The sequence below is a fragment of the Pseudomonas sp. AK-TSAG1-1 genome, from assembly GCF_056821665.1.
Window position 1 is genome coordinate 5,171,756 of the sequence record NZ_CM165965.1, and the last position, 115,343, is coordinate 5,287,098.

The following is a 115,343-nucleotide window of genomic DNA, read 5'->3' on the forward strand; positions in this document are numbered from 1 at the left end:
GGCCGCCGAAGCACCGACCACCGCCGCGCCGATCAAGGCACCCTTGCCGCGGTTGTTGTGGTCGATGGCAGCACCCGCCAGGGCACCGGCCAGAGCGCCGAGACCACCGTACTTGGCGGTTTTGCTCATGCCTTGCGAGCCCCCATCGGCCTGCCCCTGATTGTCATACGGGTTGGGCGAGGCGCAGCCGGCCAACATGGCCACAGCGGTAGCAACAATAATCAAACGAGGCGTGGTGAACATGAAGAGCTCCTGGTTTCGCATTCTGTGTGGCAGCGGCCCTAGGCAATAGACCTTTGCGGGCGTTGGATCATGACAATGCCGAAAAATTCCGCCGCACACTCGTGACAAAATGTTTAGGCGCGCACGAACGGGTTTTCCCGCATTTCATCCCCAAGACGCGTGTCCGGGCCATGTCCGGTAATCACTGTTGCGTCTTCGTCCAGGGTGTACAGCCGTTGCTTGATCGATCGCACGATGGTCGCCTGATCGCCGCCCCACAAATCCGTGCGTCCTACGCCGCGACGAAACAGCGTGTCGCCGGCAATCAACAGCTTAGCCTCGGAAAACCAAAAGCTCATGGAACCGGGTGTATGACCCGGTGTATGCAGCGCCACGCCGCAGCCGCAGGCCAGCTCTTCATCGTCACTGAGCCAGCGATCCGGCGGCGGCACCGGGGTGTAGGGCACACCGAACATTTGGCATTGCATCTCGAGGTTGTCCCACAGGAACTGATCTTCTTTATGCAGATGCAGGGTCGCGCCGGTTTTTTCTTTCATCTGCCCGGAGGCGAGAAAGTGATCGAGATGCGCATGGGTGTGGATGATGCTGACCACTTTCAGGCCCAGGGCATCGAGGCGCGCCATGATCAGGTCGGGGTTGCCGCCCGGGTCGACGACGATGGCTTTTTTGCTGATCGGGTCGCCGATGATCGTGCAGTTGCACTGGAGCGGGCCGACGGGGAAAGTCTCGCGAATCAGCGTTGGGCTGGATGCAGTCATGGAGAGTCCTGGACGAACGGTAGTGGGGCTTGTTTCAGAATTCTACTTCACAAGCCGATACAGATCGCCCGGTCAGTAATTTGACGCCACTAATCAGAAAAATAGTGGCCCAATGATGTCAAAGCATCTGCTTCTGGTGCAAAATCGCATTTTTTTGTAGCGGTCGCATTCAGGAAGGGCCGCAGCGCACTCAGGAAATCCCCGCATGCCTACGCCCACGACTTATACCCTCGCGTTACCTGCCAAGCTGACTGGCGTCGCTATCGTCGACAGCCTTATCGCCGGCAAATACTGGACAGGACCGAACTGGCCTTTCGGCGGGGAAACAACGCTCAGCTACAGTTTCATGGCACCGGGGACTTCGTATTTCCCCACAAGCTACAGTCCGAAAAACGAATACAACGCGCTGTATGAGCTGACGGCTGCACAGAAGACTGCAATCACCAATGCCCTGGGTGCATGGAGTGCCGTTGCCAACATCACGTTCACGCTGACCAGCGACGACATCAATAACGTTGGCGATCTGCGCTTTGGCGGCTATCGGTTGATGGACAATAAAACCGCAGCCTGGGCCTACTTTCCTGACAACCTTCCTGCTGCCGGTGATGTCTGGGTCGGCACTGAAACCAACGACCCGAACCCGGTCAACGGCACTTACGACTACCTGACGTTCGTTCATGAAATCGGTCATGCGCTGGGTCTCAAGCACCCGTTCGATACCAGTGCAGCCAACAAGACGCTGTTGACGCCTGCTCTGGATGACGTTCACTTCACGGTGATGAGTTACAACAGCAACTATTCCTATCAGCCGACGACGCCGATGGTGCTGGACATCCTCGCGATCCAGAGCCTTTATGGCGCCAATACTGCCTGGCAGACCGGGGACAACGTCTACAAGTGGGCGCCGGATCAGTCAATTTTCGAAACGATCTGGGATGCCGGCGGGAACGACACGATCGATGCCAGCAACCAGCTCGCCTCCGTCAGCATCAATCTCAACGAAGGCGCTTACAGCAACATTGGCAAAGCCTTCGTCGATCTCACATCCCAAACCGCGATCAACGATGGGCTGGCCATCGCTTATGGCGCCAAGATAGAAAATGCCATCGGTTCGAACTTCAATGATGTGCTGATCGGCAATGCCCTGAATAACGTACTCAACGGCGCCGGCGGCATTGACACCATGGCCGGTGGTGCAGGCAACGACACTTACATCCTCGACAATGCCGCTGAGCTGGCGTTGATTTACGAGGATACCGATCCGGGTCGCGACCTGCTGACAATTACCTACGCTGCCGGGCCCCTTACCAACGTCGTCGATCTGAACCAGGCAAACCTTGTCAACGTAGAAAGCGTTCGGATCACTGGCGCCGGCGCCTTCGCCCTGCAGGGCAACGCACTGGACAACAAGCTGTTCGGCAATACCGGCAATGACTGGCTTGACGGTGGCGCGGGTGCCGACACCCTCACCGGCGGTGCTGGTGACGACACATACGTGGTCGATAACTATGGCGATGTCGTCGTCGAACTCGCCGGCGAAGGCCGCGACAAGGTCATGACCACGCTCACCTATGGTCTGGGCGCCAATATCGAAGACGGCCAGTTGATGGGCAACGCCGCCCTCAACCTGAGCGGCAACGAACTCGACAACGTGCTGATCGGCAACGCCGGCAATAACATCCTCAATGGTGGCGCCGGTGTCGACACCATGATCGGCGGCGCCGGCAATGACACTTACAACCTGGATCAGGCGGCTGAACTCGCTCTCGTGCAAGAAGGTAATGATCCCGGCCGCGATCTGCTGCTGATCAACTACGCCGCTGGCCCTTCGACCAACGTCGTCGATCTGAATCAGGCAAACCTGATCAACGTGGAAAGCGTGAGGATCAACGGTGAGGGTGCGTTCTCCATGCTGGGCAACGCTCTCGACAACAAACTGTTCGGCAATGCCGGCAATGACTGGATCGACGGAGGTGGCGGCGTCGACACCCTCACTGGCGGTGCCGGTGATGACACCTATGTGGTGGACAACTACGGCGACATCGTTGTCGAGCTTGCTGGTGAAGGTCGCGACAAAGTCATGGCCTCGATCAACTACACCCTGGGCGCCAACATTGAAGACGGCCAACTGCTGGGTGATGCCGCCCTCAACCTGACCGGTAATGATCTCAATAACGTGCTGATCGGCAACGCCGGCAACAACATTCTCAATGGTGGTGCCGGCGTCGACACCATGATCGGCGGGGCCGGCAACGACACCTACAACCTGGATCAGGCTGCCGAGCTGGCGCTCGTGCAAGAAGATGCCGACTCGGGCCGCGACCTGCTGAACATCTACTACGATGCAACACAAAACAGCGTCATTGACCTGAACCAGAGCAACCTGCAGAACTTCGAAAGCGTTCGCATCAATAGCTCGGGCGCCTTTACCCTGTTGGGCAACGCACTGGACAACAAATTGTTCGGCAATGCCCAGGCCAACTATCTGGATGGCGGTGCCGGGAGCGACACCCTCACTGGTGGCGCAGGCGATGACACTTACGTGGTCGACAACATCGCAGATGTCGTCGTCGAGCTGGCGGGCGAAGGCTATGACAAGGTCAAATCCTCAATCAGCTACACGCTGGGTGCCAACCTCGAGGAAGGTCAACTGCTGGGCAGCGCCGCAATCAACTTGACCGGCAACGAGCTGAACAACGTGCTGACCGGTAACGACGGCAACAACACCCTCATCGGTGGTGCAGGCAATGACACGCTCAATGGCGGAGCCGGCATCGACACCATGATCGGTGGCAGCGGCAATGACACCTATATCCTCGATCAAGCAGAAGAACTGGCACTGATCCAGGAAGCGGACGAGATCGGTCGGGACCTGCTGGACATCCAGTACAACGCGGCCCAGAACGCCGTGGTCAATCTGTCCCAGAGCAACCTGCAATACGTCGAGAGCGTGCGCCTTACCGGTGCGGGCGCGTTTACCGTGACCGGCAATGCCCTGGACAACAAACTGTTCGGCAACGCCGATGCCAACGTTCTGGACGGCGGCGCAGGCGTCGATACCCTGACGGGGGGCGCCGGTGATGACATCTACGTGATCGACAACATCGGTGACACCATCGTCGAGCTGGCGGACGAAGGTCGAGACCAGGTCAAATCGTGGATCAGCTACACCTTGGGGGCCAACCTCGAAGACGCGCAACTGCTCGGCAGTGCAGCGCTCAACCTGACGGGCAACGCACTGGATAACGTGCTGATCGGCAACGACGGCGACAACATCCTCAATGGTGGGGCCGGCATCGACACCATGATCGGTGGTGCGGGCAATGACTCCTACTTCCTTGATGACTCCTCGGAGCTGTCGCGAATCCAGGAAAATGCCGATGGCGGGCGAGACCTGCTGACAATCGAATATTCGACTGACAGAAACAGCAGCGTGATCAACCTCAACGCGTCCAATCTGCAAAATGTGGAAAGTGTGCGGGTCCTGGGTGCCGGGGCATTCTGGGTGATGGGTAACGCCCTGGACAACAAACTGTTCGGCAATGCCTACGACAACACCCTGGACGGCGGGGCCGGCAACGATGTACTGGACGGCGGTGCCGGTGCCGACAGAATGAACGGTGGCGCTGGCGATGACATTTACATTGTCGACAACGTCAACGACACCATTCAGGAAACCCCGTGGGATGGTCACGATCTGATCAAGACCTCCGTGAGTTACACACTGTCCTACAGTGTCGAAGACGGCCTGTTGTTGGGAAGTGACGCGCTCAATCTGACCGGCAACGATCTGGACAACGTGTTGACCGGCAACAGCGGCAACAACGTGCTGGATGGTGGCACCGGCATCGACACCATGATCGGCGGCGCGGGTAATGACACCTACATTCTGGATCAGGCTGCCGAGCTCGCCTTGATCCAGGAAGGTAATGATCCTGGCCGCGACTTGTTGAGCATTCAGTACAACGCGAAACAGAACAGTGTGGTCGATCTGAACCTGAGCAATCTGCTGAACGTGGAAAGCGTACGGATCAACGGCACTGGCGGTTTCAGTGTGCTCGGCAACGGCCAGGACAACAAATTGTTCGGCAACGCCGATGCCAACTACCTGAGTGGCGGTGCAGGCAATGACCAGCTCGATGGCGGGGCCGGCAATGATATTCTGCTCGGCGGCGGCGGCAAGGACACCCTGATCGGTGGTGCCGGCAGCGATCAGTTTGTCTTCAGCAACTTGAACGAAGTGGGAACCGGAAGCCTGAGTGACGTCATCAATGACTTCAACAGTCTGGAGGGCGACAAGATCGACCTGAGAATGTTTGACGCCAACCTGTTGCAAGACGGCCTCAATGCGTTCTCCTTCATCGGCTCTGCCGACTTCACCGGCGCCGGCCAACTGCGTTTCGTCGATCATGTGCTGTCGGGCAACGTCACCGGGCACGCCGGTGCGGACTTCGAGATCCAGTTAGTGGGTGTGAACAGCTTCAGCGCCAATGACCTGATGGCCTGATTCCTCCCCGCCGCACCTGCTTGCAGGTCAGGCAACAAACAAAACGCCCCGATTTATTCGGGGCGTTTTTGTTTGCTTCGGTGTAGCGCTTCAAGGCTCAGGTCAACATCCCCATTTCCTTGGCGCGCGCCACCGCCTGCGTGCGTCGCTCAACCCCCAGTTTGCTGTTGATATGGCTGGCATGGGTTTTCACCGTGTGCAGCGAGATAAACAACTGCTCGCTGATTTCCTGATTCGAACAGCCCTGGGCAATCAAACGCAGCACTGCCAGTTCGCGACTGCTGAGTTGTTCGGCCGCCGCGGACTCAATGACCGGCCGTGCTGGCACCTGCGGAAAATGCGCCAGCAACTGCTGTCCCGCAAGCGCCGGTGAGTTGTGCAATTGGCTGCGCAACCAGTCCGAATGCTCTCTGAGCAGGGCGTCAAACGGCTGCATCACGCCGCCAGCCGCCGCTTCCAGCGTCTGGCCCAACGCCCTGCGCGCCTCGGGTTCGCGGCCATTGCCCAGCAGCAACATCACCTTCTGCGCCAGCGCCATCACACACAGCAACTGCCGACCGGTTTGCTGACCGTTTTCCAGCAACACGTTCAACCGCCCTTCCGCGAGCATCGGCTGTCCCTGAATCACATCGAGCAACGCCTGTTGCAACTCGACGTGCAATGGCAGTTGTGGATGAAACTCGGGGGGTGCCGCTGCGCGTTCGCCGGTGTAGGTCTGGCCCAGTCGCGCCAGCCAGGCTTCAGCCAGATCGGTGCGCCCTTGTGCCAGCCACAGTTCGCATTTGACCAGGGTGATCATCGCCAGATAGTAGATCGGCGGCACGTCCCAGATGTGCATCAGGCGTTCGGCTTCGGCGAGTTCGGCGAAGGCCTTGGCAAACTCACCGGCGCTACCGTCCAGACGGGCGATCACGCAGTGGCCGATCAATACGCTGATATCGCGGCAAGCCCGCGCTTCTGCCAGGCCAGTCAGCAATCGAGCCCGCGCCTGCTGGGGTTGCAAGCGCATGGACAACAGAAAACCTTCATACAGCGTCAGTCGCGCACGTACCGCGTACAAACGTTGCGGGGACAGCCCACGCAACCGTTCCAGGCCCTGATGCACTTCATCCAGCGCACGCAGAATTTCCCCGCGCGCCTGCAACACCCGCGCCCGGTCGTAATGCGCCAGCGCCTCGAACAACGGGTTGCCGACGCGTTGCGCCAGCTCGAGGGATTCTCGATTCAAGCCCCGGGCCCGCCACAGGTCGCCGTCGGCAATCGCCAGATTGGATAACGTGGACAGGCACATCAGCCGTTGCCCATAACGCTTGACCGGCAGGCTTTCCAGCGCCTCGCTGCAATAGCGCTGGGTCAGCTCGCGATGCCCGCGCCCACGGGCGATGATTCCGCTGAGCGCCAGCCACTGCGCGAGCATCGACTTCTGCGCGGAGGCCGAGGGTGCCGGCAGGAAGCGGCTCAGATGACTCGACAACTCTTCGGCAGCATCGAGCTGACAGGCCAGCCCCAGCGCCCAGCTGTACAGCACGATCAACCGAGGCGTGCTGATCAGCAGGCTGTCGGGCAAGTCCATTTTCCAGCGTAACAACATGCCGACGTTCTGCTCGGCGAGCAGTTGTTCCTCGGACAGGTTCTGCACCAGATTCGCCGCCACATCCAGATGCCCCGCGCGCAAGGCCTGCTCCACCGCTTCATCCAGCAAGCCTTGGGCGTTGAACCAGCGGCAGGCACGCAGATGTAATGTCGCGGCGGGCACCAGAGTCTGGGCCACGGGTCGGCTGCGTAGCAGATCGGAAAACAGATGGTGGTAGCGATACCAGTGACCGTGCTCGTCCAGTGGCACCAGAAACACCTGATGCGCCAACAGAAACCGCAGGATCTCGGCGCTGTCATGGGCTTCGCGCACTGCATCGCACAGTTCGCTGCAGAAACGCTCTTGAGGCGCGGTGTCATAAAGAAATGACTGTACCTCGGCCGGCAGGCAATCGATGACTTCTTCCAGCAGGTAATCGCGGATCAGCCCTTCCCCGCCGTTCAGTGCCGGTGGCAACGCCGCCTCGCTGCCGGCCTCGGAGACCGCGAGCAACCAGAAGCGCAACCCGGCCACCCAGCCCTCACTGCGCTGGATCAGGTTCTCCAACGCCTCGCCGCGCAATGAACTGCTGTGCCGATCGAGCAGCGTCAGGGCTTCATCATGGGTCAGGCGCAGATCCTGCTCATGCAGTTCGAGCAACTGGCGTGACAGGCGCAGGCGCGCCAGATGCCAGTCCGGGCGCTGGCGACTGGTGACCATGACCAGCAAGCCGTCGGGCAAATGATTGAGGAAAAACTGCAGGCAACGGTCGAGTACCGGCCCTTGGGCGAGATGGTAATCGTCGAGCACCAGCAACAGCGGCGCGGTCGGTTGCAACTGCAGCGCCAGCTCATCGAGCAAACCGTCGAGCCATTCTTCGAAGGCAAACGGCTGATGGCGCTGGCGCATTTTCAACAGCCCGAGCGCGCGACTGCCCAGGTCTGGAAAGTAGTCCTGCAGCCCTTCCAGCAACCGTTCGAGAAACCGTCCCGGGTCGTTATCCCGCGGGCTGAGACCTAACCACAGACTCTGCCAGTGCGCTGGCAGGCTCTGACAAAACTCCACCGCCAGCGAACTCTTGCCGAAACCTGCAGGTGCGCAGACCAGCAACAGACGTCCACCGAGTCCGGCGCTCAGGCGTTCACACAGACGCGGTCGCAATACGTAGCCGTCAGGCAACGGCGGGCGAAAGAAACGCCCGTCCAGTGTCGCGACGGCAACGCTTGCAGGACCCGGTAGCGGGGACAGATCAGTCATGGCCGGCTCTTGTTTGAATGGCTGTTGGCGGCGTAGCAGATGTCCGCAGACTAGCCTTAAACGGCGTGCATATGAAGTTGTTGCTACAAATGGCTACAAAATCGCAACGCAAAAAAAACGCCCCGAACCAGTCGGGGCGTTTTTTCGAGGATGCGGCCTCTGGTGACAACTTAGCGGATACCGTCCTGGCCCAGGTTGCCCGGCTGGAATTCGCTCTTGGTGGCAGAGAAGCCGAAGTCATACGCCGATTTCTCTTCGTTCTTCATGCCCAGTGCCAGGTAGCGGCCCGATTGCAGGTCGTACAAGGCTTCCAGCGCGTACCACGGCACTTGCTTGTCGTAGTAATCCTCGGCATGCGCCTCGGCCACACGCCACAGCTGACCGCGACCGTCGTAGTGGTCGATGACGGCTGCCTGCCAGGTGTCTTCGTCGATGTAGAAGTCACGTTTGGCATAGATGTGACGCTGACCCGGTTTCAGGGTTGCCACCACGTGCCAGACACGACGCAGCTCGTAGCGAGTCAGGTCCTGGTTGATATGACCAGCCTTGATGATGTCGGTGTACTTGAGGGTCGGCGAGTCGATCTTGTAGCTGTTGGAGGCAATGTAGATTTCTTTCTTGCCTTCAAGCTTCCAGTCGTAGCGATCCGGTGCACCGTTGTACATGTCCAGGTTGTCGGAGGTACGCAGACCGTCCGCGGCAGTACCCGGGCCGTCATAGGACACTTGCGGTGCCTGACGCACGCGGCGCTGACCGGTGGCGTAGACCCACGCCTTGCGCGGCTCCTTCACCTGGTCGAGGGTTTCGTGCACCAGCAGCACGGTACCGGCCAGACGCGCCGGTGCGGTCACTTTCTGCTTGAAGTAGAACAGGATGTTGCCCGGGTTGGCCGGATCGTAGTCCTTCATCTTGTCGCGGAACACGAACTGGTCCTGGAAATACACCAGGCTGAACGAGCCGTTGGTTTGCGGCGTCGCCTGGGTCACCAGACGGGTCACGCTGCCACCGCGATAACGGGTGATGTGGTTCCAGATCACTTCCAGGCCACTTTTCGGAATCGGGAACGGCACGGCGGTATCGAAGTTTTCCAGACCGTTGCCGCCAGCGACCAGATTGGTGGTGGTGGCGTTTTTCTTGATGGCGGCGAACACGTCATCCGGCACGGTCGAGCCGCGATGGGACGGGTAGACCGGCATTTTGAAGGTGTCCGGGTAGCGCTTGAACATCGCGTATTGGCCCGGGGCGAGCTTGTCCTTGTACTGGTCGACGTTCTGCGCAGTGATGGTGAACAGCGGTTTTTCACTGCCGAACGGATCGGACAGGAAGCCCTTGCTGTCGACCGTGCCGGCATTTTTCGGCAGCGGTTTCCAGGCCGGGATCGAACCGTCGGCGTTACCGGCCATTTCGGCGCCCATCGGGGTCAGGCTCTTGCCCAGCTTGTCGGCTTCGGCGGCGGGAACGGCCGCCATGACGCTGGTCGCCAGCAACGACAATCCCAGAACACCGACGTGGAACAGACTCTTTGTTATTTTCATATGTATGTTCGTCCTGAAAAAACTCTGCTTAGAAGTTCACGCCAACGCTGAGGGCAACGAAGTCACGATCATCCACTGTGCTGTAGTCGCCACCAAAGAAGTTGGTGTAGGCCAGACTCGCGGTGTAGGTGTTCTGGTATTCGGCATCCAGACCGAGGCTGATGGCCTTGCGACCTTCCTCGAAGTTGCCGCCAGGGCCTGGCGAGTAACCTTTCACGTCATGGGACCAGGCCACGTTCGGCTTGAGGTTCACACCGGCGAACACGTCGCTGTAATCCCAGATTGCACGAGCGCGGTAGCCCCAAGAAGTGGCCGTGGTGAAACCGTCGTTGTTGCAGTTGCTGGAAACGTTGTCGCGCGAAGCCCCTGGGCCGGCACCGTTGATGGTGGAGGTGTTAAGGATCTGCGAGCAGGTGTTGAGGCCACCGGTCGATGGCAGCTCACCCGGGCCGAACACTGGGTCGCGGCCGTAGCGGGCTTCGGATTTGCTTTCCAGCCCACCGACGTGGGTCACGCCGACTTCACCCACCAGGGTCAACCGGTTGGCGCCCATCACCTGATCGAAGAAGTGCGTCAGGGTGGTTTGCAGCTGGGTGATTTCCTTGCGGTTGTAACCGTGCAGGTCCTGCCCCGGCACACCGTTGAGAATCGACGCGTTGGTCAACGCCCCGCCCAATGGACGTACGCCGGCAAACAGAATGTCGGTGGAGTTCAACTGCACCGGGGCATTCGGCCGGTAGCTGACCTCGCCGCTCCACGCCGTACCGGTAGGCAGGGTGGTGGAGAAGCTCAGGCCGTAGAGGCGAATGTCCTCAGGGTATTCGATGAAGTATTCCGAGTTGCCCGCGACCACCAGCGGCCCCAGTGCCTGGAATGGACCTGGCAACGCCTTGACGCCGTTATAGATCGACTGAGGCGCACCGGTGGCGCTGAAGATCGGCGCACGGCTGTGATAGTTCATGAAGTAGGCGCCGAACTCGGTGGCCAGCGGATCGAACATGTACTTGGCGGAAACGCCCCACTGCCCGCTGTCACGCGCGTTGCGGTTTGGCGAACGGCGCACCAGCACACCTTCTTCGTTGACATCGACACCAGCGTTCGCCAACGGGCCGAGCGCAATGCCCGGAATCGTCGAGCGTTTGTTCAGCACCCGCAGGTTGTCATCGCAACCGGTGGTCACGATGTCCGGCTGCGAGAAGAATGTGCCGCAGTTGTCGGTCACGGTCTTCTGCCAGTCGATCTGATAGAAGCCTTCGGCCGAGAGGTTTTCAGTGATGCTCTGGGACACGTAGAACATGTTGACCGGGATCAGGCCTTCCTTGATCTCGGCACCCGGACGGCGGAACGCGGAAACGTCGATCGGGTTGATCGAGTTGATGCCGCCGCCGATGAAGGTACTTTCACCCCAGTTCACGACCTGCTTGCCCAGACGCACCGAACCCGGCTCATCGGCAATCGAGTAGTTGTGGTAAACGAAGGCGTCGAGGATCTGCCCGCCGGAAGAACGCGCCGCGACATCACGGTTGTGGTTGCTGACGTCCTTGTATTCCAGGTCCTGGTTCTGCAGCGCGAAGTCGTACCAGTATTTGCCCCGGACGAAGACCCCGGTGTCACCGTATTTCAGTTCGAGATCATGGATGCCCTTGAAGATCTTCGAGAAGGCCTGGCCGCTCTTGAAGTTCAGGTGACCGTTGTCGGAGGTCTGGGACAGGCCCTTGCCGCCGTTGTTGACACCAATAAGATCCTTGTTCGGCTGCTGAGTCGAGATACTCATGCCCAGGGAGAGCGAGGAGTCGAACTGACCTTCGATTTCACCGACGTTGAAACTGACGCCGAATGCGGGCCCGGCGAGCGTAGAGGCAAGACTGACGGCCAGAGGCAGTTTAGCCCGGCGCCAGAACTGGTTTACTGATGTCATCGACGCTACTCCATGTGCATTATTGTTATGGCAGTGAGTACTTTTAAAAACGCCTGGAAGACCGGGAGCCAGTAGCCGCCCGACGTCACTCCAAAGTTGCATCGCCCCGTGTTGTGCGTGTGCCCCGTTCTTAAAAATCCTTGAGCGGACTATAGCCAGCAGGTGGTACTGCTTGATCCCTCTAAAGTGTGATTTGCAGCTGCCGGCCACTCTGGAACAGTCCTTTCGCCAGTCCGACACATGTCGGCCCCGCAAGGATGGCTGAAAATTCGGATTTAACAAGCCAAGCGCTTGCTTGGTGGGGCTGGCGCGCCGTTTTCGGCGCGCCAGCAGACGCTCAGAGCGTCGAGAGGAAGGTGCTGTTGTTGGCCTGCCATTCGGTGATGTCGAGGCGGATGCGCTTCTTGTCGAGTTTGCCGACACTGGTCTTGGGAATTTCAGTAACAAGGGCGATCTGGCTCGGAATCGCCCACTTGCTCAGGTGCCCCAATTCCACGAACGGCTTGAGGTGTTCCTTGAGCTCGCGTGCGCCGATCTCGTGCCCTTCACGGATCACCAGCAGCGCAAACGGGCGCTCGCCCCACTGCGGATCGGCAATCCCCACCACTGCTACTTCACGTACCGCCGCGTGACGGCTGATCAGGTCTTCGAGGTCCAGCGAGGAGATCCATTCGCCGCCGGTCTTGATCACGTCCTTGATCCGGTCGCGAATGTCGATCACGCCCATGCTGTCGAGCGTCGCCACATCACCGGTGTGCAACCAGCCGCCGGCCCACAGCTCGGCGCCCTTCTGCGGCTCGTTGAAATAGCCTTCGGTGAGCCACGGCGCACGCAGCACCAGTTCGCCCTGGGTTTCGCCATCGGCGGGCAGGAAGTTGCCTTCGCTGTCGACGATCGCCGCTTCCACCAGCGGCCCCGGCACACCGGCCTTGATCCGGTAAGTGGTGCGCTCGTCTTCGGTGCCGGCCATCAGTTCGTCGTTCAGGTGCGCACACGACACCAGCGGCCCGGTCTCCGACATGCCGTACGCTGCCGTCAGCTGAATGCCCCGGGACTTGGCGGTTTCATACAGCGTACGGTTGAGCGCACTGCCGCCGATGACGATTTTCCAGCCAGCGAAATCGGTGCCTTGCGCGCCTTTGGCATTGAGCAGCATCTGCAGGATGGTCGGCACGCAGTGGGAGAACGTGACCTTCTCCTTGCGCCACAGCTCGACGAGGAATTCGGGGTCGTAACGCCCCGGATAAACCTGCTTGAGCCCGAGCATGGTCGCCACGTAGGGCAGGCCCCAGGCATGCACGTGGAACATCGGGGTGATCGGCATGTACACGTCGTTGGTGCCGAGCAGGCGTACGCTGTCGATCGCCCCCATGATGGTCGACACGCCCATGGTGTGCAGTACCAGTTGCCGATGGGTGAAATACACGCCCTTCGGATTGCCGGTGGTGCCCGTGGTGTAGAACGTGGTGGCGACCGAGTTTTCGTCGAAATCCTGAAAGTCGTACCGCGGACTCGCGGCGGCCAGCAGTTGCTCGTATTCGCCGACCAGGTTCGGCAACTCGGCAGTCTTTTCCGGCAGATCGGTCAGCAGCAGGGTGTTCTCCACCGTGGTCAGGTGCGGTGCGATGGCCTGGTACAGCCCGACGAACTCGCTGTTGACCAGCACAAAGCGGTCCTCGGCGTGGTTCATGGTGTAGAGGATCTGCTCCGGCGACAGGCGCACGTTGATGGTATGAATCACGGCGCCGATCATTGGAATGGCGAACATACATTCCAGGTAGCGATGGCTGTCCCAGTCCATCACCGCCACGGTGTCACCCGCCTTCACACCGGCCGCCGTCAACACGTTGGCCAGTCGCGCCACACGCTCGATCAGGGTCGGATAGCTATAACGCAACTGGTCTCGGTAGATGATCTCGCGGGTTTTCTCGTAACGGGCGCCGGACATCAGCAGCCGTTTGATCAGCAATGGATACTGGTAGGCCCCATCGGCCGGGGGAATGACGCGAGTCTGCAACATATGAATCCCTTTTCTGGCTGCACGGTGTTGGCGTAGAGAGCATTACTCTAGAGCCGTTATACCCCAGCCAAATCAGCCAAAGGAATGATTTGCAGAGCCGTACAAATGCTAGCTTTGCGCCAGCATTTGCCGGTATTCAGCGTCGATCAGGCCGTTTGCCCTACAGCCGCTTCGGAGGGTGTGCGTGGGAAAACCACGGCCGCGAGGAAGGTCAATACGCCAAAGCCCGCCAGAATCAAGTAAAGCCCGACAAAACCATGGCGCGGTTCGACATAGGCAATCAGCGGAATCGCCGTCGCACTGGCACCGAACGACAGGCAGTAACGCAGGGCGAATACCCGTGACTGCCACTGCGGCGCAACGAAATTGGCGACCATCGAGTCGTTCACCGTCACCTGGCCGAACACCACGAACATGAACGCCGCACCGAGCACGATCACCGCCCAGCCATCGACATACGCCATGGCGTACAACAGCGGCGCCTGACACAGCGTCAAGACAAGAAACGGCCATTTCAAACTGACCCGGTGCAGCACCTGGCCGATGCTCAATTGCGCCACTGCCCCGAAGGCATACGCCAGGCTGACCACCACGCCAAGGGTTTGCGGCGAGGCGAACAGATCATGCAGACGCTCCTGAAACAGCTTCGGGTAAGTCATGGTCGTGGCATTGAACACCACGCCACCGGTGGCAGTGGCCAGCGCCAGCACGGTGAACACCGTGACCATCGAAATCCGTTGCCCCGCAGCGCCTTTCAGGGCGGTGTGCGCACGGTGCGGGATCGGCTCCTCACGCACCTGCCAGGCAAAGCCGACTCCCAGCACAATCGCCACCACACCCGGCAACACGAAGGCCGAACGCCAGCCGAACTGCGCCACCAGCAACCCGGTGATCAGCGCCGAAAACGCCACGCCGAGGTTGCCCCACATGCCGTTGATGCCAATTTCCCGCCCGCGGTTCTGCGCGTAGGCCACCAGCATCGCGGTGCCCACCGGGTGGTAGATCGCGGCAAAAATGCCAATCAGGGTCAGCCCCGCCACCAGCATCGTCGGGCCGTTGCTCAGCCCGGTGAAGATCGCCGAGGCGCCGATGCCGAAGAAAAATACCAGCATCATCTGCCGTCGGCTCCAGCGATCGCCCAGCCAGCCGGCCGGTAGCGAACACGCGCCAAAGGCAATGAAGCCGCCCAGCGACAGCCCGATCAGCGCGGCGTAGTCGAGGCCGAAGGCCTGGGTCATGCCGAGCACGGCAGCGGGAAAAATCAGCATGAACATGTGGTCGATCACATGGGCGGCGTTGACGTAGCGTATGACGTTTCGAGATTGATTCATGGCGGCACGCTTGTGTTTGTGATGGGCGGATTGTTGTCAGCGGCCCTATGCTAAGTTGGCGAAAAAGCGCATACCTGCCAACCAGATCATTGAATCAGACATGTTAATCACCCATTTCGAACACGGCCCGGTGAGCGCCTATCCCCGGGATTATCTGGACGGCGCACACCAGCCGCTGCACCTGCACCGCGAGGCGCAGTTGTTGTATGCCGTGCGAGGGGTCATGCGGGTGGTCACCGACCTCGGTGCCTGGGTGATTCCGCCGAGCCGCGCGGTGTGGATTGCACCGCATGTCGCGCACGAGATATTCATGTCCGGCGATGTGCAGATGCGCTCGCTGTTCATCGCCCCCGAATTGTCACCACCCGGCCTGCAACAGTGCTGCGTGCTGGCGGTGACGCCGCTGCTGCGCGAGCTGATCCTGCGCGCCGTGCAGGGCCCGCCGCATGCGGACAATCCGCTGATCCAGCAATTGATGCTGGAAGAACTCGCCAGCCTGGAGTACCTGCCGCTGCACATTCCGATGCCCACTGACCGGCGCCTGCAAAACATCTGCATGGCGTTGCTGCACACACCGGATCACCCCAACACCTTGGAAGACTGGGCGCAGCAGGTCGGCGCCAGCTCACGCACCCTGGCGCGGCTGTTCCAGCGACAACTGAAGATGAGTTTCAACGCCTGGCGCCAGCAACTGCGCCTGATGGAAGCCCTGCCGCGCCTGCTCGCCGGGGACAGCGTGCAGAGCGTGGCGCGAGACCTGGGTTACGGCAGCGCGCGGGCGTTCAGCGCGATGTTTCGCCGTTTGCTCGGGGAGAATCCGCGCGAATACCTCAACACCCTGAGCAAACTCAGCGAACTTGTGTAGGAATCGCCTCGCTCCCCTCTGGGAGCGGGCTTGCTCGCGAAAGTGGTCTTCCAGTCACCTATGAAGTCGACTGATCCGACGCATTCGCGAGCAAGCCCGCTCCCACATTTTGATCGCAGCCAGTCCTTAATGCATCTCGGTGAACGCGAGTTTCACGCCGATGGCGATCAGCACCGCACCCATGGTGCGGTCGAACCAGTGACCCATGCGGGCGAAACCGGCGCGTACACGTTGCTGGCTGAACAGCATGGCCACCAGGCAGAACCAGACTGCTGTCGCCACCGCGAGGTAAACCCCGTAACCGGCCTGGACTGCCAGCGGGGTGTGCGGGTTGATCACCACGGTGAACAGCGAGAGGAAGAACAGCGTGGCTTTCGGGTTCAGACCGTTGGTGACGAAGCCCGACGTGAAAGCGCCGCGCGCGGTACGCACACCGGCTTCCTTGTGCAGATCGTCGGTGACGGTTTTCGCCGGTTGCGCACGCAAGGCCTTGAAGCCGATGTACAGCAGGTAAGCGGCGGCGGCCCATTTCAAGGCGTTGAACAGCACGATCGATTGCGACACGATCAGGCCGATGCCCAGCAGCGAATAACCGACATGCAGGAAAATCGCCGTGCCGACACCCAGTGCCGTCCAGGTACCGGCACGTCGGCCATGGGTCACGCTCTCACGCACCACCACGGCGAAGTCCGGGCCGGGACTGGCCACGGCCAGCAGATGGATCAGTGCAACGGTCAAGAATTCGGTCCAGTACATGGGGGCTCCTCTGGGGTCGATCATCAGTTTGGACACATCACCCGACTGCATTTCCCTGTGGGAGCGGGCTTGCTCGCGAACGGCGTTGTGTCAGACAACCTTTATTGACCTGACACGTCCTCTTCGCGAGCAAGCCCGCTCCCACAGGACTTGTGAGCGCCTCGGGCACTGAGTAACCAATTGTTTCATCTGGTAGGCTCGGCAGATTACGCCTTCCGTTCACCGCACAAAAGGTACAGTTGATGACGAACCCGCGCCGCGCCGTATTCCTTGATCACCCGTCCCTGGATCTCGGCGATCTCGACCTCAGCCCGTTGCGCGCCTGCTTCAGCGACCTGCAACTGTTCGCCCAGACCTTGCCCGAACAGGTCAGTGAGCGCCTGCAGGGTGCCACTGTGGCGATCACCAACAAGATCCGCATTGACGCCGCCGCGATGGTCGCCAACCCCGAGCTGAAGCTGATCCTGATCACCGCGACCGGCACCAACAACGTCGATCTGGACGCGGCCCGCAGCCACGGCATCAGCGTGTGCAACTGTCAGGGTTACGGCACGCCGTCGGTGGCACAACACACGATCATGTTGCTGCTCAACCTTGCCACGCGCCTGGCTGATTACCAGAACGCGGTGGGCGAAGGTCGCTGGCAGCAGGCGAAACAGTTCTGCCTGCTCGACTACCCGATCGTCGAACTGGAAGGCAAAACCCTCGGCCTGCTCGGCCATGGCGAACTCGGCGGCGCCGTCGCACGACTGGCCGAAGCGTTTGGCATGCGGATCCTGCTCGGGCAGATTCCGGGCCGCCCTGCCCGACCGGATCGCCTGCCGCTGAACGAATTGCTGCCGCAGATCGACGCCCTGACCCTGCATTGCCCGCTCAACGAACACACCCGCCACTTCATCGGCGCCCGCGAACTGGCGGCGATGAAGCCCGGCGCATTTGTGGTCAACACCGCCCGTGGCGGTTTGATCGACGAGCAAGCCTTGGCGGACGCCTTGCGCAACGGTCACCTCGGCGGTGCGGCCACCGATGTGCTGAGCGTCGAACCACCGGTCAATGGCAATCCATTGCTGGCCGCCGATATCCCGCGGCTGATCGTCACCCCGCACAACGCCTGGGGCAGTCGCGAGGCGCGGCAGCGCATCGTCGGCCAATTGACCGAAAACGCGCAGGCGTTCTTCAGCGGTAAAGCGCTGCGGGTCGTCAGTTGATAAACTGCGGCACTTTTTTTCCAAGGAGCAGTTATGGATCCGCGCAGTGAAGTACTGCTTCGTCAGGCCGAGTTATTCCAGGGTTCGCTGTTGTTGGCCGGTCTGCCCGCTGACGATTTGCTCGGGCGCCTGCCCAATGCGTTCGGCTGGTGCTGGCATGCCGGCGATCAGGCCGCACTCGACGCGCGCTTCGAAGGCCGCAGCCATTTCGGCGTGAGCGTGCCGGAGCGCGAGTTCGACAGCGCGGTGGTGTTTTTGCCCAAGTCCAAGGATTTGACCGATTACATCCTCAACGCCGTGGCCGCGCGTCTGGCCGGGCGCGAGGTGTTTCTGGTGGGGGAAAAGCGCAGCGGTATCGAAGGCGCATCGAAACAGCTCAACCCGTTCGGCAAGCCACGCAAACTCGACAGCGCCCGTCACTGCCAACTATGGCAAGTCACCGTGGCCAATGCGCCTGAAGCCAAATCGCTGGAAAGCCTGGCGCAGACTTATGAGCTGCCCCTGGCCGAAGGCCCGTTGAAAGTCATCAGCCTGCCGGGCGTGTTCAGCCATGGCCGACTGGATCGCGGCAGCGCCCTGCTGCTGGAGCATCTGGACAAACTGCCGAGCGGACACTTGCTCGATTTCGGCTGCGGTGCCGGTGTGCTGGGCGCGGCGGTCAAGCGTCGCTACCCGCACAATCAGGTGACCTTGCTCGACGTCGATGCCTTCGCCGCCGCCAGCAGCCGCCTCACCTTGGCCGCCAACGGTCTGGAAGCCGAGGTGCTGACCGGTGACGGCATCGATGCCGCGCCGATGGGTTTGAACGCGATTCTGAGCAATCCGCCGTTCCACGTCGGGGTGCACACCGATTATTTCGCCACCGAGAACTTGCTGCGAAAAGCAGCTAAACATCTGAAAAACGGCGGCGAACTGCGGCTGGTCGCAAACAGCTTCCTGAAATATCAGCCACTGATCGAAGAGCATCTGGGCGTGTGCGCGATCAAGGCCGAGGGCAATGGTTTCCGCATCTACCGCGCCAAGCGTGGCTGAAAATTAGCACTTGCCGAATGGATTCTGCCTAGGCAGAATCCGCTCCGTCCTAGGGGAGTAGTCTCCCACGAGCGCCAAGCTCGTCCGGCATACGTCAACATACTTGATCCTCAGATCATGGCGTATGCGACCCAAGCGTCCGCACCAGACGGATCGCAGGGTTTGACAAGACCTATGACACGCACACCTTACCCGGGGCGGGAAGGCTGTACGTGTCATAGCCGTGTCGACCCGCCCCTTAGGAAAATCCTGATGCTGGACTCGTTACTCGTTCCCACCGCAATCGTTGCCTTGGCCGAAATCGGCGACAAGACGCAACTGCTCGCGCTGATTCTCGCCGCTCGCTTTCGCAAACCCTGGCCGATCATTGCCGGTATCGTCGCCGCGACCCTGGCCAACCACGCGGCAGCCGGTGCGGTAGGCGCCTGGTTCGGCAGTTTCTTCTCAGACGCGGTGCTGCACTGGATTCTCGCTGCAAGCTTCACCGCCACTGCCCTGTGGACTTTGGTCCCGGACAAGATGGACGACGATGAAGCCAGCACCGCGCGCAAGTTCGGCCCCTTCCTGACCACGCTGATCGCGTTCTTCCTGGCCGAAATCGGTGACAAGACGCAGATCGCCACGGTGATGCTGGCGGCGCAATATCCGGAGCTGTGGCTGGTGATTATCGGTACGACGGCGGGCATGTTGATTGCCAACGTGCCGGTGGTATTGGCGGGTAATTTTGCCGCTGACAAATTACCGCTGACCTTGATCCGGCGCCTGGCGGCTTCGGCGTTCTTCATTCTGGCGATCGTTGCGGTGTACAAGGCGATGCAGAGCAGTGGCTGGGTTTAACGGCGTCAGTCGATAGACCGCGTCATCGTTCTTCGTCGGAACGCCGCCCGCAGACAAGCCTGCTCCCACAGTGGAATGCATTCCAAAGGTGGGAGCGGGCTTGCTCGCGAAGGGGCCATCAGCCTCGCTGCAAAACCGTCAGGATTTCGGAGCTTTTTCGTACAGCGGCATCACCTTCGGAATCGCCGCCTGCAACGAAGCGATCCGGCTGGACGAGGCCGGGTGTGTGCTCATGAATTCCGGCGGTGCGCCTTCCGACGCCTTGCTCATCTTGTTCCACAAGGTGATCGCCGCATTTGGGTTGTACCCGGCGCGTGCTGCCAGCTCGAGGCCGATCAGGTCGGCTTCGTTTTCGTTGGCGCGACTGTTGGGCAAGGTCATGCCGTAGTTGGCAACGGTGTCAGCCAGCGCCAGGCTGTCCTGACCCAGACCGAACAACGCCCCCGCACCCTGCTTGGCCATCTCGATCCCGTAAGCCTTGGACATCGCTTCACGACCGTGCTCGCGCAGGGCGTGGGCGATTTCATGGCCCATCACCGCAGCGATTTCATCGTCAGTGAGTTTCAGGCTGTCGATCAGCCCGGTGTAGAAAATGATCTTGCCGCCAGGGCCGCAGTTGGCGTTGAGTTCATCACTCTTGATCAGGTTGACTTCCCACTGCCATTGCGCGGCATCGGGGCGGAAGTTCGGCGCCTGGGCAATCAGCCGGTTGGCAATCGCCTGAACCCGCTTGGCCTCGGGGCTGGTCTTGTCCAGCACGCCTTTGCTCGACGCCTCGCCAACGGTCTTCTGATAGGACTGGGCATACATCTGGTCGACCTCTTGCGAGGACAGCATGCTGAACATGTACTGCTTGCGCTCCACGCCCACGGCTCCGCCGCTGGTGGTGTTGACCGACTGACAACCGGCCAGCAACAGCGCTGCGCTCAGTGCACTTACAACCAATGTCTTGTTCATTCAAAAGCTCCCTGAAAACATGCCGCGTATCCTAGGCGGGTAATTGTATCGACGCCAGATACAACAGACGTGTTGCATGCACTTTCAGAAGTCGCCGGCTGACCCTGTAGGAAAAAATTCACAGGGCCGCGCAGCGCCCTCTGCAACTGCGTCGCGCACTGATCCATTTGCGACATCCTCTATCCATAGTTCCGCTCAGCACTCATGGCGCAATGCCTGCTGCCGATACAACAGCGCAGACGTCCTCTTGCGTGCGGAGCTCCCATGAAGTTCAAGTCGATCCAGTTTTCCGTCGCCGCCCTGGCCGGCGCCATCGTCCTCAGCGTGGTTGCCGCGCTGGTGCTGTACGCGCTGTTTTCCGGCGCCCGCACCCAGGACATGGTGCAACAGCGCACTCAGGCACAGTTCGAACAAGTCATCGAACAACGCCTGACCTCGCTGGCCCAGACCCAGGTCAGCCAGATCCAGCGCGAACTCGAGGCGCCGCTGCTGATTGCTGGCGGACTGGTGCGCGTCAACGCGCTGCTCGGCACACCGGGCGCCGATGGTCAGCCGCGCCTGACCGTCAGCCGCGAGCAGTTGATCAGTCTGATCAAGGAGAACGTCGAGAAGAACCCGAAGATTCTCGGCACCTACATCGGCTGGGAAAAGAACGCACTGGACCACAATGATGCGGCCTACGTCGGCACCAGCGTGGTCGGCATCGATGCGGCGAACGGGCGCTTCCTGCCATGGTGGTTCCGCAATGACGACGGCACCCTCGGCCTGGACAAACTGGTGGACGTCGACGACCAGAAAGTCCTCTCCACCGGCGTGCGCGCCAGCGAGTATTACCTGTGCTCGAAAGAGAGCAAGAAAGCCTGCGTGATCGATCCGGCGCCCTACAAGGTCGGCGACAAGATCGTCATGCTCGCCTCGTTTATTGAACCGATCATGCTCAACGGTGCGTTCCAGGGCATTGTCGGCGCCGACCTGTCGGTGAACTTCATCCAGGAAATGCTCCTCGCTGCCAACCAGAAACTGTACAGCGGCGCCGGGCAGATGGCCCTGATCGGCGGCAACGGCCGGATCGTCGCCTACACCAAGGACCCGAGCAAATTCGGCGAGAAGGTCAGCGACATTCTCGACGCCGAGCAGATCGCCAACATGGCCAATCTCAAGCGCGGCGAAGTCACCTACTCGGTCAACAAGGACAAGGGCCGCATCGAGTTGTACCTGCCGTTCGGCATCGGCCAGACCGACGCCCGCTGGACCTTGATGCTGCAATTGCCGCTGAACGCAGTGATGGCGGATCTGCAGAAACTCCAGGCCGACCTTGATGCCCAGCGCAAATCCGATACGTTCGGCATGGCCATGGTCGGTCTGATCATCGCAGGCGTCGGCCTATTGGTGATCTGGCTGGTGGGCCACGGTATCGCCCGACCGCTCAAGCAAATGGTCGCCATGCTGGATGACATTGCCAAGGGTGAAGGCGATCTGACCCGTCGCTTGAGCAGTGATCGCAGCGACGAACTGGGTTCGATTGCCAAGGGTTTCAACACCTTCCTCGCCAAGCTGCAGGCGATGATCACGCAGGTGGTGACGTCGGTGCAGAGCGTCAGCGATTCCTCCGAACACACCGCCGACATCGCCATTCGCACCAACATCGGCATTCAGAAACAAATGGCCGAGATCGATCAGGTCGCCACCGCCGTGCAGGAAATGACCGCGACTGCGCAAGACGTCGCGCGCAACGCCACCCAGGCCGCGCAAGCCGCCAGCCACGCGGATCAGGCGGCCGGACAAGGCATGCAGATTGTCCGTGACACCTCGAATTCGATTGGCGTGCTGGCGGTGGAAATCGGCAAGGCCGTGGACGTGGTGCAGACCCTGGCCAAGGACAGCGAGAACATCAACGCGATCCTCACTGCCATTCGCGGGATCGCCGAACAGACCAACCTGTTGGCGCTGAACGCGGCGATCGAAGCGGCGCGTGCCGGCGAACAGGGGCGCGGCTTTGCGGTGGTGGCGGACGAGGTGCGCAATCTGGCGCAGAAGACGCAGAAGGCCACCGAAGAAATCCAGACCATGATCCAGCAACTGCAACAGGGTACCCGCGACGTGGTGCGGGTCATGGAAGACAGTCAGAGCCGCACCGACGAAAGCGTGCAGCACGCGGCGAAAGCCGCGCAAGCGCTGGAGACGATTACCCAGGCGGTGTCGGTGATCAACGACATGAACACGCAGATCGCCAGCGCGGCAGAAGAGCAGAGCGCGGTGGCGGATGACATCAACCGCAATGTGATCAATATCGGCCAGGTGGCGAATGAAGTGGCGGGGGGTGCGGATGAGTCGAGTTCGGCGAGTGCCGATCTGACCAAGCTGGCGGAACAGCAGCGGCGGTTGATCAACCAGTTCAAGGTCTGATCCGAAATCGCCTTCGCGAGCAGGCTCGCTCCCACAGTTGAAATGCATTCCAATGTGGGAGCGAGCCTGCTCGCGAAGGGGCCCGCACGGACAATGCATCAACCCGGGGTCAGACACTCCGGCCCGTTGAGTTTCGGATCATTCACCAGGTTCGCCAACACCCGCTCGCGCAATGCGGCAGGTTCACTGGCCAGCAAGCCCTGCAACACATGCAGCGGCGTCTCGGGATCGAGCCAGGCCGCTTGCCCCGCCTCATCGAGAATCAGCGGTCGACGCTGACTGGCCGCCGGCTGAGTGATCACTGCCGCGCTCAGCCACACCTGCTCCTGCACCGGATACGCCTCCCAGATCGCCGCGAAAAACAGCGAAGAGCCCTCCCCCGGCGTCAACCAGTACGGGCGCTTGCGCACGGTGCCGCGCCATTCGTAGAAACCATTGGCCGGCAGCAGGCAGCGACGCAGGCGCAGCGCTTCGCGAAACATCGGTTGTTCGGCCACCGTCTCGGCGCGGGCATGTGCGGGGGTTTTCGACAGATCGGTCAGCCACGGCGGCGTCAGGCCCCAACGGGCGCGGGCCAGCGTGCGCTGGCCGTCGACCTCGGCACGCAGCATCAACACCGAATCATTGGGGGAAATGTTCCACTGCGCCTGCTGATCGGCGGGAAAACCAGGCAGGGCCGCGAAGTCACGGTTCCAGCGAAACAGGGCATAACGTCCACACATGGGGCAACACGACTCAGAAGTAAAACGAACGCCAGCCTAACAGACCAACGTGCCGGGGAAGCTCTCCGGTTCATCGCCGGGCAGCGGCAGCGCGGCATTGTACGCGGTGATCAGCTCGCGGGCGTACTCGGCCTGATCGTTATCGACAGACAATCCCAGCAATCCGAAGATCGGCAACTCGCCCGTACCACCGAGCAGATCGCGGCCGACCAGATGCGCCTCGATGCCTTCGCTGGCAAGCATGCCCTTGAGCATTTCGCCTTCCATCAGGTTTTCCGGCTCGTAGATTCGCTGCATGGGCGCCCCTCACTCGTTTTCGCTGAAGACTTCCAGAAACCAGTCCTCGCCGTGAACCTGCAACACAAACGTGATCGGTCGACAACACACCTGACAGTCCTCGATGTAGGTCTGATCGCCGCCGGACAGATCGACAGTCGTTTCGACTTCCTCACCACAATACGGACATTCGTACAGTGCGCTCTCCAGCATCGCGGTCTCCCAAGTGACTTGTGCGTATAATCGCCGGTCTATTTGCAGGGCTATTTTTGTCTGGCTACTTTTTCAGACCGTGCCCCGCGGCTTTTCGATCAAAACCTTTACTTACCCTAGCCGTTTCCAACAAGAGAGCATGATGGGCGAATTCGATGCCATCCGACCTTACGACGACAGCGAAGTACCTGTGGTACTGGCAAGACTGCTCGGCGACAAGGCGTTTCTAGATATCCTCACCCACTTCCGCTTCCCGCGTTTTGCCGGTGCCTTCGGCTGGATGCTCAAACCACTTATAGCCCATCGGCTGCGTCGTGAGTTCGCCGGCGTGACTTCGGTGGCGACTTTGCAGGACAAGGTCGAGTCCTACGTCGACCACACCATCGAGCGCGCCACCGATGGCGTGACCTACACCGGGGTCGAGCAATTCAAGTCCGGCAGCGCTTATCTGTTCATCGCCAACCACCGCGACATCGTGATGGACCCGGCCTTCGTCAACTACGCCGTGTACCACGCCGGCCTGCCGACGCCGCGCATCGCGATTGGCGACAACCTGCTGCAGAAGCCGTTTGTCAGCGACCTGATGCGCCTGAACAAGAGCTTCATCGTGCACCGTTCGATCACCGGCCGTCGCGAAAAAATGGCCGCGTACCAGCTGCTGTCGGCGTACATCAACCACTCGATCCGCAACGATTGCGCCTCGATCTGGATCGCTCAGGCCGAAGGCCGGGCCAAGGACGGCGATGACCGTACCGAGTCGGCGATCCTCAAGATGTTCCACATGAGCCGCAAGGACGAGCCGTTCGGCGAAGTCATCCAGTCGCTGAACCTGACCCCGGTGTCGATCAGCTACGAATACGACCCGTGCGATCAGGCCAAGGCCCGCGAGCTGTACATCCGCGCCACCACAGGCACCTACGCCAAGGCGCCGGGCGAGGATGACGTGAGCATTGCCAAGGGCATCACCGGCTACAAGGGCCGGGTGCACGTGAACTTCGCCGCGCCGATCAGCGAGCTGTTCGAAGACACCAAGCAATTGGCGGTCGAGATGGACAAGCAGATTCTCGGCGGTTACCGCCTGTTCCCGGTGCATTACCTGGCGTACGCGCAGTGGGCCGATGCCGATCCGCAACTGAACGTGCCGAAAGCGGCCGAGGTGTTCCCGGCAGATGAACTGGCCAAGGCACAGGAAGAATGGCAGAGCCGACTGGACGCCTGCCCTGAAGAGCACCGTCCGTATCTGGTGCTGCAATATGCGACGCCGGTGCGCAATCAGTACCGGGTCAAGGCTGGATTGCCGCTGTAAGCACGCATAGCGGAGCCTTTGTGGCGAGGCGATTTATCCCCTCGCCACAGGGTTTTGCATTCGCGTCAGAAACGCGTGCTGATCCAGGAGACGATCAGGGCCAGGCCGAGGCAGGCAAAACCAAAACGGTAGAAGAACCGGTTCATGCGCAACGTCGCCCAGTCCAGAATCGGCTCGGCGTTCGGTTGGGCCTGACGTTGAGCGGCGATGCTGGCCATGGCGCGTTGTTCCCGGCGGCGGGTCGCGTGCAGCAGCCAACTGCCCGGGAAGGCCAGTGCCAGCGCCAGCAGGTTGATCAATTTGGCGGGATGGGCGGTAAACAGCGTCATCAAGTGCAGCGACATCACAGACCTCGGAACTGAATCGGTGTGGCAGACGCCCGTTCGACGACTGCGGCGCGGATTCTACCGAAACCCTCCTGCACTGCCCTAGCCTTTGCGACAAATAACCTGACAATCGACCGATGGCTGTCCTGTGTCACTGCTTCGTCATTTGGATCGGCCACCATGCGCGCCTCGAAACACACATGGAACGCGACATGCTTCACGCAGAAAACCAGGATCGCCTGTACCTCATCACCCCGACCGACGAACAACAGAGCCTCGTCGGCAGCCTCGCCTTCAATGTTCAGGATCGTCATTGGCTGGTGTATTGCGCCCTCGGCGGGCATCAACATGCGGATTTGCCGGAGGCTGATCTGCTGACGGGTGTGAGTGTTCTCGACTTCTATTCACAAGCCGCCTGAACAACCCAAATCCCCTTGTGGGAGCGGGCTTGCTCGCGAAGGCGTCGTGTTATTCAACACTGATTTCGACTGGCCCACCGCCTTCGCGAGCAAGCCCACTCCCACAGAGGAATTGTGCAGACTCGAACTCTGTGGCCGCAAAAAAGCCCGGGGCCATTGCTGGCACCGGGCTTTTTTACAGCTGCCGAAAAGCTTATTCGGCGAGGATCTGACCCACGGTCGGATCCTTGAACAGACGGGTCAAGGCGTCGCTCAACACGTCGCTGACCAGCTTGGTGTTGGTTTCCTGGTTCGGCGCCATGCCGAAACGCTGGTCCAGCGAAGCACCGTAACGGCCGCTGTAACGACGGTTGCCGCTCTGCACGTCCGAACGGAAGGTCGCGCCGATGGTAGCCTCGGTCACGTACATGCCTTCTTTGGGCGACTGGTACTTCAGCTCGGTCAGGGTCACGGTCAGCTGCGGCGCGTTCATCGCGTTGCTGGTCGGGGTGAAGCCGAGCAGACGCACGGCGGCTTCAGCCTGAGCCTGCAACTTGGGCAGGATCTGCTCGCGCTGCACGGTGATGGCGCTGGTTTCCGGGTACAGGCCGCCACGGGTGCCGAGGGTTGGCGACGGACGACCGTCAACCACGCGCACCACCACTTGCTGGCCATGACCGACCGGCGCCAGCTGCGTGGTCAGCTTCGGTTCCGGGCTCAGTTGTTGCGGGCTGTGGGCGCAGCCAACCAGCGTCAAACTGGTCACAGTGATCAAACCGAACAACAGGCGTTGCAACATGCTCTTTTCTCCAGAATCAGGCACAAACAGGCCGGCAGTATAGCGGTGGGCCACTGTGGGTCACCAGCACTCGACAGTGAATACTCAAATGTCTGACACAGCCTTGGGAAAGCGGTTCCTGTCACAGATTATTCACCGCCCATACACCTTGACGTCACGGCCCTTTGACAACCTTCAAAGGAGTCCTCCAACAAGGTACTCGACCATGCGTTATCTGATCTCGTTGTTCGCCCCGCGTCCGTTGCACCGCAGCTTCGCCCTGCTCGACCGCAACGGCCACTGCCAGGCATTCAAGCAGTGCAGCCTGCAGCCAATGGGCGACGGCTGGGTGGAAATCGAAGAAATCCGCCTCAACTGGTTGCATCAGCCATTGCCCGCCAGCGCCCGCGTCATGGCGTCGCAGCCCCGCGCACGGGTGCAGGCGATGTTGAGCATCTGACCGGATGCCTAATAAAAGTCATTAAACACGAGCAACTGCCCGCATTTCTTCGATACAATCTCCCCCCGATTATAAGGACGTCTCCTGATCGGGCCCCGCAACAGCGTCAATGCGCTTGCATCGACATCAAAATCGCCCACAGAGAGCCGCCCACACAGATCGAGTGAAGTTGGCGCGCTTGCCTGTTCTTCCGGCAAAAACCCCGCTTTTCGCGAATCTGCAGAGCTGTCATGACGCTCGGCCACCGCGTTGTTTTGCCCTTGCGGGCAAGGTGCCAGGCCTGGACAGCCCTTTTTTGAGGTTCACGTCTTCAAAAGAGCGTGAAAAAAACGGGTTTTCACAACTTCACAAGAGTGTGGCGAGCAAATGAAAAGTTTTGCGTCTGAACATGCACCATTAGCGTCTGAAACAGCCCAACGACACGGGACCGGGTATACCTCGAATATCGGAGCCTGAAGCCTGTCCGCTACGGATTTGGTTGCACAAAAACGGATGTCTCGACCATAAGTCGAATTGCCAGCCGCGTGCTGAAATGAGTTCATGGAGCTCTTGAAGCCAGGCCGCACGCATCCGTCGAAGTTGCGAAAAATTGCGAAGATTCGGACATGGCGAACCTGGCCATGGGTATCTGGGGCGCAACTGACCTGCCCCGTCACTCCCTGGCAGCCATGCCGACAATTTGGTGCTGCAGATTTTGGAGACGCGTTAAATGGCGCATAACGAAGCAGTCGACGTAGTTCTGGTTGGGGCCGGCATCATGAGTGCCACCCTGGCAGTACTGCTCAAAGAGCTCGACCCGGCGATCAAGCTGGAAGTCGTCGAGTTGATGGATTCCGGTGCGGCGGAGAGTTCCAACCCGTGGAACAACGCCGGTACCGGCCACGCCGGCCTGTGCGAGCTGAACTACACGCCGCAAGCGGCCGACGGCAGCGTCGACATCAAGAAAGCCGTGCACATCAACACCCAGTTCGAAGTGTCCAAGCAGTTCTGGTCATACCTGACGAAGAAAGGCACCTTTGGCTCGTGCAAATCCTTCATCAGCCCGGTGCCGCACCTGAGCTTCGTGCAGGGTGACAAAGGCGTTTCCTTCCTCAAGGAACGTTTTGACGTGCTGCACAAGCATCACGCGTTCTCCGATATGGAGTACACCGAAGACAAGGCCAAAATGGCCGAGTGGATGCCGCTGATGATGCCGGGCCGCTCGCCGGATGAAGTGCTGGCCGCCACCCGCGTGATGAACGGCACCGACGTCAACTTCGGCGCCCTGACCAATCAGTTGCTCAAGCACCTGACCAGCGCTCCCGACACCCAGGTCAAATACTGCAAGCGCGTGACCGGCCTCAAGCGTAACGGCGCCGGCTGGACCGTCAGCATCAAGGACGTCAACAGCGGCAGCAGCCGTGAAGTCGATGCCAAGTTTGTTTTCCTCGGCGCTGGCGGTGCGGCGCTGCCGTTGCTGCAGGCTTCGGGCATCGAAGAAAGCAAAGGCTTCGGCGGCTTCCCGATCAGCGGCCAGTGGCTGCGTTGCGACAACCCGGAAGTGGTCAAACAGCACCAGGCCAAGGTTTACAGCCAGGCCGCAGTGGGTTCGCCACCGATGTCGGTGCCACACCTGGACACCCGCGTGGTCGACGGCAAGAAATCCCTGCTGTTCGGACCATACGCCGGTTTCACCACCAAGTTCCTCAAGCACGGCTCCTTCATGGACCTGCCGATGTCGGTGCGCGCCGGCAACATCGGGCCGATGCTGGCCGTGGCGAAAAACAACATGGACCTGACCAAGTACTTGGTCAGCGAAGTGATGCAATCGATGGAGCAGCGCCTGGATTCGCTGCGCCGCTTCTACCCCGAGGCGAAAGCCGAAGACTGGCGCCTGGAAGTGGCCGGTCAGCGGGTGCAGATCATCAAGAAAGACCCGAAAAAGGGCGGCATCCTGCAATTCGGTACCGAACTGGTCGCGGCCAAGGACGGCTCCCTCGCCGCCCTGCTCGGCGCTTCGCCAGGTGCTTCGGTAACCGTTTCAATCATGCTGGAACTGATCGAGAAATGCTTCCCGGCCAAGGCCAAGGGTGAATGGGCTGCCAAACTGGCCGAGATCTTCCCGGCCCGCGAGAAAGTCCTGGAGACCGATGCTGCGCTGTATCGCAAGATCAACACGCAGAACAACATCGCGCTGGAACTGGTTGAAGAAAGCAGCGAGACCCCAAGCTTCGCTTGATCACGCCGCATGAAAAACGCCCCGTACTCAGTGAGTGCGGGGCGTTTTTTTTAGTCAGCCACAAAATCCATGGTGTGAGTTACATCGCTTTCGCGAGCAAGCCCGCTCCCACATTTTGATCTCTGTTGCCACACATCTTGTGTACACAGGAGATCCACCGTGGGAGCGGGCTTGCTCGCGAAGGGCTCAGAACCAATACCAGCCTATCCGGCAAAAATCTGTTGAGCCAACGGTCAGGTGCGGGACTTTTCGATCAGCTCGATGTAGTCCGGCGCATTGCGCTGATCCGCGATCAGGTCAACGAAGGTCTTGCCCTGCTCGTCTTTGCCATCAACGTCATAACCGGCCTCGACGAAGAAGCCCAGAAAGCGCTCGAAGTCGTCGATGCGCAGGCCACGGTAAGCCTTGATCAGTTTGTGCAGCGACGGCGAAGTGGCGTCGACCGGCTCAAAATCGAGGAACAGCTTGATCTGCTCATCGCCGATCTCGTCACCAATCACCTGTTTCTTATCTTTACGCATTGCCGACTCCAGCTCGCAGACATTACACGGGGCGGGCAGTTTACCCCTGCCCGGGCGCCCGGCTCAACGCGATCGAACGGCCCCGGTGTGCAAATCGGCCCAGATATGGCCGTTGGCGTAACCGAGGAACTGCACATACACCGTGTCGTTGCGCAGCAGATCGATCACCACCCGGTACTGGGCCAGCGGGTAATACAGCGTCAGGGTTTTGCGCTTGTCGTCGTACACCGGTTTTTTCAGGCTTTTGCTTTCGCCATCGAAGTTGAGCAGGACCTGCGTGATGGTCGCGCCCTTGTTCAGGGACTTGCCCTTGAGGCGGATCATCAGCGGCGAAGTGACCGGGATCGGTTGCTGATTGGACTGGCGCTGTGCGCCGACCACCACGGAATAATCGGTGACTTGCAGCAATTGTTGCTGTTCCGGTTCAGCATCGCGCAGGGTCAGGTCGTCCGGCGGCAGGAATTGGCTATGCATCGGCGCGGCGGCCAGCGGCAGGCTGAGGGTCAGCAAGAGGGCGGCAAAGCTGCGGGTCAGAAGGCGCATGACTGGCTCCGGAGGGCGGGGCCGAGCACTCTAGCATGGGTATCGCGGATGGATCAGCACACACAAAACAACAGTGGGAGCGAGCCTGCTCGCGAAAGCGGTGTGTCAGCTTTCAATGATGCTGACTGACACGACGCCTTCGCGAGCAAGCCCGCTCCCACAGGGGGATGCTGCAGGGTTCTTACATGCCTTTAACGGCAAAGATCCCGTTGGCGTTGCGCCAGTAGCCTTTGTAGTCCATGCCGTAACCGAAGATGTAACGGTCAATGCACGGCAGGCCGACGAAGTCTGCTTTCAGATCAGGACGCGCCTTGCGGTCGTGATCCTTGTCGATCAGCACAGCGGTGTGCACCTTGCGCGCGCCAGCGTGTTTGCAGAAGTCGATGATTGCGCCCAGGGTGTGACCTTCGTCGAGGATGTCATCGATGATCAGCACGTCACGGTCGATGAACGAAACTTCCGGCTTGGCCTTCCAGAACAGGTCGCCACCGCTGGTTTCATTGCGATAACGCGTGGCGTGCAGGTAGGACGCTTCCAGCGGGAACTGCAGGTGAGTCAGCAGCTTGCCGGAGAAGATCAGGCCGCCGTTCATCACGCAGAACACCACCGGGTTGCTGTCAGCCAGTTGTTCGTTGATTTGTGCACCGACACGGGCGATGGCCGCCTCGACTTCAGATTCGGTGTACAGGCAGTCAGCCTCTCGCATGATTTGACGGATATGCTCGAGATCAGCGGACATGGCGCTCTCCAGGGGGTGGCGGAATTGGAAAAGCGGGCAAAGGTACGCATCCATCGAGGCCGAATCAAGCCTTTATGGACTAACGTACTGTATGTCCTATAGGACATCACCCTCGGATAGATTAATCTAGGCCGGTTTTTTTGCCTGCCGCCGGAGTTTTTCCATGCCCATCCTCGAGATCCGCCATCCGCTGATCCGCCATAAACTCGGCCTGATGCGCCGCGCTGACATCAGCACCAAGAATTTCCGTGAGCTTGCTCAGGAAGTCGGCGCCCTGTTGACCTATGAAGCTACAAAAGATTTGCCGCTGGAGTCCTACGATATTGCAGGCTGGTGCGGCACCGTGTCGGTCGAGAAAATCGCCGGCAAGAAGATCACCGTCGTGCCGATCCTGCGCGCCGGTATCGGCATGCTCGAAGGCGTGCTGAGCCTGATCCCGGGGGCCAAGGTTTCCGCTGTGGGCGTTGCCCGCAACGAAGAGACCCTGCAAGCGCACACCTATCTGGAGAAACTGGTTCCAGAAATCGACGAACGGCTGGCGATGATCATCGACCCGATGCTCGCCACCGGCAGCTCGATGGTTGCGACCATCGACCTGCTGAAAAAGGCTGGCTGCAAGGATATCCGCGCGATGGTGCTGGTTGCCGCGCCGGAAGGTATTGCTGCAGTAGAAAAAGCTCACCCGGACGTGACCATCTATACCGCGTCCATCGATGAGCGCTTGAACGAGCACGGCTACATCATTCCTGGGCTTGGCGATGCGGGTGACAAGATCTTCGGCACCAAGCAGAAGGACGCGTAACCATGCAGCAAGAGTTCAACGATCCGCTCTGGCGTACGGTGTTGTCCGGCGCCCAGATGCTGTTCGTGGCTTTCGGCGCTCTGGTGCTGATGCCGCTGATCACGGGCCTGGACCCGAACGTGGCACTGTTCACCGCAGGTCTGGGAACGATCCTGTTCCAGATCGTCACCGGGCGTCAGGTGCCGGTGTTCCTCGCGTCGAGCTTCGCTTTCATCACCCCGATCATTCTCGCCAAGGGCCAGTTCGGCCTCGCCGCGACCATGGGCGGCGTGATGGCAGCCGGTTTCGTCTACACCTTCCTGGGCCTGGCCGTGAAGATCAAGGGCACAGGCTTCATTGACCGTCTGTTGCCGCCCGTGGTGATTGGCCCGGTGATCATTTCCATCGGCCTGGCCATGGCGCCGATTGCCGCGAACATGGCGATGGGCAAGGCTGGCGACGGTTCCGAACTGATCCACTACCAGACCGCGATGATGATCTCGATGCCGGCGCTGCTGACCACGTTGATCGTGGCAGTGTTCGGCAAAGGCATCTTCCGTCTGGTGCCGATCATTTCCGGCGTGCTGGTCGGTTTCGCCATGTCGTTCTATTTCGGCGTGGTCGATACCGCGAAGATTGCCGCTGCGCCATGGTTTGCGATTCCGCACTTCACCGCGCCGGAGTTCAACTGGCAGGCGATTCTGTTCATTGTTCCGGTGGCGTTGGCTCCGGCCATCGAGCACATCGGCGGCGTGATCGCCGTGGGCAGCGTGACCGGTCGCGATTACCTGAAGAAGCCAGGCCTGCACCGCACCCTGCTCGGTGACGGTATCGCCACCACCGCAGCCGGCCTGTTCGGCGGACCGCCAAACACCACCTACGCCGAAGTGACTGGCGCGGTGATGCTGACCAAGAACTACAACCCGAAAATCATGACCTGGGCGGCGATCTTCGCCATCACCCTGGCGTTCATCGGCAAGTTCGGCGCGCTGCTGCAAAGCATTCCAGTGCCGGTGATGGGCGGGATTCTGTGCCTGTTGTTCGGCTCGATCGCGGCGGTGGGGATGAACACCCTGATCCGTCACAAGATCGACCTGGGCGAGGCGCGCAATCTGGTGATCGTTTCGGTGACGCTGGTATTCGGTATCGGCGGTGTGCTGGTCGGCACCGGCACTGGCCCGGACGACTTCGGCCTCAAAGGCATCGCGCTGTGCGCGGTGGTGGCGATTGCGCTGAACCTGATTCTGCCGGGTAATGATGGCTGGAAGAACAAGAAGGCGGATGAACCGCTGATCTAAGGTTTTAGATCCTTGTTGTCTGACCGATAGCATTCGCGAGCAAGCCCGCTCCCACCTGGATCACGCTGTACCGGTGGGAGCGGGCTTGCTCGCGAAGCTTTTGACTTTTAAAGGGCCAACGGCGCTCGTTCACACAAGGTGGCCAACGCCTTCGCCCATTGCGGGTCGTCATTCAGGCACGGCACCAGCACCAACTCCTCGCCCCCTGCTTCGCGAAACTGTTCCTTGCCGCGATCACCGATCTCTTCCAGTGTCTCGATGCAATCGGCGACAAACGCCGGGCACATCACCAGAATCTTCTTCACCCCGTTTTTTGCCAGCTCATCGAGCCGCGCTTCGGTGTAGGGTTCGATCCACTTGGCTCGCCCCAGCCGCGACTGAAACGACACCGACCATTTGCCATCGGCAACGCCCGCGCGCTTGGCGAACTCGGCTGCCGTACGCAAACACTGGGCGCGGTAGCAGGTGGCGAGGACTGCCGGCGAAGCATTCTTGCAGCAGTCCGCGTTTTTGAAGCAGTGCTTGCCGGTCGGATCGAGCTTGGTCAGGTGCCGCTCGGGCAAACCGTGGAAGCTCAGCAGCAAATGATCGTAGTCCTGCTGCAAATGCGGTTTCGCACTGGCAACCAAGGCGTCGAGGTATTCCGGCTGATCGTAAAACGGTTGCAGGATCGAGAGTTTCACATCGAGTTTATGCTCGCGGATCACCCGCTTGGCCTCTTCGATCACCGTGGTGGTGGTGCTGTCGGCGAACTGTGGATAAAGCGGCGCCAGGGTAATGCGCTTGTGCCCCGCAGCCACCAACTGCAGCAACTTCGTTGCAATCGACGGTTCGCCATAACGCATCGCCAGTTCCACCGGACCATGGGACCACTGCGAGGTCATCTGTTGTTGCAGGCGACGGCTGAGCACCACCAGTGGCGAGCCCTCCTCCCACCAGATCGAGGCGTAGGCGTGGGCCGATTGCTCGGGACGCTTGATCAGGATCAGCGACACCAACAGACGCCGCACCGGCCACGGCAGGTCGATCACATACGGGTCCATCAGAAATTGATTGAGGTAGCTGCGTACATCGGCCACCGAGGTAGAGGCCGGAGAACCCAGGTTGACCAGAAGCAAGGCGTGATCGGTCATGCATCGTCCTATTTCAAAGGCGGCCGGAGAGCTCATCCAGGGCCGCGCGCAAATCCGTGAACTGGAAAGTGAAACCCGCTTCCAGCAAGCGTGCCGGCATGGCCCGTTGGCCACCCAGCAACAACAATGACATTTCGCCAAGCCCGACTTTCAGCGCCAGTGCCGGCATCGGCATGAATGCCGGGCGGTGCAACACACTGCCCAATGTCTTGGCAAACTCGCGATTGCGCACCGGTTTCGGTGCGCAGGCATTATAAGGACCGCTCGCCTGATTGCGGTGCAGAAGAAAATCAATCAGGCCGATTTGGTCTTCGATGTGTATCCACGGCATCCACTGCCGGCCATTGCCCAGCGGCCCGCCCAGCCCAAGTTTGTACGGCAGCAACAGCCGCGACAAAAAGCCGCCCTCGGCCGACAGCACCAGCCCGGTTCGCACCAGCACCACACGAATGCCCTGTGCTTCGGCACGTTGCGCGGTCTCCTCCCAGGCGATGCACAACTGGCTGGCGAAATCGTCGATCACCGGCGGCGAATCTTCTGTCAGCTCACGTTCACCGCCGTCGCCGTACCAGCCGACTGCCGAGCCAGAGATCAGCAGCTGCGGTTTCTGCTCGCGTGTTTCCAGCCAGGCCAGCAGCGTTTCGGTCAGGGTGATGCGGCTGCTCCACAACAACGCCTTGCGCCGGTGGGTCCATGGCCGATCAGCAATCGGCGCGCCGGCCAGGTTGATGATCGCGTCCAGCGGCTCGTTACCGAGATCTTCCAGACGCGCAACTCCACGGACCTGAGCACCACAGATTTTCGCGACTGTTTCCGGGCGCCGACTCCACACCGTCAACTGGTGCCCCTGCCCTGACCAATAGCGACAGAGCTGACGACCTATCAAACCAGTACCGCCGGTCAGCAATATGCGCATGACATCTTCCTCGCGTGGCGTTTTACCCGGATCACTAGTCTATTTTTATAAGCAGGGATCTTTTCTATCGGGCAGGCTCTATTGTTTAACAATAGGCCAAGCTGTCAGAACGAGAACGCTAGAAGTTATACCAAAAAACAAAATTGTACAGGTTTCAATCACGGCGTAGTCTGTACAGAAAGGTAAACGAGGCCCCTATGACTGTACCTATCGCAATCATCGGCACCGGCATCGCCGGACTCTCCGCCGCGCAGGCGCTGACAGAGACCGGACATACCGTCCAGCTCTTCGACAAAAGCCGCGGCAGCGGCGGACGCATGTCGAGCAAACGCAGCGACGCCGGTTCTCTGGACATGGGCGCGCAATATTTCACGGCCCGCGACCGACGCTTCGTCACCGAGGTGCAACGCTGGCAAAGCCTGGGTTGGGTCGCCGAATGGCAACCGCAGCTCTACACCTATCAGGGCGGGCAACTGAACCTGTCGCCGGACGAGCAGACCCGCTGGGTCGGCACGCCGCGCATGAGCGCCATTACCCGTGGTTTGCTCAACGGCCTGGAAGTGCATTTCGCCTGCCGCATCACTGAAGTCTTTCGCGGTGAAGAACATTGGCATCTGCAGGACGCGGAAGGTTTCACTCACGGCCCCTTCAGCCATGTCGTGATCGCCACCCCGGCACCGCAAGCCACCGCCTTGCTGGCCGCCGCACCGAAACTCGCCGGCGCCGCAGCCGGGGTGAAGATGGACCCGACCTGGGCCGTCGCCCTCGCCTTCGATACGCCGCTGGATACCCCGATCGAAGGTTGCTTTGTGCAGGACAGCCCCCTCGACTGGCTGGCACGCAACCGCAGCAAACCGGGACGCGATACCACCTGCGACACTTGGGTGCTGCACGCCAGCAGTGCCTGGAGCCGGCAGCATATCGACCTGCCCAAGGAAGCGGTGATCGAGCAACTGCACGGTGCTTTTGCCGAACTGCTGCACAGCGCCATGCCCGCCCCGACCTTCAGCCTCGCCCACCGCTGGCTCTATGCACGGCCTGCCACCGGCCACGAATGGGGCACATTGGCCGATGCCGATCTGGGCCTGTATGCCTGCGGCGACTGGTGTCTGTCAGGGCGCGTCGAAGGGGCCTGGCTCAGCGGTCAGGAAGCCGCGCGCCGCTTGCACGAGAACCTGCAGTGAACCGCATCAATCCGCAAAAACTGCTGCTGTCGAAGTGGACAGCAGCCCACCCGCAAAATCGTGAGAAGCACTTTCTGGTGACCGAACTGATCCGCGACGAGGACGGTACGGTGCTGGAGATCGAATTGCAGGCGGTGCTCACGCAGCGCGCCGAGCGCCTCGATTGGCAGACGCTGAAGAACAACGATCACTGGCTACTGGGCTGGAAATAGCCCCCCCATCCCTCATGGGAGCGGGCTTGCTGGCGAAAGCGGTGAGTCAGTCACATCAATCCAGCCGACCTGACGCCTTCGCGAGCAAGCCCGCTCCCACGGCCAATAATGTAAACCCGGAAAAACTTATACAAATGAGTTGACTTGTACACGTACGAATCTATGCTGATTGAAAGTTGTACAGAAATAACAACCTGTACAGGAATAGATTCGAGGTGTGCATGTCCGACCTTACTGTCTCCCGGCCAAAAATCGCCATCAGCGCCTGCCTGATGGGCGCCGAAGTGCGCTACAACGGTGGGCACAAGGAATCGCGGCTGTGCAGCCGCACCCTTGTCGAGTATTTCGAGTTCGTCCCGGTGTGCCCCGAAGTCGCCATTGGCCTGGGCATTCCTCGCGAGCCGATCAGGCTGGTGGGGAATCCGGACACCCCCGAAGCCATCGGCACCGTCAACCCGCACATCAATGTCACCGAACCGCTGGCCGCCTACGGCAAGCGAATGGCTGGCGAACTTGATGGCATCTGCGGCTACATTTTCATGCAGCAATCGCCCTCGTGCGGTCTGGAACGGGTCAAGGTCTATCACGCCAACGGCGCACCGGTGAACGGCGGCGGCCGTGGCATTTATGCCCAGGCGTTCTGCGCGCAGCATCCGGACCTGCCGGTGGAAGAAGCCGGGCGCCTCAACGATCCGGTGCTGCGGGAAAACTTCATCACCCGCGTACTCGCCTACAGCGAATGGCAGCAAGTGCTGAAACAGGGTTTGAGCCGCCGCGCACTGACCGAATTCCACTCGCGCTACAAATACCTGCTGATGGCCCACAACCCGGAGCAGTACAAGGCCCTGGGCAAACTGTTGGGCAACATGGGCCTGACCGATCCGGTCGAACTCGGCCCGCGCTACTTCAGCGAATTGATGAGTGCGCTGAAGAAATGCGCCACCCGCCGCACCCACAGCAATGTCCTGCAGCACATCAGCGGTTATCTGAAGCGGGCGATCAGCGCCGCCGACAAACAGGAAATGCAGCATGTCATCGGCCAGTACCGTCACGGCATCGTGCCGCTGGTGGTGCCGCTGACGTTGCTCAAACACCACTTTCGCCAACACCCGGATCCGTACATTGCGCAACAGGTCTACCTGCAGCCGCATCCGGAAAACCTCAGCCTGCGAAACGCCATTTGATGAACGACACACTCGACACCAGCGCCCAGGAAGACCTCGGCGCCGACTTCAAGAAAGCCCTCGACGAGGGTTGGCTGCCGATCCGCGAGGTCGCGCGGCAGACCGGCGTCAACGCAATCACCCTGCGCGCCTGGGAGCGCCGTTATGGGCTGATCGTGCCGCAACGCACGCCCAAGGGCCATCGCCTGTACTCCAGCGAGCATGTGCAACGGATCCTGACCATTCTCACCTGGCTCAACCGGGGCGTGGCGGTCAGTCAGGTCAAACCGCTGCTCGACACGCCGCAAGCCTTCACCGAAACGGTGGAGAACGACTGGCAACGCCTGCATCACGCCCTGCTCAACGCCGTCACCCAGCTCAACGAACGTAACCTCGACGACAGCATCAACCAGGCCATGGCCCTGTATCCACCGCGCACCCTGTGCGAGCAATTGCTGCTGCCGCTGCTGGCCGAACTTGAACAGCGCTGGCAAGGCCAGTTCGGGGCGCAGATGGAGCGGGTGTTCTTTTATTCGTGGTTACGCAGCAAATTCGGCGCACGCATCTACCATAACAATCGGCAACTACACGCTGCGCCGCTGCTGTTGATCAATCACTCCGACCTGCCACTGGAACCGCACCTGTGGCTATGCGCGTGGCTGATCAGCAGTGCCGATTGCCCGGTGCAAGTGTTCGACTGGCCGCTACCGGCCGGAGAACTGGCGCTGGCGGTCGAGCATCTGCAAGCGCGTGGCGTACTGCTGTATTCGAGCAAGGCGATGAACTTGGCGCAGTTGCCAAAACTGCTGAATGGCGTCAGTGCTCCGAAAATGCTGGTCGGACCAACGGTATGCATCCACCAGACCGAGTTGTCCGTAATAACCCGTGAGATCGCTGATTTGTCCCTGGCCGAAGATCCGCTCTCGGCACATCAGGCACTCGTTCAGCGTGGGCTGATTTAATGGAAACCGCGATGCAATTGATCTGGCTGCGCAGCGACTTGCGCCAACATGACAACACCGCCCTCGCCGCCGCCGCAGCGCGCGGCCCGACGGTTGCCGTGTATCTGTTGAGCCCGCAGCAGTGGCGCGAGCATGACGACGCCGCGTGCAAGGTCGACTTCTGGCTGCGTAATCTGCGTGAACTGAGCGCACGCCTCGGTGAACTGAACATTGCGTTGCTGCTGCGCACAGCTGCTCATTGGGATCAGGCCCCGGCCGTGCTGCTCGAACTATGCCGGCAACTGAACATCGAGGCCGTGCACGCCAACGAAGAATACGGCGTCCACGAAAGCCGTCGTGATGCGGCGGTGGCCCAGGCCCTGAACACCAAAGGCATCGCTTTTCACAGTTATCTTGACCAACTGTTGTTCAAACCCGGCACGGTACTGACCAAGACCGAGACCTACTTTCAGGTGTTCAGCCAGTTCCGCAAGGTGTGCTACGAGCGCCTGCATCGCTCGATGCCTGCGCTGGTAAAAGCACCCGGCAAACAGGCGCAGCTCAACATCGCCAGCGATCCGGTGCCTGATTCGATCGAAGGTTTTGCAACACCAAGTGGGTCATTGCGCGCCCTGTGGCCGGCCGGCGAACAGGAAGCCCGGCGCCGTCTCGATACCTTCGCCGACGCGCAAATCGACTACTACCAGAGCGAGCGCGACTTCCCGGCCAAGCCCGGCACCAGTCAACTTTCGGCTTATCTGGCCGCCGGGGTGATCTCGCCGCGCCAATGCCTGCACGCCGCCCTGCAAAGCAATCAAGGCGAGTTCGACAGCGGCAAGGTCGGCGCGGTGACCTGGATCAACGAGCTGCTGTGGCGCGAGTTCTATAAACACATTCTGGTCGGCTATCCCCGCGTCTCGCGCAACCGTGCGTTTCGCCCGGAAACCGAGGCCCTGGCCTGGCGCGATGCACCGGACGAACTCGCTGCCTGGCAAGAAGCACGCACCGGGTTGCCGATCATCGATGCGGCCATGCGCCAACTGCTGGAAACCGGCTGGATGCACAACCGCCTGCGGATGGTAGTGGCGATGTTCCTGACCAAAAACCTGCTGATCGACTGGCGCGAAGGCGAACGGTTTTTCATGCAGCACCTGATCGACGGCGACCTGGCGGCGAACAACGGCGGATGGCAGTGGAGCGCATCGACCGGCACCGATTCGGCGCCGTACTTCCGCATTTTCAACCCGCTGAGCCAATCGGAAAAATTCGACAGCGAAGGCCTGTTCATCAAGCACTGGCTGCCTGAGCTGGCCGATTTGAACAAAAAGCAAGTGCACAACCCGGCCAGTGCTGGCGGGCTGTTCGGCGTCGCGGATTATCCGTTGCCGATCGTCAATCTCGGGGCGTCGCGCGAACGGGCGCTGGCGGCCTTCAAGAACCTGCCGTCGCGCTCGTCTATGGGAGAGGGCCATGAGTGAATTTCTGCGCCGCTTCGCTCGCCAGTTTGCCGAATTGAACAAAGGCAACCTGCAACGTCTGGGCGAGCTGTACAGCGATGACATTCACTTCACCGACCCGTTGCACGAAGTCCAGGGGCTGGCGCAACTGCAGCATTACTTCAGCGAGCTGTACGCCAACGTCAACGAGCTGCGCTTTGACTTCCACGGCTTCGACCAGATCGGTGACTGTGAAGGCTACCTGCGCTGGGTCATGAGTTACCGCCACCCGCGCCTGGCGGGTGGCCGATTGATTCGCGTCGCCGGGTGTTCGCACCTGCTGTGGCGCGACAAGGTCTATCGCCACCGGGATTATTTCGATGCCGGGGCGATGCTGTATGAACATTTACCCGTATTGGGCCGGGTGATTGCCTGGCTGAAAAGGAGAATGGGATGAGTCGTACACCTCCACGGCGGTATTGGCTGACCGGTGCCAGCAGTGGCATCGGCGCAGCGCTGGCCGAAGAGATTCTGAAAAGCGGCGCGCATCTGGCCGTCAGCTCGCGCCAGTTGCCACCACTCAAGGTGTTGGCGCAACGCTATCCGGGGCAAGTGCTGATTGTGGCAGGCGACTTGACCAACAGTCAGGTCGTGCGCGAGATCGGCCAGCAGATCGAACACGCCTGGGGCTCGCTCGATAGCGTGATCCTCAATGCGGGCACCTGTGAGTATGTTGATGCGCGGCAGTTCGACGCCTCGATCATCGAACATGTGGTGCGCACCAACCTGCTCGCCAGCAGCTACTGCATTGAAGCCGCCCTGCCATTGCTGCGCAAAGGCACCGCGCCCTATCTGATCGGCATGGCCAGCTCCGTCACCTATCTGCCGCTGCCTCGGGCCGAAGCCTACGGCGCGTCGAAAGCCGGGCTGCGCTACCTGTTTGAATCGCTGCGTATCGATCTGGCGGACGAAGGCATAGAAGTCACCATCATCAGCCCAGGCTTTGTCGAAACACCGCTGACGGCAAAGAACGATTTTCCGATGCCCCTCAGTTGGCCTGTGGATAAAGCAGCACGACACATCTTCGCCAAGCTCAAGGATCGTCCTCTGGAAATCGCCTTTCCGGCACTGTTCATGGCAGCACTGTGGCCACTGTCGAAGCTGCCGGCGCGCCTGCAACTGGCAATCGGCAAGCGCATGGTGCGCAGCAGCCCACCGTTGCGGGACCCAACATGAGAATCGCCATCGTCGGCAGCGGGATCGCGGGCCTGACCTGCGCCTACCTGCTCAATCGCCGACATGACGTCACGGTGTTCGAGGCCAGCGACTGGGTCGGCGGCCACACGCACACCGTGCAGGTGACCGTCGATGGCCGCGAATACAACGTGGACACCGGTTTCATCGTGTTCAACGACTGGACTTACCCGAACTTCATTCGTTTGCTTGGCCAGCTCGGGGTGTCGTTCAAACCGACCGAAATGAGCTTCTCGGTGACCGACCCGGACACGGGGCTGGAATACAACGGCAACAACCTCAACAGCCTGTTTGCCCAGCGCCGCAACCTGCTGTCGCCGGGATTCTGGGGCATGTTGCGCGACATCTTGCGTTTCAATAAGGAAGCCCAGCGCGATCTTGCTGAACAACGGATCGCCGCCGACACCACGCTCGACGATTACCTCAAGGCCGGCGGTTACGGCGAACGCTTCATCCTGCATTACATCGTGCCGATGGGGTCGGCGATCTGGTCGATGCCGATGGCCGAGATGCTCAATTTTCCGCTGCAGTTCTTCGTGCGTTTTTTCAAGAATCATGGGTTGTTGTCGGTCAGTGATCGCCCGCAATGGCAGGTGATCGAGGGCGGTTCAAGTGCCTATGTCGCGCCACTGACTGCAGCATTCAACGACAGGATCCGCCTCAGTTGCCCAGTGACCCGTATCGATCGCGACGAACACGGCGTGGTGATCCACAGCCCGGCCGGCATCGAACGCTTCGACAAAGTCGTGCTCGCCTGCCACAGCGACCAGGCCCTGCAACTGCTGGCCACTCCCAGCCACGAAGAACGGACGATCCTCGGCGCCCTGCCCTATGCCGACAATGAAGTGGTATTGCATACCGATACCCGCCTGTTGCCCTCACGCAAACTGGCCTGGGCCAGTTGGAACTACCGCTTGAGCGGTGCCGGCCATACGCATGCCGCTGTCACCTACGACATGAACATCCTGCAGGGAATGGCGAGCGACACCACGTTCTGCGTCAGCCTCAATCAGAGCGCCGGCATCAGTCCGTTCAAGGTGCTCGCCAAATACACTTACGCCCATCCACAATTCAGCCTCGCGGCGGTGGCAGCGCAAAACCGCTGGGCCGAACTGGACGGCCAGCAACACACCCATTACTGCGGCGCCTACTGGGCCAACGGCTTTCATGAAGACGGCGTGGTCAGCGCCTTGCGTGTGGCCGCTGCGTTCGGGGAAAGCTTATGAACAGCGCCCTGTACAGCGGCTGGATCGGCCACCGACGCTTTGCGCCCAGACGCCATGAGTTCCGTTACCGGATCGGTCTGCTGTACCTCGATCTGGCCGAACAGGACGCGGTGTTCGAGCTCTCGGCACTCGCCAGTCGCAGCCGTTTTGCAGCGTTTTCATTCCGTGAAACCGACTACCTGAAAACCTTCACCGGCAGCGGCATGCGCCTGATCGATGCGGTGCGCCAGCAGGTCGGCGCCGCCCTCGGCCATGAACCGCAAGGATCGGTCTGCCTGCTGACCCAACCACGCAGTTGGGGTCTGGCGTTCAACCCGGTGAGTTTCTTTTATTGCCACGAGGCCGACGGCCAACTGGCAGCGATTCTCTGTGAAGTGACCAACACGCCGTGGCGCGAGCGTTATCACTACGTGCTGCCGGCCCGTACTCCGGTCGATCTGCAGGACTTTCACCAGCACTTCGCCGTGGCCAAGGCCTTTCATGTCTCGCCGTTCCTGCCGCGTGATCTTGAGTACCGCATGAGTTTCAGCCCGGCAGCACAAACCTTGGGTGTGCACATGGCCGACTGGCAGCGCGAACAGAAACTGTTCGACGCCACGCTGAACTTGCAGCGCGAGCCCCTCGACCGCCGCAGCCTGCACCGCTACTTGTGGCGCTTTCCGTGGATGACCGCGAAAACCTGCCTGGCGATTTATTGGCAAGCCCTGCGCCTGCTGCTCAAGCGTGCCCCGATTTTTGCTCATCAGGCTGCCGACGGCAGCTTTCAGATCGCCACTGCGCCTCCCAAGGAGCAACGCCATGAAATCCTCTAGCCTGTCAGTCAGTCGCCTCAATACCAATGGTTTGACCGGCTCGCTGCTGCGTCGCGGCGTGTTGCGCCAGTTGGGCCAGCTCAAACACGGCCAATTGCTGCTGATCGAGGACGGTGAGCAAACACTGTTCGGCACCCCGGGCAGTGCGTTGCTGGGCGAAATCCACATACAGGACCCGGCCGCCTGGGGCATGGTCGCCAGCAACGGTTCGATCGGTGCAGGCGAGGCGTTTATTCATGGCTATTGGAGTTCGCCTGACCTGACCGCCGTGGTGCGAGTGTTCGTCAGCAATCTTGACGTGCTGGACGCGATGGAGGGTGGACTGGCCCGCCTCGGTCGCCCCTTCGTGCAAGGCCTGCACTGGCTCAACCGCAACACGCGCAAGGGTTCGCAGAAAAACATCGCCGCGCACTACGACCTGGGCAACGATCTGTTCGAGCAGTTTCTCGACCCGACCATGATGTATTCGGCAGCGCAGTTCCTCACCCCCGAGGACAGTCTGGAACAGGCCCAACTGAACAAGCTGGAACGGATCTGCCAGAAACTCGCGCTCAAGCCCACCGACCACTTGCTGGAGATCGGCACAGGTTGGGGCAGCATGGCGCTCTACGCCGCGCAGCATTACGGTTGCCATGTCACCACCACGACACTGTCGAAAGAGCAGTACGCGTTTACCGCCCAGCGTATAGAGGCATTGGGACTACAGGATCGGGTAACGCTGCTGCTCAAGGATTACCGCGACCTCACCGGCGAATACGACAAACTGGTGTCGATCGAAATGATCGAAGCGGTCGGCCACCGCTTCCTGCCGACCTACTTCAAGCAATGCGCGCACCTGCTCAAGAGCAACGGCCTGATGCTGTTGCAGGCGATCACCATCCGCGAGCAGCGCTATGAACAGGCCCGGCGCGGTGTCGACTTCATCCAGCGCTACATCTTCCCCGGCGGCGCCCTGCCCTGTGTGCAGAAGATGCTCGAGATCGTCAGTCGCGACACCGACATGAACCTGCTGCACATGGAAGACTTCGGCCTGCATTACGCCCGCACCCTGCGCCTGTGGCACGAGAACTTTCGCCGCGCCCACGGGCGGTTGAGCGAGCTGGGCTACGACGATTACTTCCTCAGGCTCTGGGAGTTTTATCTGTGTTACTGCGAGGGCGGATTCCTGGAACGCACCATCGGCACGGCGCAACTGCTTCTGGCTAAACCTGCGGCGATGCCGGCGCCACTGCTCGGGCGCTTCGATGCTTGAGCGGCTATGCAACGCAGCGCTGTTCCAGATCGGCTGGCTGGCCTGCGTGCTCGGCGGCAATAGCCTGTGGTTGCTGCTGGCCCTGGCGGTGTTGGTGATCCATCTGGGCTGGATCAGCAGTTGGGCGGCGGAAGGTCGCCTGATCCTCAGCGTGGTGATTGTCGGCACCGCGGTGGACAGCGTATTGCGCGCAGCGGGGGTGTTCGATTTTCAGGATCCGGCACCGCTGATTCCGCTGTGGCTGATGCTGCTCTGGGCCTTGCTCGCCACCACGTTGCGCCACTGCCTGCAATGGAGCGCCCGGCCATGGTGGCTGGCCAGCGTACTCGGCGCAGTGGGTGGCGCCGTGTCCTATTACGGCGGCGGACATTTGGCCGGGGTGCAATTTCCCTATGGTGAACTGCCGACCCTGATCGGCATCGCTCTGCTGTGGTCACTGCTGTTTCCGTTGCTGCATGCCATGGCGCGACGTCTGAGCCATTGAGCCCGATGCATTGAGCGTCTGTCAGGCCTTTCACACAGTCACCGGCCACTGCCTTACACTGCCGACCATGAAAACCATTCCCCATCGGCAAATTGCCGAACCAGCGGTCACGTGTTCGACCTGCGCAGCCTGTTGCTGTCAGCTCGAAGTGATGTTGATTACCGACACCGGCGTGCCTGAGCGCTTTATCGATACCGATGAGTGGGGCGGTGAGGTGATGTTGCGTCTGGACGACGGCTGGTGCGCCGCGCTGGATCGCGACAGCATGATGTGCACGATCTACGAGAAACGCCCGCTGATCTGCCGCGAGTTCGAGATGGGCGCGCCGGAATGCATTGAAGAACGCAAAGGTATTGCCACGGCCTACCGCTGATCCCGAGAACACCCCAAAACCAAATGTGGGAGCGGGCTTGCTCGCGAAAGCCGTGGGTCAATCAACTCAGCTGTCGACTGATACACCGCATTCGCGAGCAAGCCCGTTCCCACAGGGTTATCTGCAAGCCGTTACAGCGGCATCGAATAATGCAGCGAGTAACTTTCCACACCGTCGTTGTTGCTGTTCAGACCGGCGTTGGAATAGTGAGTCGCGCGAATCCCCACTTCATGCCCGCCGTTGAAACGCAAACCGAAACCGAGGCGGTCTTCGAACTGGAAGGCCTGGCCGATATTGTTGTCTTCGTAGCGCGTATCGGAGAACAGTGCCACACCAATCCCCGCTTCCACATACGGTTTGACCGACTGACCGGCAAACTCGTAAACGAACACCGGCGAGAACGACAGGCTGTTGTTGCTGGAGGTCTTGTCACCTTCCCAGTAAGTGTAAGCGCCGCTCCAGTAGCCGGTCAGACGCCCGACGTCGCTTTGCAGCCAGCTCTTGTCCCAATCGAAATTCATTCCCAGGCGATACGTCATCGTCGAATCGCTGGTCGCCCCCACTGCAAACTCAACGTTTGCCGCTTGTGCAGTAAAACTTTGCCCCATCAGTGCAGCCGCAATCGCGGCCAAGCAGAATAGTCGCTTCACGTTGAAACTTCCTTTTCCGGAACGATCGTTTGGTTTTCTAGGTAACTCAGCCGTATAGAAATCGGCGCTTGATCAGAAGTTCAGCTGACTTTTTAGATATTTCACACTTTTTTTACAAGGTGAATTTTTCAACGACACCGGCGACTTGGCCCAGCAGGGGCAGGGTCTTGCGAAAGGACTCGGGATCGGCACTGGTCCAGAATCTGACCGGGCGGTTCGGCCCTTCGGCGAGCAACTCGCGCTCGGCCAGCAACCGTTGCAGCTGCCGTGCTACGGCCGCGCCAGTGTCGATCAGGCTGATGCTCTCGGGGATCATCGTCTTGAGCATCGGCTTGAGAAAGGGATAGTGGGTGCAGCCCAGAATGATCGTGTCGCAACCATTGGCCAGCAGCGGATCGACATAGTGCTTGAGCAATGCGCGCAACTCGCTGCTGTGCAGATCGCCGCTTTCAATCAGCTCGACCAGCCCCGGGCACGGCTGGGTGACAACCCGAACATCCGTGGCAAAACGGTCGAGCAACGCGGCGAACTTGGCGCTCTGCAATGTGCCGGTGGTGGCGAGTACGCCGACCACACCGCTACGGGTCGCGGCGGCGGCAGGTTTGACCGCCGGCTCCATGCCGACGATCGGCCATTGGGGAAAGTCCCGGCGCAAATCGGCAACCGCGGCCACCGTGGCAGTATTGCAGGCGATCACCAGGGCCTTGGCGCCCTGCTCGCGGAAAAATCCGGCCATCACGTTGCAGCGCTGGCGAATGAATTCCGGGGTCTTCTCGCCGTAGGGAATGTGTCCGCAATCGGCGAAATACAGCAGTGACTCCTGAGGCAGCAAGCGCTGGATCTCGGCCAATACCGACAAGCCGCCGACACCGGAGTCGAACACCGCGATCGGTGCTTCACGCATGCTGCGAACCACAGACGCTGCAACCCGGGTCGCGCTTGACGCGCAGCTCTCGGAAGCGTGAACCCAGTGCGTCAATCAGCAGCAAACGGCCCACCAGTGGCTCGCCAAAACCGACCAGTACCTTCAACGCTTCGAGCGCTTGCAGACTGCCGACCAGCCCCACCAGCGGCCCGACCACACCGGCCTCGCTGCAAGTCAGCTCGGCCTCGCTGCCGTGCCCGTACAGGCAGTGGTAGCACGGACTTTCCGGGCGGCGCGGGTCGAACACCGACAACTGCCCTTCAAGACGAATCGCTGCGCCGCTGACCAGCGGTTTGCGCGCCGCTACGCAGGCGGCATTGACCGCTTCGCGCGTGGAAAAATTATCGGAGCAATCGAGCACCAGGTCCACCGCAGCCACGGCGGCGGCAAGCGAGTCTTCGTCCAGCGCCTGACGATGGGCAACCAGTTGAATCTCGGGATTGATCGCGCCCAGGCGCTTGAGCGCCGAGTCGACCTTGCTCATGCCGACGCTGTCGGTGTCATGGATGATCTGGCGTTGCAGGTTGGTCAGGTCGACCGTGTCAAAATCCGCCAGATGCAGCTCACCGATACCGGCCGCCGCCAGATACAGCGCGACCGGCGCGCCGAGACCGCCGAGACCGACGATCAGCACACGGCTGTCCTTGAGCTTCAGTTGCCCATCGATATCGATGTGTTGCAGCAGAATCTGCCGGCTGTAGCGCAGCAACTCCTGATCATTCAGCACGGCAGGCGCCCCAGGCTGATCCGTTGATGGCCGCCCAGATCGGTGCGGCTGTGGACTTCTTCGAAACCGCTGGTCAGCAACAGGTCACGCACGGCCTCGGCTTGATCATAGCCGTGTTCGAGCATCAGCCAGCCACCAGCCTCCAAATGGCCCGGGGCCTGGGCGACGATCAGGCGCAGATCGTAGAGCCCGTCAATACCGGCCACTAGCGCACTGGCTGGCTCGAAACGCACGTCGCCCTCGACCAGATGCGGGTCGGCGGCGGCAATGTACGGCGGATTGCTGATGATCAGGTTGAATCGCTGGCTTTCGAGGGCGCTGAACCAGTGGCTGCTCAGCACCGTGGCGTTGTTCAGGTTCAGGCGCTGACGATTGCGTTCGGCCAGGGCCACGGCTTCCAGCACGCGATCCACCGCCGTGACCTTCCACGCCGGACGTTCGCTGGCCAGGGCCAGGGCAATCGCGCCGCTGCCGGTGCCCAGGTCGAGAACTTTCGCCGGCGTTGCCGGCAGCAATTCCAGCGCGGCCTCTACCAGCAATTCGGTGTCCGGACGCGGGATCAGCGTGTGCGGCGCCACTTCCAGATCCAGCTTCCAGAAACCCTGCTGACCGAGAATGTAGGCCACCGGCTCACCGCCACGGCGTCGTTGCAGGTACTCGGCAAAAAGCAGCGCCGCTTCGCTCGGCACGATGCGCTCGGGCCAGGTGTGCAGAAAGCTGCGCGGTTTGCCCAGTGCCGCCGCGAGGAGCAATTCGGCATCCAGACGCGCCGTGGGCGAGTCCGGCAGTTCGGCGGCGCGCAACAGACTGGCAATGATGGTCATTTATTCACCTATCGCTGCGAGTTGGTCAGCCTGGTATTCGGCCAGCAAAGGCTCGATCACCGCTTCAACGCCACCGGCGAGAATTTCATCGAGGGAGTACAGGGTCAGGTTGACACGATGGTCAGTGACCCGGCCCTGGGCAAAGTTGTACGTGCGGATACGCTCGGAACGGTCGCCCGAACCCACCAGCAATTTACGCTCGCTGGCGATGGCATTGGCCGCCGCTGCGGTTTGCTGATCGTTGAGTTTGGCCGACAACCAGGCCATCGCCCGCGCACGGTTCTTGTGCTGGGAACGCTCTTCCTGACACTCGACGACGGTGCCGGTCGGTATGTGCGTGATACGGATCGCCGAGTCGGTGGTGTTGACGTGCTGACCACCGGCCCCGGAGGAGCGGAACGTGTCGACGCGCAGATCCGCCGGGTTGATCTCGATGGCTTCGCGCTCGTCCGGCTCGGGCAACACGGCGACGGTGCAGGCCGAGGTGTGGATGCGGCCCTGAGATTCGGTGGCGGGTACACGCTGTACGCGGTGCGCGCCGGATTCGAATTTCAGCTTGCCGTAAACGTTGTCGCCTTCAATGCGGGCGATGACTTCTTTATAGCCACCGTGTTCGCCTTCGTTTTCCGAAAGGATCTCCACACGCCAGCCACGTCGTTCGGCGTAACGCGAGTACATGCGGAACAGGTCGCCGGAGAAGATCGCCGCCTCGTCTCCACCGGTGCCGGCGCGAATTTCGAGAAAGACGTTACGACCGTCATTGGGATCCTTGGGCAGTAACATGCGCTGCAGATCGGCTTCCAGCGTCACCAGCAATTCTTTGGCTTCGCGGACTTCTTCCACGGCCATTTCACGCATGTCCGGGTCGCTGTCCTTGAGCAGCGCCTGCGCGCCTTCAAGATCGCCTTGTACGCCGAGCAGCTTTTTATAGCCTTGCACGACCGGCTCGAGTTCGGCGTATTCCTTGGAGTAGGCGCGGAATTTGGCTTGATCGGAAATGACTTCGGCGTCGCCAAGCAGCGCGGTCAGTTCCTCGAAACGGTCCTGGAGGATGTCCAGCTTATTGAGCAGTGACGCTTTCATTGCGGTTTTTTATCCGAAAAACTATCCGGTGAGCCCTCGAGGGCAAAGAGTTCCTGGGCCATGGCCAGCGCATCGAGGCGGCCTTCGGCAGAAAGCTTTTTCAGTTGCACGCTAGGCGCATGCAGCAGTTTATTGGTCAGGCCACGGGCCAGTTGCCCGAGCACCTCTTCAGCGTTGCCGCCGTTGGCCAGCAGACGCAGGGCTTTTTGCAGCTCTTCGTCGCGCAGGCGTTCGCTCTGTTGACGATAGGCCTTGAGCACATCGACCGCCGCCAGCTCGCGCAGGCGCACCATGAAGTCGTCGGCACCCACCGAAACCATCTCTTCCGCCGCCTGGGCTGCGCCCTGCCGGCTCTTGAGGTTTTCGGCGACCACTTCGTGCAGATCGTCGACGCTATAAAGGTAAACGTCGTCCAGTTCGCCGACTTCCGGCTCGATGTCCCGGGGCACGGCGATGTCGACCATGAAGATCGGCTTGTGCTTGCGCTGCTTCAGCGCGCTTTCGACCGCGCCCTTGCCGAGGATCGGTAATTGGCTGGCGGTCGAGCTGATCACGATATCGCTGCGCACCAGTTCCGCCGGGATGTCCGAGAGCAGCACCGCATGCGCGCCGAACTGCTCGGCCAGCAGGCTGGCGCGCTCCAGCGTACGGTTGGCAACCACGATGCGCTTGACCCCAAGCTCATGCAAATGGCGGGCGACCAGGGTGATGGTCTCGCCGGCGCCGATCAACAAGGCCTGACTGCGTTGCAGGTCGCTGAAAATCTGTTTGGCCAGGCTGACGGCGGCAAACGCCACGGACACCGGGTTTTCGCCGATGGCGGTGTCGGTGCGCACCTGCTTGGCGGCATTGAACGTCGCTTGAAACAGGCGCCCCAGCAGCGGGCCGATGGTGCCAGCCTCGCGGGCCACAGCGTAGGCCGATTTCATCTGGCCGAGAATCTGCGGTTCGCCCAATACCAGCGAATCGAGCCCGGAGGCGACACGCATCATGTGACGAACTGCCGCATCATCTTCATGCACATAAGCACTCGCACGCAGCTCATCGAGGCTTAAATGGTGATAATCGGCCAGCCAGCGCAGCACGGTATCCGCCGACAGCTGATCCTGTTCTATATAAAGCTCACTGCGATTGCAGGTGGAAAGGATCGCAGCTTCGCGGCTGTCGGTCAGTCGGCAGAGCTGCTGCAAGGCTTCCACCAACTGCTCAGGGGTAAAGGCCACGCGCTCGCGGACGTCTACTGAAGCAGTCTTGTGGTTAATACCGAGTGCAAGGAAGGCCATTCAAGGTCGCTGATGGTGACGTGAAGCCGGCAATTGTCCTACTTCGTCAGATCCAGAACAACTACCGCTGACTATTGTCCCAATCGTTGGTGCCTATAATGGCCACAACTGAGACTCGGTTATGTTTGACCGAAGGCTTGTGTCATGATGATCCGACCGCAGGTTAGTCGTCCTCTTCCTATATGAATAGATCTTCCGCGTTGCTCCTTGCTTTTGTCTTCCTCAGCGGCTGCCAGGCCTTGGCCCCCGTTTCGCCGGACGGCACGCCGCCGGTCGAAGACACCACGCCCACGCCTGAAAAGCCCAAGGTTTACAGCTCGTTCAGCGAGGAAACCGTTTTCAGCCTGCTGAGCGCCGAACTCGCCGGCCAGCGCAATCGTTTCGACATTGCCCTGGACAACTACGTGACCCAGGCCATCAACACCCAGGATCCGGGGGTTTCCGAGCGCGCGTTCCGCATCGCCGAATACCTGGGCGCCGACCAGCCTGCGCTGGATACTGCGCTGATCTGGGCGAAAAACGCCCCGGACGATCTCGAAGCGCAGCGCGCCGCCGCCGTGCAACTGGCCCGCGCCGGGCGTTATGACGACTCCATGGTCTATATGGAGAAAGTCCTGCAGGGCAAAGGTGATACCCATTTTGACTTCCTCGCGCTGTCGGCAGCCGACACCGACCAGGAAACCCGCAACGGTCTGATGAAAAGTTTTGACCGCCTGCTGCAGCGTCACCCGAAGAACAGCCAGCTGATTTTCGGCAAGGCCCTGCTGCTGCAACAGGACGGCGACAACAAAGCCGCACTGACCCTGCTGGAAGACAACCCGCCGGAAGAAGGCGAAATCGCGCCGATCCTGCTGCGCGCGCGCCTGCTGCAAAGCATGAATCGTGGCGACGAAGCCGTGCCGCTGCTCCAGAAAAGCATCAAGAAATACCCGGACGACAAGCGCCTGCGCCTGACCTATGCCCGCACGCTGGTCGAACAGGACCGGATGGACGACGCCAAAGTCGAGTTCTCGACCCTCGTTCAGCAATACCCGGAAGACGATGAGCTGCGGTACTCGCTGGCGCTGGTGTGCCTGGAAGCCAAGGCCTGGGACGAGGCCATGGGTTACCTGGAAGACCTGATCGCGCGGGAAAGCCACGTCGACTCGGCGCACCTGAACCTCGGCCGTATCGCGGAAGAGCGCAACGATCCGCAGGGCGCACTGATCGAATACGCCCAGGTCGGCCCGGGCAATGACTATCTGCCGGCACAGCTGCGCCAGGCCGATATCCTGATGAACAACGGCAAGACCGCCGAAGCACAAAGCAAACTGGCGGCCGAGCGCGACGCGCAACCGGATTATGCGATCCAGCTGTACCTGATCGAATCCGAAACCCTGTCGGCCAACAAACACGACGACAAGGCCTGGAAAGTATTGCAGCAAGCCCTGCTGCAATACCCGGATGATCTGAACCTGCTCTACACCCGGGCCATGCTCGCGGAAAAGCGCAATGACCTGGCCCAGATGGAAAAAGACCTGCGCCTGATCATCAAGCGCGATCCGGACAACGCCATGGCACTCAACGCCTTGGGCTACACCTTGTCCGATCGCACCACTCGCTACGCTGAAGCCAAGGACCTGATCGAACAGGCGCACCGGATCAACCCGGAAGACCCTGCCGTGCTCGACAGCCTCGGCTGGGTGAATTTCCGCATGGGCAATCTGGATGACGCCGAGAAATACCTGCGCCAGGCGCTGGAGCGTTTCCCGGATCACGAAGTCGCCGCGCACCTGGGCGAAGTCCTGTGGACCAAGGGCAATCAACGCGAAGCCAAACAAATCTGGGGCAAGTTCCTCAAGGATCAGCCCGACAGCACCATTCTGCGCAGCACCATCAAGCGCCTGACCGGATCCGAGACTCTCTAACTCATGTTTTTGCGCCACGTTATTGTTTTCAGCTTCATTGCCCTGCTCGCCGGTTGCGCGGGCTTCGGCGTTCGCGAATCGGTCGAGGGCCACGGCAGCCCGGCTCAATGGGCCGCGAACAAACAGCAACTGACCGCCCTCGATGGTTGGCAGATCGACGGCAAGATCGGTATTCGTGCACCGAAAGACTCCGGTAGCGGCACACTGTTCTGGCTGCAACGTCAGGACTATTACGACATTCGCCTGTCCGGCCCGCTGGGTCGTGGCGCAGCGCGACTGACCGGGCGCCCGGGCAAGGTCTCGCTGGAAGTTGCCAATCAGGGCCGCTACGACGCGCAGTCGCCAGAAGCGTTGCTTGAAGAACAGCTCGGGTGGAAGTTGCCGGTATCGAATCTGGCCTGGTGGGTCCGTGGCCTGCCGGCACCGGAAAGCAAAAGCCGCCTGACCCTCGATAACGACAGTCGCCTGGCCAATCTCGAACAGGATGGCTGGAAGGTCGAGTACTTGAGCTACGCCGAGCAAAACGGTTACTGGCTGCCCGAGCGGATCAAACTGCACGGCACCGACCTGGACGTGACGCTGGTGATCAAGACCTGGCAACCGCGCAAGCTGGGGCAATAAGCATGAGCGCTCCACGCCTGACGCTGCCGTCGCCGGCCAAGCTCAATCTGATGCTGCACATTCTCGGTCGCCGTGAAGACGGCTATCACGAGTTGCAGACGCTGTTTCAGTTCGTTGATTACGGCGATGAAATCACTTTCGCCGTACGCGATGACGGCGTGATTCAGCTGCACACCGAGTTCGCCGGTGTGCCGCATGACAGCAACCTGATCGTGCGCGCAGCGAAAATGCTGCAGCAACAATCCGGTTGCTCCCTCGGTATCGATATCTGGATTGATAAAGTTCTGCCTATGGGCGGCGGCATCGGTGGCGGCAGTTCCAACGCGGCCACCACCCTGCTCGGCCTCAATCACTTGTGGCAACTGGGCTGGGATGAAGATCGCCTCGCTGCACTGGGCCTGGCGCTGGGTGCCGACGTCCCGGTTTTCGTCCGTGGTCACGCGGCATTTGCCGAAGGCGTGGGTGAAAAACTGACCCCGGTCGACCCCGAAGAACCGTGGTATCTGGTGCTCGTGCCGCAAGTCTCTGTAAGTACGGCAGAAATTTTTTCCGATCCTTTGTTGACACGTAACACGCCGCCCATTAAAGTGCGCCCCGTTCCCGAGGGAAACAGTCGAAATGACTGCTTGCCGGTGGTAGCAAGGCGTTATCCAGAGGTACGTAACGCATTGGATTTGTTAGGTAAATTTACCGAAGCAAAACTCACCGGAACTGGAAGTTGTGTGTTTGGGGGCTTCCCAAGCAAAGCTGAAGCTGATAAAGTCTCGGCCCTTCTGACAGAGACCCTTACAGGGTTTGTAGCAAAAGGAAGCAACGTTTCGATGTTGCATCGCAAGCTGCAAAGTCTGCTCTAAAGGAACCAGGTGCCAGGCACTTGAAGCAACAGATACAGGGGCGTCGCCAAGCGGTAAGGCAGCAGGTTTTGATCCTGCCATGCGTTGGTTCGAATCCAGCCGCCCCTGCCATTTTCTATACTCATCCAGGTTACCCTCAGCCTCTAGGTACTGCGCGTGTCCAAGATGATGGTCTTTACGGGGAACGCTAACCCCGATCTGGCTCGGCGTGTTGTACGTCAGCTGCATATCCCTCTCGGTGACATCTCTGTCGGTAAGTTCTCCGACGGCGAAATTACTGCCGAGATCAATGAAAACGTTCGCGGTAAAGACGTTTTCATTATTCAGCCGACTTGCGCTCCGACCAACGATAACCTGATGGAACTGGTAGTGATGGCTGATGCCTTCCGCCGCTCCTCAGCTACTCGTATCACTGCTGTTATTCCTTATTTTGGTTATGCCCGTCAGGATCGCCGCCCGCGTTCCGCACGTGTGGCTATCAGCGCGAAAGTCGTCGCTGACATGCTTACCGTAGTCGGCATCGACCGTGTTCTCACGGTTGATCTGCATGCTGACCAGATTCAGGGGTTCTTCGATATTCCGGTAGATAACATCTACGGCTCCCCGGTTCTGGTGGATGACATTGAAGATCAGCGCTTCGAAAACCTGATGATCGTGTCCCCGGACATTGGTGGCGTCGTGCGTGCACGGGCTGTTGCCAAATCCCTGGGCGTGGATCTCGGGATCATCGACAAACGCCGTGAGAAAGCCAATCACTCTGAAGTGATGCATATCATCGGTGATGTCGAAGGGCGTACCTGCATTCTGGTCGATGACATGGTCGATACCGCCGGCACTCTGTGCCACGCGGCCAAGGCCCTGAAAGAGCATGGCGCAGCCAAGGTCTTTGCCTACTGCACACACCCTGTGCTGTCGGGTCGGGCCATCGAGAATATCGAAAATTCCGTGCTGGACGAGCTGGTGGTGACCAACACCATCCCGCTGTCCGCTGCAGCACAAGCCTGTGCACGTATCCGTCAACTGGATATCGCACCGGTTGTTGCCGAAGCGGTTCGCCGCATCAGCAATGAAGAATCGATCAGCGCGATGTTCCGTTAAGGGCCCTGCCCTTCTCGAAATGTCTCGTTGACGAAAAGCGCCCCGCCCCGGCATTCCTGCCGGGGCGGGGCTTTTTTGCCCATACCGTGTTTGGCGCTGGTCGCAAACGTCACTCCGGTCATGGCTATTTTGGAGATACAAAATGAACGATTTTACTCTGAATGCTGAAGTGCGTTCCGACCTGGGGAAAGGTGCGAGCCGCCGCCTGCGTCGTCTCGCCGCCCTGGTTCCAGCTGTTGTTTACGGTGGCGAAAAAGCCCCTGAATCCATCAGCATGCTGGCCAAGGAAGTTGCCAAACTGCTCGAAAACGAAGCGGCTTACAGCCACATCATCGAGCTGAACGTTGGTGGCACCAAGCAAAACGTAATCATCAAAGCTCTGCAGCGTCACCCGGCCAAAGGCCACGTGATGCACGCTGACTTCGTACGCGTTGTAGCTGGCCAGAAACTGACCGCTATCGTTCCTGTGCACTTCATCAACGAAGCTGCTCCAGTGAAGAAAGGCGGCGAGATTTCGCACGTTGTTGCTGAAATCGAAGTGACCTGCCTGCCGAAAGATCTGCCTGAGTTCATCGAAGTCGACCTGGCTAACGCTGAAATCGGTTCGATCATTCACCTGTCGGACCTCAAAGCTCCTAAAGGCGTTGAGTTCGTTGCTCTGGCACACGGCGATGACAAGGCTGTTGCCAACGTCCACGCTCCACGTGTTGCTCCAGAAGCTACCGAAGAAGGCGCAGCAGAGTAATTCACTCTGTAACGCCTGAGTGATCAGTAACATCGCGGACTGGAACGTAGCGAGAAAGCGGGCGAGAACGCGGAGTTTACATTCATGGTAAATGAGCAATTTTCGTCCACTTTCGCCGCCTTCCCTGATCGCGGCGATGTTACTCACCACTCAAAGGAAGGGCCCCTATCGTGACTGCCATCAAACTGATCGTTGGCCTGGGAAATCCAGGCCCCGAATACGACCAGACCCGGCATAACGCAGGGGCCCTTTTTGTTGAGCGCATCGCAGCCGCGCAAGGTGTGAACCTTGTGGCCGATCGCAAGTATTTCGGCCTGACCGGGCGCTATTCGCATCAGGGTCAGGATGTTCGCCTGCTGATTCCCACCACCTACATGAACCGCAGCGGCCAGGCCGTGGCGGCACTCGCCGGTTTCTTCCGCATCAAGCCTGAAGAAATCCTGGTGGCGCACGACGAACTCGACTTGCCTCCGGGCGTCGCCAAGCTCAAGCAGGGCGGCGGCCATGGCGGTCACAACGGGTTGCGCGACATCATCGCGCAACTGGGTAATCAGAATACGTTCTACCGTCTGCGGCTTGGCATCGGCCACCCGGGCGTCGCCAGTATGGTTTCAAATTTCGTCCTGGGTCGTGCGCCACGCGCCGAACAGGAAAAACTCGATGCCAGCATCGACTTTGCCCTCGGCGTGCTGCCGGATATCCTCGCCGGTGAATGGAACCGCGCGATGAAAAACCTGCACAGCCAGAAGGCCTGACTCTTATCCGAGGGGAAACACCATGGGATTCAATTGCGGCATCGTCGGCCTGCCTAACGTCGGCAAGTCCACCCTGTTCAACGCCCTGACCAAATCCGGTATTGCGGCCGAGAACTTCCCCTTCTGCACCATCGAGCCGAACAGCGGCATCGTGCCAATGCCGGATCCGCGTCTGGAAGCACTGGCGGCCATCGTCAATCCGAAGCGCATCCTGCCGACCACCATGGAATTCGTCGACATCGCAGGCCTGGTGGCCGGTGCCTCGAAAGGTGAAGGCCTGGGCAACAAGTTCCTCGCCAACATCCGTGAGACCGACGCGATCGCTCACGTGGTTCGCTGCTTCGAAGACGACAACGTGATCCACGTTTCCAACAGCGTCGATCCAAAGCGCGACATCGAAATCATCGACCTGGAACTGATCTTCGCCGACCTCGACAGCTGCGAGAAGCAACTGCAGAAAGTCGCGCGCAACGCCAAGGGCGGTGACAAGGACGCCGTGGTTCAGAAAGGCCTGCTGGAGCAGTTGATCGCCCACTTCACCGAAGCCAAGCCTGCGCGCAGCCTGATGAAGAACATGAGCGCTGACGAAAAAGCAGTGATCAAGGGCTTCCACCTGCTGACCACCAAGCCGGTCATGTACATCGCCAACGTCGCTGAAGACGGTTTCGAGAACAACCCGCACCTGGACGTGGTCAAGGCCATCGCCGAAGAAGAAGGCGCGATGGTGGTTCCGGTCTGCAACAAGATCGAAGCGGAAATCGCCGAGCTGGATGACGGCGAAGAGAAGGACATGTTCCTTGAGGCCCTGGGCCTGGAAGAGCCTGGCCTGAACCGCGTGATCCGCGCCGGTTACGAAATGCTGCACCTGCAGACCTACTTCACCGCCGGTGTCGAAGAAGTCCGCGCCTGGACCGTCAAGGTCGGTGCCACCGCACCTCAGGCCGCTGGCGTGATCCACACCGACTTCGAGAAAGGCTTCATCCGCGCCGAAGTGATCGCCTACAACGACTTCATCCAGTACAAGGGCGAAGCCGGCACCAAGGAAGCCGGTAAATGGCGTCTGGAAGGCAAGGATTACATCGTCAAAGACGGCGACGTGATGCACTTCCGCTTCAACGTCTAAGCAACACGCCCAAGAAAAAGCCGCGTTTGATACGCGGCTTTTTTGTGCCTGAGAGTTTAATTTGCAACACCACAATCCCCTGTGGGAGCGGGCTTGCTCGCGAAGACGGTGCGTCAGCCACATTACTATCGACTGATACACCGCATTCGCGAGCAAGCCCGCTCCCACAGTTGGAAGGGCGTGGAGTCAGGCCTTTTTGGTGCGCGGCAAGAAGATCGCCAACACGCCAAACAACGGCAGGAACGAGCACAGGAAATACACGTACTCAATCCCGTGAATATCCGCCAGATGCCCCAGCAACGCAGCGCCAATCCCGCCAAACCCAAACATCAAACCGAAGAACACCCCGGCAATCATCCCGACATTGCCCGGCACCAGTTCTTGCGCGTAGACCACAATCGCCGAAAACGCCGAGGCGAGGATGAAGCCGATTACCACGCTGAGGAGGGTGGTCCAGAACAGATCGACATGCGGCATCAGCAGCGTGAACGGCGCCACGCCGAGGATCGAGAACCAGATCACCGCCTTACGCCCGATCTTGTCGCCGATCGGCCCACCAAAGAACGTCCCCGCTGCCACCGCGCCGAGAAACAGGAACAGGTGCAGCTGCGAACTGGCCACCGACAGGTCGAACTTCTCGATCAGGTAAAACGTGAAGTAACTGGTGAGGCTGGCCATGTAGAAATACTTGGAGAACACCAGCAACCCCAGCACCACCAGCGCACTGGTCACCCTGCCCTTCGACAACCCGTGAGTCGCCGCCTGGCCGGCCTTGAGCTTGAACAGGTTCAAGTGATGGGCGTACCAGCGGCTGATGCGGTACAGCACAAACAGCGCAAACACCGCGAACAGACCGAACCACGCCACGTTGCCCTGACCAAACGGAATGATGATCGCCGCCGCCAGCAACGGGCCGAACGCGGAACCGGCGTTACCGCCGACCTGGAAGGTCGATTGCGCCAGACCAAAGCGTCCGCCCGAGGCCAGCCGCGCAATCCGTGATGCCTCGGGGTGAAAGGTCGAAGAACCGATACCGATCAGCGCCGCCGCCAGCAGAATCAACGGAAAACTACCGACCACCGACATCATCACGATGCCAATCAGCGTGCAAATCGAACCGGCCGGCAACAGCCACGGTTTCGGATGCCGGTCAGTGTGATAACCGACCCACGGCTGCAACAGCGAAGCGGTCAACTGGAAAGTCAGGGTGATCAGGCCGACCTGGGTGAAGCTCAGGCCGTAGTTGGCCTTGAGCATCGGGTAGATCGACGGCAGCACCGACTGGATCAGGTCGTTGATCAAATGCGCCAGCGCCACGGCGCCGATGATACGCATCACCAGTGGGCTGCTTTGCGGAGCAGCGGGCGCCGAGGCAGCGGCGGTCTGAGCGTTGCTGATAGCCATGGAAGTTTCCGGACAGCTGATGGGTGCACGCAGGCAGGTGCGCCAATGTGCCATTTTTCGGTGCGCCAGCGCCATCCCCTTAGCCAGCTAACTAACTGCCTGGTCGTCGAGCGTTACGTGATAGCGCAACGCCATGGTCTGAATCTTGCCTTGCTTCTCTCCTCGAACGCGGTGGCCTTACAAAGGCGGCCGAGAATGGGAAGTTTCGCTACAGAGCCGGCCTACAGAGCGGGCGAGAGTGAACTTTCGAGGCCTTTTAGCAGGGCACAACATCAAGGTCGCACGACCGCGATGCACGCCGATGGTGCGTGGTGTCCAGAGGAGTCATAGGGCATGCAGGCTTTCCTTTCACCGGGGATCAAATTGCTGGGGCGGTTTGGCTTCGCACGTAAATTTCAGCTGTTGTTTCTGTTGTTCATTCTGCCGTTGGCCGGCAGCCTGCTGATGATCGGCCAGGACTATCGCGACAAGCTCAACCTGATTTCCGGCGAACGTGCCGGCGTGCGGCAGTTGCTCAGCCTCGATGCGCTGGACAATCTGCTCGCCGCCCAGCGCGATCGCGCAGCCCGCTGGCGCGCCACTGAAACCAATCGCCAGCCGACCCCGGCCACCCTCGCCGCCATGGCGGCGTTCGACGCCGTACAACCCGCCCTCGTGCAAGCCACCCGTGATCTGGGCAATGCGCTGAGCAAGGAAGGCGCCGAGGGCGAAACCCTCGCCCGCTATCAAGCGCTGCAAACCGCACTCGGTGGCCTGGATTCGAAAAACCTCAGCAGCGTCGGCTGGTGGCCGGACGGCTATGACCGCTTCACCAACGCCCTCAGCGCCCTGCAAGCCTTGCGCGAGCAGATCGTCATGGACAACCGCCTGACCCTCGCGCCATGGCTGGAAACCTATCTGCTGACACAGATCTCCACGCAGCACGCACCGAACCTGATCGAGCGCGTTGGCCGCCTCGCCGCCGTCGGTCAGGCTTCAGTGGTCTCGGGCCAGTTCACCCTGCAAAGCCGTCTGCAACTGCGCGACCTGCGCAGCCGCATCGGTGATGCCCGCGAGCAACTGGTGAAAACCGCTGGCCTGCTCGAAGCGCGTTTGCCGAGCGATCTGCAGACCTGGGCCGGCCAATACCACGACAGCCTCAAGCGCCTCGATGCCGGTCTCAAGGTGCTGGATGACGGCGTGTTCGGTGGCAGCATCACGCTCAAGCCCGAAGACTTCGAGCGCAGCCTCGATGCACTGCTGGGCGATCTCGCCTCGTTGCGCCAGCAATCGCTGCTGTCGCTGGATCAGCGCCTGGATGCGTACCATGCTTCGGCGATTCGCCAGTTCATCGTGGTCGCCGCCGTGTTCGGTTGCCTGTTGCTGGCGGCGCTGTATCTGTTCGTGTGCCTGCAAGCCTCGATCCGGCGCAGCGCCAGCGGCATCACTCTGCTCGCCGAGGCCTTGCGTGACGGCAACCTGAGCTTGCAAGTGCCGGTGGTGGGCCGCGATGAGCTGGCGGCGATCAGCACTGCGCTCAACGTTGCCGTGGTGCAACTGCGCAGCAGTATGCTCGGGGTCGATCACGAGACCTCGCAACTGAGCAACGCGGTGCGCAGCCTCAACGAGCATTCCAGCGGCGCACTGAGCGAAGTCGAGGCGCAGCAGTTGCAGATCAGCCAGATCGCCGCCGCCGCCACGCAACTGGCCGCGACCTCGCAAGGCGTGGCACAGAGTTGCGAACAAGCCTCCGGCAGCGCCCAGCACACCCGGCGCATCGCGGCCGACAGCAGCCGTGACAGCCAGCGCACCACGGCAAGTATCCAGCAGCTTAATCAGCGCTTGAACGACACCGCAGCGGCACTCGGCCGAGTCAGCGAGCAAGGCCAGCAAATTCAACTGGTGGTCGACACCATTCGCGGCGTGGCCGAACAGACCAATCTGCTGGCGCTCAACGCCGCGATCGAAGCGGCACGCGCCGGCGAACAGGGGCGCGGGTTTGCCGTGGTCGCCGATGAAGTACGCAGCCTGTCGCAGCGCACGCAATCGTCCACTGCGCAGATTGCCGGCACAGTCGACAGCCTGCGCGCTACGGTCAACGAAGCCGTAAGCTTGATGGAAGCCGCCTGCGGCCAGGCGCAAACCGATGCCGAGTCGGTCACCGGCCTCGGTGAACGTTTGGGAGAAATCGCCAGCGCCGTGCAAAGCGTCACTGACACGTTGGCGCAGATCGCCACGGCGGTTGAGGAACAGGCCAGTACCGCCGATGAAGTCAGCGGCAATATCCAGCAGGTCGATCAGGCGGCCGTACGCTTGCTCGAAGGCGCCAGGGCGGTAAACCTGGCGGCGGACACCCTGAGCAAGGGCAGCAAGGCGCTGAGCGACAACACCGCGCGTTTCCGCCTCAGTTGATCACTGCTTCGGGGAAGTCCGCTTCCAGCTCAGTCTTGAGCCATTGAATAAACCACGCGACATCCGCCGAAAGTTCGGCGGACGGCGTCAGCACCCGGTAGCTTTCCAGCTTCACTTGAGCATCGACCGCACGCACCAGTTTGCCGCTGGCGAGCTCATGGCGCACCAGCACCTCGTTGGCCAGTGCGATACCCTGCCCGCTCTCGGCGACAGACAGCGCGTGGTCATTGTTGACGTAGAGCATGTCCGAGTTCAGATGAATATCGAGGTCGTGAGCGGCGAACCACAGATTCCACCATTCGCCGTCATCGACGTGGATCAACTCGTGACGGACCAGATCGGCCGGGCCGTCGATCGGTGCGATGCTGGCCAGATACGCCGGCGTACAGATCGGAAACACCCGCGGGCAAATCAGCGCTTGCCGTGAGTCGGCATACTGCCCGTCGAGGCCGTAGACGATCCCCAGATCGGCACTCTTGCCGTCCACTTCGGTGAAGGTGGAATTCGGCTCGATCGCCAGTTTCAATCCCGGCCGCAGATGCCGCAATGCTTCGATCCTTGGCATCAGCCAGCGCTTGGCAAATCCCGGCACCACCATGATTCGCAGCCAACGCTCGGCATCTTTCGGCCGAGCTTCCTTGCCCGCCTCGATGATCAGTTGCAACGCGGCGCTGATCTTGCGGTGGTACTTCTCCCCCGCCGGCGTCAAGTTGACCCCGCGCGAGGTGCGTTCGAACAGTTGAATGCCCAGCCAGTCCTCGAGCAACTTCACGTGCCGGCCAATCGCCGGCTGGGTCACGTGCAGGGCTTTCGAGGCCTCGACATAGCTGCCCAGCCGGGCGGCGGCATCAAAGGCACGCACCGCGTTGAGCGGCGGCAAACGGTGGTCGGGCATGATTGCTGGCCCCTTTGGCTATTAAATTAACTAACACCTGCCATGTTTAAATTGAAGTGTCGTCCCGTGCAACCCCTGGCTGATAATCGAGCCACAGCAGAACAAAAAAACAGCTGGTTTCACCCCGTACGCAATCTCGATCCTGCCCAGAAAAATAATATCCATGGCCCGACGACACGCTGATGTGCAGCGCAATCGCAGGCGATGGGGGAATCGGAGGTAACGCATGAATGCCCTGCATTCGCTGCAAACACTAGCGGTGTCCATCCGCTCGGTGCGCAAGGTTTACGGTGATCCAAACACCGGTCCGGTGGCGTTGAAAAACATCGACCTGGACATTCGCGACAACGAATTCTTCACCCTTCTCGGCCCGTCCGGCTGTGGCAAGACCACGCTGCTGCGGATGATTGCCGGGTTCGAATTTCCCACTCAGGGTGAAATCCTGCTCTACGGCGAAAACATCGCCGACCGCCCGCCCTTCCAGCGCCCGGTCAACACGGTGTTCCAGCATTACGCGCTGTTCCCGCACATGACCATCGCCGAAAACCTGGCCTTCGGCCTTGAATCGCACCCGATGGGCAAAGTCCTGAACAAAGCGCAAATAGCCGAGCGGGTTCGCGAAATGCTCGCGCTGGTGCAGATGGAACGCTTCGCCATTCGCAAGCCGGCGCAGCTGTCCGGCGGCCAGCAACAACGTGTGGCGCTAGCCCGTGCGTTGGCACCGCATCCAAAAGTCCTGCTGCTGGATGAGCCGCTGTCAGCGCTCGATCTCAAGCTGCGCCAGGCCATGCGCGAAGAGCTGAAAAGCATTCAGGCCAAGACCGGCATCACCTTCATCTTTGTCACCCACGACCAGGAAGAAGCGCTGACCATGTCCGACCGTATCGCCGTGTTGTCCGAAGGCGAAGTGCAGCAGGTCGGCCGCCCGGAGGACATCTACGAACGCCCGCGCAATCGCTTCGTTGCCGACTTCATCGGCGAAACCAACTTCATTCAGGGCACCGTCACGAAGATCGAGGATGGCATGGCCTGGTTCGCCGGACCGGCCGGCCATCCGCTGCCGGCACAACCGTGCAGCGACGTGGCCGTCGGCGCCAACGTGACCTTGTCGGTGCGCCCCGAGCGCCTGCACCTGGTGCCTGCCACAACCGAAGCCGCGCTGCCGTGCCGGATCGACGCGCAGATTTATCTGGGCACCGACCTGCAATATCAGGTCAGCCTCGGCGACGGGTCGCGTCTCACCGTGCGCACACCCAACTGCGTCGATCAGAGCCTGCGCTTCGCCGTCGGCAGCCAGGCCGGTCTGTTGTTCGACCGTGGAAGCGCCAGCGTCCTGCACGATTGAGCCCGAGGAGTTGCCATGCACGCCTTACCGATTGCCAACACACTGGAGCGCCGCAAGGCCTTCCAGAGTTTCCTCGGGGTCAGCCCGGCGCTGGTCGCCATCGGCCTGTTTCTGGTAGTGCCGATCCTGATCGTCATCGGCTATTCACTGATGGAAGCCAACCCCTACGGCGGGGTCAACAAAGTCTTCAGCAGCGACGCCTACACCTCGCTGCTGTTCGAACGGCAAATGGACGACAGCCTGGCCTTCGCCGACTCGTACCTGATCATCGCCTTGCGCTCGGTCGGCATCGCCGGCCTGACCACCATCATCACGCTGCTGATCGGTTTTCCGGTGGCGGTGTGGCTGGCCATGCAGCCGGCGCATCGCCGTGGCCTGCTGATCTTTCTGATCACTGTGCCGTTCTGGGCCAACCTGCTGATTCGCACTTACGCCTGGATTCTGCTGCTGCGCAACACCGGAGTGATCAACAACAGCCTGATGGGCCTGGGCGTCATCCATGAGCCGCTGCAACTGTTGTATACCGATGGCGCGGTGTTGCTGGGGCTGGTTTATACCTACGCACCGTTTGTGGTGCTGCCGATCTACGCGACGTTGGAAAAGATGGATATTCGTCTGCTCGAAGCGGCTCAGGATCTGTATGCCGGGCGTGTGCGCACCTTGCGCAAAGTGGTGCTGCCGATTGCCAAGCCGGGGATTCTCGCCGGCGCCATCCTCACTTTCGTGCCGTGCCTGGGCGCGATGATCGCCCCGGAACTGCTCGGTGGCGGCACGCGGATGATGCTTGGCAACCTGATCTTCCGGCAGTTCAGCGATGCGCGTAACTGGCCATTCGGTGCGGCGTTGTCGCTGGTGCTGATGGCCGCGGTGATGTTGGTGCTGACGGTCTATGCCCTGCGCGCCGAGCGCCAGCGCATCGCCAAGGGAGGTGCGTAATGCTCGCTCTATTCAAACGCAAAGGGGTGGGCGTGCAGGACTTCCCCGGCTTCGGCGGCTTCAGTTTCCTGTTCTATCTGTACCTGTATGCGCCGATCGTGGTGCTGGTGGTGTTCTCGTTCAATGCCAATCAATCGGCGACGGTGTGGACAGGGTTCAGCCTCGACTGGTATCGCGCCGCGTTCGCCAATCAGGCCTTGCGTCAGGCCGCCGGCAACAGCCTGTTGATCGCGGTCTGCGCGAGCATGATCGCCACGGCGATTGCCACCCTCGCCGCCCTCGGCACTTCGCGAGGCGCCAAGTTCAAGGGCCTGCAATTGTCGATGGGCGCGATCATGTTGCCGCTGGTGTTGCCGGAAATCGTCGTCGGTGTGGCGACGCTGGCGCTGTTCTCGACCATTGGCCTGTCGCTGGGTTACGGCAACCTGATCATCGCCCATACGGTGTTCTGCATTCCGTTCGCCTACCTGCCGATCCGCGCTCGCCTGAACGACATGGACCTGTCGCTGGAGCAAGCCTCGGCCGACCTCTATGCCGGCCCGTGGCGAACCTTTCGCAAGGTCACTCTGCCGCTGCTGATGCCGGGGATTTTCTCCGGGCTGATGCTGGCCTTCATCGTCTCGCTGGATAACTTCGTGATCTCGATGATGGTCTCGCAGGCCGGCACCACGACCCTGCCGATCTTCATCTTCGGCCTGTTGCGCATGGGCGTCACACCCGATGTCAACGCCGTGTCGACGCTGATCCTCGGCGTCTCGGTGCTGTTCGTCAGCCTCTCTTACCTGCTGGGCAAAAAGAACGCCTGAACCTTCCAAGAACTGTGGGGAAATAGCATGAGCAAGTGGATAAAAAGCGTCGGCACTTCGTTGTTCCTGACTGTGCCGCTGGCCATGGCCGGCAGTCTTCAGGCCGCCGAAAAACTCAACGTGGTGAGCTGGAGCGGTTACTTCTCGCCGCAGATTCTCGCCAAGTTCCAGAAGCAGACCGGCATTGAAGTCACGGTCGACTCGTACGACTCCAATGAAACCCTGCTGGCCAAACTGAAACAGGGCGGCGCGGGGTATGACGTGGCGATTCCATCGCACCAGTTCATCCCGATCCTGATCAAGGAAAACCTGTTGGAGCGCTTTGATCCGGTCAAAGAGCCCTACTACGCCAGCGTTGTGGATAACCTGAAAAAGCCGAGCTGGGACCCCGAAGGCGCGTACTCGGTACCCTTCATCTGGGGCACCACCAGCGTGGTTCTCGACAGCGCTCGCTACCAAGGCCCGGCTGACAGCTACAAGGTCCTGTACGAACCACCAGCCGAGCTGCAAGGGCGGATCAACATGTTCGACTCGGTCAGCGACATGGTCGACATGGCCAGCCTGTACCTGAATATTCCGCTGTGCAGCGAAGACCCCAAGCAGATGCAGCAGATCCTCACGCTGCTCAAGGCCCAGAAGCCGTTCGTCAAGACGTACAGCTCCAAGGCCGGCTCGATCCGCGAGAACCTCGCCTCGGGTGAAATCGACATGTCGATGTTCTGGGGTGGTTCGTCGATGCGTGCCCGCGAGATGAAGCCGACGCTGAAATACCTGTACCCGAAAGAAGGCGTGCTGGCCTGGGTCGACAACATGGTCATCCCCACCGGCAGCAAGAATCCAGCGAACGCCAAGGCGTTCATCGCCTTCCTCAGCCAGCCGGAAAACTCGGCGATGACGCAGAACTTCCTCAAGCACCAGAGCCCGATCAAAGGCGTCGAACCGTTCCTCGATGCGAGCCTCAAGGACGCGCCTGAGTTGCACATTCCCGAAGGCACGAATGTGGTGTTCAGCAAGACCTGCGGTGAAGGCGCGATCCGCCTGGCCGATCGTCTCTGGACCAATCTGATGCGTTGATCCCTGCCGCCCCGGCGTTGGGCCGGGGCGTTTTTCCAGCCGTCTGAAAGGCGCCGTTGTCATGAATTCCAATAACATCAGCGAACTGGTCCTGCTGCAGGCCAATGAACTCGCCGAACGCATCCGCCTGCGCCAGGTGTCCTGCCGGGAAGTGATGCAGACTTACCTTGCCCACATCGACCATTTCAACCCGTTGGTGAATGCGCTGATCAGCCTGCAATCACCTGAAAAACTGCTGGCTCAGGCCGATGAACGCGATGCCGAACTGGCCCGTGGCGAGTACCGCGGCTGGATGCACGGCCTGCCCCACGCGATCAAGGATCTGTCGCTGACCCGTGGCATCCGCACCACGCTCGGCTCACCGTTGTTCAAGGACTTCATTCCCGAACGCGACGGCATCATGGTCGAGCGGATCAAAGCCGCCGGCGCGATCATCATCGGCAAGACCAACACCCCGGAATTCGGCCTCGGTTCGCAGAGTTACAACCCGCTGTTCGGCGCGACAGGTTGCGCCTACGACCCGAGTAAAACGGCGGGTGGCAGTAGCGGTGGCGCAGCGGCGGCGCTGGCGATGCATCTGGTGCCTGTCGCGGATGGCAGCGACATGATGGGCTCGCTGCGCAACCCGGCGGCGTTCAACAACATCTTTGGTTTTCGTCCGTCACAGGGTCGTGTGCCGTTTGATGACAGTGCCGATCTGTTTTTTGATCAGCTCGGTTACGAAGGGCCGATGGCGCGTAGCGTGAAGGATGCGGCGTTGCTGTTGTCGGTGCAGGCTGGCGGTGATGCGCGGGCGCCGTTGTCCATCGCTGAATCTGGTGAGGCCTTTGCGGCGCCGCTGGGGCGTGATTTCAAAGGTACGCGGTTGGGTTGGCTCGGCAACTTCAACGGTTATCTGCCGATGGAGCAAGGCGTTCTGTCGTTGTGTGAGAAGGCCTTTGCTGATTTTGAGAGCCTTGGTTGCCATGTTGAATCGGTTGAGCCTGGTTTCGCGCCTGAGCGACTTTGGAGCAGTTGGCGGACGTTGCGGCATTGGATGGTCGCGGGGTCTTTGGGCACGACGTATGCCGATCCGCAGAAGCGTGCGCTGTTGAAACCGGAAGCGATCTGGGAGGTGGAAAACGGTCTGAAGCTTTCGGCCAGCGAAGTGTTCGCCGCCTCGGTGGTGCGCAGCGACTGGTATCGGGCGATCTCTCGCTTGTTCGAACAATACGACTACCTGTTGTTGCCCAGCGCGCAGGTGTTCCCGTTCGACAAGTCACAGCCATGGCCGACCGCTATCGAGGGCGTGAGCATGGACACTTATCATCGCTGGATGGAGGTGGTGATTCCCGGCACGTTGTCCGGTTGCCCGGTGGCGAACGTCCAGGCCGGGTTCAATGCGCAGGGGTTGCCGATGGGGCTGCAGATCATCGGCCGGCATCAGGCAGACTTCGCGGTTCTGCAACTGGCGCACGCGTATGAACAGGCCAGTCGCTGGTTCCAACGCTGTCCTTCGCCCCTGCTCGGCCCATGATTTTGATAAACGGTTGAAAGCGTAGAAAAAATTTTTAAATTTACGCTTGACGCTTTTCCATTTCAGGGGAATAATGCGCGCCACTTGGCTACATAGCTCAGTTGGTTAGAGCATAGCATTCATAATGCTGGGGTCCGGGGTTCAAGTCCCTGTGTAGCCACCAAGTACTAAAAACGGCTTACCGAAAGGTAGGCCGTTTTTTTATGCCCGTAGAAAAGTGCTGGCACCCTTCCCTAGTCAATGACCCGAGAAAGCACGGCAGGAAAAAGGTGCTAACGGTGTACGAAAGAGATTTTTCGTAAAACCATACGCCTGTAACTCACCCCATCGGTTTGCCCGAATTCCCCATTGACCGACAAGCTCCCCTGGCTCGATTCAAAAGCCATACAGGGAGTTGTCATGGCTCGATTCAAATCCCTTTTCGACGATGACTGGCTTTGGAAACGCTACAACGGTGGCGCTTCTTGGGGTTCGTGGTATGTGCCTAAAGCACCGGAGCCGGTGTACATCGAAAAGGATGAATGGCCAACGCCCAGGCCCCGCGAAGATCAGGTGTTCGCCAAGTCCTGCACTGTGGAGAACTGGTGCCGAACGGACGCCGGCACGGCACTCGAATCCGCCGCCAATTTCGGCAAGATCATGGTCGCCGGCGCCATGCTCTTGCCCTCTGCCAGCACCGCTGTCGCGACGGCAATAGGTGCCGATCTGGCCTTGGGGCGTTTGGCGGGCGGCGGCATTTTGCAACAACGCCTCAACTGGGCAATTCGCGGCGCTGCTGGGCCGGCCAGCGTGTTCGTCCTCGGGATGCTGCCGACCCGCATGGGCGACGGCACGCTGCACACCGACCAACAACTGCGCCGCATGAGCCGCGCGCCCACTCGTGTGCGCTTCCAGTTTCGGCGTGATGCCGAAGGGGTCATGCAGGTTTACGGCATCCACTCCGGCGCTTCGGGCGATGACTCGGTGCGTACAGTCAACGTCGAGTGGAACAGCGACAAGACTGCGATGGAGGCCAAGCTCGACGGCATTACCATTTTGTGGACGCCACAACGCGGCCCCCTAGGATCAATGCCGCCGCTGGTGTATCCAGAACACGGCGAGCAACTGAACACGATCCTTGTTCATCCGATTCCCGAGAACACGGATACCCAGATAGAAGGCCTGCCCGGCGAGGACATTACTGCCGAGGATTGTATTCTGGTGTTCCCGGCGGACACTGGGTTGAAGTCGCTGTATGTGGTGTTTTCGAAACCGGCCAGACTGACGCCGGGCACAGTGACGGGGGTTGGTGAGGATGTATCCGGGATCTGGTTGGAACATGCCCGGGCTGGATCTGGCGCACCGATCCCAACCACTATCGCCGATTCACTGAGAGGGCGCGAATACTCTACTTTTGATTCATTCAGACGAGCCTTCTGGACCGCTGTCTCGAGAGATGGTGCGGTAGCTGGGCAGTTTAGCGATGACAGCATGGAACGTATGCGCAACGGGAAGGCACCGCGAGCTCGCTTGATGGATGCTGCGGGCAAGAGGATCTCTCACGAGATTCACCACGTGGAATTAATATCCGAAGGCGGCGAGGTCTATAACGTTGATAACCTGCGGATCCACACGCCAAAAAATCACGTCGAAATACACCAAGAATAGGGAACAGCATGAACGATCCATTCATCAAGCGCAGCTTTTCGGACTACACCGAACAAGACTTCGTTGAATTCGTGGACGAGATTAGAAAAGAAGATAAGGCGCCCACTGATGAGCGTGCAGATGTTTTAGTGCGGCACTTCAACTCGATTGTTGGACATCCAAGCGGGATGGACCTTATTTACTATCCAGAACCTGGAGCTGACACGTCGTCCGCTGGTATAGCTCGTACAGTAGCAGCATGGCGTGCAGCCAACGGGCTGCCTGGGTTCAAGCAATAAGTCCCAATCAATTTAAAAAGCAGTGAGTACGCCTTGGTAAAAATATCCGGCGACACAGAAACCGAATTTATCCGCTTCGTCGAAAGAATACGGGCAACAAACAAAAGTGGATCGGATTCGAAGCTTGGTGAACTGCTGGCACACCTCAGGATGCTTACTGGCCACCCGGATGGAACCGACCTGATTTTTTATCCCGAGCAAGGAGAAGACAACTCTGCCGAGAGCGTTACGAAGACTGTAAAGGAATGGCATGCCGCGAATGGACTGCCCGGTTTCAAGCGATAAGCGCATTTATACCTTGAGACAACACCGAACCCGTGGCGAGGGGATTTATCCCCGATGGGGTGCGAAGCCCCCCCCCCTCTTCAGTGCAAATGAATGGGACTGCTGCGCAGTCCATCGGGGATAAACCTCCTCACCACAAGGCTATGCCTGACCTACTCAGGCTTCTCTGCCGATAGGGCTTCCAACCCCTTCACCCAAATCTGCCGAGTGCGCTGCCCCACCATCGCCCGCCAATCCGGATCAGCCGGATAAAACTGCTCCAGCAGATTCAACTTGATCCTCCTCCCCGTCGCATCCAGCGGATCGCCATGCAGATGCAGCCAGTGGTCATCGCGCAAATAACGATGCACATCCGGCCCTGGATACGTCCCGCACTCAATCACGAACGGCATCAACTGCACGTCCGGTAAAGCATTGAGCAACGCCTGCGAGGTGTACCCGGTAGCCGTCGCTGCCACACCGGTTTCGCTCAAGGTGTCGGCGCCGGTGTGCAGCGTGTAAAGCCATGGGCCATAAATCGCCTGAGCCTGTGCGAGTGCCGGATAAGGCGCCTGGGTGATGGTCAGCAACATCGGATGGCCGTACTCGCCAGCGCCGGTGTGCAGGTCGAAACACATCACGGTTTCAGCGCCAGCCAGATGCGTTTCGATGATTTGATGCAGCGTGCGATTCGACCAGCTCGGTGCGCGGCCGCCATAGAACAGCCCATCGGGATGACTGTGCTGACCGCCCTCGACAATCGACATCACCGCCGGCCAGCCGTGTTCGGCAATCTGCGTATCGAGCAGGGCATCGGCCCGCGCGCGCTCGAGGCCGTTCAGATCGGTGCAGGCGTAGATCTCGTGCAATGCCGCGTAAGCACGGTTATCCGGCAACGGCCCGGTGAAATCGAGGTGATTGCGGTTGAGGTCGATGTTGTCCTCGTTGACCCGCCGCAACCACGCGGTACCCCACGGGTTGATCAGGTGCACCATCACCACCGCGACGTCCTTGGGCAGCGAGCCGGGCACAAAAGTCTTCTGCCAATCGATCTGACACTCCGACCCGTAATACCCCTCGACCCCGTGGGTGCCGCTGATTGCGACCAGCCGCCGCTTGGCCTGCGGATCACCGAGCACGGCGACGTCGGTGCTCAAGGGTTCACCGAAGGGCCCGCAACGTGGATGTGCGTAGGAGGTGAGCGTGGCTCCGACAGCATTGGCCGCGGCAAGAAACTGTTCGCGTTGATCGCGGTAACTGGATTCGGTGGGAAACTCGCTGTGCATGTCGGCCTCTTGTTGATCTTGTATTGGTGGGAGCGAGCCTGCTCGCGAAGCGGTTTCGCATTCAATAGTCAGGTTGGCTGACACACCGCTTTCGCGAGCAAGCCCGCTCCCACAGGGGCGTATTTCAAGTCTGTGGATTTGACGCTGACCCTAGCGAACATCCGCCCTGAAAAGAAAGACAAAAATGCCCACCGGTTTGCGTCGCGACCACCCGGTCGATAAAGTCCGTCAGACCTTTCACCCCTCGGACGGAGAGCACCACGTGTTTCCAGCCCTGCCCCTGAGCCGCTTTCGCCTGCCTGCACTGACCCTGCTTGTCAGCGCCCTGACCCTCACCGCGTGCAACGCACCGCCCTCCTCGACGTTGCCCCTGGCCCCGGAAGCCGCTTCGGGCTACCGCACCGATCTGCAGACCCGCCACGCCAGCCAACACATGGCCGCTGCCGCCAACCCGCTGGCCGCCGAGGCCGGTCGGGAGATGCTGCGCAAGGGTGGCTCGGCCATCGACGCGGCAATTGCCATGCAAGCGGTGCTGACGCTGGTCGAACCGCAATCCTCCGGGATCGGTGGCGGCGCGATGATCGTGCTGTGGGACGGCAAACAGGTGCGCACTTATGACGGTCGCGAAACCGCACCGGCCGGCGCCACCGAGCAGCTGTTCCTGCAAGCCGACGGCAAACCGATGCCGTTCCCGCAGGCGCAGATTGGCGGGCGCTCGGTTGGCACACCGGGCGTGCTGCGTGCACTGGAAATGGCGCACCAACAACACGGTCGCCTGCCATGGGCCACGTTGTTCGAGCCTGCAATCAAACTTGCCGAGCAGGGCTTTGCGATTTCTGCGCGACTGCATTCGCTGCTGGAATCCGACCCGGTGATTCGCCAATCGCCGGACATGGCCGCGTACTTCCTCAACAGCGACGGCAGCGTCAAAGCCGTGGGCACGCGCCTGCAGAACCCGGCGTTGGCCGCTGTGCTCAAGCGCATCGCCCACGAAGGCCCGGATGCGCTGTACAAAGGCCCGATCGCCGAAGAGATCGTCGCCAAGGTGCAAGGCCACGCCAACCCCGGCAGCCTGTCGCTGAAGGATCTGCAAGGCTACAAGGCCAAAGAGCGCGCACCGCTGTGCACTGACTACAAACGCTGGCAGGTCTGCGGCATGCCGCCACCGTCGTCGGGCGGGATCGCTGTGGCGCAGATCCTCGGCACCCTGCAAGCACTGGAAACCCGCGACCCACGCCTATCGCTGACACCGCTCAAACCGGTGAAAACCGACAAACCCGCCGGCATCGAGCCGGCACCACAAGCCGTGCACCTGATCGCCGAAGCCGAACGCCTGGCCTACGCCGACCGTGCGCAATACGTCGCCGACACCGATTTCGTCCCGGTGCCAGTCAAAGGTCTGGTCGACCCGGGTTACCTCGCCAGTCGCGCCAGCCTGATCGGCGAACGCAGCATGGGCAGCGCCAAGCCGGGCACACCGCCGGGCGTGCAGGTGGCCTACGCGCCGGATCGCTCGCCACTGCGCATCTCCACCTCGCAGGTCGTCGCCGTGGATGACCTCGGCGGCGCCGTATCGATGACCACAACCATAGAAGCGGCGTTCGGCTCGCACCTGATGGTTCAGGGCTTTCTGCTGAACAACCAGATGACCGACTTCTCGTTCATCCCCGAAGAGAACGGGCAGAAAGTCGCCAACCGCGTCGAACCCGGTAAACGCCCACGCTCATCGATGGCGCCGACGCTGATCTTCGATCGCAACAGCGGCGAATTCCTCGCCAGCGTCGGCTCGCCGGGCGGCTCGCAGATCATCGAGTACGTGGCCAAGACCACCGTCGGCCTGCTCGACTGGAACCTCGACCCGCAAAGCGCCATCAGCCTGCCCAACTTCGGCAGCCGCAACGGCCCGACCGAACTGGAGCAAGGCCAGTTCAGCCCGGCGCTGATTCAGGCGCTGAAAGACAAGGGCCACACGGTCAACGAAATCGACATGACCAGCGGCACGCAAGCCATCGTGCGGGTCAAGGATGCACAGGGCAAAGCGACGCTGGAGGGTGGCGCGGACCCACGGCGTGAAGGGGAAGCGTTGGGGGATTGAGGTTACGACGTAAAGAGAAAAGGCTTACCGCAGGGTAAGCCTTTTTAGTGCAAGGGGTTTGACTCGCAAGATCACCCGGCTCAGCGATTAGCCACCAGATGCGCCCCAAACAACAGATAGCAGCCACCGGCCAAGCGATCCAGCCATTGCCGCGACCGCTCGTAAACGCTCGCAATTCGCCGGCTGGCAAAGAACAGCGCCACGCTGCAATACCAGCTGAACGACAACGTCGCCATGGTCAGCACCGCCAGCGCCAGCAACAACGGCGGCACATGGGCCGGCATCGCGGTGGCGAAGATGGTGGCGACGAACAGTGCCGACTTGGGGTTGGTCATGTTGCCCAGAAAGCCCCGTCCGTAGGCGCCGAGCAAGGTCTGCTGCGAGGTGTCCAGCGTCCCGTGCATGATCGGCGCCTTGCGCTTGAACTGCTTGAGCCCGAGATAGATCAGGTAGCAGCCGCCGGCGATCTTGAAGCTCAGGTACAGCGTCGGCGCTGCACTGAACAGCGACTGGATGCCCAAGCCGCCAGCCAGGCCCCACAACACCGTCCCGCTGGCGACACCGAGTGCCGCGACCACTCCATGGCGGCGCGAGCGGCTGACCGCCAGTTGGGCGATGTTGAAGAAGTTCGGACCGGGTGTGACCACCGCGACTGTCCACAACAATGCCAGTGACAGCAGCGGGGCGAGATAACTCGAAAGGGAAAGGTCCATGGGGCACGCGCCTGATCGGTTCGACAATGCCCCACACCTTGCTCCATTCGGCGCAGGTTTTCCATCAGGCGAATGTCACTGTGGCAAGGTTTTGCCGTCCACCGCATCGCCAATCGTCAGGAAGTGCCCGCCAGCCACGTGGTGCAGCGTACGCAAACCATCATGCCCGTCGAAATGCCAACGCCCGTCGCTGAACACGCGCTCATCGGCCTGGGCGGCGATGACCTCGGCGAGGAACAGGTCGTACTGCTCGTGATTGCGCGGTTCGGGCAGCAAGCGGCATTCGAGCCAGGCGACGCAGCCTTCGAGCAGCGGGGCGTCGACGGTTTCGCCAGCGAAGGTCTGCAGCCCGTAAGCCTGAAACTTGTCCTGCCCCTGATCCTGCTTGATCTGCAGACCCGAGGTATTGCCGACGGTTTGCACGATGTCGGCCTGATTGACGCACGGCACGTTGAGCACAAACGTGCCGCAGGCTTCGAGCAACTGGCGGGTCCAGGTGGATTTATCAAGGACGACCGCGACTTTCGGCGGTTCGAAATCCAGCGGCATCGCCCAGGCGGCGGCCATGATGTTGCGTTGGCCGTCATGGGCAGCGCTGACCAGCACGGTCGGCCCGTGATTGAGCAGACGGTAGGCTTTGTTCAAGGGCACCGGGCGGCGGTGGGAAGCGCTCATGGGGATCTGCTCCGGAGAAAAGGAGCCGATTGTAGCGCCACCGCTGAGGAAACACTGAATCTGTGGGAGCGAGCCTGCTCGCGAAGGCGTAAGGTCAATCACATCAATGTTGAATGACACGCCGCTTTCGCGAGCTGGCTCGCTCCCACAGGAGAGAGGCGTGCAGGTCAGTGGGAAAGTTGATTGGCAAACTGCCCGACCGCATCCACCACTTTCTGCGCGCCGTCCTGAATCTCGACGATCACCGTGCCCGCCTCTGCTGCCAGCGCCAGGCCTTGTTCGGCCTGAAGCTTGCCGTCGGTCATCAGGGCCACGGCGTTGCGCGCCATCTCCTGGTTCTGCCGCACCACGGTGACGATCTCTTCGGTCGCCTGACTGGTGCGCGAAGCCAATTGCCGCACTTCGTCGGCCACCACCGCAAAGCCCCGGCCCTGTTCGCCGGCACGGGCCGCTTCGATGGCAGCGTTGAGCGCCAGCAGGTTGGTTTGCTCGGCAATGCCGCTGATGGTTTTGACGATGGTACCGATCACCTGCGACTGCTCGTTCAGCGCCTCGATGCCCTCGCCGGCAGACTGCATGTGTCGCGACAGATCACGCATCACATTCACCGCCTCGGTGACCACCGTGGTGCCACGTTGCGCGGTGCTGTCGGTTTGCTGCGAAGTGCTGTAGGCAATGCTGGCCGCGTCGGCTACCGCTTGTTCGCGATTGACCTGATCGGTGATCACCGTGGCGAACTTCACCACTTTGTAGAGTTTGTTGTTGGCATCAACCACCGGGTTGTAGGACGCCTCCAGCCACACGGTACGACCATGGCTGTCGACACGCTTGAAGCGCTCGGCCACAAACTCGCCATTGTTCAGACGACGCCAGAAGTTCTGGTACTCGGTGCTGTTGTACTCCTCCGGCGTGCAGAACATCCGGTGATGCTTGCCCTTGATCTGCGCCAGGCTGTAACCCATGCCGCTGAGGAAGCGCTCGTTGGCATTCAACACGTTGCCGTTGAGATCGAACTCGATCACCGCAGTGGAACGCACCAGCGCGCCAATCAGGTTTTCGTGCTCGCGGGAGGCTTCGATGGTACGGGTCAGGTCGCTGGAAAAAATCGAGAAATGCTTGATCCGGCCATCCGACGAGCGCACCGGCTGCACGATGGAGCGCAGCCACGCCTCTTCGCCATTACCGCGCAGCAGGCGCACGGCCCCGGCGAAATGCTCGCCACGGGTCAGCGCGGCCTTGAAGCGATGGTGAAACTCATCGGCCTTTACATGCGCCGGAACGATGTCTTCAATGGCGCGCCCCACCAGGTCCTGGCTCTTGTAGAGCATCTCGGCGAGGAAGTTCTGATTGACCGACTGGATCCGCCCATCGGCCTCCAGGGTCAGCACCAGCATCTCGCTTTCCAGGCTTTCCTTCACTTGCAGCAGGCTGGAGAGTTCTTCACGAAGAGCCGCCAGCTCTTGCTTGAGGCGTTTGTTGAACATGGGAAAGTACCGATGGCTGGGTAGAAAGCGGGATGCAGCCTAACCATCGGCCTTGGAAAACTTTTCTGAAGAGCAATTGAGACCGGTCAGTCAAAAATAATCTCAATGGGCCATTGGTCTTATTCGCCCCCGCAGAACGGATACAAAACCCGGCGCTCTGGCCCGGCCATATCAGGTATTCTCAGGGCAAATTGCAACAATATGTTGCCGGTATCCGCCCGATAAGGAGTTCCGTTTTGGATTTATCGACCGCTGCCTGGATGGTTCACGACACCCGCCTGATTCTCTGCTGCCTGCTGGCGATCGCGACGATTATCGTGTTGATCAGCGTCACCAGGCTTCCGCCCTTTCTATCGATCCTGATCGGCACGTTCATTGCCGGCGTCGGCGCGGGTTTACCGCCTGAGGACGTGGCCAAGGCGTTCAGTAAAGGCGCCGGGGCGATTCTCGGTGAGGCGGGGATCATCATCGCGCTGGGCTCGATGCTCGGCGCGCTGATGGCCGAATCCGGCGCAGCCGACCGCATTGCGTCGACCTTGCTCGGGCTGGGCAAAGGCAAGTCCCTGCCGTGGGTCATGGCGCTGGTGGCGATGGTGATCGGCCTGCCGCTGTTCTTCGAAGTGGGGCTGGTGATGATGGTACCGATCATCTTCGTCATGGCCCGCCGCTCCGGTCAGCCGCTGTTGAAAATCGCCATTCCGGCGCTGGCCGGGATGACCACGCTGCATGCCCTGATGCCGCCGCATCCCGGGCCGTTGATCGCGGTCAGCGCGTTGCACGCCGACCTTGGGCTGACCATGTTGCTGGGCTTCAGCATCGCCATCCCGGCGGTGATCCTGGCCGGACCGATCTACGGCAACTGGCTGTCGAAACGCATGCACGTCGATGAGCCGGCAGAACTCGGCGCGCTGTTCAGCGCCCCGCCAAAAGCGCCGCGCCAACCGAGTTTCGGCATGTCGCTGCTGATCATTCTGTTGCCGGTGCTGCTGATGCTCGGCAGCACCCTGGCGAAAGTCGCGATGAGCCCGCAAAGCAGTGTCGCCCTGACCCTGAAGTTTCTCGGCGAACCGTTGGTGGCGCTGGGCATTGCCGTCATGGCGGCAGTGATCTGCCTCGGCTGGGCCAACGGCATGCCGCGTGAACACGTCGGCGGCACCCTGCGCAAAAGCCTCGCGCCGATTGCCGTACTGTTGCTGACCATTGGTGCCGGTGGCGGCTTGAAGCAGACCTTGCTGGATGCCGGCGTCAGCCAGACCATCAGCAAAGTCGCCGAAGGCGCGCACATGCCGTATCTGCTGCTGGCCTGGCTGATTGCCGTGGCACTGCGTCAGGCCACAGGCTCGGCGACGGTGGCCACCACAACGACGGCGGGGATTCTGGCGCCGATGATGGCGGGCCTCGCCGCGACGCAAAGCTCGTTAGTGGCGCTGGCGATTGGCGCCGGCTCAGTGTTCTTCTGCCACGTCAACGACGCCGGCTTCTGGATGGTTCGCGAGTACTTTGGCCTGCAACTGAAACAGACGATCTGGGTCTGGTCGATCCTGCAAACCATCGTCTCGGTGGTAGGCCTGGTGGGGACCTTGCTGTGGTGGCACTGGTTGACGTAACGGCCTTCAGGAACAGCGCGCTACCGAACGGCGCCCGACCCCGGGCATGCGTACACCGAAGTACGCCGCGCTGACGATGCCGACCGCGCCCATCACCGCGCAGAACATCACACAGATCCATGGGCTCCATGGCATCAGACCGATCAGCAGCAGCGGTGTGATGCTTGCCCACGCGGCGTAGGCAATGTTGTAGGTGAAGGAAATGCCGGACACCCGGATACGCGCCGGGAACAGACCGACCATCACTGACGGCACCGCGCCGACCACACCGCAGGCCAGGCCGGCGATGGCGTACGCCAGCCCCACCCAGTTGCCGCCCATGATCAGACAGCTGTAAAGCACGCCGATGCCCAATGGCAGCAGCAGGCTATAAAGCATGACCGTGCGCCAGGCACCAAGGCGATCGACCAGCAGTCCGGCAATCACGCAGCCAATGTTGAGAAAGACGATGCCCAATGCACTCAGGGCAAAGGTGTGGCTGGCGGTCATGCCGAAGGTTTTCTGCATCATGGTCGGGGTGATCACCACGAACACCACCACCGCCGAGGTCAGCACACATGTCAGCAGCATCGCCGGCAGCATCGCCAGCCGATGCTCACGCAGCACCGTGCGCAACGGCAGTTCGACCCGCGCCTCGCTTTGCGCTTCCATGGCCATGAACACCGGCGTTTCGCTCAGCCAGCGGCGCAGGTACACGCCAATCACGCCGAACACTCCGCCGAGCAGGAACGGATAACGCCAGGCGTAATCGAGGATTTCCGCCGGGGTAAACGCCTGCGTGAGAAACGTTGCAGTCAACGCGCCGATCAGATAACCGAAGGTCAGCCCGGCCTGCAAAAAGCCCAGGGCATAACCGCGATGCCCGGTGGGCGCATGCTCGGCGACGAACACCCAGGCGCTCGGCACCTCACCACCGACCGCCGCGCCCTGCAGGATGCGCAGCGCCAGCAACAGCAGCGGCGCGAAGTAACCGATCTGCGCATACGTCGGCATGATCCCGATCAGCAGGCACGGCAGCGCCATCATCAGGATGCTCAGGCTGAAGACCTTCTTGCGCCCCAGCCGATCGGCGAAATGCGCCATCAGGATCCCGCCCAGCGGCCTCGCCAGATAACCGGTGACGAAGATCCCGAAGCTTTGCAGCAGACGCAGCCACTCAGGCATTTCCGGCGGGAAGAACAACTGGCTGAGGGTCAGGGCGAAGAACACGAAAATGATGAAATCGTAGATTTCCAGCGCCCCGCCAAGGGCTGCAAGGCCGAGGGTCTTGTAGTCGGAACGGCTGAACGACGCAGGTCGGGCTGTGGATTGGGCAGTCATGGCAAAGAACTCTGGCAGGCAAAAAACCAAGGCGCTCATGGTCTACGCAAATCCGCCTGGGGACAACCCGTTAGACCATAGTCATGGTTTTGCAAAACCTGCTCACAAAAGCGCTTGGCTTGATTTACTGTTGAGGCCTGTCTGCAGCCACGGTCCAGTGAAAACCTGTGGGAGCGGGCTTGCTCGCGAATGCAGTGTGTCAGTCGACACTGATTGGTCTGAAACACCGCATTCGCGAGCAAGCCCGCTCCCACCCAAAGCACTCAGTGATCTGCAGACCCAAAATAACCATAAAAATCCGAGGTACTTCCTGTGGCCGTTGAGATCGAAGATAGCCGCTCCGCGCGCTTTGCCCTGCGCTGCTCCAGCTTTGCCGAACGCTGGTTCCCCGACTCTTGGGTATTCGCTGCATTGGCGGTAATCATTGTTGCGTTGGCCACTATGGCCATGGGCGCCAAACCCACCGATGCGGCGATGGCATTCGGCGACGGGTTCTGGAGCCTGATCCCGTTTACCATGCAAATGGCCTTCGTGGTGATTGGCGGTTACGTGGTCGCCAGCTCGCCGCCGGCGGTCAAACTGATCGACAGACTGGCACGCATCCCGAAGAACGGCCGCTCCGCCGTGGCCTGGGTCGCGCTGATCTCGATGGTCGCTTCGCTGCTGAATTGGGGCCTGTCGCTGGTGTTCGGCGGTTTGCTGGTGCGCGCCCTCGCCCGCCGCACCGATCTGAAAATGGATTACCGCGCGGCCGGTGCTGCGGCGTATCTGGGCCTGGGCGCGGTCTGGGCGCTGGGGCTGTCATCATCGGCCGCGCAATTGCAGGCCAACCCGGCCAGCCTGCCGCCGTCGATCCTGTCGATCACCGGGGTGATTCCGTTCACCCAGACCATCTTCCTCTGGCAGTCCGGCGCCATGCTGCTGGCGCTGATCGTGATTTCGATCATCGTCGCCTACGCCACCGCCCCCGGCCCGAACTCCGCACGCGATGCCAAGGAGTGCGGCATCGACCCGGCGTTCAATCTGCCGCCACTGCAACCGCGTACCCGGCCCGGCGAATGGCTGGAACACAGCCCACTGCTGATCATTTTGCTGGTGCTGCTGGCGGCCGGCTGGCTGTTCCACGAGTTCTCGACCAAACCGGCGATCACCGCGATTTCCGGGCTCAACACTTATAACTTCCTGTTCATCATGCTCGGCGCCCTGCTGCACTGGCGCCCGCGCAGCTTCCTCGATGCGGTGGCCCGTGCGGTGCCGACCACCACCGGCGTGCTGATCCAGTTCCCGCTGTACGGCTCGATCGCCGCGCTGCTGACTACGGTCAAAGGCGCCGATGCGCAAACCCTGGCGCATCACATCTCGACCTTCTTCGTCAGCATCGCGTCCCACGACACCTATGCGCTGTTGATGGGCGTGTACTCGGCGATTCTCGGCTTCTTCATTCCGTCCGGGGGCGGCAAGTGGATCATTGAGGCGCCGTACGTGATGCAGGTCGCCAACGACTTGCAATACCACCTCGGCTGGGCGGTGCAGATCTACAACGCCGCCGAAGCGCTGCCAAACCTGATCAACCCGTTCTACATGCTGCCGCTGCTGGGCGTGCTCGGCCTGAAGGCGCGGGACCTGATCGGCTTCTCGTTTGTGCAACTGCTGGTGCACACGCCGCTGGTGCTGTTCTTGTTGTGGGTGCTGGGGACGACATTGGCGTATACGCCGCCGGTGATGCCGTAAACCAGTTTAAAAACCAACACCATAAAACCTGTGGGAGCGGGCTTGCTCGCGAATACGCGGTGTCATTCACCAGTGATATGACTGATAGAGCGCATTCGCGAGCAAGCTCGTTCGCACACTGGTGCACCGCCCGCTTCAAATTGTCACCCAAACGTCACATTCGCTTGCTAGCGTCCGCCCGAAACAAACTGAAACAATTAAGCAAAACGGGCTGACAGATGAGAGACGAAACAGACGGCACTGACGCACCTGAATCCGACAACCCCACCGACACCAGTCGCCGCCGCTTCCTCGGCGGAGTCGCTGTTCTGGGTGTGGGCGCCACGCTGGCTGGCTGCGGTAACGCCAGCGATCAGCCGGGCAAACCGGCCGAACGCCCGCTGACGCCGACCGAGCTGGACAAGGCCCTGCGTGACCAGGTGAAAACCGTGGTGGTGATCTACGCCGAGAACCGCAGCTTCAACAACCTGTTCGGTGATTTTCCCGGTGTCGAAAAGCCGCTGTCTGCCCTCAAGCCTGCCGATTATCAACAACGTGACCGCGACGGCAGCCTGCTGCAGGCTTTGCCGCCTGTCTGGGGCGGGGTGTTGCAGATCGGTCCGCAAACCCTCGATGGCGTGACCTACCCCAGCGCCACCCAGTTTCAGGAGAATCTGCCCAACGCGCCGTTCGCCCTCAAAGGCCCGAATGCCGAAGACTTGCCGTTCGGTCTGGTCACCCGCGATTTGTGGCACGTGTTCTATCAGAACCAGATGCAGATCAACGGCGGCAAGAACGACGGCTTCGTCGCGTGGGCCGACTCCGGCGGCCTGACCATGGGCCACTACGCCCAGAGCCGTTATTCCCTGCGTCTGTGGGACGTGGCCCGGGAGTTCGTGCTGTGCGACAACTTTTTCCAGGGTGCTTTCGGTGGCTCGTTCCTCAACCACCAATACCTGATCAGCGCCACCGCACCGTTCTATCCGGACGCAGCCAATTCGGTGGCCAAGAGTCAGATCGCCGCCCTGCAAAGTGCCGACCCGGCCGATCCGCGCCTGAAACCGCTGGAGCAATCGCCGGCCAGCGCCATGACCGGTCCGCCGCAGTTCGGCCCGAGCGCGCTGACCCCGGACGGTTTTGGTGTGAACACCCTCGCGCCACCGTACTGGCCGACGTGGATTCGTGATCCGGAGCGTCCGGAATACTCAAAAGCCGATCTGCCCAATGTGATGGTGCCGCAAACCCACGAGCACATCGGCGACAAGCTGTCGAAGAAGAGCATCGACTGGGCGTGGTACGCCGGTGCGTGGCAAGCGACGCTGGAGCAATACAAGGACTCGGGCGGCATTCCGAAGATTCCCAACTTTCAATATCACCACCAGCCGTTCAACTACTTCAAGCAGCAAGGCCCGGAGAACCCGCAGGAGCGCAGTAAACGCTTGCGCGATGCCGGCCTGGGGGACGAGTCGAGCACCAACAAATTCTTCGCCGATGCCGAGGCCGGCAAGCTGCCGGCGGTGAGTTTCTACAAACCCCAAGGCAACCTGAACATGCACGCCGGTTATGCCGACGTGGCTTCCGGCGACCGGCACATCGTCCGTGCCCTTAAGGTGCTGCGCGAAAGCCCGCAATGGAAAAACATGGTGGTGGTCGTCACCGTCGATGAAAACGGCGGCTGGTGGGATCACGTTGCACCGCCCAAAGGCGATCGCTGGGGGCCAGGGTCGCGGGTGCCGGCGCTGGTGGTGTCGCCGTTTGCCCGCAAAGGCACGGTGGATCACACGGTCTACGACACGGCGTCGATCCTGCGCCTGATCACTCGAGTGTTCCAGCTCGAAACCCTGGATGGTCTCAAGCAGCGTGACGAGGCGATGATCGCCCGCGGCCAGAAACCCATGGGCGACTTGACCAACGCTCTGCATTTCCAGGCCTGAAACCAAGCCCTGCGGGCTGACGCAAAAAACCGTGAATGACGGCTTCTCTGTGCACCACGGCTGATCCAATATGAAGCGCCCCGACATCACGGGGAACCCACGCTGAAAAGGATCTGAGCATGTTCAAACTCGCAGGACTTACCCCCACCGCACTGGCGCTCGCCGCGTTCACGCTGAGCGCGGCGGCCCACGCCGATGTCGACCTGAAACTGGGCAGCACCGAGCGCGTCACCCGTCTCTTCGCCTACCCCAACAATTGCAGCGTGATCTGCTATCGCAACTGGTCGCTGGAGCAAACCGTCGCCCACTACCTGAGCCAGAGCGTGCAACGCGACGGTTACGCCAATGCCAAGGTGTTGGTGAAGAACGATAACGGGCAGATCCATGTCGAAATCAGCGGCGTACCGAAAGGCTACGACAAGCCGCTGTCGGCACTGCTCGACGCCGGCGATCTGGCCTACAACGGCGCCAGCAAGCTCAACGCCGATGGCAAGTGGGCTTACAGCTGGTACCTGTTCCTGCCGCTGGGCATGGCCCTGGAAAATCGCAAGAGCGTCGAGCTGCTGCACTTCCCGCCGGACTATTCGCTGACCCAGGCTCAGGATTACCTGCGCTCGAACACCACCGACCGCTGGGCCACGCTGCTGACCGACAACGGCATCCCGGCTGATCAGACCCCGGCCTATCAAACCATCATCGACATCGCGCCGATCGCGGCGCCGTCCAATGCCGGCAGTGATCTGGAGGGGGTCTACGACTACTTCAAGGATTACCAGACCACACTGGTCAAGCAGTTCAGCCAGACCAGCGCCGGCACCACCCTGCCGATGGTCGCATTCGGCGCACCGGTGCGTAACTGGATCAAGCAGCAATACGGGCCGACTGTCGGCGTTTTGGGGCTGGCAACCATCAGCCCGAGCACCGGGGTGAATGTGCCGGTGCTGGGCTCGAACCATCCGAGCTACATCTGGTACGCCGCTGACCCGGCCAGCTACAACGGCGATGAAGCCAAGGCTGACGCCGCCGGGCTGAAGGTCATGGGCCAGGACTTGAGCGCGGCCTGCTGGCAGGCCGGGATGGGCAGCAAACCGAGCACCGACCCGAAAACCCTGCTCAACAGCTGCACGCAGACCTGGCAAGTGACGCAGAAGGTCAAGACCTGCGAGCTGTTCTACACCTCGATCCGCAACCTGACCCCGGAACAAGCGGCCGCGAAATGCTCGACCACGCCGATCAAGGCGCAGCTGCAACAGCTCAAGGGCGAGTTGCCGGCCACTGCGGTGCCTGCCCCCCACCTCTGATCTGCTGAAAAGGCTTCTCGTGTCAGTCAATGCTGACGCGGGAAGCAGCTCTTTTCGCCTGTCAGATCTGACAGTAGACGCTATGCGGCATTCGAGAAATGATTGGATCCAAACAACCGGGTTGCGGCACTGACAGGACGTCAGGCCACGCAAGTCACAACACTTGATGACAGGGAACGTTATGGGCAATCACGCACATCGGCACCACCTACCTCCCGATACGCCAGGCATCTACCCGTTCGCCAGGTTGCCCGTGCGCCTCGGCTTCCCTTCTACGCTCGATTTCGAAATCGTTCAGGATCAACAGGGGCACGCCGCAGTGGTGGCACGCCGGGAGTTCTTGCGCATCACCCGAATGTGCCGTATTTCCGGGCAACTGTTGCCCTATCGCTGTCGCCAGACCCGTCAGCTACTGACCGGGATCCATATCTATGACCCGCGCTTTTGCGGGCTGCTCGAACACGCCTGCGACCCGAATGTGTTCCTCGACATGAGCGAACTGTGGCTCTGGGCACTGCGCGATATTCACCCGGGAGAGCACCTGACCATCGACTTCGCCGCCACCGAAGATCGCCTGCTGCAGCAGTTTGCCTGTACCTGCGGCGGGCCACGCTGTCGAGGGTGGGTCACCGGTTACGATGACCCACCCAGTATCGAGGGCCAGCACTTCCTGCAGCGCTGGCGGCGTGCGCACTGATCGGTCTTACAACGCTCCGACGGGGCGTAGACGGTATTGCGGCGGCAGTTGCTCGAAACCGCTGATCGTGGTGTTCAGGCTTTTCCAGCGACCGTCCTTGATGCCATAGATGCAGCCGTGAATCGACAGACTCTGCCCACGATGCCAGGCGTTCTGGATGATGCTGGTGTGGGCAACGTTGGCCACTTGCTGGACGACGTTGAGTTCGCACAACCGGTCGACCTGTTCTTCTTCGGTTGGCAGCTTCGCCAGCTCTTCACGTTTTTCGTAGTACAGATCGCGGATCGAGCGCAGCCAGCCGTCGATCAGGCCGAACTGGCGATCCTGCATCGACGCGCGCACACCGCCGCAACCGTAGTGGCCGGTGACGAGGATGTGTTTGACCTTGAGTACGTCGACCGCGTACTGGATCACCGACAGGCAGTTGAGGTCGGTGTGCAGCACCACGTTGGCGACGTTGCGGTGTACGAACAGATCGCCCGGCAGCATGCCGACAATTTCGTTGGCCGGCACCCGCGCGTCGGAGCAGCCGATCCACAGGTACTCAGGGGTTTGCTGGCGCGCCAGCTTGGCGAAGAAATCCGGGTCTTCCTTGGTGATCGCGTCAGCCCAACGCTCGTTGTTATCAATCAGGTCTTGTAAGTCGTGCATGGTGTAAGGCCTCAAGAAAGATGCGCTGGTATGACAGACGACCGCACGTCGGGGTCACGCAAGAACCGCAGGTGTTTTTCTTTGGAATTCTCGTGTGCCCGGTGAGTCCACTCAGTAAGGCCCACAGTATGAGGAATTGCCATGACTGATTCACGACGTCCGTACGATGCGGTGCAACCGGAACCCATCGATGATAACGAAGACCGCATGGGCTCGGTGCATGAGCTGGATTTCGATGAGGACGAACCCAGCGCGAAAATCGGCGACGAGATTCCGGAGCGCGAACGCGAGCAACTGATGCCCGACGAGCGAGTGCGCGAGGCCGGGTTTACCGGCGCATCGACCGCTGACCATGAACCCACCGACGATGATATGAGCCCGGAAACGCTGATTCATGAAGACGGCGCCCGCGATGCCGAAGAGGCCGGAGAAGGCAATCAGGCAGATTGGGATTTGAGCATTGTCGACGAGGATGACATCGGCGGCGGCAATGGTCTGGATGAAGCGGAGCTGGCGCGGCGTGATCCGCTGGACGGCAACCGCTGATCTTCGCGGCCTGAGAGGCCGCCTTCGCGAGCAAGCCCGCTCCCACAGGGATTTGAGGCACAACTCAAATCCCTGTGGGAGCGGGCTTGCTCGCGAAGCTTTTAACGCTTAATCAACCAAGGTGCAGGCCATGACCACGGCATCTTCACGCCCGCCCACTGCCGGATAATAATCCCGACGCCGGCCAATCTCGTTGAAGCCATAGCGCTCATACAGCTTGAACGCCGCCGTATTGCTGTCACGCACTTCCAGAAAGCACTCTCGCGCCTGCGCCGCATAGGCCCGCGACATCAAGTGTTCGAGCAATGTCAGGCCCAGCCCGCGTCCTTGATTCTCCGGTTTGACCGTAATGTTCAGCAGGTGCGCCTCATCCAGAATGATCTGCACCACCCCGTGGCCGACCTGCTGCTGGCCTTCGAACATCAGCCAGATCTGGTACTTGCCCAGCCCGTCGAGAAAAATTCCGCGGGTCCAGGGGTGGCTGTACGCCGCGTATTCAATCTTCAATACCGCGTCCAGGTCCGCCTCGGTCATCGGGCGGAACGATACAGCTTCACTCATTCGATGGTTTCCAGCGCGCCATCAGCCGACGCATGGCTTGCCACACAGCGGCCTTGCGCTGTGGCTCTTCCATTAACAATTCCAGACCCGGAATGGCCCAGGCCAGGCCCAGGCCTTCAATCTGCAATTCACTGTTGAACGCTTCGGCGTCCGCTTCACCGGCAAAGCGCACTGCCGGCAGGCCGATCAGCCACAGGCAGGCGCAAGGCGCCGCTTCCATTTGTACCGAGAGGAAACCCTGCACGAAGTCGCGCGCGGCTTCCGGGCCTTGATCCATGGTGCCGCGGTTCAGCCACGGCCAGCGCACCGGCTCGCCGACGATTTGTGGCGCGTCCGGCAGACCGGCGGCACGCAGCATGTCTTTAAGCAGCAGATAGGCCGGATCGCGGCTCTGGAACGCTTCGCCTGTGGGTAACTCCACCAGCAGCAGGCAAGCCCCGGCCCGCAGCAATTGCAGGGCGAAACGCGGTGGTGGCACCGGCGCGGGCTTGACGACGACCGGCGCTTCTTCGACCTCCTCCACTGGCTTGGCGCCATTGCGGGTACTGGCGAGCGAGGGGCGCGGCACTTCGATTTTCGGCCGTTCTACCGGACGGGCGGCAGGTTGTACCGCCGCTTCGGCCTGCACAACCGGCATCACCGCGACCTCTGGCTCAGGCTCGGGCATGTCCAGCAGCTCGGGCCGCGACGGTGCGGCGAAAGGCAATTCGGTGCGCGGCAGCCAGTTGACCACCTGCATGGCGTTCAAATAGGCGCGGCGGCGGGACTCGATAAGCAAAGGTCGGCCACTTGTGGATAACTGAAAGTGCGCTGATTCTACCGCCCTTCGCTCAAGATCGCCCGTTGTTGATCGATAGACTTGACCTAAAGAAAGCGACAGCCCGTCCCCGAGAGTGAATCGCATCCTTCGTGATGCAGTACAATCGCGGCTTTTAATCGCCAACCAGCCGGCCATTCCGATGATCGAACCCAAGCGCGTCTTGCGCGCCCTCGCTGAACACTGGGCACTTCTGGAGCCACTGTGCGAGCACTTCGACCAAGGCACCCTGAGCCTCAACGAACTGCGCACGCAACTGGCCGCCCAACAACTGGACAGCACGCCGCAGGACATCACCAGCCTGCTCGACGTGTGGATTCGCCTCGATATTCTGATTCCTGTCGCGAAAAGCCCGAACCGTTTCGAGCTCAACGCACAGATTCACGACTTCCTCGCCTACCTGCGCCGTGAGCACCGCCTGGGCCTGTGCCTGGAGATTGAAGCCTACCTGCGCCACCTCGAACGTCTGGCCGGTTACATTCAGGACGCGTTTGACATTCGCGACGGCCATGACCTCGCCCGCCAGCTGCGCTTGCTCGACATGCGCGTGCGTGACGTGCTGAAAAAGCTCGATAACGACGAGCAGGCACTGGTGGCCGTGGCCGAACGCGCGAAGACCAGCGATCGACAGATTCCGCTGCGTCAGCGTTACGCCGAAGTGTTGGCGACGTGGGACGAATACGTCGAGCCGATGATCGATCTGGTGAACGCCGACGGCGCCTTCGAACAAGGCGTGCGCAAGGTTGAAACCGTGCTGCTGAAGATGCTCAGCGAACAGCAGCGTCTCGGCCATCTGGTCGATGACGACATGCTGCTGCGCACCCACGCGCGCATCCTCGAAATGCAGACCAGCGCCCAGTTGACTCTGCGTCATGCCCGCGAACTGCTGCTGCCGCTGCGTGAAGAAGCGCGCCGACACAACGCCGTGACCCGTGGTGCCGCGCTGGCGCTGGCGGCGATTCGCCGTAAAGGCATCGATGCCGTGCCGCAAGCGGCGATGCCACTGTTCACCCGGCCGCAAAGCACTTTCCTCGGCAGCGCCAGTCAGGTCGAAGCCTACGTCTACGCCCTGGCGCGCTTCGAGCCGAAACCGGCACGCTTCCCCAAGGCGCACAAGACGCAAAAAACCGGTGATGCCCCACGTGCGCCACGCACCGTGCGCGAGATGGTCGAGCGTTGCGAAGAGTCCTTGCCAATGCCGGATCTGATGACCTGGCTGCTGGAGCAGGAACCGGACGGCGCCACTGACGAATTGCTCTACTGGTTCTCGCGCCTGTCGCGGGAAAAACGCTTCAAGCGCGAGCGTCTGGAACGCCGCGAATACCACACTCACGAGCACCAGGTCAGCCTGCGCTCCTTCGCCCTGCTCTCGGCCAGCGACTCTGCCGCCGAGGATTCTGCGAGCATCCCCAATGCATCTTGATCTTTCCGAACTGTCGCAACTCGCACCGATCTTTCGCGAGTTGTTCAAGGGCTACCACGTCAGCCGCCGCGACCCGGAGCTGTACGCACAACTGTCGAACTTCCAGGATCAGTACCGCACGCTGTTCAAGGCGTTGGGGTTTGAACTGGTCTGCGACACCCGTGGTTTCTACTACTTCGTACCGGACATGGCCGCTGCGGCGGTGAACAAGACTGCCCAGCGTCTGGCGCTGTTCACGTTCATTCTCGTCGAGCATCTGGCCGACCAGGGCCGCGACCCGATCGCCGTGCTCGACGGCGGCAGCCTCGGTCGGGAAGAATTGCCATCGTTGCTGGAGAAATACCGCGACCTGTTCATCCAGGCCGAAGTGCAGACCGTTGAAGAACTCGAAGAAAAGATCATGCGCCGCATGACTCAGCTCGGTTTTGCCAGCGAAGAAAACGGCGTGTACCGCTTCCTGCCGCCGATGCACCGTTTCCTCGACGTCTGCCTGTCGGTGCAGCAAGACCGCGACCTGGCGGCCAGCGTGCACAGCGTTCTGCCGCTGCCGGCGCCGGTGCTGATCGACGAAGAAGCCGAAGCCAAATTCCTCGAAACCGACGATCCGCTTGATTTGTCCGAATTTGCAGAAGAAAGCGAAGAAGACGCACTGGCCCGCGCCATTGCCGAAGAACAGGAGTCCGACGCATGAGCCAGGAACGCTACGGCATCCGCCGCTTTGCCCTTTTGAACACCGCCGGTTACAGCCTCGGCCTGTTCCCGCTGGAAGAACCGCTGTCGGTCTATGGCGCGAACAACCTCGGTAAATCGGCGTCGATCAACGCCTTGCAGTTTCCGATTCTGGCGCGCATGTCGGACATGAGTTTCGGCAAGTACAGCCTGGAACAATCGCGGCGCTTCTACTTTGCGTCCGACACCAGTTACATCCTCGTCGAAGTGAATCTGCCGCACGGCCCGCACGTGATCGGCGTGGTCGGCCGCGGCCCGGGCGGTGGTTTCGGTCACCAGTTCTTCGCCTACGCCGGCAAGCTCGACTTGGCGCACTACCAGAAGAACGACACCTGCCTGCGTCAGAAAGAGCTGTTCAGCAACCTTGAGAAAGAAGGCCTGAAAGCCTACGAACTCAAGCCGGATGAACTGCGTCGTTTGCTGGTTGGCGGTCACACGTCGATCCCGCTCGACCTGACCCTGATCCCGCTGCGCTCCACCAGCGAGCAAAGCCTGAAGACCTTCCGCGCGCTGTTCATCAACCTGTTGCACATGCGCGAAATCACCGCAGCCAAACTGAAACAGTTGTTCCTCGATGCCTTCGAACACAGCCTGCGTTCCGGCAGCGTCGATTACATTGCGGCATGCGAAGAAGCCTTCCGCGACGTGCGCCGGATGGAGCAGGACTACAACTCGCTGGTCGCGGCCGGCCCCTTGGTTGAAGCCTTGGCCAACGGCGTGAAACAGCGCGACGTGCTGCGTGGCAAACTGCATCGCCTGTCGCCGCTGCTCGATTCGCTGCTTGGCACTTGGTCGGACTACGCCAGTGCGCGCAAGGAAGAGCTGACGATTCAGGCTGACCATTACCGTGGCGAGCAGGACAGCCTGCAAAACGATCAGCGCGGCGGCACCCAGGAATTGATGCGCCTTGAGCGGGAAATTTCCGGTATCCAGCGCTGGCTCGGTGAGTTGTCGGTACTGAAGAACCGCTTCGCGCTGGTCGATGACGTCAAAGTGCTGGAGCAACAATTGCTCGCGGCCAAGGACGCCCACGACGAACTGGCGGGTGCCCTGGCGCAATCGCGGCAGTTCAGCGCCGAGGATCTGGAAGAGCGCGTGCGCGATCTGGAAAAACGCCTGAAGTCGGTGAAGCAGCAACTCGATCACGCCGACAACAACAGCTACGCTCGTCTGCGCGAAGAGTTCTCGCAGCAAGACGTCGAGCGTCTGATGCGTCTGTTCAACAGCGCGCTGTTCAGCCTGCCGCTGGGCGAACACGGCATCACCCTCGACGATGATGGCGAGTGGGTGAAATCGGTCGAGCTGATCCTTGATGGCTTCAAGGGTGAACGTTTCGAAGTACCGGGCCTGTCGATCGACATCTCGCACATCGAGCCGCCGGCTCTGCAGGCGTTGGCCGACCGCGCGGCATTGCGCGATCAGAAAGAGCGTCTGGAAAAAGAACTCAAGCAGCTGAAAACCCAACAGGCTGTAGCCGCCGACCGCGCTGCGAGCAAGACCCAGACCGAAGCGCTGTACCAGCAAGTGCTGGACGCGCAGAAAGCGCTGGAAGACTTCCGTCGCACTCAGACCCTGAGCGCCGAGGAAGGCGACAAGCTCGAACAACTGGCGCAGATGGAAGGCGCGCAGGATGAACTCAAGCGCTCCAGCGATGCGTTCACTGAGCGCGTCCAGCAACTGTCGGCCAAGCTGCAACTGGTCGGCCGGCAGATCGCCGACATGGAAGCCAAGCAACGCACCCTCGACGACGCCTTGCGCCGCCGTCAGTTGCTGCCGGCGGATCTGCCGTTCGGCACGCCGTTCATGGATCCGGTCGACGACTCGATGGACAACCTGCTGCCGCTGCTCAACGACTATCAGGACAGCTGGCAGGGCCTGCTGCGCGCCGACGGTCAGATTGAAGCGCTGTACGCGCAAGTGCGCCTCAAAGGTGTGGCCAAGTTTGACAGCGAAGACGATATGGAGCGCCGTCTGACACTGCTGATCAACGCGTACGCGCACCGCACTGATGAAGCGCTGACCCTGGGCAAGGCCCGTCGTGCGGCGGTCACCGACATCGCGCGGACCCTGCGCAACATCCGCAGCGACTACGACAGCCTCGAGCATCAACTGGCGTTGTTCAACCGCGAGATCAACAAGCGTCAGGTGTCCAACCTGCAGAGTTTCCGCATCGTGCTCGCGCCGAACAAGGAAGCGCTCAAGCACATCGATCAGATCATCCACAGCGCCGGTCAGTACGAAGAAGGCGAAACCCTGTCGGTGTTCGATCTGAGCCAGAGTGCCGAGCAAGACAACAAGAACGAAGAGGCCAAGGAGTACCTGGCACGGCTGGTGGCGGCGAACCACAACCAGCTCGGTCTCAAGGACTTGTTCGAACTGGCGTTCGAGATCACCAAGGTCAACGGTCAGCCGGTGATCCACACCGACATCGACGGCGCGGCGTCCAACGGTACGACCATGACCATCAAGGCGCTGACCAACATGTACCTGTTGTTGCACTTGATGGATCGTGACCTGGCCGGTCGCGTGCGTCTGCCGTACTACCTCGACGAGGCGGCAGACATCGACGAGAAGAACCAGGCGGCACTGCTGGAAACCAGCCTGCAACTGGGCTTCGTGCCGATTCTGGCGAGTGTGAAGCCGCAGGTCTGCGCCAGTGTCGCCATCGACCTGGAAGGCGGCAGCGGCCCGGCGGGCATCTACATTGACGAGGCGGACTGGAAGTACATCCGTCGCCATGACGCGGTGAAAGCCAGCGTCAATGTTGAAGCGGATGAACCGGAGCTGGATGCGGTTTGATCGGCGTTAGCTGAAGGCAAAAAAAGGGCCGCGATCCAATTGGATCGCGGCCCTTTTTCATGGCTGGGATTTGTGTTGATGCCTTTCGCGAGCAGGCTCGCTCCCACAGGATTTCGGGCCGAACACAAATGTTGTGTGCACCACTCATCCACTGTGGGAGCGAGCTTGCTCGCGAAGGCGCCCTCAACGACGCCTCATATTTGCCGGATTATTTACCGAGTGGAATCTTCGGCGCCCAGCTCAGCCACTCATCCTCGAACTTGTCGAACAACGGGAACGTCTGCTCAGGCCGCGCCGGGTTGCCCATGCGTTCGCCATCCGGCGTGGCGAAGGCGATACCCCCTTGAATCGCCGTCTCCAGTGACTCCGTGCGTACCGTCACACCTTTGAACAGACCGATGTCAAAACCGACACCGCTGGTGTTCCAGAACCGCGTACCGCTGCGCACCAGCGGCGCGTATTTCGGCTCGATCAAAACGTGCACCAATACCCGGTCGGCAGTCTGCCCCAGTTCATAACCAGTGACCTTGCCTACGGTGATTTCACGGTAGGTCACCGGCACGCCAGGCTTGAGCGAACCACGACGGGCCGCACTCAACACCAGACTCAAACCGGCCTCCTGCCTGGACACCTCCGGTGGATTGGCCAGCGCGATGAAGTTCTTCTGCGGGCCGAGGTTCTTCGCCGCGGGTTGCACTTCCAGGTATTGCCCGGTGACCAGGGTTTCCAGATTCTGGGTTTTGATCAGACCCAACTCAGGCTTGACCACCCAGAACTGACTGCCAACCCGCGCAATGCGCTCCGGCACTTCAGTGATTCGCGCGGTGATCATGACCGATTGCAGATCATCGGTCAGATCGACGTCTTCAATCTTGCCGACATCCAGCCCTTTGAAACGAATCGGCGTGCCCGGACGCAACCCATCGGCGCGGTCGACCTTGATCGTCACCACGGTGCCTTTCTGATTGGCCTCGTCATGGTTGGCGAACAGACGGAAACGCGGAATACGCTTTTGCAACGGCGCCTTGGCTTGCGGTGTCTCGAACGCAATCCCGCCGGCCATCAGTGTCTGCAGTGATTCGCTCTTCACTTGAATCCCACCGGTCAGGCCACCGGTGAGGGTGATGCCGCTGACATTCCAGAAACGGGTCGACGCGTTGACCAGATTTTCGTACTCCTTCTCGATGTGGACGCCAATCACCAGTTGTTTTTTGGTTTTGGAGAACTGATAGCTCTGTACCGAGCCGACCTTGACCTGCTTGTACAGAATCGGGCTGCCGACTTCGATCGAACCCAGAACGTCGGTGAACAACACCAGATGCAGGCCCGGCGCGCGCAGATCCAGTGGCGGCGCCTTTGGCCGGGCCTCGAATTCGCGTTTCGGCGCGCCACCCTTGTCGCCGGGGCGTACGGCAATGTAGTTGCCTTTCACCAGTGCTTCGAGACCAGTGATCCCGGCCAGAGAAATCGACGGTTTGACCACCCAGAATTGCGTGCCATCGACCAGATAGTCTTCAGCCAGAGGGTCAAGAGTAAGCTCAGCCGTGGCGCTGTTCAGATCCGGATCGATTTTCAACGCTTTCAGGTTACCGACCTGAATGCCTTTGTACATGACCGGCGTACGGCCAGCCTGCAGGCCCTCGAAGTCGCTGAGTTTGACCTTCACCCGAATGCCGGCAGCGGCGGCGTCGAAGTCTTCATAGAGACGGAACGGCAGGCTTGGATCGGTAGGCGGACTGTCCTTGCGGTTCTCCGGCGTAGCGAAAGCGATACCGCCGGCGACGATGCTCGCCAGGGACTCGCTGCGTACTTTTACCCCAGACAGATTGGCGTCGATGCTGATGCCGCTGGCATTCCAGAAACGCGTGTGTTTGCGCACCAGTTTGGCGTAGGTCGGCTCGATGAACACTTTGAGTTCAACGGTGCTCTGGTCTTCGGAGAGCACGTAGCTTTTGATCTGCCCGACTTTGATCTGCTTGTAGAACACTGGACTGCCACGGTTCAGCGAGCCGAGGCGATCTGCCTTGATGGTCAGGTGCAGACCAGGCTTGGAATCCGACAGCGGCGGCTCTTCGGCCAGTGCCTTGAACTTGCGGGTCGGCTCGCCTTCACCCGGGCTGATGGCGACATAGTTGCCCGAGACCAAGGTTTCCAGGCCAGTGATACCGGCCAGTGTCACGCTCGGTTTCACCAGCCAGAAACGGGTGCTGGTCTTGAGGTATTGCTCGACGTCCTTATTCATCTCCACCGTGGCGATCACGCCTTTGGAGTTGCCTTCGTCATCGAGCTTCAGCGTCTTCACCTTACCGACCGACATGCCTTTGTACATGACCTCGGTTTTGTTGGCCTGGATGCCTTCACCGCTTTCGAAACGCACCTGAATCTCGATGCCGGTTTCGTTATAGGCACGCCAGCCCAGCCAGCCGCCGATGATCAGGGCAATCAAGGGCAGTACCCAAATCGCAGACCAGTTGGAGGCCGGTCGGGTTTTCGCTACAGGCAAATCAGTCATGGTCGTCGTCCGACTCCGTGTTATCCCAAATCAGTCGGGGATCGAAAGTTACTGCGGCAAGCATCGTCAGAATCACCACACTGGCGAAGGCGATGGCGCCAAGGTTGGCTTCGACACTGGCAAGCCGGCCGAAGTTGACGACCGCCACCAGAATGGCGATCACAAAGATATCGAGCATCGACCAGCGACCGATGAACTCGATGAAGCGGTACATCCAGATCCGCTGTCGTGCAGACAATGGCTGGCGTCGCTGCACCGAAAACAACAGCAGCGCGATACCTACCAGTTTAAAGGTCGGCACCAGGATGCTCGCGATAAACACCACGGCGGCGATTGGAATCATGCCGTGCTGCACCAACTGGATGACACCGGACATGATCGTGCTCGGATCACCCTGCCCCAGAGAACTGACGGTCATGATCGGCAGCACATTGGCCGGAATATAGATAATCGCCGCGGTGATCAGCAATGCCCAGGTTCGAGCCAGGCTATTCGGACGCCGGGCATGAACCATCGCCCCGCAGCGGGTGCAGGTTTGCTCTTCTGAGCCTTTTTCCTGCCTGTTCAACTCGTGACATTCAGCACAAATCAGAATGCCCGCATCAATCGCCCGCATGTGGGTCTTCTCCTGAGAGCGCCTGCCAGATCTGATGCGGTGACATCACCACTTCCAGCCAGACCTGAACCAACAACAAACCGACGAAACACGCAAGGCCAAGGCCGACAGTGATGGCCGCCATGTCTGCCAGTTTTACGATCGCCACCAATACGCCCATGAGATAAACCTCAAGCATTCCCCAGTCTTTGAGGTGGTGATAAATGCGATACAGGAGCAAACCATAGCTACGCCCGACGTTGAAACGGATCGTCAGCAATACGAATAACTGGCAGAGCAACTTGAGTAACGGAATCGCCATGCTGCAGAGAAACACAACGACGGAAACGCCGCGCATGTCGGTATTGAACAGCCCGACCACACCGCTCCAGACGGTGTCCTGCGACGACTGTCCGAGTACATTGAGCTGCATGATGGGTAAAAAGTTCGCGGGCACGAACAACAGCAATGCCGCGATGACCAGTGCCAAGCTGCGCTGCACCACGTTATGGCGGTGGGCATACAACTCGTAACCGCAGCGTGGACACAGGGCTTTCTCGCCGTGGGCAAGCTTGGGCTTGCGCATCAGCAGGTCGCACTCGTGACAGGCCACCAGGTCTTCCAGCGGTAAATCTGACAGCCCGGGGGCGTCAACCGACTCTGACATAAAGGCTCTGGCTCCGAAAAAGAAGGGGCTATTCTAGTGTTCTGATTCGAAAATAACTGTGCAAATTTGTTCGCAGGCTAAGTAAAAAACTTTCCTACGGGCAAAACAAAACCCCAACTGCTTTCGCAATTGGGGTTTCGGAATTTAATCTTGACGATGACCTACTCTCACATGGGGAAACCCCACACTACCATCGGCGATGCATCGTTTCACTTCTGAGTTCGGGATGGGATCAGGTGGTTCCAACGCTCTATGGTCGTCAAGAAATTCGGTGTGCCGACTCGTCTTTCGACGCTTCAGCAAATTGGGTATGCGATAGTTTGTGTGTTTCTCTCGAACTTTCGGTTTGTTTCGTCTTCACACACCGCAATCTGGTGACCTTTCGCTTTTCAGCTCAAAGCCTGCAAATTGCTTGGGTGTTATATGGTCAAGCCTCACGGGCAATTAGTATTGGTTAGCTCAACGCCTCACAGCGCTTACACACCCAACCTATCAACGTCGTAGTCTTCGACGGCCCTTCAGGGAACTCAAGGTTCCAGTGAGATCTCATCTTGAGGCAAGTTTCCCGCTTAGATGCTTTCAGCGGTTATCTTTCCCGAACATAGCTACCCGGCAATGCCACTGGCGTGACAACCGGAACACCAGAGGTTCGTCCACTCCGGTCCTCTCGTACTAGGAGCAGCCCCTCTCAAATCTCAAACGTCCACGGCAGATAGGGACCGAACTGTCTCACGACGTTCTAAACCCAGCTCGCGTACCACTTTAAATGGCGAACAGCCATACCCTTGGGACCGGCTTCAGCCCCAGGATGTGATGAGCCGACATCGAGGTGCCAAACACCGCCGTCGATATGAACTCTTGGGCGGTATCAGCCTGTTATCCCCGGAGTACCTTTTATCCGTTGAGCGATGGCCCTTCCATACAGAACCACCGGATCACTAAGACCTACTTTCGTACCTGCTCGACGTGTCTGTCTCGCAGTCAAGCGCGCTTTTGCCTTTATACTCTACGACCGATTTCCGACCGGTCTGAGCGCACCTTCGTACTCCTCCGTTACTCTTTAGGAGGAGACCGCCCCAGTCAAACTACCCACCATACACTGTCCTCGATCCGGATAACGGACCTGAGTTAGAACCTCAAAGTTGCCAGGGTGGTATTTCAAGGATGGCTCCACGCGAACTGGCGTCCACGCTTCAAAGCCTCCCACCTATCCTACACAAGCAAATTCAAAGTCCAGTGCAAAGCTATAGTAAAGGTTCACGGGGTCTTTCCGTCTAGCCGCGGATACACTGCATCTTCACAGCGATTTCAATTTCACTGAGTCTCGGGTGGAGACAGCGCCGCCATCGTTACGCCATTCGTGCAGGTCGGAACTTACCCGACAAGGAATTTCGCTACCTTAGGACCGTTATAGTTACGGCCGCCGTTTACCGGGGCTTCGATCAAGAGCTTCGCGTTAGCTAACCCCATCAATTAACCTTCCGGCACCGGGCAGGCGTCACACCCTATACGTCCACTTTCGTGTTTGCAGAGTGCTGTGTTTTTAATAAACAGTCGCAGCGGCCTGGTATCTTCGACCGGCATGAGCTTACGGAGCAAGTCCTTCACCCTCACCGGCGCACCTTCTCCCGAAGTTACGGTGCCATTTTGCCTAGTTCCTTCACCCGAGTTCTCTCAAGCGCCTTGGTATTCTCTACCCAACCACCTGTGTCGGTTTGGGGTACGGTTCCTGGTTACCTGAAGCTTAGAAGCTTTTCTTGGAAGCATGGCATCAACCACTTCGTCACCCAAAGGGTAACTCGTCATCAGCTCTCGGCCTTAAGATCCCGGATTTACCTAAGATCTCAGCCTACCACCTTAAACTTGGACAACCAACGCCAAGCTGGCCTAGCCTTCTCCGTCCCTCCATCGCAATAACCAGAAGTACAGGAATATTAACCTGTTTTCCATCGACTACGCTTTTCAGCCTCGCCTTAGGGACCGACTAACCCTGCGTCGATTAACGTTGCGCAGGAAACCTTGGTCTTTCGGCGTGGGTGTTTTTCACACCCATTGTCGTTACTCATGTCAGCATTCGCACTTCTGATACCTCCAGCAAGCTTCTCAACTCACCTTCACAGGCTTACAGAACGCTCCTCTACCGCATCACTTGCGTGATACCCGTAGCTTCGGTGTATGGTTTGAGCCCCGTTACATCTTCCGCGCAGGCCGACTCGACTAGTGAGCTATTACGCTTTCTTTAAAGGGTGGCTGCTTCTAAGCCAACCTCCTAGCTGTCTAAGCCTTCCCACATCGTTTCCCACTTAACCATAACTTTGGGACCTTAGCTGACGGTCTGGGTTGTTTCCCTTTTCACGACGGACGTTAGCACCCGCCGTGTGTCTCCCATGCTCGGCACTTGTAGGTATTCGGAGTTTGCATCGGTTTGGTAAGTCGGGATGACCCCCTAGCCGAAACAGTGCTCTACCCCCTACAGTGATACATGAGGCGCTACCTAAATAGCTTTCGAGGAGAACCAGCTATCTCCGAGCTTGATTAGCCTTTCACTCCGATCCACAGGTCATCCGCTAACTTTTCAACGGTAGTCGGTTCGGTCCTCCAGTCAGTGTTACCTAACCTTCAACCTGCCCATGGATAGATCGCCCGGTTTCGGGTCTATTCCCAGCGACTAGACGCCCTATTAAGACTCGCTTTCGCTACGCCTCCCCTATTCGGTTAAGCTCGCCACTGAAAATAAGTCGCTGACCCATTATACAAAAGGTACGCAGTCACAGAACAAAGTCTGCTCCCACTGCTTGTACGCATACGGTTTCAGGATCTATTTCACTCCCCTCTCCGGGGTTCTTTTCGCCTTTCCCTCACGGTACTAGTTCACTATCGGTCAGTCAGTAGTATTTAGCCTTGGAGGATGGTCCCCCCATATTCAGACAAAGTTTCTCGTGCTCCGTCCTACTCGATTTCATGACTAAGAGATTTTCGCGTACAGGGCTATCACCCACTATGGCCGCACTTTCCAGAGCGTTCCGCTAATCTCAAAGCCACTTAAGGGCTAGTCCCCGTTCGCTCGCCACTACTAAGGGAATCTCGGTTGATTTCTTTTCCTCAGGGTACTTAGATGTTTCAGTTCCCCTGGTTCGCCTCTTGCACCTATGTATTCAGTACAAGATAACCATCTTATGATGGCTGGGTTCCCCCATTCAGACATCTCCGGATCAAAGTCTGTTTGCCGACTCCCCGAAGCTTTTCGCAGGCTACCACGTCTTTCATCGCCTCTGACTGCCAAGGCATCCACCGTATGCGCTTCTTCACTTGACCATATAACCCCAAGCAATCTGGTTATACTGTGAAGACGACATTCGCCGAAAATTCGCGATTAAACTCACAAATTTTACCTTAGCCTGAATAAACACCAGTGAAAGTGCTATCCAGTCTATCTTTCTATCACATACCCAAATTTTTAAAGAACGATCCAGTCAAAGACTAGAAATCAACATTCACCATCATCACAATGGAATGCTCATTTCTAAGCTTTCAAACTTCAGAAGCAGTGGTGGTGGAGCCAAGCGGGATCGAACCGCTGACCTCCTGCGTGCAAGGCAGGCGCTCTCCCAGCTGAGCTATGGCCCCGTATCTCTACAGGTTTCCCACACAAAATTGGTGGGTCTGGGCAGATTCGAACTGCCGACCTCACCCTTATCAGGGGTGCGCTCTAACCAACTGAGCTACAGACCCAATTTCGGGCTGCTTCTATCGTCTTCTTCAATGAATCAAGCAATTCGTGTGGGAACTTATGGAGCAGCTGATGTCGTCGATTAAGGAGGTGATCCAGCCGCAGGTTCCCCTACGGCTACCTTGTTACGACTTCACCCCAGTCATGAATCACACCGTGGTAACCGTCCTCCCGAAGGTTAGACTAGCTACTTCTGGTGCAACCCACTCCCATGGTGTGACGGGCGGTGTGTACAAGGCCCGGGAACGTATTCACCGCGACATTCTGATTCGCGATTACTAGCGATTCCGACTTCACGCAGTCGAGTTGCAGACTGCGATCCGGACTACGATCGGTTTTATGGGATTAGCTCCACCTCGCGGCTTGGCAACCCTCTGTACCGACCATTGTAGCACGTGTGTAGCCCAGGCCGTAAGGGCCATGATGACTTGACGTCATCCCCACCTTCCTCCGGTTTGTCACCGGCAGTCTCCTTAGAGTGCCCACCATAACGTGCTGGTAACTAAGGACAAGGGTTGCGCTCGTTACGGGACTTAACCCAACATCTCACGACACGAGCTGACGACAGCCATGCAGCACCTGTCTCAATGTTCCCGAAGGCACCAATCCATCTCTGGAAAGTTCATTGGATGTCAAGGCCTGGTAAGGTTCTTCGCGTTGCTTCGAATTAAACCACATGCTCCACCGCTTGTGCGGGCCCCCGTCAATTCATTTGAGTTTTAACCTTGCGGCCGTACTCCCCAGGCGGTCAACTTAATGCGTTAGCTGCGCCACTAAGAGCTCAAGGCTCCCAACGGCTAGTTGACATCGTTTACGGCGTGGACTACCAGGGTATCTAATCCTGTTTGCTCCCCACGCTTTCGCACCTCAGTGTCAGTATCAGTCCAGGTGGTCGCCTTCGCCACTGGTGTTCCTTCCTATATCTACGCATTTCACCGCTACACAGGAAATTCCACCACCCTCTACCATACTCTAGCTCGCCAGTTTTGGATGCAGTTCCCAGGTTGAGCCCGGGGATTTCACATTCAACTTAACGAACCACCTACGCGCGCTTTACGCCCAGTAATTCCGATTAACGCTTGCACCCTCTGTATTACCGCGGCTGCTGGCACAGAGTTAGCCGGTGCTTATTCTGTCGGTAACGTCAAAACACTAACGTATTAGGTTAATGCCCTTCCTCCCAACTTAAAGTGCTTTACAATCCGAAGACCTTCTTCACACACGCGGCATGGCTGGATCAGGCTTTCGCCCATTGTCCAATATTCCCCACTGCTGCCTCCCGTAGGAGTCTGGACCGTGTCTCAGTTCCAGTGTGACTGATCATCCTCTCAGACCAGTTACGGATCGTCGCCTTGGTGAGCCATTACCTCACCAACTAGCTAATCCGACCTAGGCTCATCTGATAGCGCAAGGCCCGAAGGTCCCCTGCTTTCTCCCGTAGGACGTATGCGGTATTAGCGTTCCTTTCGAAACGTTGTCCCCCACTACCAGGCAGATTCCTAGGCATTACTCACCCGTCCGCCGCTGAATTCAGGAGCAAGCTCCTGTCATCCGCTCGACTTGCATGTGTTAGGCCTGCCGCCAGCGTTCAATCTGAGCCATGATCAAACTCTTCAGTTCAAACATCTTTGGGTTTTTAAGAAACCCTAAACTTGGCTCAGCAATCGTTGGTTACATCTTTGATTTCTCGCGGAGTAACTTGTGATGCTGATAATCTTGTTGACTATCAGTCTGACTCCACAAGCACCCACACGAATTGCTTGATTCAGTTGTTAAAGAGCGGTTGGTTAAGATCTTTCGTCTCAACCGAGGCGCGCATTCTACAGCAGCCTCATTTGCTGTCAAGTGATTATTTTCAGAAGTTTTCGAAGATTTCTTCAACAACTTCAACCACTTGCGCTTCCGATCTCTCGTTAGCGGGAGGCGAATTCTACAGCGTTACTCGCTGTTGTCAACACCCTTTTTTTCACCGCTTTCGACCGAGAAGATCGAACCGTTAAAAGCGCCAGACATGCCGGCATTTTCAACTCCCTCCAGGCTTCGATGTTCTGAAGCAAGCCGCTGTCGAAAACTGCGTAACTCATTGAATCTCAAGGAGTTTTCCGTTTCGACTGCGCCGGAAGTGGGGCGAATTATAGACCTCCAGAATCTGCCGTCAACCGTTAATTTCAGTTTTATTGCAAAACCTGCTTTTTAGCCGGCAATCGCCGGATTCGCCTTGCAACCATAGGTACACGCAGCAGTAAAAGCACTGCACCTATAAAGGCATAGATCGTCCACTCCTTAAGGTCTGCCCGCACGATCCACAGCATGTGCAGTAATCCCAGGCCCAGAATCACGTAAGCCAACCGATGCAACTTCTTCCAGCGCACACCCAAACGACGCTGACTGTAGCGATTGGACGTTACCGCCAACGCCAACAAGCCGAGAAAACCCAGCGTGCCAACAATAATGTACGGACGCTTACGCAGCTCCACGCCCAACTGAGACCAGTCGAAGCCCAGAATAAATGCCATATAGCTGCACAAGTGCAAAACCACATAAGCAAAACACCACAATCCCAACTGACGGCGAACAGCAATCCACCCCGCCCACCCCGTCAACTTCTGCAGAGGCGTCATGGCCAATGTAATCAACAGCAGCACCAATGTCCCCAACCCCAGCCGATCGACCAGCACTTTGCCAGGATCGGGACCGAGCAAATCCGCGAACGCCTGATAGAACCAAAGCAATGGCCAGATCGCCGCCACGATGAAAACACCTGCACGCCAGTATGGATATCGCATCAGTAGTTCTTCCGCAGATCGAGCCCTGTATATAAAGAAGCCACTTCATCGGAATAACCATTGAACATCCGGGTATCGCGCACATTCGGTTTAAACAAGCTGTTGGGCAGCCGACGCTCCCGCGCCTGAGTCCAGCGCGGATGATCCACAGTAGGGTTAACGTTGGCATAGAAGCCATACTCATCCGCCGCGATGCTCTGCCAGGTCGTCTTCGGTTGCTCGCTGACCAGACTGATACGCACAATGGATTTGACACTTTTGAACCCGTACTTCCACGGCACTACCAAGCGTAACGGCGCTCCGTTCTGATTTGGCAATTCGCGGCCATACATGCCAACGGCCAGAATCGCCAAGGGATTCATCGCCTCGTCCAGGCGCAAGCCTTCTACATATGGCCAGTCAATCAAGGCAAAACCAGACCGCTGACCGGGCATGCTCTTGGGATCCTGCAGGGTCTCAAAACGAATGTACTTGGCGTTAGAGGTCGGTTCGACCTGCTTGAGCAGCGCAGAGATCGGAAAACCGATCCACGGAATAACCATCGACCAGGCCTCAACGCAGCGAAGGCGATAGATACGCTCCTCCAACTGGTACGGTTTCATGAAGTCTTCCAGCGCATAGCGTCCGGGCTTCCCCACCTCTCCGTCCACCACCACGCTCCACGGCTCGGTTTTCAGCGAACCGGCATTGGCTGCCGGATCGCCCTTGTCGGTACCGAACTCATAGAAGTTGTTGTAGTGGGTCGCGTCTTTGTAAGGCGTGATCGCCTCATCCTTGACGTTGACTGCACCCCACTTGGTGGAAGGCAGCTTTTCTTTAAACCAGGCAGGCGCCTTGCCCGACTCGACGTCGGCGTAGCGCGCCGTATCTTCTGCGACAGCCCAACGCGGCATGCTGCTCACGGCGATACCGGTCGCAGTAGCTCCGAGCAACTGTCGACGAGAAAGATAAATGGATTCAGGCGTGACATCCGACTCATGGCAGTCGGACGCTTTGGGGATTTTGATCAGCATGGCAACTCCGCAGCTTTGGAGGACAGATGCACCCATAGACTGCGGAGTATGCGGGAAATTACATCACTCGGCGTTTTTGTGACGACGAAGACGCAACAGGTATTGCACCGGGCCGGAAGCGGCGTAAGCGAGGAACACGAGCAGCAGAATTCGAGGTGGATCACTGAAGACCACAGCGAACACCAGCACCACTGCAAGGATCGCCACGAAAGGCACACGGCCCTTCAAATCCAGCTCCTTGAAGCTGTTGTACTTGATGTTGCTGACCATCAGCATGCCGGCAGCCGCCACCATCAAGGCGACCAGGAACGACATCTTAGAACCCTGGATTCCGTAGTCGCTGAACGCCCAGACAATCCCCGCCACCACGCCTGCAGCCGCCGGGCTGGCCAGACCGATGAAGTAGCGCTTGTCAGCTGTACCGACCTGAGTGTTGAAACGCGCCAGACGCAACGCCGCACCGGCCACATAGATGAAGGCGACCATCCAGCCGACCTTACCCATGTCGCCCAGCGCCCAGCCGAAGGCCAGCAGCGCCGGCGCCACACCAAAGGCAACCATGTCGGAGAGCGAGTCATACTCGGCACCGAATGCGCTTTGCGTATTAGTCATGCGCGCGACACGGCCATCGAGACCGTCGAGCACCATGGCGACGAAAATCGCGATCGCGGCGAAGGCGAAATACTTGCTCGCGTTGGTAGCGTCCCCGGCGCTCAAGGCAGCCTGGGCACTCATCGAGTTGATGATGGAATAAAACCCTGCAAACAGGTTCGCAGTGGTGAACAGGTTCGGCAGCAGATAGATACCACGATGCCGGACTTTACGACCTTCTGCGTCGTGCCCTTCCTCGACGTGTTCATCGATGGGCAGCAGGCTTTCGGCGTCAGAAGCCTGGTTCGGCTCTTCGGGACGTTCGCTCATGGACATTACCTTGCAACGTATTTGGAAAGTTTCGACAGGTGTCTGGGACGACGGTTCGGCCACAAACGCTGCAGCTTTATACCAGAAGCGCCGGCTCAAACGAAAAAACGCGGCCGAGGCCGCGTTTTTTCATACAAGGAACGACGACTTAGTTTTTGGCTTTGTCGACGATCTTGTTGGCACCGATCCACGGCATCATGGAGCGCAGTTGCTCGCCGATGATCTCGATACCGTGAGCGGCGTTGTTACGACGCTTGGCGGTCATCGAAGGGTAGCCGGTTGCGCCTTCGCTGATGAACATTTTGGCGTATTCGCCGTCCTGAATACGTTTCAGGGCATTGCGCATGGCCTGACGCGATTCGGCGTTGATCACTTCCGGACCGGTCACGTACTCGCCGTATTCGGCGTTGTTGGAGATCGAGTAGTTCATGTTGGCGATACCGCCTTCGTACATGAGGTCAACGATCAGTTTCAGTTCGTGCAGGCACTCGAAGTAAGCCATTTCCGGCGCGTAGCCAGCTTCAACCAGGGTTTCGAAACCGGCTTTGACCAGCTCAACGGTACCGCCGCACAGTACGGCTTGCTCGCCGAACAGGTCAGTTTCAGTCTCGTCCTTGAAGGTGGTTTCGATGATGCCGGTACGACCGCCACCCACGCCAGCTGCGTAGGACAGGGCTACGTTTTTGGCGTTGCCCGAAGCGTCCTGGTAGATCGCGATCAGATCAGGAATACCGCCGCCTTTCACGAACTCGGAACGAACGGTGTGGCCCGGGGCTTTCGGCGCGATCATGATCACGTCGAGGTCGGCACGCGGCACAACCTGGTTGTAGTGGATCGCGAAGCCGTGGGAGAAGGCCAGAGTGGCGCCTTTCTTGATGTTCGGCTCGATTTCGTTCTTGTACAGGGAAGACTGGAACTCGTCCGGGGTCAGGATCATGACCAGGTCGGCAGCAGCAACAGCGGAAGCAACGTCAGTTACTTTCAGGCCATGAGCTTCAGCTTTGGCAACGGTCGCCGAACCTTTACGCAGACCGACGGTAACGTCGACACCGGAGTCTTTCAGGTTGCACGCTTGGGCGTGGCCCTGGGAGCCGTAACCGATGATGGCAACTTTCTTGCCCTGGATGATCGACAGGTCGCAGTCTTTATCGTAGAAAACTTTCATGAATTTCCCCTATATATCCAGGCCGTTCAGGCCATTCGCTAATTTGGTTTAGATGCTGAGTACTTTGTCGCCGCGGGCAATGCCGGTCACGCCGCTGCGGACGGTTTCCAGAATCGATGCGGTGCCGATGGACTGAATGAAGCTGTCGAGCTTGTCGCTGGTACCGGTCAATTGAACGGTATACACGCTGGCACTGACATCGACGATCTGTCCACGGTAAATATCGGTGGTGCGTTTGATCTCGGCGCGCTGGGCGCCAGTGGCCTTGACCTTGACCAGCATCAGCTCGCGCTCGATGTGAGCGCTTTCCGACAGGTCCACCAGCTTGACCACTTCGATCAGCTTGTTCAGGTTTTTGGTGATCTGCTCGATGATTTCATCGTGGCCAACGGTGGTCAGCGTCAGACGCGACAGGGTCGGGTCTTCGGTCGGGGCCACGGTCAGGCTTTCGATGTTGTAGTTGCGCTGCGAGAACAGGCCGACTACGCGAGACAGAGCGCCGGGTTCGTTTTCCAGAAGCAGGGAAATAATGTGCCGCATGATTAAGTACGCTCCGTCTTGCTCAGCCACATATCGCGCATGGAGCCGTCTTTGATCTGCATCGGATAGACGTGCTCGCTGGTATCGACCGAAATATCGATCACCACCAGACGATCTTTCATGGCGAACGCTTCTTCCATCTTCGACTTCAAATCTTTCGAATCGGTGATGCGCACGCCGACGTGACCGTAGGCTTCAGCCAGTTTGACGAAGTCAGGCAGCGACTCCATATAAGAGTGCGAGTGACGACTGCCGTAGCTCATGTCCTGCCACTGACGAACCATCCCCAAAACGCCGTTGTTCAGGATGACGATTTTCACTGGCAAGCCGTATTGCAGGCAGGTCGACAGCTCCTGGATGTTCATCTGGATGCTGCCTTCGCCGGTGACGCAGGCAACGTCGTCATCCGGAAAGCTCAACTTGATGCCCATGGCCGCCGGAAAACCGAAGCCCATGGTGCCCAGACCGCCGGAGTTGATCCAGCGATTCGGCTTGTTGAACGTGTAGTACTGCGCAGCGAACATCTGGTGCTGGCCCACGTCGGAAGTGATGAAGGCATCGCCCTTGGTCACTTCGCACAGGGTCTCGATCACGGTCTGCGGCTTGATCAGGCTGCCGTCGCCCTTTTCATAAGGGAACAGGCCGCGATCACCGCGCCATTCATCGACTTGCTTCCACCAACTGGCAACGGACTCCTTGTTCGGGGTCTCGCCGATTTCCTTGAGGATCGCGACCATTTCGGTCAGGACGCTCTCCACCGGGCCAACGATTGGCACGTCAGCCTTGATGGTCTTGGAGATCGAAGCAGGGTCGATGTCAATGTGGATGATCTTGGCGTTCGGGCAGAATTTTGCCGCGCCGTTGATCACACGGTCATCGAAACGCGCGCCGACAGCCAGGATCACGTCGGCATGGTGCATCGCCAGGTTGGCGGTGTAGCTGCCGTGCATGCCGAGCATGCCGATGAACTGACGGTCGGTGCCAGGGAAACCGCCCAGGCCCATCAAGGTGTTGGTCACTGGCAGGTTGAGCATTTTTGCCAGTTCGGTCAGCGGGGCGGAACCGTTGCCGAGGATCACGCCACCACCGGAGTACATGACCGGACGCTTGGCCGCCAGTAGCATTTCTGCCGCCTTGCGGATTTGCCCGGAGTGACCGCGAACGGCCGGGCTGTAGGAGCGCAGCTTGGCTTTTTTCGGGAAGACGTATTCGAACTTCTCGGCCGGGTTGGTCATGTCTTTCGGGATATCGACCACGACCGGGCCCGGACGACCGGATTGCGCCAGGTAGAACGCCTTCTTCATGACTTCCGGGATTTCCGAGGCGTGCTTGATCATGAAGCTGTGCTTCACGATCGGCCGGGAGATACCGATCATGTCGGTTTCCTGGAACGCGTCGGTGCCGACCATGGTGCTTGGCACCTGACCGGAAATGATCACCATGGGAATCGAGTCCATATAGGCGGTGGCGATACCGGTGATGGCGTTTGTGGCGCCTGGACCGGAAGTCACCAATACCACGCCGGCTTTACCGGTGGCACGGGCGTAGCCGTCAGCCATATGGGTAGCCGCTTGTTCGTGACGAACCAGGATGTGGGTCACTTCCGGTTCTTTGAACAGGGCATCGTAAACATGAAGGAGAGCACCACCCGGGTACCCGTAGATATATTTGACGCCTTCGTCACGCAAGAAGCGGACGAGCATCTCACCGCCAGATAAAAGCTCCACGTTGTTCACCTCTAAAACGCCAGAATACCGTCCACAAAAAGGGGCGGGTCTTAATAGGTTTACTTCTCGGCAGAGCATGAGCGACGGTGGTCGCCGACTACGTCAGCACTGACTGAGCAAGTATTGGGATCGTCCCAAGTGTTGCGGGCCTTTCCCACCCAGCGCGAGGTAACGCGTTGCGGGTGTAACAGGTCGACGCGGATATGCGCCTCATGATCTACCGAGTGGGTCTGCTTCTGGCAGTCCCTCTACAGCGGACTTTGGATTCTTCTGTTTCGCCCTCTCCAAGTCAAGCCGTCAATGTGCTTAATTGTGGGTAAGCACATGAGAACGCAAGAAAAAACCTGAAAACCGCTACTCTGTTAGCGTCAATTGCGCAATTTTGCCAAGGAATCAGCATGCGAACGCTTCTGTTAACTCTGCTGATCGGCCTCAGCCCCTGGTGCTCGGCCGCTCAGATCTACAAATGGGTCGATGCCCAAGGCGTCACTCACTTCGATGCGCAGCCTCCGCAAGGGCAGCCGGCCACCACCGTGCAAACGCCCTCCTCGCCCCCGCCGAAACCTGCAGCAATGCCTGGTAGCGGCGCGCTGGGCGATCAGAAAACCATCGACGACAAGGTCAAGAAACAGGTGGCAGAGCAGCAGGCGCAGCTCAGGGCGTTTTGCGAACAGGCACGGACGAACCTGGCGCAATTGCAGAACAATCCACGCTTGAGAGAGGAAGTGGAGGGAGAAATGCGGCGCCTCGACGATGCACAACGGCAGGAGCGCATCGGCGAAACGCAGAAACAGATTGCGCAGAACTGCCAGTAGGTACTGGCAGCTTGCGGTTCAGCGCGAAGCAGTGATCAGCAGGTCGAACTCTTTGAGCAGCACCTGCAGCTGTCGATCCTTGCCCTGCAGATTGCGCTGGGCAAAGACCATTTCGGCCATTTCCTGAATGCCCGAGGCATTGGGCAGCGGCAGATCCTGCTCGAGGATCATCTTCATCCGCGGCAGGAAGATCCATTGCAGCCATTGCTCGAAATCCAGCGTGTCGACCGAAAACGGCTCGACACTGCTCAAGGCTTCTACCGATGGCTGAACCTCATCCCACCAGCCTTGAGTACGCAACTCACGCTCGATCAGCAGCAACTGATCAGCGATTTTCGGGAAACGAGTATCCATCAGAGCGAAACCTTGGCCTTCTGACGAGCCAGAGCCGCGCCGGCGGAGTCGCCCTGCTTCTCACGGGACTGCGCGATGATTTCCCACAGGTTGGCTTGCAAGTCCGGACGACCGTTGGCCATGGTCAGCGCACGACGGGCGAACTGCTCGGCCTGTGGCGCATCACCTTGAGCCATGCGCACTTGCGCCAGACGATAAAGCACTTGCGGCTCACGCGGGGCTACGCGCTGGGCGCGCTCCAGACTGGAGGACGCGCCATTGAGGTCACCACCGGCCTGTTGCTGCTGTGCAGTCGTCAGCAAGGCGAGCACCGGGCCATCCAGTTGCTCATCCGCCGACAGACCACCAGCACTGCTGGCCGAAGGAATCCCGCTTGGCGTCGAGGGCATGCTGTAGCTGCCCGTGTTGATCGGCGCCGACTCGACCGGCGACGGGGTGTACGGCCCCGGCGTGATACCGCCGGACGCCGGGCCCGGAACGATCGGCGAGGTGCTGATCGGAGCCGAAGTCGTGGCGCCGCCACCCGGCACCATCACCACTACGCCAGTATCACCCTGGGGGATGGCCTGGGATTGCGCCTGGCCTTGTACTGGGCGCTTGACCGTCGTCTTGCGGAAACCGCCGCTGGCCGACAGGCGTTCGCTGTTGGACACGGTCGTGCCGGAATCCACCACCGGGATCGAACCACGCTGTACGGTAGAGCAGCCGCTGAGCAAAGCCACGGCGGTCACCGCTGGAATCAACCACTTGTTCACTTGAAACCCTCTTTGCTTAATTCATCCAGCCCTTGACCCAATCCATCACCGACTCCGGCGAAGCAGGCGTTTCGCTTGCACACGCGGCGCCGGGTGGCGGTTCGCTGCCGCGAATATACGGCATCTGCACCGCCCCCGGACAGTTGGCGTCAGAGCCTTGTCCGGTACGCGAATCGACCCACGCCTGGACGATGTTGTCCGGCTGCGGCATGTCCAGCGGCAGCGGATCGGCCTTGCGCATGAAACTGGTCCAGACCTGCAATGCACCGGTTGCCCCGGTAAACGGGGTCTTGCCGTTGTCGTCACGACCGAGCCAGACCACTGCCAGCAGGTCCTGACTGAAACCGGCGAACCAGCTGTCACGCGAATCGTTACTGGTACCGGTCTTGCCGGCCAGCGTCAGGGTCTTGGGCAGCACGTTATAAACCGAGCTGCCGGTACCTTCACGCATCACCCGCTGCATGGCGTTCTGGATCAGGTAGATGGACGCCGGATCGAAACGCTGCTCGATCTGGAACGGATAACGCTTGAGCGGCTCGCCCTCGGCGGTCAGTACGCTGCGAATCCCGCGCATCGGCGTATTGAAACCACCGTTGGCGAGGGTCTGGTACATGGTCGCCACTTCGATCGGGGTCATGCCGCCAGCCCCCAGCAGCATCGACGGGAACGCCGGGAATTCCCGGGTCACGCCCAGACGCGCAAGGGTCTTGAGCACATTCGGCACACCGACTTCCAGGCCCAGACGCGAGGTCGACAGGTTGTAGGAGTGCGCCAGCCCTTGATAGAGGAAGACCGTGCCGTGTGAGCGGCGATCATAGTTCTGCGGCTTCCACACCTGGCCGTCCGCGCCTTTGACCGACAACGGATCATCCGACAGCCAACTGGTCAGCGTGTAGTGGCTCGGTTTCTCCAGTGCAGTCAGATACACCGCGGGCTTCACCAGGGAACCGATCGGCCGCACGGCATCCAGCGCCCGGTTGAATCCGGCGTAGCTGGCCTGACGGCTACCAATCATTGCCTGGACTTCGCCGGTTTCCGGATTGGTCACGACCATCGCCGCTTCCACATCATCGGAGCCCTTGCGTCCAGCCAGGCGCTTGAAGGTGTCGTTGACCGAGGCCTCGGCTTTCATCTGCAGAATCGGGTCGAAACTGGTGAAGATCCGCAGGCCCTCTTCGGTCAAGTCCTCGTCGCGATAGTCTTCACGCAACTGGCGTTTGACCAGATCGATGAAACCCGGGAATGAGCTATCAGCGAGCTTGCCGCGAGTCGTGACACCCAGTGGCATTTTCTTCGCAGCTTCGACCTGTTCGGCAGTCGCCACGCCTTGCTGCTCAAGCACGTCGAGCACCAGGTTGCGACGCTCGAGCGCGCGCTCAGGATTGCGACGCGGGTTGTAATAGGACGGGCCTTTGACCATGCCGACCAACAGCGCTACCTGGTGCAGTTTCAGCTCGGACAATGGCTGGCCGAAGAAGAACTGGCTGGCCAGACCGAAACCGTGCACCGCACGCTGACCGTCCTGCCCGACGAAGACCTCGTTGAGGTAGGCCTCAAGAATCTCCTTCTTGTCGTAATGCAGTTCCAGCAGCATCGCCATCATCGCTTCGGTGAGCTTGCGGCTCAGGCTGCGTTCGTTGGTGAGGTAGAAGTTCTTGACCAACTGCTGGGTCAGCGTACTGCCACCCTGGGTCATCTTGCCGCCAGAGGTGTTGACCCAAATGGCCCGGGCAATCGATTTCGGCGATACGCCCCAGTGGCTGTAATAGTCGCGGTCTTCAACCGCAACCAGGGTTTCCAGCAGGTACGGCGGCACCTGATCGAGCTTGATCAGGATTCGGTCTTCAAGATTTTTCGGGTAAATGCCGCCGATCATCAGCGGCTCAAGCCGCACCACGGACAGCTTCGAACCATTGAGCCCCGAAAGCTCGGCCACATAATCGCCGGAGAAGCGCACGCGCACCGGCTGGGCTTTTTCCAGACCTTCATAGAACTGGAAGCCGCGAGTGTTCAGATCGACGGTATTGCCGTTGACTGCGGCAGCGCCGGGACCATTGCTCACGGCTTCGCGACGATAGCCGAGCGCGTCGAGCTCGGTCAGGAAATCATCCTTGCTGAGCTTTTGTCCGACGAACAGCTCGAGCGGACGCGCGTAGACCTTGGCCGGGATGGTCCAGCGCTTGCCGGAGAACTTCTCCTGCACCACGGCATCGAGGTAAACGGCGAAGCCGGCCAGCACCACAAGGCCGACCAGGCTGAGTTTAATGGCCCAACCCAACCACGGGCTCAGGCCCCTGGCAGGTGGTTTTTTCTTGGTACGAGGGGATCGAGTTCGAGTCATGGCGGCGGATTATACGCACTTTATTCATACTCAACAGGAGCGCTCCGAGGTTTGCGTCGGGCTGGCGAGCGGCCATAATGGCGACCTCGAATTTCCCAGTCTCTGAAGGATCGCCCGTGAGCCAGTCCCTGATCGCTGCCCTGCAAAACCCGGCCCTCTACCCGCACCCCGTCGAAGGGTTCCAGGTCATCGAAACCCACATCTCGTGGGTGATCCTCACTGGCCCCTTTGCCTATAAAGTGAAGAAGCCGGTGAATTTCGGCTTCCTCGACTTCACCAGCCTCGAATCGCGCGAGCACTTCTGCGGCGAAGAACTGCGCCTGAACCAGCGCCTGACCGATGATTTGTATCTGGAAGTGTTGCCGGTGACCGGCAGCGTCGAAGCGCCGCAACTCGGCGGCGATGGCCCGGCAATCGAATATGTGCTGAAAATGCGTCAGTTCCCGCAGACCGGTTTGCTCAGCACCTTGCAAGCCAACGGCGAGTTGACCACTCGGCACGTCGACGAAATGGCCGAACAGATCGCCAAATTCCACCTCAGCGCGCCGAAAGTCCCGGCCGAGCATGACGCCGGCACACCGGACAGCGTGATGGCCCCGGTCTCGCAAAACTTCGAACAGATCCTGCCGTTCCTCAGCGACAAGAACGACTTGCTGCAACTCGAAGCACTGAAAGCCTGGGCCGAAAGCAGCTTCGAACGCCTCAAGCCGCTTTTCGCTCAGCGTAAAGCCGAGGGTTTCACCCGCGAATGCCACGGTGATATCCACCTGGGCAACGCCACCGTCATCGATGGCAAAGTGGTGATCTTCGACTGCATCGAGTTCAACGAGCCGTTCCGCTTCACTGACGTCTGGGCCGACACCGGCTTCCTGGCCATGGACCTGGAAGACCGCGGCCTGAAATCCCTGGCCCGTCGCTTCATCAGCCAGTACCTGGAGCTGACCGGCGACTATCAAGGCCTGGAAGTGCTGAACTTCTACAAAGCCTACCGCGCCCTGGTTCGCGCCAAGGTTGCCCTGTTCAGCATGCCGGCGGACGCCACCCCAGTGCAGCGCGCCACCACCCTGCGCCAGTACCGCAACTACGCCAACCTGGCGGAAAGCTACAGCACCATTCCTTCGCGCTTCATGGCCATCACCCACGGTGTATCGGCAGTCGGGAAAAGCCATGTGGCCATGCGCCTGGTCGAAGCACTGGGGGCGATTCGCCTACGCTCCGACGTTGAGCGCAAGCGCCTGTTCGGCGAGCAAACTGTGGCCAATGATGTGCAGGCCGGCATTTATAGCGCCGACGCCAGCACCAAGACTTACGCACGCCTGCATGAAATCGCTGAAGTGATCCTGCACGCCGGGTTCCCGGTGGTCATCGATGCGACTTACCTGAAGCGTGAGCAACGCGACAGCGCCGCAAAAATCGCCGAAGCCACCGGCACGCCATTCCTGATCCTCGACTGCAACGCACCACAAGCGGTGATCGAGAGCTGGTTGGCAATTCGTCAGGCGGACAAACAGGATCCGTCCGATGCCACACTGGCAGTGATCGAAGCGCAACAGGCTAATCGCGAAGCACTGACGCCTGAAGAAATCCTGCGCAGCAAGCGCGTACAGACCAATGAATCCGGCACGCTGGACACCGTGGTCGCGCAGATCCGTCAACGCCTGCCGGGCCTGTAAGAAACTATTTCGGCCGTGGAGTCCTCGCTTGCTTCACGGCCGCCAAATAGTGGCACTATACTGGCGTCATAAAACCAACAGG

The 115,343-nt window shown here is 59.9% G+C and carries 99 protein-coding genes, 4 tRNA genes, 3 rRNA genes, 2 pseudogenes and 1 riboswitch (1 of these 109 cut by a window edge); of the genes and pseudogenes, 55 read left to right on the forward strand and 53 right to left on the reverse strand.

The window, feature by feature from the left end:
• Together AC1UK9_RS23330 and AC1UK9_RS23335 are read right to left on the reverse strand one after the other, a co-directional pair.
• On the reverse strand, positions 1-243 hold the 5' portion of the coding sequence (locus tag AC1UK9_RS23330; RefSeq protein WP_025109306.1) for a YiaD family glycine zipper/OmpA-like lipoprotein. The gene continues 492 nt to the left of window position 1, outside the view; the window shows 243 of its 735 coding nt (coding positions 1-243); it begins with the start codon at positions 241-243; its stop codon lies off the left edge, out of view.
• 113 nt (positions 244-356) lie between these two features.
• Positions 357-1,001, reverse strand: coding sequence for an MBL fold metallo-hydrolase (locus tag AC1UK9_RS23335; protein ID WP_025109307.1), 645 nt, complete (start codon positions 999-1,001; stop codon positions 357-359).
• Between the two features lie 205 nt (positions 1,002-1,206).
• Between AC1UK9_RS23335 and AC1UK9_RS23340 the strand changes: the two genes are divergently transcribed.
• The gene (locus tag AC1UK9_RS23340; RefSeq protein WP_482578590.1) at positions 1,207-5,508 is read left to right on the forward strand and encodes a M10 family metallopeptidase C-terminal domain-containing protein; all 4,302 of its coding nucleotides are present in this window, start codon (positions 1,207-1,209) and stop codon (positions 5,506-5,508) included.
• Positions 5,509-5,605: 97 nt separating this feature from the next.
• Here AC1UK9_RS23340 and AC1UK9_RS23345 read toward each other — a convergent pair whose 3' ends face one another.
• The 5 genes from AC1UK9_RS23345 to AC1UK9_RS23365 form a co-directional block, all read right to left on the reverse strand.
• Entirely contained in the window at positions 5,606-8,338 is a 2,733-nt protein-coding gene (locus AC1UK9_RS23345) for a winged helix-turn-helix domain-containing protein (RefSeq protein WP_482578592.1), read from the reverse strand.
• Between the two features lie 170 nt (positions 8,339-8,508).
• Positions 8,509-9,873: a DUF1329 domain-containing protein gene (locus AC1UK9_RS23350; protein ID WP_482578594.1), complete on the reverse strand. Its 1,365-nt coding sequence runs from the start codon at positions 9,871-9,873 to the stop codon at positions 8,509-8,511.
• A gap of 28 nt (positions 9,874-9,901) precedes the next feature.
• Complete coding sequence (locus AC1UK9_RS23355) at positions 9,902-11,791, reverse strand: DUF1302 domain-containing protein (RefSeq protein ID WP_473013554.1); 1,890 nt, start codon at positions 11,789-11,791, stop codon at positions 9,902-9,904.
• Positions 11,792-12,128: 337 nt separating this feature from the next.
• A complete protein-coding gene (locus AC1UK9_RS23360; protein WP_473013555.1) occupies positions 12,129-13,811 on the reverse strand; it encodes a fatty acid--CoA ligase in 1,683 nt (560 codons plus the stop codon).
• A gap of 146 nt (positions 13,812-13,957) precedes the next feature.
• The gene (locus tag AC1UK9_RS23365) at positions 13,958-15,142 is read right to left on the reverse strand and encodes an MFS transporter (RefSeq protein WP_482578595.1); all 1,185 of its coding nucleotides are present in this window, start codon (positions 15,140-15,142) and stop codon (positions 13,958-13,960) included.
• Positions 15,143-15,242: 100 nt separating this feature from the next.
• Between AC1UK9_RS23365 and AC1UK9_RS23370 the strand changes: the two genes are divergently transcribed.
• A complete protein-coding gene (locus AC1UK9_RS23370) occupies positions 15,243-16,007 on the forward strand; it encodes an AraC family transcriptional regulator (protein ID WP_482578596.1) in 765 nt (254 codons plus the stop codon).
• Between the two features lie 126 nt (positions 16,008-16,133).
• On the opposite strand, the gene AC1UK9_RS23375 is transcribed toward AC1UK9_RS23370, so the two are convergent.
• Positions 16,134-16,763, reverse strand: coding sequence for a LysE family translocator (locus AC1UK9_RS23375; RefSeq protein WP_003228086.1), 630 nt, complete (start codon positions 16,761-16,763; stop codon positions 16,134-16,136).
• 242 nt (positions 16,764-17,005) lie between these two features.
• On the opposite strand from AC1UK9_RS23375, the gene AC1UK9_RS23380 reads away from it, so the two are divergent.
• The 3 genes from AC1UK9_RS23380 (at position 17,006) to AC1UK9_RS23390 (ending at position 19,840) form a co-directional block, all read left to right on the forward strand.
• The gene (locus AC1UK9_RS23380; RefSeq protein WP_482578597.1) at positions 17,006-17,971 is read left to right on the forward strand and encodes a 2-hydroxyacid dehydrogenase; all 966 of its coding nucleotides are present in this window, start codon (positions 17,006-17,008) and stop codon (positions 17,969-17,971) included.
• 33 nt (positions 17,972-18,004) lie between these two features.
• Positions 18,005-19,003 carry a methyltransferase gene (locus tag AC1UK9_RS23385; protein WP_482578598.1) on the forward strand — a complete coding sequence of 333 codons (999 nt, stop codon included), beginning with the start codon at positions 18,005-18,007 and terminating at the stop codon, positions 19,001-19,003.
• Positions 19,004-19,042: 39 nt separating this feature from the next.
• Positions 19,043-19,167: riboswitch (yybP-ykoY riboswitch) on the forward strand.
• Between the two features lie 88 nt (positions 19,168-19,255).
• Positions 19,256-19,840 carry a TMEM165/GDT1 family protein gene (locus tag AC1UK9_RS23390; protein WP_025109317.1) on the forward strand — a complete coding sequence of 195 codons (585 nt, stop codon included), beginning with the start codon at positions 19,256-19,258 and terminating at the stop codon, positions 19,838-19,840.
• A gap of 138 nt (positions 19,841-19,978) precedes the next feature.
• Here the strand turns inward: AC1UK9_RS23390 and AC1UK9_RS23395 are convergent, their stop codons facing one another.
• A complete protein-coding gene (locus AC1UK9_RS23395) occupies positions 19,979-20,797 on the reverse strand; it encodes a M48 family metallopeptidase (protein ID WP_025109318.1) in 819 nt (272 codons plus the stop codon).
• A gap of 1,443 nt (positions 20,798-22,240) precedes the next feature.
• On the opposite strand from AC1UK9_RS23395, the pseudogene AC1UK9_RS23400 reads away from it, so the two are divergent.
• Both AC1UK9_RS23400 and AC1UK9_RS23405 read left to right on the forward strand, forming a co-directional pair.
• Positions 22,241-22,300: pseudogene (locus tag AC1UK9_RS23400) on the forward strand (hypothetical protein); the annotation flags it as partial.
• A gap of 198 nt (positions 22,301-22,498) precedes the next feature.
• Positions 22,499-23,203 carry a methyl-accepting chemotaxis protein gene (locus AC1UK9_RS23405; protein WP_482580520.1) on the forward strand — a complete coding sequence of 235 codons (705 nt, stop codon included), beginning with the start codon at positions 22,499-22,501 and terminating at the stop codon, positions 23,201-23,203.
• A gap of 98 nt (positions 23,204-23,301) precedes the next feature.
• On the opposite strand, the gene AC1UK9_RS23410 is transcribed toward AC1UK9_RS23405, so the two are convergent.
• The 3 genes from AC1UK9_RS23410 to AC1UK9_RS23420 are packed head-to-tail and all read right to left on the reverse strand — an operon-like array spanning position 23,302 to position 24,414.
• Positions 23,302-23,925: an SOS response-associated peptidase gene (locus AC1UK9_RS23410; protein WP_482578599.1), complete on the reverse strand. Its 624-nt coding sequence runs from the start codon at positions 23,923-23,925 to the stop codon at positions 23,302-23,304.
• Between the two features lie 36 nt (positions 23,926-23,961).
• Entirely contained in the window at positions 23,962-24,222 is a 261-nt protein-coding gene (locus tag AC1UK9_RS23415; protein WP_025109321.1) for a putative signal transducing protein, read from the reverse strand.
• A 9-nt stretch (positions 24,223-24,231) separates the two neighbouring features.
• Positions 24,232-24,414, reverse strand: a complete 183-nt coding sequence (locus AC1UK9_RS23420; RefSeq protein ID WP_020799766.1) for a CPXCG motif-containing cysteine-rich protein — start codon at positions 24,412-24,414, stop codon at positions 24,232-24,234.
• 142 nt (positions 24,415-24,556) lie between these two features.
• Between AC1UK9_RS23420 and AC1UK9_RS23425 the strand changes: the two genes are divergently transcribed.
• Positions 24,557-25,720 carry a 1-acyl-sn-glycerol-3-phosphate acyltransferase gene (locus AC1UK9_RS23425; protein WP_025109322.1) on the forward strand — a complete coding sequence of 388 codons (1,164 nt, stop codon included), beginning with the start codon at positions 24,557-24,559 and terminating at the stop codon, positions 25,718-25,720.
• Between the two features lie 65 nt (positions 25,721-25,785).
• Here the strand turns inward: AC1UK9_RS23425 and AC1UK9_RS23430 are convergent, their stop codons facing one another.
• Positions 25,786-26,064, reverse strand: coding sequence for a hypothetical protein (locus AC1UK9_RS23430; protein WP_007967709.1), 279 nt, complete (start codon positions 26,062-26,064; stop codon positions 25,786-25,788).
• Between the two features lie 194 nt (positions 26,065-26,258).
• Between AC1UK9_RS23430 and AC1UK9_RS23435 the strand changes: the two genes are divergently transcribed.
• Positions 26,259-26,465, forward strand: coding sequence for a hypothetical protein (locus tag AC1UK9_RS23435; RefSeq protein ID WP_025109323.1), 207 nt, complete (start codon positions 26,259-26,261; stop codon positions 26,463-26,465).
• A gap of 193 nt (positions 26,466-26,658) precedes the next feature.
• Here AC1UK9_RS23435 and AC1UK9_RS23440 read toward each other — a convergent pair whose 3' ends face one another.
• Positions 26,659-27,243, reverse strand: a complete 585-nt coding sequence (locus AC1UK9_RS23440; RefSeq protein WP_025109324.1) for a YajG family lipoprotein — start codon at positions 27,241-27,243, stop codon at positions 26,659-26,661.
• 205 nt (positions 27,244-27,448) lie between these two features.
• Between AC1UK9_RS23440 and AC1UK9_RS23445 the strand changes: the two genes are divergently transcribed.
• Entirely contained in the window at positions 27,449-27,682 is a 234-nt protein-coding gene (locus tag AC1UK9_RS23445) for a hypothetical protein (protein ID WP_025109325.1), read from the forward strand.
• A gap of 709 nt (positions 27,683-28,391) precedes the next feature.
• Complete coding sequence (mqo, locus tag AC1UK9_RS23450; RefSeq protein WP_473013562.1) at positions 28,392-29,900, forward strand: malate dehydrogenase (quinone); 1,509 nt, start codon at positions 28,392-28,394, stop codon at positions 29,898-29,900.
• A 233-nt stretch (positions 29,901-30,133) separates the two neighbouring features.
• On the opposite strand, the gene AC1UK9_RS23455 is transcribed toward mqo, so the two are convergent.
• The 3 genes from AC1UK9_RS23455 to AC1UK9_RS23465 form a co-directional block, all read right to left on the reverse strand.
• Positions 30,134-30,421, reverse strand: a complete 288-nt coding sequence (locus AC1UK9_RS23455) for a PA4642 family protein (protein ID WP_025109327.1) — start codon at positions 30,419-30,421, stop codon at positions 30,134-30,136.
• A gap of 63 nt (positions 30,422-30,484) precedes the next feature.
• Positions 30,485-30,964 carry a hypothetical protein gene (locus AC1UK9_RS23460; RefSeq protein ID WP_025109328.1) on the reverse strand — a complete coding sequence of 160 codons (480 nt, stop codon included), beginning with the start codon at positions 30,962-30,964 and terminating at the stop codon, positions 30,485-30,487.
• A gap of 181 nt (positions 30,965-31,145) precedes the next feature.
• Positions 31,146-31,703, reverse strand: coding sequence for a hypoxanthine-guanine phosphoribosyltransferase (locus AC1UK9_RS23465; protein WP_016987197.1), 558 nt, complete (start codon positions 31,701-31,703; stop codon positions 31,146-31,148).
• Positions 31,704-31,866: 163 nt separating this feature from the next.
• On the opposite strand from AC1UK9_RS23465, the gene upp reads away from it, so the two are divergent.
• Both upp and AC1UK9_RS23475 read left to right on the forward strand, forming a co-directional pair.
• Positions 31,867-32,505: a uracil phosphoribosyltransferase gene (gene upp / locus AC1UK9_RS23470; RefSeq protein WP_007912842.1), complete on the forward strand. Its 639-nt coding sequence runs from the start codon at positions 31,867-31,869 to the stop codon at positions 32,503-32,505.
• A gap of 2 nt (positions 32,506-32,507) precedes the next feature.
• A complete protein-coding gene (locus tag AC1UK9_RS23475) occupies positions 32,508-33,782 on the forward strand; it encodes a uracil-xanthine permease family protein (protein ID WP_025109329.1) in 1,275 nt (424 codons plus the stop codon).
• 107 nt (positions 33,783-33,889) lie between these two features.
• On the opposite strand, the gene hemH is transcribed toward AC1UK9_RS23475, so the two are convergent.
• Entirely contained in the window at positions 33,890-34,915 is a 1,026-nt protein-coding gene (hemH, locus tag AC1UK9_RS23480) for a ferrochelatase (protein ID WP_482578600.1), read from the reverse strand.
• Between the two features lie 13 nt (positions 34,916-34,928).
• Entirely contained in the window at positions 34,929-35,831 is a 903-nt protein-coding gene (locus AC1UK9_RS23485) for a TIGR01777 family oxidoreductase (RefSeq protein WP_482578601.1), read from the reverse strand.
• A 197-nt stretch (positions 35,832-36,028) separates the two neighbouring features.
• Here AC1UK9_RS23485 and AC1UK9_RS23490 point away from each other — a divergent pair, with 197 nt between their 5' ends.
• The 12 genes from AC1UK9_RS23490 to AC1UK9_RS23545 all read left to right on the forward strand — a co-directional run bounded on the left by AC1UK9_RS23490 (position 36,029) and on the right by AC1UK9_RS23545 (position 46,168).
• Complete coding sequence (locus tag AC1UK9_RS23490; protein WP_025109332.1) at positions 36,029-37,015, forward strand: NAD(P)/FAD-dependent oxidoreductase; 987 nt, start codon at positions 36,029-36,031, stop codon at positions 37,013-37,015.
• Positions 37,012-37,227 carry a TIGR02450 family Trp-rich protein gene (locus AC1UK9_RS23495; RefSeq protein ID WP_025109333.1) on the forward strand — a complete coding sequence of 72 codons (216 nt, stop codon included), beginning with the start codon at positions 37,012-37,014 and terminating at the stop codon, positions 37,225-37,227. The genes AC1UK9_RS23490 and AC1UK9_RS23495 overlap by 4 nt, the downstream gene beginning before the upstream one ends.
• Positions 37,228-37,448: 221 nt before the next feature.
• On the forward strand, positions 37,449-38,411 hold the full coding sequence (locus tag AC1UK9_RS23500; protein ID WP_482578602.1) for a YbgA family protein: 963 nt from the start codon (positions 37,449-37,451) through the stop codon (positions 38,409-38,411).
• On the forward strand, positions 38,411-39,352 hold the full coding sequence (locus tag AC1UK9_RS23505; protein WP_482578603.1) for a MerR family transcriptional regulator: 942 nt from the start codon (positions 38,411-38,413) through the stop codon (positions 39,350-39,352). The genes AC1UK9_RS23500 and AC1UK9_RS23505 overlap by 1 nt, the downstream gene beginning before the upstream one ends.
• A gap of 11 nt (positions 39,353-39,363) precedes the next feature.
• A complete protein-coding gene (gene phrB, locus AC1UK9_RS23510) occupies positions 39,364-40,809 on the forward strand; it encodes a deoxyribodipyrimidine photo-lyase (RefSeq protein WP_025109336.1) in 1,446 nt (481 codons plus the stop codon).
• Positions 40,802-41,224: a nuclear transport factor 2 family protein gene (locus AC1UK9_RS23515; RefSeq protein ID WP_025109337.1), complete on the forward strand. Its 423-nt coding sequence runs from the start codon at positions 40,802-40,804 to the stop codon at positions 41,222-41,224. The genes phrB and AC1UK9_RS23515 overlap by 8 nt, the downstream gene beginning before the upstream one ends.
• Positions 41,221-42,003, forward strand: coding sequence for an SDR family NAD(P)-dependent oxidoreductase (locus AC1UK9_RS23520; protein ID WP_473013568.1), 783 nt, complete (start codon positions 41,221-41,223; stop codon positions 42,001-42,003). Before AC1UK9_RS23515 ends, AC1UK9_RS23520 begins: the two co-directional genes overlap by 4 nt.
• Entirely contained in the window at positions 42,000-43,247 is a 1,248-nt protein-coding gene (locus AC1UK9_RS23525) for an NAD(P)/FAD-dependent oxidoreductase (protein WP_482578604.1), read from the forward strand. Before AC1UK9_RS23520 ends, AC1UK9_RS23525 begins: the two co-directional genes overlap by 4 nt.
• Positions 43,244-44,059 carry a DUF1365 domain-containing protein gene (locus tag AC1UK9_RS23530; protein WP_482578605.1) on the forward strand — a complete coding sequence of 272 codons (816 nt, stop codon included), beginning with the start codon at positions 43,244-43,246 and terminating at the stop codon, positions 44,057-44,059. The genes AC1UK9_RS23525 and AC1UK9_RS23530 overlap by 4 nt, the downstream gene beginning before the upstream one ends.
• Positions 44,046-45,311, forward strand: coding sequence for an SAM-dependent methyltransferase (locus tag AC1UK9_RS23535; RefSeq protein ID WP_025109341.1), 1,266 nt, complete (start codon positions 44,046-44,048; stop codon positions 45,309-45,311). Before AC1UK9_RS23530 ends, AC1UK9_RS23535 begins: the two co-directional genes overlap by 14 nt.
• A complete protein-coding gene (locus tag AC1UK9_RS23540) occupies positions 45,304-45,795 on the forward strand; it encodes a DUF2878 domain-containing protein (RefSeq protein WP_025109342.1) in 492 nt (163 codons plus the stop codon). Before AC1UK9_RS23535 ends, AC1UK9_RS23540 begins: the two co-directional genes overlap by 8 nt.
• A gap of 67 nt (positions 45,796-45,862) precedes the next feature.
• Positions 45,863-46,168 carry a YkgJ family cysteine cluster protein gene (locus AC1UK9_RS23545; RefSeq protein ID WP_025109343.1) on the forward strand — a complete coding sequence of 102 codons (306 nt, stop codon included), beginning with the start codon at positions 45,863-45,865 and terminating at the stop codon, positions 46,166-46,168.
• Positions 46,169-46,299: 131 nt separating this feature from the next.
• Here AC1UK9_RS23545 and AC1UK9_RS23550 read toward each other — a convergent pair whose 3' ends face one another.
• The 6 genes from AC1UK9_RS23550 to hemA form a co-directional block, all read right to left on the reverse strand.
• On the reverse strand, positions 46,300-46,818 hold the full coding sequence (locus AC1UK9_RS23550) for an acyloxyacyl hydrolase (RefSeq protein WP_025109344.1): 519 nt from the start codon (positions 46,816-46,818) through the stop codon (positions 46,300-46,302).
• A 112-nt stretch (positions 46,819-46,930) separates the two neighbouring features.
• Positions 46,931-47,722: a glutamate racemase gene (gene murI / locus AC1UK9_RS23555; RefSeq protein WP_025109345.1), complete on the reverse strand. Its 792-nt coding sequence runs from the start codon at positions 47,720-47,722 to the stop codon at positions 46,931-46,933.
• Complete coding sequence (locus AC1UK9_RS23560) at positions 47,715-48,470, reverse strand: molybdopterin-synthase adenylyltransferase MoeB (RefSeq protein ID WP_025109346.1); 756 nt, start codon at positions 48,468-48,470, stop codon at positions 47,715-47,717. Before AC1UK9_RS23560 ends, murI begins: the two co-directional genes overlap by 8 nt.
• Positions 48,464-49,294, reverse strand: a complete 831-nt coding sequence (gene prmC, locus AC1UK9_RS23565; protein WP_482578606.1) for a peptide chain release factor N(5)-glutamine methyltransferase — start codon at positions 49,292-49,294, stop codon at positions 48,464-48,466. The genes AC1UK9_RS23560 and prmC overlap by 7 nt, the downstream gene beginning before the upstream one ends.
• Positions 49,295-50,377, reverse strand: coding sequence for a peptide chain release factor 1 (gene prfA, locus AC1UK9_RS23570; RefSeq protein WP_025109348.1), 1,083 nt, complete (start codon positions 50,375-50,377; stop codon positions 49,295-49,297).
• Complete coding sequence (hemA, locus tag AC1UK9_RS23575) at positions 50,374-51,660, reverse strand: glutamyl-tRNA reductase (protein WP_025109349.1); 1,287 nt, start codon at positions 51,658-51,660, stop codon at positions 50,374-50,376. The genes prfA and hemA overlap by 4 nt, the downstream gene beginning before the upstream one ends.
• A gap of 182 nt (positions 51,661-51,842) precedes the next feature.
• Here hemA and AC1UK9_RS23580 point away from each other — a divergent pair, with 182 nt between their 5' ends.
• The 8 genes from AC1UK9_RS23580 (at position 51,843) to ychF (ending at position 58,763) form a co-directional block, all read left to right on the forward strand.
• Positions 51,843-53,567, forward strand: coding sequence for a tetratricopeptide repeat protein (locus AC1UK9_RS23580; RefSeq protein ID WP_482578607.1), 1,725 nt, complete (start codon positions 51,843-51,845; stop codon positions 53,565-53,567).
• 3 nt (positions 53,568-53,570) lie between these two features.
• Complete coding sequence (gene lolB / locus AC1UK9_RS23585) at positions 53,571-54,188, forward strand: lipoprotein insertase outer membrane protein LolB (RefSeq protein ID WP_482578608.1); 618 nt, start codon at positions 53,571-53,573, stop codon at positions 54,186-54,188.
• 2 nt (positions 54,189-54,190) lie between these two features.
• The gene (gene ispE, locus AC1UK9_RS23590) at positions 54,191-55,042 is read left to right on the forward strand and encodes a 4-(cytidine 5'-diphospho)-2-C-methyl-D-erythritol kinase (RefSeq protein WP_482578609.1); all 852 of its coding nucleotides are present in this window, start codon (positions 54,191-54,193) and stop codon (positions 55,040-55,042) included.
• 36 nt (positions 55,043-55,078) lie between these two features.
• Positions 55,079-55,153: transfer RNA gene (locus AC1UK9_RS23595), tRNA-Gln, on the forward strand.
• A 45-nt stretch (positions 55,154-55,198) separates the two neighbouring features.
• Positions 55,199-56,140: a ribose-phosphate pyrophosphokinase gene (locus AC1UK9_RS23600; protein WP_003171603.1), complete on the forward strand. Its 942-nt coding sequence runs from the start codon at positions 55,199-55,201 to the stop codon at positions 56,138-56,140.
• A 142-nt stretch (positions 56,141-56,282) separates the two neighbouring features.
• Complete coding sequence (locus AC1UK9_RS23605; RefSeq protein ID WP_025109353.1) at positions 56,283-56,885, forward strand: 50S ribosomal protein L25/general stress protein Ctc; 603 nt, start codon at positions 56,283-56,285, stop codon at positions 56,883-56,885.
• 170 nt (positions 56,886-57,055) lie between these two features.
• A complete protein-coding gene (gene pth, locus AC1UK9_RS23610) occupies positions 57,056-57,640 on the forward strand; it encodes an aminoacyl-tRNA hydrolase (RefSeq protein ID WP_473013575.1) in 585 nt (194 codons plus the stop codon).
• 22 nt (positions 57,641-57,662) lie between these two features.
• A complete protein-coding gene (gene ychF, locus AC1UK9_RS23615) occupies positions 57,663-58,763 on the forward strand; it encodes a redox-regulated ATPase YchF (protein WP_025109355.1) in 1,101 nt (366 codons plus the stop codon).
• 186 nt (positions 58,764-58,949) lie between these two features.
• Here the strand turns inward: ychF and AC1UK9_RS23620 are convergent, their stop codons facing one another.
• Positions 58,950-60,167 (reverse strand): MFS transporter, encoded by a 1,218-nt coding sequence (locus AC1UK9_RS23620; RefSeq protein WP_473013576.1) that lies wholly within the window; start codon positions 60,165-60,167, stop codon positions 58,950-58,952.
• A gap of 333 nt (positions 60,168-60,500) precedes the next feature.
• Between AC1UK9_RS23620 and AC1UK9_RS23625 the strand changes: the two genes are divergently transcribed.
• Positions 60,501-62,558, forward strand: coding sequence for a methyl-accepting chemotaxis protein (locus AC1UK9_RS23625; RefSeq protein WP_482578610.1), 2,058 nt, complete (start codon positions 60,501-60,503; stop codon positions 62,556-62,558).
• Here AC1UK9_RS23625 and AC1UK9_RS23630 read toward each other — a convergent pair.
• Entirely contained in the window at positions 62,551-63,453 is a 903-nt protein-coding gene (locus AC1UK9_RS23630; protein ID WP_025109358.1) for a LysR substrate-binding domain-containing protein, read from the reverse strand. The two genes, AC1UK9_RS23625 and AC1UK9_RS23630, sit on opposite strands and share 8 nt — an antisense overlap.
• A 226-nt stretch (positions 63,454-63,679) precedes the next feature.
• Here AC1UK9_RS23630 and AC1UK9_RS23635 point away from each other — a divergent pair, with 226 nt between their 5' ends.
• The 9 genes from AC1UK9_RS23635 to AC1UK9_RS23675 all read left to right on the forward strand — a co-directional run bounded on the left by AC1UK9_RS23635 (position 63,680) and on the right by AC1UK9_RS23675 (position 71,340).
• Entirely contained in the window at positions 63,680-64,798 is a 1,119-nt protein-coding gene (locus AC1UK9_RS23635) for an ABC transporter ATP-binding protein (RefSeq protein WP_482578611.1), read from the forward strand.
• Positions 64,799-64,813: 15 nt separating this feature from the next.
• Entirely contained in the window at positions 64,814-65,734 is a 921-nt protein-coding gene (locus AC1UK9_RS23640) for an ABC transporter permease (RefSeq protein ID WP_482578612.1), read from the forward strand.
• On the forward strand, positions 65,734-66,540 hold the full coding sequence (locus AC1UK9_RS23645) for an ABC transporter permease (RefSeq protein ID WP_482578613.1): 807 nt from the start codon (positions 65,734-65,736) through the stop codon (positions 66,538-66,540). Before AC1UK9_RS23640 ends, AC1UK9_RS23645 begins: the two co-directional genes overlap by 1 nt.
• A gap of 27 nt (positions 66,541-66,567) precedes the next feature.
• Complete coding sequence (locus tag AC1UK9_RS23650) at positions 66,568-67,614, forward strand: ABC transporter substrate-binding protein (protein ID WP_473013581.1); 1,047 nt, start codon at positions 66,568-66,570, stop codon at positions 67,612-67,614.
• 61 nt (positions 67,615-67,675) lie between these two features.
• The gene (locus AC1UK9_RS23655; RefSeq protein WP_482578614.1) at positions 67,676-69,130 is read left to right on the forward strand and encodes an amidase; all 1,455 of its coding nucleotides are present in this window, start codon (positions 67,676-67,678) and stop codon (positions 69,128-69,130) included.
• Between the two features lie 86 nt (positions 69,131-69,216).
• A tRNA-Met gene (locus tag AC1UK9_RS23660) sits at positions 69,217-69,293 on the forward strand.
• Between the two features lie 236 nt (positions 69,294-69,529).
• A complete protein-coding gene (locus tag AC1UK9_RS23665) occupies positions 69,530-70,777 on the forward strand; it encodes an S-type pyocin domain-containing protein (protein ID WP_482578615.1) in 1,248 nt (415 codons plus the stop codon).
• Between the two features lie 8 nt (positions 70,778-70,785).
• The gene (locus tag AC1UK9_RS23670) at positions 70,786-71,055 is read left to right on the forward strand and encodes a bacteriocin immunity protein (RefSeq protein ID WP_482578616.1); all 270 of its coding nucleotides are present in this window, start codon (positions 70,786-70,788) and stop codon (positions 71,053-71,055) included.
• A 33-nt stretch (positions 71,056-71,088) separates the two neighbouring features.
• The gene (locus tag AC1UK9_RS23675; protein WP_473013585.1) at positions 71,089-71,340 is read left to right on the forward strand and encodes a bacteriocin immunity protein; all 252 of its coding nucleotides are present in this window, start codon (positions 71,089-71,091) and stop codon (positions 71,338-71,340) included.
• 152 nt (positions 71,341-71,492) lie between these two features.
• Here AC1UK9_RS23675 and AC1UK9_RS23680 read toward each other — a convergent pair whose 3' ends face one another.
• A complete protein-coding gene (locus tag AC1UK9_RS23680; protein ID WP_482578617.1) occupies positions 71,493-72,605 on the reverse strand; it encodes a DUF2817 domain-containing protein in 1,113 nt (370 codons plus the stop codon).
• Between the two features lie 262 nt (positions 72,606-72,867).
• Here AC1UK9_RS23680 and ggt point away from each other — a divergent pair, with 262 nt between their 5' ends.
• Positions 72,868-74,700: a gamma-glutamyltransferase gene (gene ggt, locus AC1UK9_RS23685; protein WP_482580521.1), complete on the forward strand. Its 1,833-nt coding sequence runs from the start codon at positions 72,868-72,870 to the stop codon at positions 74,698-74,700.
• Between the two features lie 80 nt (positions 74,701-74,780).
• On the opposite strand, the gene AC1UK9_RS23690 is transcribed toward ggt, so the two are convergent.
• The 4 genes and pseudogenes from AC1UK9_RS23690 to AC1UK9_RS23705 all read right to left on the reverse strand — a co-directional run.
• Positions 74,781-75,413: a LysE family translocator gene (locus tag AC1UK9_RS23690; RefSeq protein WP_473013587.1), complete on the reverse strand. Its 633-nt coding sequence runs from the start codon at positions 75,411-75,413 to the stop codon at positions 74,781-74,783.
• Between the two features lie 75 nt (positions 75,414-75,488).
• Positions 75,489-76,088 (reverse strand): flavin reductase family protein, encoded by a 600-nt coding sequence (locus AC1UK9_RS23695; protein WP_482578618.1) that lies wholly within the window; start codon positions 76,086-76,088, stop codon positions 75,489-75,491.
• 167 nt (positions 76,089-76,255) lie between these two features.
• Positions 76,256-76,864 (reverse strand): methyl-accepting chemotaxis protein, encoded by a 609-nt coding sequence (locus AC1UK9_RS23700; RefSeq protein WP_256214621.1) that lies wholly within the window; start codon positions 76,862-76,864, stop codon positions 76,256-76,258.
• Positions 76,844-77,572, reverse strand: a pseudogene (locus tag AC1UK9_RS23705) (PAS domain-containing protein); the annotation flags it as partial. The pseudogene AC1UK9_RS23705 and the gene AC1UK9_RS23700, both read right to left, overlap by 21 nt.
• A 236-nt stretch (positions 77,573-77,808) precedes the next feature.
• Here AC1UK9_RS23705 and AC1UK9_RS23710 point away from each other — a divergent pair.
• Complete coding sequence (locus AC1UK9_RS23710) at positions 77,809-79,179, forward strand: GntT/GntP/DsdX family permease (protein ID WP_025109371.1); 1,371 nt, start codon at positions 77,809-77,811, stop codon at positions 79,177-79,179.
• A 6-nt stretch (positions 79,180-79,185) separates the two neighbouring features.
• On the opposite strand, the gene AC1UK9_RS23715 is transcribed toward AC1UK9_RS23710, so the two are convergent.
• Positions 79,186-80,499, reverse strand: a complete 1,314-nt coding sequence (locus AC1UK9_RS23715) for an MFS transporter (protein WP_482578619.1) — start codon at positions 80,497-80,499, stop codon at positions 79,186-79,188.
• A gap of 312 nt (positions 80,500-80,811) precedes the next feature.
• On the opposite strand from AC1UK9_RS23715, the gene AC1UK9_RS23720 reads away from it, so the two are divergent.
• From AC1UK9_RS23720 to AC1UK9_RS23735, 4 genes are all read left to right on the forward strand, one after another.
• Positions 80,812-82,230 carry a short-chain fatty acid transporter gene (locus tag AC1UK9_RS23720; protein ID WP_482578620.1) on the forward strand — a complete coding sequence of 473 codons (1,419 nt, stop codon included), beginning with the start codon at positions 80,812-80,814 and terminating at the stop codon, positions 82,228-82,230.
• 218 nt (positions 82,231-82,448) lie between these two features.
• Complete coding sequence (locus tag AC1UK9_RS23725) at positions 82,449-84,143, forward strand: acid phosphatase (protein ID WP_482578621.1); 1,695 nt, start codon at positions 82,449-82,451, stop codon at positions 84,141-84,143.
• Between the two features lie 119 nt (positions 84,144-84,262).
• The gene (locus tag AC1UK9_RS23730; protein ID WP_482578622.1) at positions 84,263-85,444 is read left to right on the forward strand and encodes a hypothetical protein; all 1,182 of its coding nucleotides are present in this window, start codon (positions 84,263-84,265) and stop codon (positions 85,442-85,444) included.
• A 181-nt stretch (positions 85,445-85,625) separates the two neighbouring features.
• Positions 85,626-86,141: an SET domain-containing protein-lysine N-methyltransferase gene (locus tag AC1UK9_RS23735; RefSeq protein WP_025109376.1), complete on the forward strand. Its 516-nt coding sequence runs from the start codon at positions 85,626-85,628 to the stop codon at positions 86,139-86,141.
• 6 nt (positions 86,142-86,147) lie between these two features.
• On the opposite strand, the gene can is transcribed toward AC1UK9_RS23735, so the two are convergent.
• Positions 86,148-86,792, reverse strand: a complete 645-nt coding sequence (can, locus tag AC1UK9_RS23740; RefSeq protein WP_003228196.1) for a carbonate dehydratase — start codon at positions 86,790-86,792, stop codon at positions 86,148-86,150.
• Between the two features lie 141 nt (positions 86,793-86,933).
• Here can and AC1UK9_RS23745 point away from each other — a divergent pair, with 141 nt between their 5' ends.
• The gene (locus AC1UK9_RS23745; protein ID WP_473013593.1) at positions 86,934-87,338 is read left to right on the forward strand and encodes a serine kinase/phosphatase; all 405 of its coding nucleotides are present in this window, start codon (positions 86,934-86,936) and stop codon (positions 87,336-87,338) included.
• A gap of 108 nt (positions 87,339-87,446) precedes the next feature.
• Here AC1UK9_RS23745 and rimI read toward each other — a convergent pair whose 3' ends face one another.
• Positions 87,447-87,899: a ribosomal protein S18-alanine N-acetyltransferase gene (rimI, locus tag AC1UK9_RS23750; protein WP_025109378.1), complete on the reverse strand. Its 453-nt coding sequence runs from the start codon at positions 87,897-87,899 to the stop codon at positions 87,447-87,449.
• The gene (locus AC1UK9_RS23755) at positions 87,892-88,638 is read right to left on the reverse strand and encodes a hypothetical protein (RefSeq protein ID WP_025109379.1); all 747 of its coding nucleotides are present in this window, start codon (positions 88,636-88,638) and stop codon (positions 87,892-87,894) included. The genes rimI and AC1UK9_RS23755 overlap by 8 nt, the downstream gene beginning before the upstream one ends.
• A gap of 220 nt (positions 88,639-88,858) precedes the next feature.
• Between AC1UK9_RS23755 and mksB the strand changes: the two genes are divergently transcribed.
• Genes mksB through mksF form a run of 3 tightly spaced genes read left to right on the forward strand, consistent with a single transcriptional unit; the run spans position 88,859 to position 93,667 of the window.
• The gene (gene mksB / locus AC1UK9_RS23760; protein ID WP_482578623.1) at positions 88,859-90,139 is read left to right on the forward strand and encodes an Mks condensin complex protein MksB; all 1,281 of its coding nucleotides are present in this window, start codon (positions 88,859-88,861) and stop codon (positions 90,137-90,139) included.
• Positions 90,129-90,830, forward strand: coding sequence for an Mks condensin complex protein MksE (gene mksE, locus AC1UK9_RS23765; RefSeq protein WP_473013595.1), 702 nt, complete (start codon positions 90,129-90,131; stop codon positions 90,828-90,830). The genes mksB and mksE overlap by 11 nt, the downstream gene beginning before the upstream one ends.
• Positions 90,827-93,667, forward strand: a complete 2,841-nt coding sequence (gene mksF, locus AC1UK9_RS23770) for an Mks condensin complex protein MksF (RefSeq protein ID WP_482578624.1) — start codon at positions 90,827-90,829, stop codon at positions 93,665-93,667. Before mksE ends, mksF begins: the two co-directional genes overlap by 4 nt.
• Positions 93,668-93,875: 208 nt before the next feature.
• On the opposite strand, the gene AC1UK9_RS23775 is transcribed toward mksF, so the two are convergent.
• The 14 genes from AC1UK9_RS23775 to AC1UK9_RS23840 all read right to left on the reverse strand — a co-directional run bounded on the left by AC1UK9_RS23775 (position 93,876) and on the right by AC1UK9_RS23840 (position 109,323).
• Positions 93,876-96,179 (reverse strand): PqiB family protein, encoded by a 2,304-nt coding sequence (locus AC1UK9_RS23775; protein WP_482578625.1) that lies wholly within the window; start codon positions 96,177-96,179, stop codon positions 93,876-93,878.
• On the reverse strand, positions 96,172-96,795 hold the full coding sequence (locus AC1UK9_RS23780) for a paraquat-inducible protein A (RefSeq protein WP_473013598.1): 624 nt from the start codon (positions 96,793-96,795) through the stop codon (positions 96,172-96,174). The genes AC1UK9_RS23775 and AC1UK9_RS23780 overlap by 8 nt, the downstream gene beginning before the upstream one ends.
• Positions 96,782-97,441 (reverse strand): paraquat-inducible protein A, encoded by a 660-nt coding sequence (locus AC1UK9_RS23785; RefSeq protein ID WP_025109385.1) that lies wholly within the window; start codon positions 97,439-97,441, stop codon positions 96,782-96,784. Before AC1UK9_RS23785 ends, AC1UK9_RS23780 begins: the two co-directional genes overlap by 14 nt.
• 148 nt (positions 97,442-97,589) lie before the next feature.
• A 5S ribosomal RNA gene (gene rrf, locus AC1UK9_RS23790) occupies positions 97,590-97,705 on the reverse strand.
• Positions 97,706-97,864: 159 nt separating this feature from the next.
• Positions 97,865-100,756, reverse strand: a 23S ribosomal RNA gene (locus AC1UK9_RS23795).
• 236 nt (positions 100,757-100,992) lie between these two features.
• Positions 100,993-101,068: transfer RNA gene (locus AC1UK9_RS23800), tRNA-Ala, on the reverse strand.
• Positions 101,069-101,096: 28 nt separating this feature from the next.
• A tRNA-Ile gene (locus AC1UK9_RS23805) sits at positions 101,097-101,173 on the reverse strand.
• Positions 101,174-101,254: 81 nt separating this feature from the next.
• A 16S ribosomal RNA gene (locus AC1UK9_RS23810) occupies positions 101,255-102,791 on the reverse strand.
• Together the 16S, 23S and 5S rRNA genes with 2 tRNA genes alongside form the textbook arrangement of a ribosomal RNA operon.
• Positions 102,792-103,345: 554 nt before the next feature.
• Positions 103,346-103,957, reverse strand: a complete 612-nt coding sequence (gene msrQ, locus AC1UK9_RS23815; RefSeq protein ID WP_473013599.1) for a protein-methionine-sulfoxide reductase heme-binding subunit MsrQ — start codon at positions 103,955-103,957, stop codon at positions 103,346-103,348.
• Positions 103,957-104,970, reverse strand: coding sequence for a protein-methionine-sulfoxide reductase catalytic subunit MsrP (gene msrP / locus AC1UK9_RS23820; RefSeq protein WP_482578626.1), 1,014 nt, complete (start codon positions 104,968-104,970; stop codon positions 103,957-103,959). Before msrP ends, msrQ begins: the two co-directional genes overlap by 1 nt.
• A gap of 63 nt (positions 104,971-105,033) precedes the next feature.
• A complete protein-coding gene (gene pssA / locus AC1UK9_RS23825; RefSeq protein WP_025108844.1) occupies positions 105,034-105,891 on the reverse strand; it encodes a CDP-diacylglycerol--serine O-phosphatidyltransferase in 858 nt (285 codons plus the stop codon).
• A 148-nt stretch (positions 105,892-106,039) separates the two neighbouring features.
• On the reverse strand, positions 106,040-107,056 hold the full coding sequence (gene ilvC / locus AC1UK9_RS23830; protein ID WP_003228216.1) for a ketol-acid reductoisomerase: 1,017 nt from the start codon (positions 107,054-107,056) through the stop codon (positions 106,040-106,042).
• A gap of 48 nt (positions 107,057-107,104) precedes the next feature.
• A complete protein-coding gene (ilvN, locus tag AC1UK9_RS23835; protein WP_003205610.1) occupies positions 107,105-107,596 on the reverse strand; it encodes an acetolactate synthase small subunit in 492 nt (163 codons plus the stop codon).
• 2 nt (positions 107,597-107,598) lie between these two features.
• A complete protein-coding gene (locus tag AC1UK9_RS23840) occupies positions 107,599-109,323 on the reverse strand; it encodes an acetolactate synthase 3 large subunit (protein WP_025108843.1) in 1,725 nt (574 codons plus the stop codon).
• 398 nt (positions 109,324-109,721) lie between these two features.
• On the opposite strand from AC1UK9_RS23840, the gene AC1UK9_RS23845 reads away from it, so the two are divergent.
• Positions 109,722-110,138 (forward strand): DUF4124 domain-containing protein, encoded by a 417-nt coding sequence (locus AC1UK9_RS23845; protein WP_473013601.1) that lies wholly within the window; start codon positions 109,722-109,724, stop codon positions 110,136-110,138.
• Between the two features lie 18 nt (positions 110,139-110,156).
• Here AC1UK9_RS23845 and AC1UK9_RS23850 read toward each other — a convergent pair whose 3' ends face one another.
• From AC1UK9_RS23850 to mrcB, 3 genes are read right to left on the reverse strand one after another with little or no spacing between them, the layout of a single operon-like run.
• Positions 110,157-110,492 (reverse strand): YqcC family protein, encoded by a 336-nt coding sequence (locus AC1UK9_RS23850; protein ID WP_215502122.1) that lies wholly within the window; start codon positions 110,490-110,492, stop codon positions 110,157-110,159.
• Positions 110,492-111,247 (reverse strand): tetratricopeptide repeat protein, encoded by a 756-nt coding sequence (locus AC1UK9_RS23855; protein ID WP_473013602.1) that lies wholly within the window; start codon positions 111,245-111,247, stop codon positions 110,492-110,494. Before AC1UK9_RS23855 ends, AC1UK9_RS23850 begins: the two co-directional genes overlap by 1 nt.
• A gap of 16 nt (positions 111,248-111,263) precedes the next feature.
• Complete coding sequence (mrcB, locus tag AC1UK9_RS23860) at positions 111,264-113,588, reverse strand: penicillin-binding protein 1B (protein WP_482578627.1); 2,325 nt, start codon at positions 113,586-113,588, stop codon at positions 111,264-111,266.
• A 116-nt stretch (positions 113,589-113,704) separates the two neighbouring features.
• On the opposite strand from mrcB, the gene AC1UK9_RS23865 reads away from it, so the two are divergent.
• A complete protein-coding gene (locus tag AC1UK9_RS23865; protein WP_025108838.1) occupies positions 113,705-115,261 on the forward strand; it encodes a bifunctional aminoglycoside phosphotransferase/ATP-binding protein in 1,557 nt (518 codons plus the stop codon).
• Positions 115,262-115,343 lie beyond the last annotated feature (82 nt).

Bases quoted from the DNA above. Each gene is read 5' to 3' on its own strand.
- mksF (WP_482578624.1), top strand. From the start codon at position 90,827: ATGAGCCAGGAACGCTACGGCATCCGCCGCTTTGCCCTTTTGAACACC.
- AC1UK9_RS23755 (WP_025109379.1), bottom strand. From the start codon at position 88,638: ATGCAGGTGGTCAACTGGCTGCCGCGCACCGAATTGCCTTTCGCCGCA.
- mrcB (WP_482578627.1), bottom strand. From the start codon at position 113,588: ATGACTCGAACTCGATCCCCTCGTACCAAGAAAAAACCACCTGCCAGG.
- AC1UK9_RS23655 (WP_482578614.1), top strand. From the start codon at position 67,676: ATGAATTCCAATAACATCAGCGAACTGGTCCTGCTGCAGGCCAATGAA.
- AC1UK9_RS23540 (WP_025109342.1), top strand. From the start codon at position 45,304: ATGCTTGAGCGGCTATGCAACGCAGCGCTGTTCCAGATCGGCTGGCTG.
- prmC (WP_482578606.1), bottom strand. From the start codon at position 49,294: ATGACCATCATTGCCAGTCTGTTGCGCGCCGCCGAACTGCCGGACTCG.
- AC1UK9_RS23530 (WP_482578605.1), top strand. From the start codon at position 43,244: ATGAACAGCGCCCTGTACAGCGGCTGGATCGGCCACCGACGCTTTGCG.
- AC1UK9_RS23645 (WP_482578613.1), top strand. From the start codon at position 65,734: ATGCTCGCTCTATTCAAACGCAAAGGGGTGGGCGTGCAGGACTTCCCC.
- AC1UK9_RS23500 (WP_482578602.1), top strand. From the start codon at position 37,449: ATGTCCGACCTTACTGTCTCCCGGCCAAAAATCGCCATCAGCGCCTGC.
- hemA (WP_025109349.1), bottom strand. From the start codon at position 51,660: ATGGCCTTCCTTGCACTCGGTATTAACCACAAGACTGCTTCAGTAGAC.
- AC1UK9_RS23420 (WP_020799766.1), bottom strand. From the start codon at position 24,414: ATGCTGGAGAGCGCACTGTACGAATGTCCGTATTGTGGTGAGGAAGTC.
- AC1UK9_RS23665 (WP_482578615.1), top strand. From the start codon at position 69,530: ATGGCTCGATTCAAATCCCTTTTCGACGATGACTGGCTTTGGAAACGC.
- AC1UK9_RS23745 (WP_473013593.1), top strand. From the start codon at position 86,934: ATGACTGATTCACGACGTCCGTACGATGCGGTGCAACCGGAACCCATC.
- AC1UK9_RS23375 (WP_003228086.1), bottom strand. From the start codon at position 16,763: ATGTACTGGACCGAATTCTTGACCGTTGCACTGATCCATCTGCTGGCC.
- AC1UK9_RS23445 (WP_025109325.1), top strand. From the start codon at position 27,449: ATGCGTTATCTGATCTCGTTGTTCGCCCCGCGTCCGTTGCACCGCAGC.
- AC1UK9_RS23525 (WP_482578604.1), top strand. From the start codon at position 42,000: ATGAGAATCGCCATCGTCGGCAGCGGGATCGCGGGCCTGACCTGCGCC.
- AC1UK9_RS23520 (WP_473013568.1), top strand. From the start codon at position 41,221: ATGAGTCGTACACCTCCACGGCGGTATTGGCTGACCGGTGCCAGCAGT.
- AC1UK9_RS23435 (WP_025109323.1), top strand. From the start codon at position 26,259: ATGCTTCACGCAGAAAACCAGGATCGCCTGTACCTCATCACCCCGACC.
- AC1UK9_RS23385 (WP_482578598.1), top strand. From the start codon at position 18,005: ATGGATCCGCGCAGTGAAGTACTGCTTCGTCAGGCCGAGTTATTCCAG.
- AC1UK9_RS23390 (WP_025109317.1), top strand. From the start codon at position 19,256: ATGCTGGACTCGTTACTCGTTCCCACCGCAATCGTTGCCTTGGCCGAA.
- AC1UK9_RS23355 (WP_473013554.1), bottom strand. From the start codon at position 11,791: ATGACATCAGTAAACCAGTTCTGGCGCCGGGCTAAACTGCCTCTGGCC.
- AC1UK9_RS23335 (WP_025109307.1), bottom strand. From the start codon at position 1,001: ATGACTGCATCCAGCCCAACGCTGATTCGCGAGACTTTCCCCGTCGGC.
- msrQ (WP_473013599.1), bottom strand. From the start codon at position 103,957: ATGCGATATCCATACTGGCGTGCAGGTGTTTTCATCGTGGCGGCGATC.
- AC1UK9_RS23670 (WP_482578616.1), top strand. From the start codon at position 70,786: ATGAACGATCCATTCATCAAGCGCAGCTTTTCGGACTACACCGAACAA.
- can (WP_003228196.1), bottom strand. From the start codon at position 86,792: ATGCACGACTTACAAGACCTGATTGATAACAACGAGCGTTGGGCTGAC.
- AC1UK9_RS23405 (WP_482580520.1), top strand. From the start codon at position 22,499: ATGACCGCGACTGCGCAAGACGTCGCGCGCAACGCCACCCAGGCCGCG.
- AC1UK9_RS23630 (WP_025109358.1), bottom strand. From the start codon at position 63,453: ATGCCCGACCACCGTTTGCCGCCGCTCAACGCGGTGCGTGCCTTTGAT.
- AC1UK9_RS23350 (WP_482578594.1), bottom strand. From the start codon at position 9,873: ATGAAAATAACAAAGAGTCTGTTCCACGTCGGTGTTCTGGGATTGTCG.
- ychF (WP_025109355.1), top strand. From the start codon at position 57,663: ATGGGATTCAATTGCGGCATCGTCGGCCTGCCTAACGTCGGCAAGTCC.
- mksB (WP_482578623.1), top strand. From the start codon at position 88,859: ATGATCGAACCCAAGCGCGTCTTGCGCGCCCTCGCTGAACACTGGGCA.
- AC1UK9_RS23410 (WP_482578599.1), bottom strand. From the start codon at position 23,925: ATGTGTGGACGTTATGCCCTGTTTCGCTGGAACCGTGACTTCGCGGCC.
- AC1UK9_RS23460 (WP_025109328.1), bottom strand. From the start codon at position 30,964: ATGCGCCTTCTGACCCGCAGCTTTGCCGCCCTCTTGCTGACCCTCAGC.
- pssA (WP_025108844.1), bottom strand. From the start codon at position 105,891: ATGAGCGAACGTCCCGAAGAGCCGAACCAGGCTTCTGACGCCGAAAGC.
- hemH (WP_482578600.1), bottom strand. From the start codon at position 34,915: ATGACCGATCACGCCTTGCTTCTGGTCAACCTGGGTTCTCCGGCCTCT.
- AC1UK9_RS23475 (WP_025109329.1), top strand. From the start codon at position 32,508: ATGCAGCAAGAGTTCAACGATCCGCTCTGGCGTACGGTGTTGTCCGGC.
- AC1UK9_RS23465 (WP_016987197.1), bottom strand. From the start codon at position 31,703: ATGTCCGCTGATCTCGAGCATATCCGTCAAATCATGCGAGAGGCTGAC.
- upp (WP_007912842.1), top strand. From the start codon at position 31,867: ATGCCCATCCTCGAGATCCGCCATCCGCTGATCCGCCATAAACTCGGC.
- AC1UK9_RS23360 (WP_473013555.1), bottom strand. From the start codon at position 13,811: ATGTTGCAGACTCGCGTCATTCCCCCGGCCGATGGGGCCTACCAGTAT.
- AC1UK9_RS23535 (WP_025109341.1), top strand. From the start codon at position 44,046: ATGAAATCCTCTAGCCTGTCAGTCAGTCGCCTCAATACCAATGGTTTG.
- AC1UK9_RS23635 (WP_482578611.1), top strand. From the start codon at position 63,680: ATGAATGCCCTGCATTCGCTGCAAACACTAGCGGTGTCCATCCGCTCG.
- AC1UK9_RS23695 (WP_482578618.1), bottom strand. From the start codon at position 76,088: ATGAGCGCTTCCCACCGCCGCCCGGTGCCCTTGAACAAAGCCTACCGT.
- AC1UK9_RS23605 (WP_025109353.1), top strand. From the start codon at position 56,283: ATGAACGATTTTACTCTGAATGCTGAAGTGCGTTCCGACCTGGGGAAA.
- murI (WP_025109345.1), bottom strand. From the start codon at position 47,722: ATGCGTGAAGCACCGATCGCGGTGTTCGACTCCGGTGTCGGCGGCTTG.
- AC1UK9_RS23785 (WP_025109385.1), bottom strand. From the start codon at position 97,441: ATGTCAGAGTCGGTTGACGCCCCCGGGCTGTCAGATTTACCGCTGGAA.
- AC1UK9_RS23545 (WP_025109343.1), top strand. From the start codon at position 45,863: ATGAAAACCATTCCCCATCGGCAAATTGCCGAACCAGCGGTCACGTGT.
- AC1UK9_RS23365 (WP_482578595.1), bottom strand. From the start codon at position 15,142: ATGAATCAATCTCGAAACGTCATACGCTACGTCAACGCCGCCCATGTG.
- prfA (WP_025109348.1), bottom strand. From the start codon at position 50,377: ATGAAAGCGTCACTGCTCAATAAGCTGGACATCCTCCAGGACCGTTTC.
- AC1UK9_RS23730 (WP_482578622.1), top strand. From the start codon at position 84,263: ATGTTCAAACTCGCAGGACTTACCCCCACCGCACTGGCGCTCGCCGCG.
- rimI (WP_025109378.1), bottom strand. From the start codon at position 87,899: ATGAGTGAAGCTGTATCGTTCCGCCCGATGACCGAGGCGGACCTGGAC.
- AC1UK9_RS23380 (WP_482578597.1), top strand. From the start codon at position 17,006: ATGACGAACCCGCGCCGCGCCGTATTCCTTGATCACCCGTCCCTGGAT.
- phrB (WP_025109336.1), top strand. From the start codon at position 39,364: ATGCAATTGATCTGGCTGCGCAGCGACTTGCGCCAACATGACAACACC.
- AC1UK9_RS23395 (WP_025109318.1), bottom strand. From the start codon at position 20,797: ATGAACAAGACATTGGTTGTAAGTGCACTGAGCGCAGCGCTGTTGCTG.
- AC1UK9_RS23515 (WP_025109337.1), top strand. From the start codon at position 40,802: ATGAGTGAATTTCTGCGCCGCTTCGCTCGCCAGTTTGCCGAATTGAAC.
- AC1UK9_RS23490 (WP_025109332.1), top strand. From the start codon at position 36,029: ATGACTGTACCTATCGCAATCATCGGCACCGGCATCGCCGGACTCTCC.
- msrP (WP_482578626.1), bottom strand. From the start codon at position 104,970: ATGCTGATCAAAATCCCCAAAGCGTCCGACTGCCATGAGTCGGATGTC.
- AC1UK9_RS23775 (WP_482578625.1), bottom strand. From the start codon at position 96,179: ATGACTGATTTGCCTGTAGCGAAAACCCGACCGGCCTCCAACTGGTCT.
- ilvN (WP_003205610.1), bottom strand. From the start codon at position 107,596: ATGCGGCACATTATTTCCCTGCTTCTGGAAAACGAACCCGGCGCTCTG.
- AC1UK9_RS23425 (WP_025109322.1), top strand. From the start codon at position 24,557: ATGGGCGAATTCGATGCCATCCGACCTTACGACGACAGCGAAGTACCT.
- AC1UK9_RS23690 (WP_473013587.1), bottom strand. From the start codon at position 75,413: ATGGACCTTTCCCTTTCGAGTTATCTCGCCCCGCTGCTGTCACTGGCA.
- AC1UK9_RS23850 (WP_215502122.1), bottom strand. From the start codon at position 110,492: ATGGATACTCGTTTCCCGAAAATCGCTGATCAGTTGCTGCTGATCGAG.
- lolB (WP_482578608.1), top strand. From the start codon at position 53,571: ATGTTTTTGCGCCACGTTATTGTTTTCAGCTTCATTGCCCTGCTCGCC.
- AC1UK9_RS23415 (WP_025109321.1), bottom strand. From the start codon at position 24,222: ATGCAGCGAATCTACGAGCCGGAAAACCTGATGGAAGGCGAAATGCTC.
- mqo (WP_473013562.1), top strand. From the start codon at position 28,392: ATGGCGCATAACGAAGCAGTCGACGTAGTTCTGGTTGGGGCCGGCATC.
- AC1UK9_RS23680 (WP_482578617.1), bottom strand. From the start codon at position 72,605: ATGCACAGCGAGTTTCCCACCGAATCCAGTTACCGCGATCAACGCGAA.
- ilvC (WP_003228216.1), bottom strand. From the start codon at position 107,056: ATGAAAGTTTTCTACGATAAAGACTGCGACCTGTCGATCATCCAGGGC.
- AC1UK9_RS23735 (WP_025109376.1), top strand. From the start codon at position 85,626: ATGGGCAATCACGCACATCGGCACCACCTACCTCCCGATACGCCAGGC.
- ispE (WP_482578609.1), top strand. From the start codon at position 54,191: ATGAGCGCTCCACGCCTGACGCTGCCGTCGCCGGCCAAGCTCAATCTG.
- AC1UK9_RS23455 (WP_025109327.1), bottom strand. From the start codon at position 30,421: ATGCGTAAAGATAAGAAACAGGTGATTGGTGACGAGATCGGCGATGAG.
- AC1UK9_RS23345 (WP_482578592.1), bottom strand. From the start codon at position 8,338: ATGACTGATCTGTCCCCGCTACCGGGTCCTGCAAGCGTTGCCGTCGCG.
- AC1UK9_RS23485 (WP_482578601.1), bottom strand. From the start codon at position 35,831: ATGCGCATATTGCTGACCGGCGGTACTGGTTTGATAGGTCGTCAGCTC.
- AC1UK9_RS23505 (WP_482578603.1), top strand. From the start codon at position 38,411: ATGAACGACACACTCGACACCAGCGCCCAGGAAGACCTCGGCGCCGAC.
- AC1UK9_RS23370 (WP_482578596.1), top strand. From the start codon at position 15,243: ATGTTAATCACCCATTTCGAACACGGCCCGGTGAGCGCCTATCCCCGG.
- AC1UK9_RS23650 (WP_473013581.1), top strand. From the start codon at position 66,568: ATGAGCAAGTGGATAAAAAGCGTCGGCACTTCGTTGTTCCTGACTGTG.
- AC1UK9_RS23780 (WP_473013598.1), bottom strand. From the start codon at position 96,795: ATGCGGGCGATTGATGCGGGCATTCTGATTTGTGCTGAATGTCACGAG.
- AC1UK9_RS23340 (WP_482578590.1), top strand. From the start codon at position 1,207: ATGCCTACGCCCACGACTTATACCCTCGCGTTACCTGCCAAGCTGACT.
- AC1UK9_RS23620 (WP_473013576.1), bottom strand. From the start codon at position 60,167: ATGGCTATCAGCAACGCTCAGACCGCCGCTGCCTCGGCGCCCGCTGCT.
- AC1UK9_RS23430 (WP_007967709.1), bottom strand. From the start codon at position 26,064: ATGTCGCTGCACTTGATGACGCTGTTTACCGCCCATCCCGCCAAATTG.
- AC1UK9_RS23625 (WP_482578610.1), top strand. From the start codon at position 60,501: ATGCAGGCTTTCCTTTCACCGGGGATCAAATTGCTGGGGCGGTTTGGC.
- mksE (WP_473013595.1), top strand. From the start codon at position 90,129: ATGCATCTTGATCTTTCCGAACTGTCGCAACTCGCACCGATCTTTCGC.
- AC1UK9_RS23640 (WP_482578612.1), top strand. From the start codon at position 64,814: ATGCACGCCTTACCGATTGCCAACACACTGGAGCGCCGCAAGGCCTTC.
- AC1UK9_RS23440 (WP_025109324.1), bottom strand. From the start codon at position 27,243: ATGTTGCAACGCCTGTTGTTCGGTTTGATCACTGTGACCAGTTTGACG.
- AC1UK9_RS23725 (WP_482578621.1), top strand. From the start codon at position 82,449: ATGAGAGACGAAACAGACGGCACTGACGCACCTGAATCCGACAACCCC.
- AC1UK9_RS23845 (WP_473013601.1), top strand. From the start codon at position 109,722: ATGCGAACGCTTCTGTTAACTCTGCTGATCGGCCTCAGCCCCTGGTGC.
- AC1UK9_RS23715 (WP_482578619.1), bottom strand. From the start codon at position 80,499: ATGACTGCCCAATCCACAGCCCGACCTGCGTCGTTCAGCCGTTCCGAC.
- AC1UK9_RS23580 (WP_482578607.1), top strand. From the start codon at position 51,843: ATGAATAGATCTTCCGCGTTGCTCCTTGCTTTTGTCTTCCTCAGCGGC.